Origin of the sequence: Rossellomorea sp. NPDC071047 (assembly GCF_050270195.1) — a bacterium.
GTDB lineage: Bacteria > Bacillota > Bacilli > Bacillales > Bacillaceae_B > Rossellomorea.
The window spans coordinates 1-115,343 of the sequence record NZ_JBNNJT010000008.1 but is presented as its reverse complement, the minus strand read 5'-3'; the positions used below and the strand labels follow the sequence as shown (position 1 = coordinate 115,343).

Genomic DNA, 115,343 nt, shown 5'->3' with positions numbered 1-115,343 from the left:
TCCTATATGAGTCTTCATAAAGAGATACTAGCCAAATTCCTCGATACTTAGTAAATTCCGGTAAAGATATTGGACCTCTAATTTCTAAATTCGATCTTCTTTCCTTTGATGAATTTAACAAGGAGGCTGGTATATGAGATGACCAATCTCTAGAAGTAGTGATATCATTTAATTCTGATTGTTGCTCATCACTTAAATCCAATAAGCTTATCTTTTTCTTTTTTGCAGCTTTTCTGTAATTTTGATATGAAGTACCTAATTCTGATTGGTCTCCAAATAAATTTAATATATATGAATGTGTATTTGTTAACCTGGCTTTAAAGTCTTCATAAGTTTTAGATGATACGACCCGTTTCGGTCTTTCGACTAGTTTTTTTTCTTCTATGTGTTGCTCTAATTCTCTAATATGAGTCTCGTAAATATTAATATTTCTAAAAGATAATATTAATAGATTTTTTAAATAGAAAATAAAGTCAGATTCAGTCTCAAAATTAAATTTTTTTAATGTCATACTTTCCCCCAGAATAGATATTTTGGTAAATCCTTGTACGCATATAATTATATCAAAAGATAATTCGGCTTTCATCTATTCGTTAAATTACTATTTCACGCAAAGATAGATTAGGAGATAGAAATCCAACCTCCCCTATTATAACAATGACACAAATGTCTATGCATTTAGTCAAAATATGATCTTAGCCCAAAGCTGGTACCAACCACTTAATACAGTCTGTTAGTAAGTTTGTAATAATACCTAATCCAATCGTAGTTATGGCGTTTATGTTTATCTTTTTCATAGGCATCACCTCCAGTATAATCAAACCAACAATTACTATGACTATAAATAAGCATAATATCCCAAGGATCGAACTTGGAGCAATGAGCACTGGGCTAAGATCATATCTCATTTATTATACTAAATATTGGCTTGAAATTCCAGCTTCCCACATTTTACTACTTGTCATGAAATGTATTTATATAATCGAGAATTTTTCTATATTCGCTACTTCTATTATTTTGAAGGCTCTCCCCCCTCCATTTGAAATCTTTTGCATAAATTAATAAGGATAAGGCACCTCCAGATAATTTAAAGCTGTATTCAGGAAGGATATTATTTTCTACCAGGATCTCCAATGAAAGTTGATAGGATGAATAACTCCCTACGTCTGGGTTATCCTCATTCTCTGCATATTCTAGGACCTTTCCAAAGTCATAAAGGTTTTCTAAGTAAACCTGTGATTTTAGATTAAGCAGCTCAAATATTTGATGTTCTCTCCAGTCAACATTTTGAATAATTTCATAATACGCCGGTATCACATTTTCTAATTCATTCATATATGTTTGGACAAGTTCTTTATCATTGTCACTGAATTTATCTCGTGCACAATTTAAAAAAGAAATATATTTCTCTATTTCTATACTATAATGCTCCCTAGTCAATTTTCGTTCATTTGACTGTTCCAATAATTGGTTTATTTGATTTAGTGGTGTAGATTCTTTATCCAGCAACACGGGTTTAAGTTTCAATTTCTTTTTCTCTTTATAATATAAGTCATCAATAATTGTAATGAGGTCATTGAGTGAATTATATCTTAGTCTAATAAAATCAATAATTTGATTAAGAAATATCTTCTTTATACCCCCATACTGCTTTTCAGCTGCACTGTTATTGGAATAGACACTAATTGAAAAAACATTACCGTCAAAAGAACTTGACCAACTTGTAAAGAATCGTGTGTCATTAGGAAAACCTTTTAATTGTACCTTATTCCCATTTACAGCATGGACGCCAAACCAAGCTCTAATATTTTTAAAATACGCATCATCACTCCACTCTTTATCAAATTCATAAGCTACGAATACATTGCGATCACCACCAAAGGGATAATCAATACCAGTGGCTAGACTAAGGGATGACCATAAATGTTTTATAGATTCAAAGATCATGTCTATAGTCACTATAAAGTGAGTGAATTCTAAAGAAGTAATATTCATGCTCTTGTGAGGTACAGGAAGCTTGATCCCTTGTACAGAAACATCCAACCAATCCATACAAGAACAGATTTTACTCCAGATATCTTTCCCATTAAAATCTGAAAAGAATATCCGTATAAAATCGTCATTGTCATGTACCTTATTTCTGAATGCATTACTTAACTCAGGATTTAACTCATGAATCACGATTTAACCTCCTTAGGACCTTAAAGTATATAAATTGAGTTTAATTATAAACATGAAAGGTTTCTATTCTATATTTTAACAAATTTTCTCTATTTAAATTTTTATAGAGAGTTGTTTTTTGGGGGTTCTTTTTTTCTCTTTTTATTACATGCTAATTCCAAGTTAATTGGTGTGAATAAAAGGAGGTCTTATAATGGCAGTTTTTTATGGGGTTCTAGTTTCAGTGGCAGTAGTATTAGGGGTTTTTTATTTAATCAAAATTAAGATTAAGTTAGGTATTCAAATTCTAATAACAATGGCAATTGGAATCTTGGCAGGCATTCTGTTAGAAGATTCAACTATTGTGTTTAGTACAATTGGTCAAGGCTTTGTAGGGTTGTTAAAAATGCTAGTTATACCCCTGGTATTTTTCACATTAATAAGTAGTATTATAAACATACAGGATATTTTTCAACTAAGAAAGATCGGGCTAAAGACTTTTACCTTATTCATTGTTACAGCAATAATCGCAAGTATTATTGGTATTTTAACAGCGTTAGCCGTTTCACCTTGGCAAGGTATAAAGCTTAGTTCTGTAAGTGATTTTGAAATTAGAGAAATACCTTCTTTTAGTGAGGTTTTTTTAAATTTCATCCCATCAAATCCTTTTGGGAATATGGTTAATGATGAAGTAATTCCAATTGTAATATTTAGTATTCTAATAGGAGTATCGATCCTCTTATCTAAGCAACATGATCAAAATGCAATTCAACCGGTGGAAGCATTTTTTAGGGGATTTTCACAGGCATTATTTCAATTAACAAAAATGGTTATTAAACTTTCTCCTATTGGAGTATTTGCATTAATGGCCAATGTATCATCATCTTATGGAATTGAGACACTTCTCCCCCTTTCCTTATTGATTTTGACCGTATATATAGCATGTATAATACACATTATTTTTACTTATGGATCCCTAATTGGGGTTATTGCAAAGGTTAACCCATTTGGTTTCTTCTATAGAGCATTTCCAGCTATGGCTGTAGCCTTTTCAACACGAAGCAGCTATGGCACGTTACCAGTATCAATTAATGTGATTACCCAGAGATTAAAAGTTTCTAAGAAAATAGCTAACTTTGTTGCTCCATTAGGGGCCACAATAAATATGGATGCATGTGGAGGCATCTACCCTGCAATTGTAGCAGTTTTTGTAAGTAATATTTATGGTATTGAGTTAACTTTTGTCCATTATGCTTTAATTGTGTTAACCGCGACAATCGCTTCTGTAGGTACAGCTGGTGTTCCTGGCACCGCTTCTATCATGGCAACTGTAGTATTATCAAGTGCTGGACTTCCTGTTGAGGGATTAGCGTTAGTTTTAGCGGTGGATCCAATATTAGACATGGCGAGAACTACAGTAAATGTAACTGGAGATCTTGTTGTTTCGCTAATTGTAGGTAAATCGGAAGGAGAATGGGATCAGGGTGCTTATGAGGATAATTAAATATTAACTTCCCTTTCTTTTTAACGATTTTAATCCTTCTCATTTAAATTGAGAAGGATTATTTTTTATGGTGAAGAGGTTGTATTTATATAGATTGCAATTTCTTTTATCAATGAGACTTATAAAAGGAGAGGTTATTATGCAAATTACTGTTTATTCAAGTGAAAGCTGCATTTTCTGTAGACAATTAAAGGAATGGTTCCTTAGTGAAGGTATCGAATTTGAAAACAGAGATATCTCAAAAGATAAAACATTTCATGATGAATTTACTGCTCACGGAGGAACAGGCATCCCGCTCACAATATTCGAAAAATCAAATGGAGAAATAAATAAGGTAACAGGAATGAACAAACCGAAGATTCTTGAAGCATTAAAATAAAAGCAAGTCATCCAAGATAAAACTCTTGGATGACTTGCTTTTTTAAAAATTACTTATTTAAGAAATACCCCAAAGAAAGTTCACTAATACAGAATACCCTACAAATAGTAGAACTACGATAGCGGATACCCATAAAATCCATTTACTAATTTGCTTACGGTTCACAAAAGCCAGTATAAATGTTAAAGAGAAGCCAATCATGAAGATATATAGCAATGTAAGATTAGTCAAGCCTATGCTTATATCAAATGTAAATAAAGCGAATGTGATCAATGAGATTACAAACAAAATTCTTGTTATTAATACCATCATTATTTCCCCCTAATAATTCTTCTTTAAGAAAATCCAATACAGCAATCCCCAGAGTACAGTAATAGACATCAATATAGATAAAGCCATTCTCAATTGTTGGTAGTTAATCATAAAGAATCCTGAGATAAATGTAATAAGAGCTAGACCACCAAAAAGGAGTAAAAACAACGAACCATATAACTTAAATCCCATTAGCCTTGCTCTTTCATCTGATCCTTCTTTAATGATTGAAAAAACCAATGCTATAAAGGCTCCTATGGCTACGAGAGCCAATCCATTAGTAAATACCATAATATTATTCATTACCCTCCTCCTGGTCCTTTTTTACGTATTGAAACACTTCTTCTACTGTCACATTAAATACAGAAGCAAGTTCAAAAGCCAAGGTTAGCGATGGTTTATACTTACCCTTTTCTAAAGAAATAATTGTTTGCCTACTAACATCAACTTTTTCAGCCAGGGCTTTCTGCGTTAATTTGTTTTCTGCTCTTAAGACTGCAATTCGATTTAGTAAGATTTTTGATTCCTCCTGCATATCACACCACACTTCCTCTTTAGTAAAGCCTTCTTAACATATTGTAAAGGTAGCTTAACTTAATGTCAAGTTAGCTTTACGCGTTGACTATATGAATTGGATTCCAAATAAAAAAAGAAAGGCCATACTTTGGCCTCTCCCCTACATTCCTGTTACAAAATATTCGTCTCCAATTTTTTCAATTTCTAGCCAATAAATAGATCCCTCTCCATCTTTTCGTTCAAGCTGGACTTCATTGTCCTCTTCAAACTCGAATATAAAGTCATCAAGAGTTAATCCTGAAAATTCCGGACCTTCGTCTGGCAACATGTATTCCAATGGATCCTCCGGATTTTGATAAATTTTGTTTAGAACGTTTTCATCTGCACTTATCATTCCTTGTACAAAGGTTTCAGCCGTTTCCTTTATTGTACCGTTCTTTATTTGAGTATTGGTATCTGCTTGAGATGAAATTGGACTCTCCGCACTTTCTTTTGGATTATCATTGCTGCATCCTGCAAATCCAACTGCAGTTAATATAAGTAATGTTGAGATAGCTTTCTTCAATAACTTTTTCTCTCCTCATATGTCTGTTTTACTTTATATCGGCAAAGAGTTGGCTATATTTGATTCAGCTTAAGGTTGTTTTTTATTATTAATTTTAACTTTATATAGTGTACCTCATAATTATGAGGTAACAATACAATAGGGAGTGATCAGGATGAAGAAACTCATCTTAAAGGAAATCAAAGGAAATCCGGAAGAAGTTCAAGCTCAAGGAATGTGTGGACCAGTACGTGCTTGCTGCGGGAATAATCCAGAATGTCTAAAGTTTTACACCGCAACTCCAAGTGGTGATGAAATTTCATTTTGCGGTTGTCCTTACTAATCTAGAGAAAGATTGAATCCTCTAACAGTAACTATCTTTTGATAGTTACTGTTTTTTTATATGTGTAGTTGAGTATTTGATGATAAGACAGAAAAAGGTGTGGGCTTCAATGCCCACACCTTAATATAGTTAGTTATAGTTAGCAATTATTTACGTTGCCGAACCATCCCATGACAGCTGCAGCGTTCGTTGGATATGAATCAAGGTACCCAGCAGCACATGCATATAATCTCGCATCACATTCACAGTCACCACTGCCAAACTGTGCCCAGCAACGATCATGTGCTCTACAGCATGAGTCAAGGCCGTTGATTGGTGTGCCTCCACCTAATGACAATCCGTCTCCGCAGTTTGGTCCACAGTGATTATAGAACTCTGGGAAATCATACAGACAGAATGTAGCTTGTGCAGTAACTTCCTCAGCAAGCTCACCTGGCACATAGTTAGGATCATGAGGTAATTCAGGAACTTGTTCTAGTTCTTTTGCGTAAGGCTGATCATCGACCGGGATCTTAGTTCCATTCACTGATAAAAGAGTTTTTAAGGTTTCTTTCTCATTAACACCCGATACTACTGTCTTAGCAGTAACAATAATATTGTCTTTCCCAGCTCGTTTTGTTTTATCAAAACGAATATTAACTTTGTTATCCCGGGATTGAATAACTACAAAGGAACCTTCAACAACGTCCCCTTCACCCATAACTTCCTCATATTGATAGGCAAGTCGGACATCCTCATCTGCAACATTGAAACCATAAGCTGCTTTCAAATCAGCACTGAGGGTTTTGAATTCTTCATTGGCTTTAGCCTCCGAAAGAATTGCTTGTAATTTCTCTCCCTTAAGGTAAATCCCTTTTTGTTTTGTCATTAATAACATCCTTCCTACTTATTTTTTTATACGGTGTAATTACCGTACTAATTAGTAAAGGGAAGCTAGCGGAGAAAAAATCAACCTCATTACTGTTTTTTTAATAATGTTTGAGTTATATTGAAAATGTTATTACCATTTTATAGAAGGGGGATTGGATGAAAAAGTCATTTATTTTATTGATGATATTAACAGCTATATTAATTTTGGGGTATCTCTATAACTCCTTTTATGATCACTTAAGTATCCAAATAGAAGTCTTAGCTCAATTGGGCTTTTGGCTCACGATTCCATTAGCAGTAACCATTATAGTGTTGGGGATTACGTTGTTAATCAATCACTCAAGGTATTTACTAATAATCGTAATTTCAATACTAATATCAATATTAATTCTTTGTATTAACGTATATGGATTCTTCCATGTAACCACACCTTAATATAGACTGATCAATAGGTAGATTACTTGTATAGAAAAAAGAGTCCTTTTAGGACTCTTTTCTGTATTTATAAGAAAATTATGCTGATGTTGTAGAATCATTCACCAATTAATTCTCTTAATATCAATAGAGCTTTTTGGTGACTCTTTGATACCGCCTGCTGTGATTTGCTTAGCTTATTAGCAATTTCAATATCTTTCAGTCCATCAATATAAGCTAATTTAATGATCTCCCTTTGATTAGAGGTAAGTTGTTTTACAGCATCAAATAAATCTTGTCTCTCTATAATATCCTCTATATTTGATAATTGGTCTTCAAAAGCCTCTTCAGGACAATTAGATCTGCTCTGTTCGGGTATCATTTCTACAAGTGACAAGTTTGGATCGTCATTATAAGCGTTGTTTAAAATTAACTGGTTTCGCGATTTTTCTTTTCTATCTTTCTTATCAAAATTTACAGCGTTAAAGTGGATAGAAGTAGAGAGATAAGAAGTGAATCGTATATTGAAATAGTGTTTTTTAAAACTTTCCTCCAACTTGAGTATGGAAGCCTTACACGGATTGCATATAGCTTGTTCAAATGTTTTTTTATTTTCATTGTCTAAGATATAGGATTTAAATACCTTGCTATTATATAATCCTGGATTGGAAGTCTTAAAATTTTCAAGCGCGATTTTACAGTCTTCAAGGGAATTACTCATTCGAATCCCCAATGGTAGTATCTTTTTCAATACATAGATTCTGTATTTGAGATGAAGATTTTGCTGCACATTGAATTAATTCAATTATTATTTCGCGCTCTTTTAGAGTGATTTCTTGATTATTGAGAAGGTTAGTGTACAAACTTTGTACTTCCCTCGTTTTGCAGAAGCACGTCATTAATTGGCTAATATCTACCATGGTTTCACTTCCTCAGTCTCTTTTATATTCTTTGATTGCACTAGATAATTCGCTTATGACAATTTCCAGATTTTCTAGTTTTCTTTCAAATCTTACTAATAGGTAAATAGAGATCGCTATTGGAAAACCAAAATTACCAAGTAATGCAACCCAGAGCGGGATATCAATAGGTGTCAAAATAGTTCCCTCCTTCCTTTTTTGTTATAAAGAAGAGAGGGTTTCTTGCTGTACAACTTTTTTTATCCAGTTTTCCTGATCAAATCCGTAAACTCAATAAAACCCGGAACTCCATTCATGTCATAATTTAAGATAGTTTCAAAAAGCTTTATTTTTAGTTCTTGAGCTAAATCTTCTCGTTCTTGAGGGGATGTTTGAAGTACAGATTTTTTTATCTTAGGATCAAATAGCTCAATTATTTTCTCAACGTTCTGGTGGTTATTCTCTGGATCTTCCATTAATCGATATAATTCATTCATTCAGTATCTCTCCTTTTATTAGAAAATGGAGTTCTACATAGTAAGGACGTAAATCTATGTTATTAAACAACCAGATATGAAAAAAATGAGAGAAAAATCAAACTTTAGTTCTAATTCTATTATAAAAAAAGAACACATGTTTGTGTATTGAGAAAATTAAATAATGAATATACGATTTTTTCGTTTTTGACTTTCTTATTTTCTTGGGGGATAAAAAAAAGAACAGTGAATTTCACTGTTCCCTTTAAACGATATTAACTTATCCGAATAATGGAGGCTCTTCCTCGCTTTGTGGTCTGACTTTTATATTTAATTCTTTATTAGAGCCAAACAAAGGAGGCTCTTCTTCAGAAAAGGATTGAGTGTTAAATGTAGATCCAAACAAAGGAGGCTCTTCCTCGCTCAATGTCTTAAAGTTGAGAGTTGTAGTTAAAATTATTGTCATTAGTAATATGAATGAAAATGTTCTTTTCATGTTTTCCTCCTATATACTTTCTAAAATCGAATATGCCTTGGCAAAATAAATTGAAGAATTTTTATATTTTCGATCGTCAAAGTAATATTGTGCAAGTAACTTTAGACTTTTTGAAAGTTCCATTTTACTTTTCTTTTGTTCATAAAAAGGTATTACGGTTTGTATCATGAATTTTTCAAATTCTTGTGAATAATTATTGATCAAATAATCATACACTTGGAAATCTAATGTTCTGGGTGAGTTATGTATGTTCAAGTGCTTGATAACTTTAAAGCCTTTATTTAACCAGTTTTTAGCTTCTTCATTTCGGCTAGTGCGATGATACTCTTTTACCAGGCTAAAGATAGGATTTAAAATAGTCTTATCATCAGCTTCCTTGTTTTTGTAGGAAGATTTAAAATGTTCTATAGCTGCATCTGACTTATCTTGCAATGAATAAAGATGGCCTAGGTTTTGTTCACAAGAGGAAAGTAGGCTCTGACTTTTAATGGTCGTGGCCAGTTTTTTGGCAACTTTGTAGGATGAAATAGCATTCTTATACTCTTTATTTCTACCATAGTTAATACCAAGCAATAAGTGACACTCAATACATCGTTTTACATTGTATTTTCGTTGGTAATATTCGAGTGCTTTTTGAGCATAATTTATACTCAAGTACGTATTCCAAAGCTTGCTTGTGGTTAGTGATATTGAGTAGTTAAGATCGCTTTCTTCCTCCTCATAATAATAAATATCAAAATTAAATAATTTTTGTGCTTTTTTATAGCTGTCATATGCATTTGTAAAGTCTGAATTCAGATACCTGTAATTACCATTGAATTTGTGCCAGTAATATTCTTCAACTCTTGTAAAATGATATCGCTTCCTTTTTAATGCTTCTATTTGAGCTTCTGCAGCTGGTAGATCTCCAGTCAACATGAAATATTTTATCTTCTGAATTTCAAACAGCCTTAAATAACCAAAGTGATTAATACTCTCAATATCAGGTTCGAGGTTTGTAAATAATTCTTTGGAGTCATCAATAGACCTATTTAATAGGTTTCTAAAGAAATCCATGCATAAGTTAGGTACATCTGAATCTACAGGTAGCTCAGGAGAAATTTCTAATTTCTCGCATAAAAGTGCAATAATATCCATTCCGGTATCAACCTGATTATTCTCTATTTTAGACAAATAAGAAACTGAAATTATACCGGATGCTAATTCTTCTTGGGTCATCTTTTTGTTCACGCGATAATATTTTATTTTGCTTCCGACTTCCATAACTTCACCCACCTGAAATTTTACTAATTTTTTACACTAATATCTACAATTTATCCTATTTTTCAAATTGTATATGTTGTACCTTGTAAAATGGCTATTTATGTAATACTTTATCAGAAACTTTCTCGAAATGATAAATAAAAGAGCATAAAAAAAGAACAAGTCCCTGGTATTAGGGCTTGTTCCTTTTCTAAATTAGAGGTGGTACTCGGATTTGAACCGAGGTTAATGGTTTTGCAGACCATCGCCTTGACCACTTGGCTATACCACCTAGTTATTTGCCATACTGTATATAAAGAAGATTATTAACACCTTTTAACAACTTTCTAAGTAAAAGATTTAGAGAGATTAAGAAGGCCATTGCCCGTGTAAGTTACACTATTCTCCATGAAGCTGGTTGACTTAATAAGTTGTGCATATATCTCAGGTTCGGTAAGGTTACGTTTAAACAGTTGTGAGCTCTGTTGTCTCAATAGAGCTAACCCGCCAGCTATAAAAGGAGCTGCCATAGAAGTACCACTTAAAGATCGGTAGTCATTTCCTAAATAGGTTGAAAAAATTGTATCTCCAGGGGCAACCAAATCAATTTCTTTATTGTTATTGCTAAATCTCGAAGGAGAATTATTTTTATCTATAGCCCCCACTTGCACAACTTCATTATAGTATCCAGGATATCTATATTCTTCCCTTTCGGTTCCATCCCCATCATTCCCAGATGCAACCACGATGAGTATATTTTGGTCAACTAAATATTGAATTGCTTCTTTTAAACGAGGATCACTAACAGGACTCCCTAATGATAAGCATACAATGTCGACCTTTTCTCCTCCATTTCCTCTCCAAGAAAGTGCATAGTACAATGCATTTACAACAGCAGTAATACTTCCGCTTCCGCTATATGACAGTGCTTTCAAAATTAATAATTTTGCTTCAGGAGCAACACCTATTTCATATTTATGATTATTCGAAGCTATAATACCAGCTACATGAGTACCATGGCCATTATTATCTTGAAAATTTTTAAAATCAGATGAGTGATCCGTTGTAAAATTTGCCCCACCAATGATATTGCTTTCTAAGCTTTCGTGTTTCATATCTATACCAGTATCAATTACTGCTACCACACTACCTTTGCCAGATATTCCTCTATTCCACATTGAATGAACATTGATTGAGTTTAATCCCCAGTTTGCTACATTATCTTGAGCTTCAATTTTATATGGTAAAATTCTCATCTTTATCCCTCCTTCTTGTCTTAAAAGAAGTGAGGACATAACAAATAACAACTACAAATAAATAAAGTTTTCGGAAGTTGATTACTAACAAATAGTTTGTTTACTTTACGATTTATATAAAATTCAGTATAATTAAGGGAAAGATGTATAAAGTAAAAAAGAGAAGCCTAGTGCTGGAACACTAGACTCCTCAATCATACAACAGCCTGCTCGAATGCGCAGCAGTCTGACCTTCACATAAGTAACCTTACCCTACTGGTGGCCAAACCGAACAGGGTGGGTTACTTTTTTTGTGTTACAGCGATTATTGCTACAACTAGCGATATTCCTGCGACAACTAATGATCCGAATCCGATTAAGATTTGCAACAAATCACCTACAGCAACCACTTCAGCAACACCCCCCTTCTATCTAGGAGAGTGTCAGCTGCTGCCCACCCTGCATTATGCTATTGTATCTTTAAATTATAGCATATTTTCTGTAAAAAAACTCGGTAGTAAAGAACTGACGTTCCAGTTTTTTGTTCAATTTTCATTAAGGAAATATTCCTTATTATGGGATAATAGTTCAATGCCCACATCCTCATATCTCGAGAAAATATTAGATTTATCCCAGTTATCCGGCATCTTTGTTCTACTTAGAAGAGCATCTTCATCCTTGTGAATTGTAGCAGTCCAAAAGTATTTAATGAGTAAATTATAAATTTTATCTTTAGAAATTAGTCCACCTCTGGCCCACTCTTCGCACTGATCTTGAATATATCTTTTTTTAGGTATCATATGTTCATATCTCAATTCATTGCTATTCCAGTTCTTGTTTTGCAATAGTTCCAGGGCTTTTAGACTTACGTAATCTGTGGAATAAAATCGTTCTTTGTGCTTATAGGGCAGGTGATTTTTTAACAAACTAATATGTAAATTCGCTAGAAATTTCCCTCTGGCCTCTCTCATTCCCTCCATATATAGCTTATTATCGTAGGGAAGCGTATGAAGAAAATAATAATAATTTTCTGCTAAGAGATTCATTACTTTTTCTCTGGTAGGTACCAAATTTCACACCTCACCTTTACCAAAAAGTGTAATTCTTCAATTCAAACTTGTTTTATAATCTTAACACAAAATTCTGAAGCATCACCTGGAGAATATGGAATTGATTTAAGTGTATGGGATTTATTCATCATCTTCTAAACATCTAACTTTGGGATCTTCATATTTCCCCATTATGGCCCTTAAACTTTCTTTCCAAGACCCAAAAGCAGAAATGTAGGAGTTTGCTGAAGGAAGATTGTTTTCTATTGCAAAGGCATCCCATTCATTAGCGGTTAAAAAATAGTTTGGATATTTTAAAGCGATTTTTCTTAGTTTATCTCTCGAAGCTCCATTTTTGGCATTACTATAATTGTCTGTTAAGTCTTCAACTAAATTTGTCCAAGATCCAAATGCTCTACAGAATGTACTAGCACGGGGTAAGTCATTATCTTTAGCGAATCTGTTCCAAGTAGAGCTGGTAGTAAAGAACTCTTTATTAGTAAGGGCTATTAATTTAAGTTCTTCTTTTGGATAAGACTTTTTTCGATCAGAATTATTCACCCCTAAAATTTCATTTAGACTCTCCCCCCAAGAACCATATTTTAATGAAAATGTAGTCGATCGGGGGAGCCTATTTTCTTTAGCATGTTTATTCCATGCTGTTGTCGTTGTAAAATGTTTCTTGTGGGCAAGAGCAATTTTAGAAAGTACTGCTTTTGTATATTTTTTTCTTTTAGGTTTTTTTATGCCGAATATTTCATAGAAACATTCGCTCCAGGGACCAAAATAGGTATAGTATGTAGTTGCTTGAGGTAATTTATTTTCTTTAGCGAACTTATTCCATTCTAGGGTCGTAGTGAAATGTTCTTTGTTTTTTAGTGCAATTTCTATAAGAATCTCTTTTGAATATTTTTGATTTTTTTTTAATTTAGGCTTTTTTTCATTTTTCATTAAGTGCACCACTCTTTTATCTCTTTCACTTTGCTACAGTTTCTACATGCAATTGCATTGAAGGTTAAGTGTAATTTTTGATAATCCAAACTATAGAAATACTCCCCTTGTTTGCAGCTGTTCTCAATAATTTTCTTTTTAAAATTCCTAATATTTATCCATCTACATGATACAGAATGAACTTTATTTATCCTTGTATTATCTTTTATACATATAAATCCCTCCCCGGCTTTTTTTAAGTCCTGGAAGGTATCTAAAGATGTGATCTTAATCATTGTTCACTATTCCATCCTTTTATTTCAAACTTTATTAGTCCCTGAGACATGAGTTTGTTTTTGAGCTACTATTAAGAGTTCGTCTAGTTCTTGGCTACACCTAATGGCTTTTATAGAGGTAAGACCTTCTTTGTTCACAATATCGCTCATACGTCTTCTTTTGGCTTCAATAATTGAATCTAAATGGTATAGTCTATCCATTAATTTGCTGGTCTCTGCCACCCATTAAATTGAAAAATAGGCTGTGGAGGCAAATCGCTTTTTTCAATAATTACATAATTTTCATCTCTTACAACTGTCCTGTTATTACCATACTCAAGTTCAACGGCAAGAGCTTGATCAAGGAATTCAATTATTACGGTCTCAGGACGAAGGACAACGACGCGTCCTCTAATTACTAATCCATGCCTCTCAAACTCTACAATGTCATCAATGTTTGCTTTAACCCTTGTAAATGGCTGCTTATTTTTGCGTTTCATATTTAGATCCTCCTTGAATACGAAAAGGACGCACAAAAAGATGATAGTTACCTACCATGCTTTGGGTGCGTCCCATTTCAACGTTATTTTTTTATATGATTATTAATTTTATTATACCTATCGTATCATTTCTTATCAAGGAATTTCCATTTCAATTCCAAGTTGAGTGATGAACCACCGGAAAATGATTATAATATTGTTGAGGGAAAGGTGATAAATATGATTCAGGAAAAAGATAAAAAATTGGTATATGATTTAATCTACTTAGACCTTCTGATAGAGGTATTAGAAAGAGATTTAAAAGCGATCGATCTTTCATCTATTAAGTTTAAATCTCCATATAAGAAAAAGATTGAGAGTCTGATTAAAGAGGCGTTGCATGATCGAAAAGAAAAGCGTCAAGTTATGAGAAAACAAGGAATTAAGATATTTGAGCGCAAAGTTATTGATGAGGAGTTCATTGAATGGGAATATGTTGTAAAAGGATATGAGGCAGTCCAGCGGATATGGACCGCAGCTATTAGAAAGAGACTTCAAGAGATATTAACAGAAAAATTATAGAGGATACGATCCGCTTACTACTGGTTTATCTTTTTTAAAATAAAAAAACAGCCATTTTAAAAAAGGCTGTCAAAAAAGGATATTGGTGTTTGTAATATTATATACAGAATATTGTATAAAACACAACAGTTATTGGAATTAATATACAGTTAATTTAAACTGGACTCAATTGCAATCTAATTCAGTTAAGGTCAACTGTTTAAATGTTTCTCTGTTCTCTAAATTAAATAGGTATTTTAAGTTCTGAAATATTATTTTATTAGTACTCATGTGCTCAGGTGCTTTTACTCTATGTCCGTTCTCTAGATAAACTTTTCGCTGGTTTGCAGATTTTCTTGAATTTAAATAAGCACTTGAATCACTTGAAAAGAAGGGGAATTCTCTTAGCATTCTATTCGCTCCACCAAGGAAATGGAAGTTGGCTTGAGGATATAATCTAAAAACTTCAGTCAATTTTTTTCTGACCAGCTGCTGTCGGTTAGATAGGTAAGGCACAAGGCCGCCGATGCCAATAACCTCGAAATTTCTCCTGTCGTTCACAAGATCCTCTAGTGAATCTATACTGCTTGAAAATTGCCATACCGGATAAATTTTAGCTCCTGGACATGTATTATATAGATACTCGAAGTTTTGCATAGACTCTTTCCCATTTTCAATGATATCTAGATTAAAGAAACCTAATATCCGATTATGTGATTTGTACTTATTTATAAATGCTGCATACTCCTCTCTTGAAATCATAGGTATTTCATTTTCATTAAAAAGCGATAGTTGTACATTAGCCTCTGTGCAATTTTTTCTTTTTTGGTTGTACACACTGAAGGCCCCACTATCAATCAGACAATAATAGTCATCTTTATCTAGGATTCTACTCCAGTTTTTTTGATGGCGAATATGAAAATAATTCAATAGAAGAAAATTTCCCCCAGCTGCTTTGATCAGGCTCCTTATTGCAGGATCCCTTTCAGCTCCTGAAGCAAAAAAACGCAGACTATTTAACGATAACCGTAACAATCCATACTTTAACCGCTTTACCAGGGCCTGTTCTTTAAATACTTCAAAAAGGATTCCTAATAATGCAGAAGTGTATTTTGTGAATCTCTGTAAGTCATTTCTAATAGCTGTACGATTAAACCATACAAAGTGGATAGATTTTCTTAATTGTTTTCGTGAAATTTGAATATCACTTTTTCCAACGCTTGTCTTTATTACAAGATGCTCATGCGATAAGTTCACGAAATAATTAATCCTACCTTGAACAGTGTGAAAGTATCCTTGCTTCTGAAGGTACCTTATAAACCTTCTTTCTTCTGTTCTTGCCTTTAACTCGTATTGTTTTATCATAGCTTTTCTCCCTTTTCATTAATGAAAAAGAGAGTTATTGCTTAGCAATAACTCCCACTCTGCTTAATTTGTTATTTAGAATCCCCCACAAGGCATTGATAATAAGTCAATTTGTTCATATTCAGATTCTGCCTTTTTAATAAAGTCCAGAAGGGAAATAGGATTTCCTTTTTCGTATCTCATTGTATGACCCATAAATTCTTCCATTCTCACTAACTCCGCAAATTCTTCCGGGTGATGTTTGGAAACCGAAAGCATTTCCTGTGGAGAAAGAAAAATACAGAACTTACAAGAGCATCTGCTTACCTTATATTTGGTATAGCAAGGGTGAAGATCGATTCCTGCTAAATCCATTAGTCTCAATACTTGGTCAGTACTCAAATGAAAAATAGGGCGATACCAGTCAACTAGACGTTTTTTAGTCACAGCAGTAGCGGTTTTATAAGGTTTAAAATTCTCCTTAGCCAAATTTTTAGCACGGCGACTACTCTCAGCGGCACGCTCTCCAGAAAGGCATAAATATCTTCCAGGTCCCCTTCTTCTAGCCCACTTACTATAGACATCTCTCTTGAGCGAACTTGTACAATATTGTGAATTTGGACCCGGCCACATACCTCTTTCCATTACTCTCTGCTTAAGCCCCTTATCGGAGTGTAAAAAGATCAATTCTAAACTGAACATTTTTGCTATTTCTTCAATGTAAGAATCTGTCTCTTTGTAGTCGAAGAAGGCTGGATTATATTTAGGATCCCCATCCACCCGAAAATGGACTAATTTAATTTTTTCTTTAGGCAATTTATATCCAAATAGCAATAAGACCATCATTGCCCAAGAATCCTTGCCTCCAGAGGTATTTATATGAAATTCATCATATTCATTAAATGAAGGCATTTCTGGCGGAAGCGGAACTACTAAACTCTCTGCATATTTATTTAATTCAATCGACATGATTAACGCCCATAGCAAAAGAAGGATAGACCCCCTTCAAATGCTAGTGGGGCTCTACCCTCCCATATTTTAGTTAAGTTAACCGAATAACCCATTTAATTTTTTCACATCACACTTATAGATTTAGATCAAGAGATACCCAGGCAACATCTATTGAATCTTTGCCAGCCTTGTTGTACCGAGTATGGTTCAATAGAATAAAACCATTTTAGAGTGTCTTCACCATATTTGTTCAATAATGTATCAATAACAAAATCAACATCGGATAATTGTTCTTTACTACAGCCCTTAAAAGTACTTATTAGTATATCTCCGCACTTCTTAGCGTCTTTCTGTTGCTGAGCCCACTCGATGAAACGCATTATATTGAATCACCTTTCTTCTCAGAATTATGATTTACCAACTTAAAATCCACATAATACATTGCTTCAAATTCAGTTGGAAAAGTAAGCCGTTCTTCCTCTACACCTTCTTCTAATGGCACATATTCTCCAGTAAACGTGTAAAACTCACCAATTACCCACCCATTTCCTTCTGGATTCCTTAATACATGGTACTTAGGTTCATCAAGTTGAGGAATAAGGATATGGTGACTAAAGAAACTTTCACTTACGCGCTCTTTCCAGTTAGGGATTGTTTGAACAATCTTCACCTGCAAATAACTCAGAATGTTTCGGGTTGCTGCAGCATCGTCTAAGTCTGCAAAACCCAATTCCTCACATTTTGTGATTTGTTTATTGTATTCCTGAATAATTTCTTCATCCTCCCAGTTGTCTGAATGCATGAAGATTTCTAAAAAGAGTTCATCTTCATTCCAGTATTCTTGTAGGACCGGATGGAATGATAAAGGACTCGAACATAATAAGTCCCCGATGTAGTCTCTAACCTGGTACAAATTAAGATCAGAAGCCAACTCTTTTTCATCATTTTTCATTGAAATTACACTAAAACGTATTAACTCCTCTTTAATTAACATTTTTTTGTCCTCCTATAAATTAATAAGTTGAAATAAACTCGCTAAATTCTTTTTTAAAATTTTTAAATTGTTCGAAATTGAAAATGTGGGAACCTGGACCATTCCATTCTCGTAAAGGAATGCCTCCAGCAAGCCCTTCTATTTGATGGATGGGCGAGTGATCAGCACTAACAAGTAGGCTACTGAGTCTATCCTCTGTCATCCATGAAATGGTGTAACTTTCAAATTTATAATACTTCTCCGTCTGATCATCTTTTTTATATACTGCAAACTCTTGTAAGCCATCTTCGCTAAAGGAAACATTCAGCAGTAGTAGTGAGTTCCATTCAAAATATTTAAATGGAACCTGAGTACAATTGATCACCGTGTTGACTAGTTGTTTCAATCCTTCATAGTCAAATGCAAACTGAAGCATTTCTAATCCCACTGGCATGAATACGTAGTGCTTCCCTTTAAAAGTTAACGCCAATAAACCTTTTTTCAGCATTAAGTCGTTAACTTCTTTTTCCTTACATTCTTCAAAACCAATTACTTCTACATCATTCCTCGAATACAATTTATTTTTTGTTAACATGCCAAAACACCCTTTCAAAAAGTTTGATAAATATATAGAAAAAGACCATTATCAAGGGTCAACCTTGGTAATGGTCTTAATCAAACAATGTTTAATATATGTCCCGATCCTTCTCCCAAAAAGCAAAAAGAGCCCATGTGGAGCATGGAAGATAGTCCATGAACCGCATAGGCTCTAACATTTAATAGTTAACCGCTAACCATGAAGGTTGCAATAGAAAAAGAAAAAAGAAAGTGAATATAAATTTATTATATCAATGTCATATTACTAAAACCATAGAATAATAAAAATTGTTTCATCTAAATTATAACTAACAATGACATAAACAGATGTAAATCAAATTTATATAATAACGATTGTCATAAAATATATCTTTAATTGTCATAGATTATAAGAAGAAATGTCAGTTTTGTATGTATAGAAAATGAAATTTCTAGAGATATTAATAGTAGGAGTGGTAGATCTTTAAATTGCCGGCAAGCCTGCTGTCTCCTGTTTCACCCACAAACTAAGCTCGAGCTGATGGAATACCAATATCGCCAGCGAAAGGTACATATAGAGTATGTAACGTAGCGGCAAACCGGTTGAGGTATTCAGAGTCCTTTCTGACGAGAAAAGGGCTCTTTGTGGTGTAAAAAAAACAAGTTGGTCCAATTGGACACAACTTGTTAAATTTAAAATAATGATAGTTGTTCAATATTCAATGGTTCTAATACTTCCACTTCAAGATTAACACTCGATTTTTGATTTTTTAGTAATTCAATTTCCTTTTCTGAAATTGGTTCTTCTATTTGAAAATCTGATAGGTGAAATCGTCCTCTATAGCAGCCATTTAAAGAATAAACATTCGCGGTACAAGCGGAAATGTTTCTTGTGGGTTTCAGAATACATGATTCATTATTCTGAAGCTCTGATGTGCTTCTATTCGCCGTATATATAGCTGAAACAAAATGTTCTTCGTTTTTAAATTTGAATACAGGTTCTTGATTAATTATTTTATCTTTATGGTGTCTTTGATAACAGTTACAATATTCTTTAGCTTCTGGATCTATATCTTCAAGTACACAAGATAGCTTACCCATAGAACAAGAATTCCAATTACTACATGCGCTAAAATTGGTTTTAGAAAATCCTAATTTTGTAAAACCCGTCCTTGGTTTATTCATTATACTTCTACCTCCGAATCTAGTCTCAAGTCATCATGCCAATCTATATAAATTCCCCTACTTTCAAAATAGTCCTTGTCAGCCATCCAGTTTGAATAAGGGTCAGTAATTAGGTCTAGGTCTTTTTTTGATATAGGTTGGTTAACTTGACTCCATGCCTTTAATTTACGGTCTTTCATTTTCTTTTTGATTTCAAATAAACGAATATACATCTCTTCGGCCGCCTCTTGAAATTCGTAGGCTTCCATAAATTCTCCACTGTTTAGTGCCAAGGATATGTTATATTGGCTAAACTCTAAGTGGTGAATAATGCTCATTTCCTCTAGAATTAGTTTTAAGGAAGCCATCTCAGTTTTGTAACATATATATCCTCTTTGACTCCTCACTGGCTGCCTGACAAACCCAGCGCGTTCAAAACAGTATCCTGCGTTTTTGGATTGGACGGAAGCAGGATCAACATACGAAATATAACCATCATCAGGAAATTCTCCCCATTCTTTATAAGTGGCATATAAAGCGTATTTAATCATGTTGCTGCTTAGGTATTGTTTTGGATTTTCATTGCGAAATATGGAGCATTCCCAGGCTCGATTGTATCGATCGCGTCTCTTGAATTTTGACTTCCAAGATACAAAAACTGCTGATCCATCAGCTGTGCGAAGGACTAAGTTTTCACCGGGGCGGGTAAATTGTTTTGCCCCGATACTTCGTCTTGAATAATGTCGGTCCGAAAGTAACCTACATGAATGGTCACCTTTATGAGTTACAATCCAATCTCCGTAAGTCCTTTCTGTACCCAACAAAGATAAATCTAATAAAATTTGTCCATATTCCACTTTTAGTCCCCCACATAGAATAAGAGCAATAAGGTGGTCATTTCCCCCCTTATTGCCCTACTCTCTATAAATTAATTTAATTTATGCTCTCTAATAGATCTTCCAATCGATAATTTTGTTTATTATCGAAGATATGGTTGAACATGCAAAAATCCCCACCTTGGTTTTGGGTAATTAATTTAAAAGGATAACTTTCAGAAACCCAGATAGTAAATGGAAATCCATTCCCTACTATTCCAGGTATAAACTTACGTTGCCCTTCATATTCAAAGCCAAGGGCTTTTACATCCGACGTATCCCCGATTGAAATAAAATCTAATAATAGTTCAAATGGAATGGCTTTTTTCATAGAAATCCCTCCGCGTTTAGTTGTTTTTTAAATGAATAAATTTATTTTGATAAAAAAAGAGCAATAAAGATGTCATTAGGACACTTTACTGCTCTTAACTCGTTTTATAATTGGTATTGATTAAGCTCGTGGAACTCGCCATCATATACACCTTCAATCGTCTATTTAACTGCCATATTGATATGCGTTAAAGTACGTCTCAGAGGTGGAATGAAGATGTTTAATATTATTTACCTTCTCTAGCTTTGACAGCTTTTGCTCCGTAATGCTTGCGTTCATGTTAAACTCAATCCGTTTAATGGACCTGGCGAGACGCATAGCGTTAGCTTTAGTAATATTTGTCTCCCGAGACTCTTCTTCCCCAGCTACATGAACACTCCAGCGGTATCCCTCTTCATAAAAAACCTCAATGTTCGTTGAAGGAGCAGTGTTCTTGAGGATTGATATCTGCTTACGAATCATTGTTAAAGCACACTTCCACTTTTCATGGACAGAAGAATTGGGGTTACTGGCTTTTTGTTCTCCATAACAATTCAATTTTATCAAGGTTTCGAAACTACAATCCCCGAAATCAATTTCATTTTCGTGTAACTCCACTTTATTTTTAATGATTTCAAAGTTCATTCCTTTCCCTCCTTATACTAATAGGTTTGATGGATAACTATATACTCGATCCTTTTCAAAATGAGCAAACTCAAGTTGAGTGACGACAGATTTCTCTGAATCAATAAAGGTATCTGTTGTATATGGGTTATAGAATATTTCTCTGGTTAGAGTTTCAGTCATAGGTTGTTCAGCGGAAAGGAATATACCACTTACCCATGCGTGAACTCTCTTCCTCTTTTCTCGAATAGTCTTCTCACGGCCACTCTGCTGCACATAACAAGTACACTCTTTTAACTGAACTGTTGATGCATGAGCAAGGACGAGTTTGGTCTTAGAACAGCGGATGCTATAATTACCAGATTTTGAATTTAAATTCCGATAAACGTCTACTCTATCTCCTCCAGCTACGGTTCTGCCTTTGTATGTTTCCATCTCAAATCGCCCTTTCTTAAAAATAAAGAGCAAAAGGGCTAAATAGCTCTTTTGCTCTCATCTTTTCGTTTAGTAAGCATACATGTAATATTTGGTAATAGTTTTGCTCTATTCATACACTCCTATAGTTTATTTACTTACTTACCACCACTGAAAAACAAAAAAACGCCTCTGGGTTTGATTCAGTTGGATACAAGACCCAACACTAAATCGCCCAAAGACGGTAATAATTTGTTAGTAAACCGCTAACCATCAAAATGGTTGCAATAAAAGAAAATGTTAAGTAAATATATTGTAAGTATAGCACATTTTGGTATAGTAGAGTACAGTAAATCAGGTCGGATATTAAAATATAGAGGTGTAAATATGTCTAAGGAAATATATATGAGGATAAGAGATGGAGAAAAGGAATCTGAAATAAAGCTGCCAAATCTTGATCCTCACCATCAATTAGCTTTAATAGATGGTGTGTTCAAATTCTTTGACTTAGATGTTGATTTTATGGAAATGGCGGAGATATATAACCGAAGTGGAAAAGCTTATAAAGAATTTTTTAATGAGATCGATTCAAAAACTAATTACACGGAAGAAATAGTAAAGGTTCCTAGGAAGGCAAAAACAAAAATCGATCAAAAAATAACTTCAGATCAATACGAAGCTACTTATAATGAAATTAGAGTATCTGAAATACCTGAAAACAATTTACTTTTGAACAATGGATATCATCCAAGGTATGAATTTAAAAATGATAATTATTATGGTACCGGTATTAAATATAACTCTCTAAATAATCCCATCTATAAATGTAGGTATAAATGTCCTCAGTGCAAAAAAGAATCCAACCAATACATTAAAAAAGGCACTAAGCATATCAGGTGCTGGCAATGTCAAAGGATTCTTAAAGTGCAGCCGGCTACAATATATGGCGAACCCTCTAAAGAAAAAGATCCAGAGAGTTACAGAGATGAGAAGGGGAATTTTTATATTGCGGGGAGTTTCAATAACAAATAAAAAAGTATGGGGTGAGTTTTAACCTCATACTTTTTTTGTATATATTACACATTGTCAATTCCGTTGTATCTTTCTTTAGCAGTGCGGCAAATTTTTTCAATTTCTAAACGAGCTTTCTTTGCAACTATAGGAGACATTGTTTTTAGAAGCTTCGCTTCATGGTATTCAACTTCCTCACGTTCATTATCATTCAGGATGTCTTTAACAGATAACTCTTTGGCGGAGCTAGAAGGATGTTTAGGAGATTTAGGGTTGAATTCAATTAATGATGGGTTATCTGAATAAAACCGTTCTTTAGCTCTTTGAATAATTTCGCTAATCTCGTTCTGATATCGCTCTACACTTGAAAATGAATCAACTTCCAACATTAATTTCTGAAGCTCTTTTACCTTGGTATACTCATTGCTTGTGAGTAACTCCTTGAATTTTTTCATCCAACTCGCCTCCTTCTACAAAATTTATTATCCTAATTTTAACATATTATTCAATTCAAACAAATAAAAAACCACTGCCTCAAATAGCAAGGCAGTGGTTAAAAATTTAGAAAACCTCTCTAATACTATGTAAGTATCGAGATTTTGCTCTTTTTACAACTTCATCAAGTTTCTTCTTATAAATCCAGGCACTAATGTGATTGTTACTTGTAAGTAAGCGATCTTGTAATGCTTCGTATTTTAATTTCTCATCCTCTGTAAGTAGATCCAATACTCGGATTGATTGCTGCATGTTTAATGCCTCCAATTTTTAATTTTAAGAAGACAAAGCGTTATGCTCCATCTTCTTTTTCATTCTCAGGTTTCTGTTCTACAGGTTCATTGAGGAGTGAGTCTGTCTGCTTGAGTAGCTTGTCTTTGTAATTCATAAGGGATTGCTTAAGAATAGCAAAGACAACTTCAGGGCTCCAGGCTCCCATAGCAACGAGTACACCAAAACGAACCCAGCCTGTGGGGTCTAAAAGCAGAATTAAGAACGTTGCACTTAACCCGCTGTACATACACTCACTAATGAAACCTAAATCCCATTTTGTTTTGAGATTTCTAGGTTTCATCAGCCCTTTTTTTTCATAAGAAGTCCTGATAAGTCCGATAAGACTTCCCACCACGAATGCCACTAATAATTTGATCACCATTGTGTTTCTTCACCTCCAAGGAAAGTTAATTGGCTACTAAATTTAGACACAAAAAAAGCGCCTTATGAGGTGAACTTTAATCATCAAAGAAAAAAATCTTTGAGAAAAGTTTGCCCCATAGGACGCTTGTGTTTAGTAGTTGACCGCTGACCAAAAATGGTCGCAAAAAAAGTAAAAAGAAAAACGAAATACTCTTAAATTATACCATTAATTTCTAATGAAGGTAATAAAAGTTTGAATATTATTTGATATTAATGGGTGCTAATATTGGAATAAGTAAAGTACAAAAATAAGCCCCAACATTCCCATGTCTGTTTCTTATTTTTTGAATATCGTTTAAAATCTGTTTGATTTGAGAAAATGTAAGGAATCTTAATACTTTCCTGGCCACCTGAACCGCTGTGTCTCTTACATTTAGATTTTTTCTAATCTCATTGTGGTACTCTTCACAAAGGGCATAAAGAGTATATTCTTCGCTGGTCACTTAAACCCACCTAACCTTTTCCTATAAAACTTATAGATATTATAAGATTTTACGAAAATAAGTTTTTCAGTTCAAGTACTTTCTATAACTGTATTAAATTAGAATTTCGTTTAATTATCCTTCATCTTCTTCTTTAATCATTTTAACAATCTCGTTAAAAGCTTGTCCCAGCAGACCGTTCTTATAGCAATGAATAAAGTCACATAATAGTATCTCCAGTACATCCTCAACATAGAAAGGGGATTCAGGATAAATTTCTTCTAAATCCGCAAGGAATACTTCAAATTTAAGCGATTTTCGCCTGTCTAAAGTGATGGGAATGTTTACTCTTTTGGATTTGTTCGACATTCTTGCATCGTACTCAGACTCCTCCTCCTGGTAAGAATTAATTGAGGGTGGCCGTTGGTCCCTAGCTTTCAACCCTTGGTAAATTTGTGTGGGATCAGGGTTCCTTCGTATACTTCTTAAGAAGTCTTCAAGCAATATTTCCATTAGATCATGGAAGGTAAAGTGTATACCGCTTTCTTGAGTTACGTCATCGCAAAATAGTTCTGCTCTCAGTATTATTGAAGCTGGAATGGTAATTTTATATTTTTCTCCTACATTTGAAAAAAACTTATTGAATAAGCCACTTAGAAACCGATCGGTAAATGTTTCCGGCCGAAAGCTGACATCCCTCAATCCTTCTCGATACAATCTAAAACGGGTTGTATCACTCATTAAGTTCACCTGCCGCTTTTAACATTCCAATAAGTATTCGATGGGCTGCCTGTTTGCGGCTACAATCCCATTTGATTTGCCAATCATTAATTAAGTCAATATACTCTTTTTCAAGCTTTGCAGGATAGCATTTTGATGAACCTGATGGGTAATTCACTACTGGAAAAGGAAGCCCCCTTTGAAGCCCTCTTTTGACTAATTCAGTACATAAATTGGTGGGGTATTCTTCACTCCTCATGGCCATCCTTCTTACAGCTTCCCTTTCTTCTGGAGTCAAAGGGATTTTTACATCGTATTTTTTGTCACTTCTTTGCTTTCGTGGTTGACTAGAAACTTTTGGTTTTCCAATTATTTTTTCAGTTTCTTTTTTACTGATTTCTTTCCTGAAGATCGGGTTTAATGCCATAACCTCTCTCTCCTCCCTCTTCTCTCCTCTTCTCTTCAACTTATCTCAGTGTCAAAGAGTCATATTGTCATATAGTTAATGGATATTCAGAAGGGAAGAGATTAAGAACGTATAAGAATTAAAAAAATAGACAAGAATGATATCAAATTAGAAATTTCAAGGGAGAGGATTTATTATGTCGAAACAAAGAAAATTAGTGGAACAGGGAATATCAAAAGAGGACATTAAATTATTTGCAAGCCATGCGAAAAAGAAGAAAAATAAAATTGTTAAAAAAGTAAAAGTATCAAAGTAACAGGCAGCCCAATGTCATTTATATGGCCGATGTTATTAATGTCTTCGGATCCCTTTACATCATCTAATCATATTTATGAATGGAAATTTGATGGTATAAGGCTTCAACTTTCTTATGTTAATGGTAACTTAAAACTCTATACCCGACACAAAACGGATTGTACCAAAAGGTTCCCTGAGCTTCATTCTTTTTATTCAGAGAGTGATATTGTTTTAGATGGAGAACTAATTTGTATAGATCCAGAGACAGGTAAAGATGATTGGGAATTGGTGATGAATCGATTTAGGTTAACGAATGAATTTAAGATAAAACTGGCCATGGTGTCCAATCCGGTTATTTTTATGGTGTTTGATATTCTTTTCTTAAAGGAAAAACTCCTTCACTTAGAATTAATGGAAAGGAAGAGAATACTGGCAGAAGCGCTCTTACCTACAGGCCACATTCAAACGGTGTCTTATGTCGATACTGAGGGCCAGGCGTTCTTTAATAAAATAAAAGAGCTCCAATTAGAGGGGTGTGTTGCTAAACATAAAAAGGGGCTATACCATCCAGCAAAAAGAACGGATGATTTCCTTAAAATTGTAAGATATGAGTATTTTGAAGTAATGATCACGGGTATGAGAAAAAGGGAATTCGGATACCTATGTTCTTTTATTACAGATGAGGGACTAAAGCCAGCTGGAGTAATTGAATTTGCAACCAAGGAACAACGTAATCAAATATATAAAAATAGCACTGTAGAAATAGAGGATAGCGTAAAATCAACCTTTAAAAAAGCGATCAGAGCAATTGTAAAATCGAGAGGTCTTACAAAACGGGGCTATTTAAGGACACCGAATATTTTTGAATTACATATATAGGTATAAGTTTATATAATGATCATATACCTAGATTCTATTCAATTATTAAATGCCTCCCCATTATGGGGAGGCATTTTTAAAAAAATACTACATTATATTCTCAATAATAAGAGTTTTAGCTATTTTTAACGACATTTTTTAAGAGAGCCCCTGGCTTAAATGCAGGTACTTTGCTGGCTGAGATTTCAATCTCTTCACCAGTTTGAGGGTTACGGCCTTTTCTTGCAGCACGTTCTCTTACTTCAAAATTACCGAAGCCTACAATTTGGACCTTATCACCATTTTCTAAAGAGTCTTGAATTTTATTGAATACCGTCTCTACAGCTGTTGCAGCATCCTTTTTAGAGATTTCAGCCTGTTCAGCAACATTGTTTGTTAATTCTGTTTTATTCATATGTAATATCCTCCTAGAAAGTATGTTCCCCTATATTATCATTAGATTTTTAATTTGACTAATTATATGCTATTCAAGAATTGAGTCTAAGCCATCACTAATTAGTCCCTCAATTGTATCTCCTAATAAATCGTCTGCTGCTTCCCCTCCTTCTTTACCTAGGGTTTCATTTAAAGATTTCTCAACTGTATCATCTACAGTATCTCCTATTACTTCTTTTGCAGTATCCTTTAAGTTATCTGTAGAAAGAGGTCCTTCTATAACTTCAGGGTTAAACCCATCGTTGGTTGTCACATAACCTGCTACTTTCCATATCTTTAGTCTCTTTTTACGTGCTTCCTTCTCAGCTTCTTTGAACTCGGGCATCATGGTTACTCCTGGGGGATACACGTATCTTGTCATAGCTAGGCCCTCTCTTAACAGGACTTGCTGAAGTAACTCTCCTGTATCCAATTGGAGGTAAACTAAGCTCCTGCCATACTTATCAGTCTTGTTCCCTTTGTCATAGAACACCTTCACTTTGGTTCCTACTGGAAGCAATTCTTTTACTCTCTTTGTTGCTTGGTCTCCATAGGGCATTTTTTCTTTTGTCCATTCAGGTGCGTCAACATTTAATAATCTAATCTTTATTTCTCCCGACTCATTTATTTTTCCAGGTTCATTTTTTGCTATTTCTGTTAGAGAGAGAGAATCGGCGTCGGTTATTGATAAAACTTCAGCATCAAACGCACCCTCCCCGATATTTCTCAATTTCTCATCTAAGTTTGAATTAGCGGTTACAACTGGATTTTCTTCATAATTGACGGGTGTTATTTCATCTTTTGGAATTGAACATGCTGTTAGAGAAAGGATCCCCAATGCAATATATACTGAACTTAAAAACTTCATTTTTTTCTCCTATCTACAATTCTAGTGGTTTTTTAGCGACTTTTGAGATGTAAAGCAGACATTCCCGGACCGGATAAACAATTAGGCTTTTTGATTGATTGAATGTGATTCCTTCAGCTTCTATGTGATCAACAAGTTTTTCAATGGTCCATTCCTTCCGTTGTATATGGTTGAATTTTTTCAAGACAATGTTCTTCCATTCTTTTGATGTTGCGTTTATATATCCTTCGCCTTCAACAGTATGATTTATAATTGCTTGTACTTTCGCTTGTCTTTTCTTAATCTCCAGCCGCTGCTCATACGTGTCCATTTTAACCTCCGCTCAAAAAGCCCCCCACCTTAAATAGACGAGCATAAAGGCTCTCTAAATAAAGTGGGGGGCTCCCATTTAGTATTATTTATTTGCTTTAATTATAACATATTCGCAAATTGATCAGGATTATAATTCCTTATAGGTTTACTTGAAATTTATTCCTAGGAATGATCGTTGAAATAGCATGTTTGTATACTAATTGCTGGCGACCATTTACATTTAATAATATTGTGAAACCATCGAAGAATTCAACATTTCCATTCATCTGAAAACCACTTGTTAAGAAAATGGTTACCGGGATTTTTTTTGCTCTTACTTGATTCAGTAAATTGTCCTGGATATTTATTGTACTCTTGGCCATAGTCTTTTACACTTCCCTTATCTTGATGCGTCTTCCAACTTGTTAATCATGTGTTTTAGAAGTTGAATCTTAGCTTGTTTGGAAACAATTAATTCCTCGTCTTCACTATATTCCTTTTCAGAATCCGGTACCTGCACCCAATAATAATCTTCATATCCCACTAAATCAGCTACTGAAAGAAGTAATTGCTCCGAGGCACTATTAAATAGTTCTTCATCTTCATTGCAAATATGTTTTAAATCAATCTGACTCATAAGAAATTTAATGGACTCTAAAAGGATAGATAATCGGTCATCTTGCTTCCCTTTCAATTGAACTTCTAATTCTGTATCACCATCAATATTCTTCTGAGTGATCTTCATTTCTGTCATTGTGCAATACCTCCTGACAAAGGGTCAGTTAATCCATACCGTATCTTACAAGCTTGAATTACAACTTGAGCGAAATCTTCACTGAGACTATAGTCTAGGTCGCACTTATGACCATTGAAGAGGGAAAGACCTATCTCCAATAAATACCTCGTAGTACCTGTAAGCCCAGGAGCCGAAGGAATTTGGCACTTCACTTCATCATCCCATTCCATTAAAAAGTAAAGGGGGTTTAGAATTGTTTCATTATCGCTCAAATCAAGTAAATCAAAAATTTCCGGGACAGCTGCTATATAATAATTTACAAGGTACTGTTTGTCCGATTTTCTGGACCTGTTTTTATACAGTAATAACATGAAGTTGTCCTGGTGCTTTTTAGTAGTAAAATACATTATAATTACCTCCATAATATTTTTTCAAGAGCACTTATTTTCGAGTTTCATTAAGAGGCTTATCTTTTATTCGAAAAGAAACCTGTATTTGTCAATCAATCTATTTTCTAATTTCTTACATGTACTTTAAAATTATCGAGTGGTGCAATTAATTGTGAAAATTTTTTAGGGATTTCACTATTAATAAAGTCTTTCGCAATTACATTGGCACAGTCTCGACTACAAGCTCGATCTTGCCTGTTCATCATTGCCTGGTGCTGACTTAAGTCCACAAGAAAATAATATTTGTGTGTATTAGTCCCTGTTTTCTCGTTGCAATTTCCACATTTAAAGGACCATGCCCGTTTTTCTATATTAAATTCTCGACGATCTACAGTTACAAAGTCATTCGGAATAATAAATAATCCATTTTCATTTTTCTCTAACCCAAGTGAGTGACTTAAAAATTGAGAGTCATTTTCTACTTCAATGGCTTCGTCAATCTCACTTAAATTTGCAAACTCAATTATTTTATTTGCTAATAATAATAAATCTTTTGTATTGATTAGGTGACCATTAGAATCGATCAGTGATATATACTCCTTATTATCGACCGTTACTTCAATAGGAGTTAAAGATTGGGGAGTGCTTCTCCCTTGAAACCCTGTGTTTACTTTAACCTCTCCTTCATAGCAATTTTCACAAACTTTACTAATTCCTCCGTCTTTGCGAATAATTATTGAATATAGAACATTGTTATTGCACTTTTGACATTTATGAAAAATACCCATGGAATTATCTGAAATCTCCTTCCACTTAAGTTTTGTTATGCATTAGGAGAAGGTCTTTACTATAAAATACTCCTACGGTCCCGTTAAAGTCGACTTCATAAGATAGCCTTTGATAAGAGCATTGATAGATTTTAGTTATGGTACCGATTTTTAGGGAGAATTTTTTGAGATAGTAATAATCTTCTATATCCTGATTACTTTTTTGAGGGTCTAAAACTTGAACCAGGTTATTTACCTTAAGAGTGTAATCATTTAACACTGAGCAAGTAGTATGTTCAATTAAATCATCTGCTTGTTGATCAAAATCATCAATCTTAGATGGTGGTACAGTTACCTCTACTACTGGTACTGAAAACAAATCTAATTGTTTCATTTTTTAATCCTCTAGGTTCCAATAAGCATGCAAGGCCTTTATCGTTACCTCTTCGATTGTTGTATCCTCTTCTGCTGCTTTATCACGAATTAGTGCCTTGAGTTTTGATGGAACGTGAATATTTAAGGGCTCTAAATCTGTGTCAATAAATACCCCATTCACTTCATCTATAATTTTTCCGTCGCGGATAAACTGTCGCAATTGACGAACTTCTTCTTTATTTACATTGTTTACAAAAGTAGGCTTTATGTCTACGTAGATATAGTCATGGTCGACTTTCATCTTAACATTCTTGGGACCTACTTGAAGGTAAACCTTTTCAATGATAGAGTAAATGGTCGATTGGATATCATAAGGTTTTAAAAATTGAAATGTAGCATATCCTTTTCGATTTATGAAATCCATCTCAGGTATAGAGTATCTTTCCAAAAATCCTTGTGATAAAAGTTCATCTAGGGTCAATGTTGAGCCGGATTGAGTGACGACTTTCTCATTATCTTGAAATATTTCCATTATACGGGCCAGCTCTTTTGATTCGGGATGGACAAAGCTTTGAAATAATAAGTAGTTACTTTGAGTCGCAAAGTGGTTTTTTTCTTTTTTCTCTTTATAATTTTTAATATGTTTAGATGAAATAAAGTCATTAAAATCTTCTTCAGTGATGAAATATTGCTCCTTGCCACGATGTTCAATTTTTTTAGCTGGCAAGATCTCTTCGTATATAAACCACATAAGGGTTGCATAGGAAATATCGGCTCTTTTAGAAGCTTCAAATGTAGTAATCCCAGGCTTTTTAATTGCATCCTTAAAATGATCTACATCACTCTTTTTGAACAATTTAGTCTTTCTCATTCTCCATTTATGATCGTAAATAGGATTCAGCTTTTCTTCTTTTATGTATTTATATACTGAAGCCAGGCTTCTATTTAAATAGGTGGCCACCTCTTGAGTGGTAAGATATTCTTGTTCTGCTTTTTCCGTATGAGGGTTATTCTTGCTATCCATTCTAAAACTCCTAACATTTGTGGTGTACTAATGTTTAAATAAGGGGCATAATCGCATTCCTTTCTAAATTTTATATTTAAATTCATTTATCTATTATTTGTAAAAAAATACTTATAAACAATTGACAAAATAATAATAAATCCTAGGATTGAAATTGCTTGAAATATCGCCACTTAGACCCCCATGATTATTTACCAGCTTATTAAACATAACTTCCTGTAGATTAACAAGCCAGTTAAGTTTATTTATCACAAATAAGTTTGCCTTTTCCTTTACAATCTGTCCAAGGTTTATGCATATTAGACGATTCTTCCATGTACATTAGAATCCCTTTGCCGCAGCACTTTTTACAAAATCTCACTTTACTGTTCTTTATATCAATTTTCACCATGATCACTCCCAAACTTAGCCGATTCAGCAGATTCTCATCGAACTATGATTCAAGATGTTTCTTTAATAACCACTTTTTATCAGGTTTAATAGTTTATTGAAGAATGTGAGTGTTGTCATGTTCCTTTTCTTCATTTCCTCTAAGATCCTCTTTTTTTCCTCTTTAAATTGAGGTACTAAGCTAGGTGTAGGGCAATATTTTATGTTGTAAATAGCTTTGTGAAAAAGTTCTTCTAATTCACTGTTACTACAATTTGCGATAATATTTCTCACTCTTTTTTCAAGTTGAGTTTCAGTTGGAATATCGAAATACTCTTTTAATTTAAAAACCACCTTTCAGTTACTTATTGTCTTCTGATTCAGCAGATTCTCCTCGGAATGTGCATAAAACTAACTAACTTTTACAAAACTTTCGATATATGTCCCTTTATCTTCTAGGTCGGTTATGAATACAACTCTATATTCTCCACATGAAGTATAGACAGTTACATAAGGGTGATAAATATGCTCTTTTACTACAACGTTTTCACTGCTGATTCCTAGCTTTCTAGCTATCAATTTTGAATATAGTTTTTTGCTATCCCATTCAAATGCAATTTTTTCCATCTGTTTCCCTCCTATTTGTGCATATTATGGTTCTGGTGAATCATCGTAATCCGCAACTATGATCACTTATAATTTTTTTAAAATTTCAAAGCAAAAGTACATAATATAAAAAATGCATATGAATGCTACAACAATTGCGAAAACAATAAATGAATAATCCGGATTAACTCTATCAGAAACTAATAAAACTAAGCCCATAGAAATAAAGAGAGCTGCTTTAATAAGTGACGGTTTTATATCTTTGTATAAAAGTCTATTTTCCACGGATTTTCTCTTTTTCATTGCGGTTTTTGCAATGCTGCCATTATGGGTATCGTCATAATATCCCATTATTCAACCTTCTTCCATACCTTTATTTGTTTTTAGTTATTCCTCAAAGCTATAAACCGTTTTTCATTACAAAACCCTAAATTACGTTAATATGTCGATATTAAAACTGGTTGGAAAGTTCACTATTCGCTATAATGCCTTCTAGCCATCTCATACAAGAATGGGTTTTCCATATAATATACTGGATAATCCACATCTCCTTGCTCTGTATATTTCTTATGAATCTCACGGATAATGCCATTTGAAAGCACTCCTGTTTTTCTCCAGGCGTTGATTTCTGAGAAACCTTGTTTTAATTGTTCATTTGAAAGTTCACTTACTATTTCTTCAATTTTTTTCATTATGCGTCCTCCCCTTGATACCGAACTACTTTTTTATTTTTTAATATTATTGGAATATTTTATTGAATAGGCCAGGGTTCAATATAGGTAAGCTCCAAATAATTAAAATTACTATTACTCCTAGGGCTTTTAGCATTAATTTCTCACTATTTTTCTCTTCAACACTTTTCTCTTTTTTCATAATATTTCCTTTCCTGTTAATATTCAAAAATCGTTCTGATCCATTACTCAACTCCATTCATTAAGAACGAATGGGATGAGTTTAGTTATTGTCCAATAAATCAGCATTAGGCCCCAGATAAGGATAATAAAGGTGAAAAATACATTTATGAATTTTTTACCTTTTTTTAATAGTCTCTCCAGTTTCTCCTTACGCCTCATTTTTTTTATTAAATCCATATAAATCTTTCAATCCCTTTTATCTAATATAGTAGTATTGATTTTTATTTTTTTAAAATGATATTTAAGTTGATTTATGCTTTTTACTGGATGCTGTAAAAAAATAAGCATCTTGTGAGTTGATTAAAAATTTTCACAAATACAGTTCTTTTCTATTATCCATCATCATCATTAAGTAATAAAGTGGGGTCATCACTCCCCACTTTTATTTCTATCTCATTGTATTTACATTAAATACATTTGATTTTCTTTTTGTCTGGAGCGGAATTCACCCCATCCAGCTTGTCAGGTTCTTTTGGAAGCTTTCATAAACCACCCCAAAAAAGTGATCATAATTGCTACCCCAAATATAAAGACAATAGGAGTTAACATTCCTTCTACCTGAAGATAGTTAATAAATTCAGAAAATGTGAAATATCCTGTTGCAATAGCAAATGCCAATAAAATTACAATGGATCCAATCCCCAAAAACCATAATTCCTTCATAGTCTTTCCCTCTCTCTTTATAAAGTGAAATATATTTTTACTAATGCTAATTACTATATCGTCTAATAAGTTTTCCTTGTTTAGTAAATACATTTAGTTCTTCGAAGCCGTTATAATCCAAACAAATGATATAGGGTTGGTAAAGGTTATCTAAAGGGATCGTTTCGTCATATTTGTATTGTAATTGCTTTAAAATACTTAATGTCGCATTGACTTCTTCAATATTTCTGTCTGTAAAAATAAAACGAAATATGTTGCCGCTAAAGTCAGTACCTACATTTGTAATCCTATGGCGTTGAGCTGAGCCGTTAGATATTTTAGTTTCAACATAGGCACCAATTAGCTTTGATAAAGGATCGGATTTAGGTACAGAGTATATCTTCGTTTCAGTATTGAAGTAATTATATGTACCAATCACTTTCCTTTTTGGATGATTCAAATTATTTTTAGATTCAAATTTGTTTGAAATAAGGTTCACGCCCCTTCAACTAGCGTTCCCTCGATATTTTTCCTATCCCCGCTCATATCCCTTTGTGGTAGATTATATTAGGTGTTTCTGAGCGTCTTCCTTAGATTCATAAATTCTATTCATGCTACTTTCACTTAGTGAATAATAAGCACCTTCTGAATTCACATCAAGTGCAATAACTTTTGTCTTTCCTCTAGTGGTAGTACCAACCACTACTGGTATGACAGTATTTTTATTAAGGAAATAACCTGTATCTCCTTCATGCCACATAAAGTCAAATTGCTTCCCAAACATTACATCATTAATTACTTTTGGATCTGTAACAAGCTCAAATGCAGTTGGTAAGGCTCGATATGATTCTCTTGAGGACTTTACATAGACTGGGAACTTAGTAGAAGGTTTAACCGCAAAAATAATGGCTAATTCCCCACTTAATTTACTCTTCACAATTCTTCCGGGCTTTGCCTCTTCTAAAGACATGGTTCTTCCCTCTGTGATAGAGTATGAAAATCTAGGAAAAGCTTCTGAAAGTTTATTGATAACCTCTTTCTTTGCTAATTCTAGAATTTCTTCTTGTGTCATGCCTTTCGTTGTTTTTACCTCCACTTGAATTCTGTCTAGATCCATCACAACTGTTTGTACCGCTTTCATGTCAAAACACCCTTTCTAACTTTTTGAGTATCCTTTAGTGGATAATTTTTCAACTAAAGGATACTATAACCATATATTACTTTATAATGTATTATAGTTCAAGTATTTTTAACTATAGTATTATAAAAATATAAATATATAAATTTAACTTATTATATTATGGTGTAACAAATGGACAATTTTTTGCACCTTTTCATATTTTAATTGGGTTAGATGATATAATTGAATTAGTTAAGAATGTTAAATCGAAGATTTAATAGTAAATATAATTAAAGATGATTTTATGAATATAAAAGAAAGTAAAAAATATAGGGAGGTTTATAATGTCTAAGGGAACTGTCTTATCTAATGGTGATTCAAATTTATTTATGGAGAGGAATTCAATTTCTGTGGCAGAAAATTTTTTAACCTTGGATCATTATCCCACCTTGGAGAAAAAAATTGATGATGCGGAAAAAAATGATTTACCTCCTTTTTCTCATTTTACGGATGAAGAAGTTCTTTACTATTATGTGCACCATCAAAAAAACGTTGATCAGAATAAAAACAAGTCGGACGGTACAAAACGTGAATATATTCGCGAACTGTTAAATTTTGCGAAGAACATTGTCAGTTATGCTAATGAAATAGACATTGATATTGAGGATGTTAAGGAAGGATCTCTTTTTAAAAGTTTGTCTCCACGCCACATTAAACGATACCAGGAATGGATGGTTCAGAGGGAACCCTATATTAATGGAAGAAAGTCGGCATATGCTGCAGCAACCATCGCGAGAAAGACCTCTATCATCAGGAGCTTCTTGAAATTCCTTTATAAGAATGACTATGTGGTAACGGATTTAACGGCTAGAATGGCTTCAGCCACCGTAAGTAGCGATGAAAGACCCGATCGGGATCTTGGTCCAAGTGAAGCCTTAGAAATATTACATTTCTTTAAAGAAGAGAACCATCCGATCCTCTTTGGGATTCTTCATGTGTTGATCACAACGGGAATTCGGAATAATGAATTCTGTCATGCCAGGGTATGCGACCTATCTTATGATGCTGCCAGGCGAGAGTATTTTTTGAGGATTCATGGAAAGGGGAATAAGAAAAGGACTGTACCTATTAAACCTAAAGTCTTTGATAGCATTGTAGAATTTCGTAAAGCCCGGGGCTTAGGGACGACATTGAACCGTAATGATGTCTCCCCACTCTTTATTAATAGTGAAGGGAACGCTTACCGCAGCACATACCTATCACGCTACATTAATAAAGCAGTGAAACGTACTGGGCTGGATTGTGTAAAGAACCGCTTGAATCCAATTGCACCCCACACGTTACGGCACTCATTTGCCATCATATCGTACCATAGTGGTGCAGATGTATACCGGATCATGAGGAGTCTTGGCCATGAGAAGATTGAAACCACTCAGATATACCTTCAAAAGGAATTTGAGAAGAATGATCATGCTGTTCATTTGTGGGATAAATCACTATTAAAAGATTTTGTATAAGGATTGCATGAGGAAAATACAAAAGTTCTCTCAAAATATGAAGATTAAAAGAAATAAAGAAGACAGACTAGAATTGCTGCATAATAGGTACCGGGTAATGTGAACTATTTAAACAAATAGAGAATTATCAAAAAAGATATGGTAAAATTTGTTTGTAGTGAGTGTATTAATTTTATTTCATAGATAGGAGAGGTAATGCTGTGAACGATTATCAAAAACAATACCTAGAAACAAAAGCAGAAGAACTGCAATTATGGAGCAATATGGTTATAGAGATCTTTGGTGATGTTCCTACTTCAAAAACATTAACAAATCTAGATGATATTCTTGATTTGCTTAATAAAGTTGGTCAATCAAAAGCTTTGAACCACACTTTCCTTCCATCTGGCGGAGGTCTTGATTTAACAAATGCAGTTGATTCTACTGAAGATGGAAAGATAGAGTTAGGTTTCGGTTCTTCTACAATTATTGTAAAGCCTCGTTCTGTTTCATTTCACGCTGTAGGAGATAATCCCGAATGGTGGTATTTTCGCATAGATACTTTACCATTCGAACAAAGTGGAGTCTATAAACAACCCACTAAAGAGGATAATGATGAAAAACTCGATGATAGATTTAAATCCAAGTCAGATAGACAAGTAGAGTGGCAGATGAGCTTTCATGGAGAAGAAGTTTTAGAGATTGGACCTGGGAGCTATGTGGATCGTGCTCATTGGGAAATGGATCACTTAGGCTACGATGAAAATGGAGACTTCATTCCAATACCAAAGCATGCTCGAATTGTTGACAGACAGTTCCCAGGAGGAGCTTTTGCAATATTCCCTAAATACTCTAAATATAATCAAAATTCCTCTACATACGATGGCCGTCACAATAAAGGTACAGATTTAGAATTTAATAATTATATCCAGAAAATTGTAGATACTTTAGAGAAAGAAGAAAAAAACTCAAAAAATAAATAAGCTTTTTACAAAACTTATTTGACACCAAAAGGGATCAGAGGCTTTGTCGCCAACGATCCCTTAAGTAATTGAATTCGATGTAAGGCTTTTACTCTTTTAATCAACTAAAAAATAATCTTAATTACTAAACCACCTAATAATGATGTCTCCGCCGCCTCCTTTAAGCTTACATATATATTTTCGCTCTTCAAACCAAGCCTTGCTAACAGAATACAGTCTGTATCCAGGATACTTTTTATTAAACATTTTTAAAAAGTAAGACCATCCATACACCTCAACCAGTTTCTTTGCAGAATTGTAATCCATTAAAATTTCCATGTTACACTCTCCATTACTAGTTTTCTATTACTGAATGCGATCAAAAAAGAGTACACCAGCACAAACCGGTGTACTCACACTAATTAATATCTTCTGTGGAAATTTAAGCCCGTATTGTCCACTATCTCAATGATATAAGAATCATTGGCTTGAACATAAGGAGAATTCACTGGATGCATTGAATGAAAGTTAAACATATACTCTCCTTCGGGTATCGTGTTAAACTCTTCCTTCCACAGTTCTACTGACCATACATATTCATACTGAGAAGTAGAAACCAACTTAAAATTTGTCTTCGGAATATCAATTTTCCCTACACTACCACCGAAGTCCACCTCACCCCAAACAAATGCTGCAGGGCTTGATTTTAAATTAATTACGAACTTTTCACCCGCATAAAATGTATTTACGTCTTTATCAAAGCCTTTGTTCACCCACTTTTCCGACCATTCTGGTGTATGCGTCACTAAGCTGTCTAGCTTTGCTATATTGGCATTTACTCTTTGCAAAATGGTTGCTTCTTCACCAGAATCATCTCTTACATATAAACGAACGTCATAGAAGTCTTTATCCATTAGTAGACTAGGATAACGCTCAGTGGATGATTTAATGGTACCTCCATTTCTGAAATACCACCTATAAGAAACAATCTCACCGTCGAGATCAAAGCTTGAATCTGGGTTCAGTTCAATCTCTTCTCCAACGAAGGGAGAGTAAGGATCCCATGTAAACTTTGCTACTGGTGGAATATTAGGAGGCTTGGTATCTACCGAAATCGTCTGTACCTTCGGATTTACTGATTTTAGGTTGTCATTGTCGTAAACGTGAAGGGACACTGTATACTGGCCTTCTCTCGCGTTTACTATAGACGGGTATTCACTTGTTGAAGTACTTATATTTCCTGAAGGATCTGTGATTTTCCATTCCCATCTTATTACTTCTCCATCTTCATCATAAGACGAATCAGGATTTAATTGGATTTTTTCTCCTGCTACTGGGCTTACCGGAGTGAAGTCAAAATTAGGATAAGGATTCCTCGGTCCTTTTGCGACATTCACAATTATTGAGCTTTCTCCTTTTAGAGATGGCAATGGATAGGGTGGATTATCGAAAATGGTTTGTGTGATTCGATACTTCCCAACCCCATATAGACTAAAGTCTTTAGGTGGAGAACCTGTATTCCAAGATTTTAAGATTACACCATTGGCATCTAGCTGTTCGATTGTCCAAGAGTAATTTATTAATGGGTGGTTGTTTGGATCGTACGATTCATCTTTATAATCAGCACGTCGATTATCCAATATAGGATTAGGAGACAAACTGAATTTTGAAACCGGGGGATCATTTTTCACCACATTAATCTGTCTTTCAAATAGGTCCGATTGCAACTGTGGAGGTACTTTTGGTATGTCTTTAACAGTTAATCCAATCGTATATGTTCCTGTTCCCAGCCCCATTTCGTCAAAATTAGAAGGGAACGAACTTAGAGTCCTTAGAATGGTTGAATTTCCACTTTCCCGTACGGTTATTTCATAATCGGTGAGCGGATCTCCATTAGGATCATATGACCGGTCTACAATGTTTAACGGTTGGTCCGTTAGGACGAGATTCGAAACATCGAATTTTGCTACGGGCTTAATGTTAAAACCTTGAGTACTGATCCTTTTTGTTACAACCCCGTATGCTCCATCAATATCCTTTACTCTGAGCGTCACATCATAGTCCTTATTTACTTCTAGAGTGCTCGGAGGTGGTCCAGATACTTCGTTTCCATCGACTGTATAGCTTACCCATGTATACTCAATAATCCCTTTATCAGCCCGATTTGTCTCATGATCAGGGTCATAACTCGGAGCCGGATCGAGAGTTAAACCTAGTGTAGTAGGGTCAACTGTATACGTGAAGTCGGCTATTGGTCTTCTATGAACATTGATGGTGTATTCTCTTTGTACCTCTTCATCAGACCATTTTTGATAGTTATTAAATCTTATGTCACTATCATAGACTGGGTTGTCTTTGGCTCTTAATTGAACTTTGTAGGTCCCTACCTCAGTAAATTGAAGAGGAGAATTTATATAGAGATTATTTTGAGGAATAGGCCCGGCCGGTTGATTATCAATCACCCTCCCATTAATCTGAGTTGGATCATGATTAAATTTCCATTCTCGTTTTAGCTCGGGGTCATCCTCATGGTCAGAATACTTTGTCGTGTAATCTACTTCATCTCCAAGTACAATTGTCATGGATTCAGGATTTTCTTCAATCATATACTTGTTTGTAATGTAGTTTTCAACGTCCTTTACGTTTGCATACAAGTATGCAGTATCATAGATGTCATACTTACCAAGTCCATTGTTCCCACTTATTAATGTTTCAGCATTGAATTTATTAAGGATCGCTGCCTTATTCCAAAAGTACACATTTTCTTGCTTTGCTTTATCGATCATTGTAAATACTTTTGTGGCATCAGAGCTCCATGACCAAGGGGTATTGTCCATCCTCATATAAATTCTTTGGGCATCAGGACGATACGTCTGGTCAACGAAGGATTTAGTGAAATCTGTTGTATCTATTTTCTCAGTTGAGTTAATTCCACTATTATGTCTCCCGACGATTTCGTATTGATAATTGGAATACCATTTTCTTAGGTCCGCATAATACTGAGTCCCAACTTCACCATATTCAGCATTCGAATTATCTGTACAAGGTGGCGGGTGGCTGTGCAGTTGTCCACCGCTTGGCCTATTATCAAGGTAGCACCATGTGACCCCAATTATTGGTTCAGAAGATGAACTAATCACTTCCCAACTTCCACTATATGGGCTTGTTCCCGAATAACTGCTGTAAGAATATGATCCTCGATCTACATAACCCCAATCGGCTATATTTCGTATCCCTTCACCATCTGTGTCTTCTTGATGGTAATAAGAGTTATCAATTATGACATTTGCGTCTATTCCTTTTTGCAGCAGGTTAGCTTCCATGGTTGAAGCTAGAGAAGATAAGGTGTTTTTATCCGTTTCGTCCAAGGAATAATAATAATGGTCATAATATGCACCATCAGATAAACCAGAACTCCCTGTTTTGTGTTCGAGAGTAGCTACATCCATCCCACCAAAGTTCAAGATAAGGTCAATTTTATTATTTCTCCTAACCCCAAAATCAATGATTGGGGCAACATTAATGACCTCTACGCTTTTGTCCTTATCCCGTAGGTTGAAGTTTAAAGGGTTTTGATAGGTAGATACTTTCCCGCTGGAATCCAACATTTCTGAAATATCTCTACGGTAGTGTGAATCATCGATGAATTCTTTTAAAGTTGGTTGTCCAAAATCTTCAACGATTTCCATGCTAAAACGGTAGTTACCTACCTTATCAGTTTGATAGGTGATTTCTTGCTTATTGCCATTTGATATTACTTTCCTTCCACCATCCTCTGGTGTTCCGAAAAAACCATCATTGTTAGTATCATATTCAACATAATAAATGCGTTGCTTGATGATATCTTCGTCAGGAGAATAGCTCGTATCTTTTAGTTCAATGGAAGCGATTTTCGACTGGTTTTTATCGCGAATAGCTTTGGCCGTCGAAACAGTAAATTGATTTATTGGTTTTTCATCTTTAACAATTTTGAACTCTTTTTCAAATGGTTTACTCTCTTCACCAAATACATTCGTTACTGTGGTTGAAAGCTTATATGTACCAGCCTCTCGTAAAAGTAACTCCCGCTTTGATTTATCTCCACTAGTTCGGATTTTAATCCCTGAAGGATTAATGCCTGGAGTAACCGGTTCAATTGACCACTTGGTTTTGCTGTAATCAATTGGAGCTACATCAATTGGAGATTTTTTGTCTGAATAAGTAGCATCTAACAGAACTCTTCGATTCTCTTTTAAAGTCCCTTCAATTTGTACTTCTGCTGTAGGAGTGGTCGGGAGTACAGTAAATGATTTTTCATCTTCATCAGAAGCCCCGACATTATCTACAACGTATATACTTGCAGTATGCTCCTCTGGTTCAGTTACACGGCTAAATTTCTTAGATGCGCCACTAACTTCTCCATCTACTGAGATTTCAGAAAATACAATCTCCCCATCAGTATCATATGAGTTATCTAAGAACTCAGCTTGCTCCACCCAATAAATCTTTGGTTCCGTATATAGCGAAGCTACTGGTGGTTCATTGTCCTTCGCAGGGGGTGGCTCTGGATCGACTGGCGGACTGTCCGGATCTACAACATTTATCACCGTAGATACTTTGGTTGATCGTTGTACCTTATCTGTTATAACAAGGTTTAATGTCCGAGTACCAGGTGAATCAATGACAACCGCAATCTCTTTATCAGAAATTTTGTTAACATATTTAACACCAGAATGTAGAGATGTACTGTCTGCAGACACATTATACGAAATCATATCTGTGGAGGATGGTTCAAATTCTTCACCCGATATTTTCACAATAAATTCTTTACCTGCAGATACACTCTTTGGAGCTGAGATTGAAGCTTTTGGGAAAGGCGTAGTTTTTACTTCTACGATTCCGTACTGGTTACCATAGGAGTCGCTTTCACCAGTTCCCCTTATAGAAAGTAAGGCACCAGATGCACTTGCAATGTCTCGAGAATATGCTCTATATATGGGCTCACCCGTGACATTATGAACAATTCGAGTCAAGATTGAATTTAATCGCTCTTCAACATAATCTGGATTACCATTAAAAATCTTCCCCCATTCTTTCAATTGAGATGGGTGCGCAAATGTTCTTCCTGCAGAGGAGTCTGATACTGGCCTCATTAAAGTCATTTCACCTTTAATAGCTCCATCCACTTCTACTTTCCAGTTGTTATAATGTAGGTAATCAGACAGAGCGAAACTTTCAATTGTGTAAAAGCTTTCTGGTGAAGGACTAATCCAGCTGTTCATTTTTTTAATATTGGGTTCATAGGTATCGATATAAGCGTAAGCTTTTATATTGATAAATAATGGCCCAATAAGTAAAACACAAAGAAGGATTGATAGCCGGAGCTTGTTTTTATGGTTTCTTCTCATATTCTACATCTACTACTCCTTCCAAACGTATTCCTCGATATCTGTAGGATAGCTTGTAACCTCAATTCTTGGATAAGGAACGGATTGCCTTACATCCATTCCTAAGTACTTGGCTACCTCTTTTAAGGGGCCATAAACAGTGTTATTTTCAATTGTAATTTTATTTTTTAATATTTTTCTATCTCCATTTAAGGTAACTACGTTGGAGTTATCGGAGAAAGAAATGGTTTTTCGATTATAAGTGATTTGTTTGTTGCTCATTGAGACATTCGATGTTTCCTTGAATAGATTATTTAGATCCACTATATAATCACCATTCAATGAAACTGGCTTTTTTCCTAGTTTAGTTACACTAATGTCGTCTCTTTCATAAGTAGCAAACTCATCACTATCGGTATGAAGATCAATCAGAAAGTCTTCTTTCCCCTCAGGTTGTTCGGGAAGTATATCTTTTAACATATAGGTTGGTGAATATTTATTGTCTTGAAAGATTTCAGATTGTCTATAAGACTTTCCATTTAATGAAATCATTTCATATTTTGGATAGTTGTTATAGTATCCTGCATAACTAGTAATAGCACCTTCATATAGACCTTTTAAATATGTTTTAGGATCTAATTGATATTTTCCAAACGGACCTCTTAATTTATGATAATACTCTTCCATAAAATCGCGCTCTCTGATTCCTAAATTACTTTGCAGCCCTGTCGCTCTTTCCACTACAGTAAATTCACCATATGTTTCCTTAAGCTCTTCGGGTGTCATATATTTATAGTTGTCCTTAACTTGGTCAGGATTCTCGATGAGTTTTAACAGATTATAAATCTCAACTGCTGTTGTCTCTCTTGTTCCTTTAACCTCTGGCTGAAACTCGTTAAATAGATTATTAGCAGTGATGATACGATAATGAGTCAATCGTTTTATAGCGTCTAACGAAGTAGCACCAATTTTATTCGTGTCTTTATAATCTAAAGTAGCTTTGGTCGTGAAATTGCCTTCAGTTTGTAATGCACGATCCAACATAATAGCTATGTCTGAGCGTTTTATTAGATCGGTTGGTTTAAATTGTCCGTTCTCATACCCTTTAATAATCCCTAAAGAATATGCTTTCATTACTCCTTCGTATGTAGCTTGAGAGGAAGAAACATCTGAGAATTTCGGTTTTGATGAAGGCATAGGAATTTCTAATGCTCTAGATACTAATAAAGCAAATTGTCCCCTGGTAACTTGGACATCCGGTCTAAATGTTCCATCCGTGAATCCGGTTACCACCCCCTTATCAAGTAAATAATTGATTTCTGTTGAGCTATCTTTCGGTATATCTTTTAAATTACTTGCCGCACTTACCTCCTCTCCGCCTGCAGAGATAGTTAACAATGAGCCTATTAAAAATCCCGTTGTTAATACTTTAGAAACTTTTTTCAAATTCATTTGTCTCCCCCCGTTCTTAATCTACTGATAAGATGATGCACATGGAATAATATTCCATGTACTTATTATAACCTAATTAGGTTATAATAGCCAGTAGTACTCTTTATTATTTTCGTTCTTTTTTACTATTTATGAAGTAAAAAAGTTTAGAAACACTTAAAATGATAAATTGGAGGGATACTTTATGCTTATATGGAATTTAGATCAGCTACTTCAAGAACGAAATATGTCTGCTGCTGACCTGTCGCAACTCTCAGGTGTGCATACTAACGTTTTATCTCGTATAAGAACAAATAAGCAGAGAAGAGTGGATCTTGATGTGTTGGAGCGGATATCTGATTCACTAGATGTTTCTATTGGAAAACTAATAATAAAAAAAGAATCAATGAAATAAAAAAACCCCACAAAAAATTCAAGAGAATTCCTCTCTTAAATTTTTGTGGGGTTATCCCATTAATGTTTAATTTTCAATATAATCATTTTACAATTTTTGTGATAAAAAATCAATTCGTTATCAAATGTCCAATGAATAAAATGTTATTATTCATTCAATTTTTGTTCTCATTGTTCTAAAAACTTACTCTCCAACCATCCCATCTCCATCATTATCGCGCATATAAGGGTATAACCAGTGATCACTCGTTATTGGCATATTGAAACCAGCTGCTTTTGCTTCTTTAATTGTCACCTGTCCATTACCGTTGGTATCAACGCTAGTAATATCACCATTTTTATTAGAACTTGTTGAATTAGGAGCCTTACTGTCGGTTAAACCGAGTGATTGGTTTACTTCATCAGGGTTCACATTGTCAAATGTATCAACGATTTTGTTCCCAATTAAAGTATAGGTATACTGATAACTTGAAGGAATCTGCGTTTCCGTATCCGGATAAGTAATAATGGCTTCAAAATTGGTGGCTCCGCCTGCCTTACGGATCGCGTCTTCCATATAAGCTTGATCACCATATCGGTTGAGAGTACTCTCTTGTGGGGTAATATTATAAGCATTCGAAACCCCTCCGAGAGAATCAGCAATAATATGCCCTTCATCTAAAACGTCACTTTCTACACCAGGAACCTTTGCCTCATCTGAGTAATACCTGCCAGACGATAATACAGGTTCGTTACGGTCATCTTGTAAAATGATCTTGTCTGCAATTACACGTACAAGTTGCCCATATTCATTCGTAAATGCCCAATATTTACGATCACCATAACCAATGTCAACCGCGACATTAGATTCACGATATCCAGACAAGTCACCACCATCAACTTCAATAAGTTTGTATCCTGAGAACAGGTTTTCATTTGCATCAGTTGAAGCTTCCTCTACTACTGGTTTATCTTCAGCCGTAGTCGTAGCTTCCTCCTTTTCGCTATTCTTATTTGCATTAACTGTGGCTACTTTTTGTGGGCCAGTTTCTTTATCCGTGATGGAGGTATCTTCTAAGTTGTTACAACCGACCATATTAAGGGTTATCAAAAGTAAAATTAAATAGTTTATTTTCTTTTTCATTATTCTCTCCCTAACATTGTTTTTATTTTTCCCTAAGTAAGATATCCATTTCTTTTATCAACTCATTAATTTGCTCTAATGTGATGGATTTAAGGTTTTTCAATATATATTCTCCTTTATACTTAGCTCTTGAATTTATGTTTTTTAAGTTTATCATCCCATACAATGTAGGCTTCAAATGGTCCCTTGCTGCCCATTAATCCAGTTAACAATCCAGTAGACTTTCTAGAAAGTAAATTTTTAACTTCACTTATTGGGACTGGTTTTTTGGCAATTTCCTTTGGGAAAGTAAAGGAACACTTAGTATCATAATAACCAGTACAACCGTAAAATCTTCCTTTATCTACTACAGGCTTCCCACAAAGCAAACAGGGACCTATTTCTAATTTTTGTTGCTCCTGATTTATTTCATCTTCAAAGTCCCAGTTAGTAGACTCATTCTTAAGCTGTTCGATGAAATTATTGACGTACATATACGTTGCCTTCAAGAATGGTTCGACAGACTCTTTACCTTTAGAAATTGCATTAAGGGAATGTTCCATTCTTCCTGTAATCACAGGTGATCCTAACCAATTCTTCTCTCCAAGAGCGGTCATAAGCATTCTTCCTTTTGGTTCTATATGTACCTGGTTCTTCTTTACGCTGATGTAGTTGTTCTTTAATACCTCTTTAATTATCCCAGCTCTTGTAGCTACAGTTCCTAAAGACATATCGTCATGTGTGTAGCCATCGCGTTCTTCCTTTGATATATGGGAAGCGGCCCTCTCCATAATTTTAACTAATTGCCCTTGAGTAAAGCGTTTTGGAGGTGTTGTCTTACCTTCTCTAATCTCCACATCTTGAACTAGTACCCCCTCATGTTCTTTTACCTCAGGAAGGATAGGAGAATCAGTCGTCTCTGTCTTTTTTAATACTTGCTTCCAACCCTTTTCTAATTCAATTTTGCCTTTAGAAACAAACATGAAGTGTCCATCCACTAATGTACGTATTTCTGTATGATGATAGACCGCGGGTGGATAGTGTGCTGCTATAAAGGATTGAATAACCATATTATAAATATTTCTTTGGTCTATTGTTAAGCTCTCAAGATTAGGTACCTCTTCTGTAGGGATGATAGCATGATGATCGTCCACTTTTGAAGCATCAACGAAGCGTTTATCTAAGCTGATATCTAGATTAGGCGGGAGTAAAAATTCTTTATAATCATCAATCATTTGAATACTATTTAGTATTTTGAGGAAATCCTTGGCTTCTTCTGGGGAAACAACCCGTGGTTCCGCTCTTGGGTACGTGATCCATCCATTAAGATATAAATCCTGTGCTATTTCTAAAACTTTGTCAGGACTATATGTGAATGTTTTATTCGCTTCGGACTGAAGTTCAGTTAAATTGAAGAATTGAGGGGGTAAAACCTCCTTCTTTTCTTTATGAATCTTATCAATTATGGCCGGCTTATCTATGCAATACATAGAAAGAGCTTTTGCCTGAGACTGGTTCCAGATATGCTCATCCTGGTCCTTAATCCAGTGACCACTGTATTCACCCTCTTTAGATTTGAATTTAATTATGACATCCCAGTAAGGTTTACTTTTGAACATTTCAATTTCAATTTCTCGTCGATAAATTATTTTGATTAAAGGAGTTTTACACCTACCGAGTGGGAATTTATTATCAAGAATACCTTTTTCACCGGCTAGTATACTCATACATCGACTGGTATTCATACCAATTACCCAATCTGCAATTTGTCTAGCTTGGCCGGCTCGATATAACGACTTATAAAGTTTGTTATCTTTTGCGTTTTTAATAGCTTTAATGGTCGCGGAAGGAGTTAAAGAGGTTTCCCAAACTCTTTTTACAGGTTTGCGATTCTTCACATACTCTAGAACCTCATCAACCAATAGCTGCCCTTCCATAGCAGGATCACCGTAATGGTATATTTCTGAGATATTAGAGTCATTAACATACTTGCGAATGATATTGAAGTTACTCCTTTTAGACGGATCCACCACGAGTTCAAATCTCTCTGGTATGATCGGTAAGTGTGATATATTCCATCCTTTCCACTCAGGTTTGTATTCTCCGGGCATTTTAGATTTCATAATATGACCAACACACCAAACAGCTATAGCGCCGTTTGGGAAGAGTCCATGTGGCTGTATCTCAATATGAGTTCTTTTATTTTGTGAGTTGAATGCTTTACAGACGGTTATAGCTTGTTTAGGTTTTTCGAAAATTAAAAGAGGTATCCCCATTCTCTTCCCCTACCTTAATAAACAATATAGTATTGAAATTTATGAAAACCATGTTGCTAAAACTTCAGGATATATGCGGACAAAATTGTAAACAGAACGCCTAAAATAAAAAGGCTGATCGAAACATTTTCATGCTGATCAGTAAACATAGAAAGCTGAGAAATAATATTTATTTCCATGCCACTATAGGCAACGATCAGAGTAAGTATTAATACAACCAAAAAAGTAATGAATACGGTGATTAACCATATAGCGCAAATCATTCTAAGTATTAGTAGAGCGATATCAATTTTAATGTATTGAACATTACCTACCCTTATCCGCTTATAGGGAATAAAAGTGTGCTGAAGATAGTTATAATCACCTTTAATTCTGTTATTTAATTTAATTAACAATACATAGTTACTCATAATGACCTTCCTTAAAACTGTAATACAAGTCCTTTGCATGTGCTATTGCTTCATCCTCAGAAAAATGTTCAATCAATCCTGTTTTTGAATTTGGATCTAGAAGACAGCAATACGGTTCATTATTTTCAAAGCGAATGGCTGGATGGTAAATTTGATAAGTCGTATTGCCGTTCTTAGATGAATACGTTAATTTTTTAAAAGAATAAGGTATGCTCATCTCTCCAGCTCCCCTCGTTTGTCTTGTAACTCGTATTCGCATTAATTCTATTAATTAACAGAATTAATATATATGGTTAAAGATCAAGAAATATTATAAACAATAAAAGTAACTCCGATTGTTATAGCGATAGAACATACAAATATAGCAATATAGCTCAATTTCTTCTTTAATTCTTTTTTAACTTTATTTTCTTCAGGTGTTAAAAAATCCATTTATACTCAACCTCCAGTAAAATCAATTAATTATTAATTATTATCATGCTGCAACGTCTTCCTCTCTATTTAACAATGTAAGACCTGCTTGCACAGCACCAGTGGCACCAAATCCGTTTATATAATCAATTTTCTTCCCCAGTTTCTTTGCTAAGTCTTTAACAACATCCATAGAAACATGGCCACAAGCATCGAGGCACACTACTACACAATCAGCTTTTTTGATGATTGCTTTAAATGCCTTCGCATTTCCACCATTACGGACTTTTCCGTTATGATGTACTACGTTTACACCTAATTTTTTCCCGATTTTCTTAAATGTTAGTTCCTGGCTTCCTCCAAAGATTGCAATTGTATTTGTCATGTAAATCACTCCTGTAATATTTTGTATACTACTAATATAACATGATTTAACACTTATGCAATGTTTTTATGAAGTTTTACCTTATTTTTTTTGAATATTCATCAATATAGACCGACTTATCAATCCACTCATTCGTTATCGCTTTCATGACAGCTGCCACTCGATTTCCAACGTTAAGTTTCTTTTGGATCTTTGAAACGTGGAGTGAAGCGGTACCTTCAGTAATAAAAAGTTTTTCAGCTATTTCAGAGTTGCTAAAACCTCGGGTTAATAATTCTAGGATTTCCCACTGCCTATCAGTAAGATTAGGTCGATTGGAAATATTTATTTGAGCTGATCTTCCTACAGGCATCACTTCTATTTTGTTTGGAGATAAAGAATCCAATATACTTCCAATTAGATTTTGGCTTATGTAGCGTTCCCCTTTGATTAAGCTTTTTAAAGCAGATGCTAAAGTAACGGGCGTACTTGACTTACTAATAATCCCCTGAACCTCCTGTTTTATTGTTGCTAAAGATAAAAACTGCGGCTCTCTCAAAAACGTTATTAATGCAATTTTAGCTTTTGGGTAAGTTGTTTGAGCCCTACATAATACTTCTTCAGGAGAAATCCCTTTTATTTCTGGATCAAGAAGTACTACATCAATTGGATGATACATATCATTCTTCAAGCCTTCATAATCTCCGGTATATACAATACTTCCCGGCACATGCATTTCAATGATCTTTTTTAATCCTTCCCTATATTGGACCTGTTCATCTATCAAAATGAATTTCATCTAATTCTCCTTAAAGCAAAAAAAACCCCGATAGACATACTTATCCTGTTGGATGGTATATCTTTCGAGGGTTTTTCCCTTTTAATATTTATATATTTATATTATATAAGAGCATGACCACATGGTTCAATAGGATCATATTAAATAGGTTTCGGTTGTGTCACCATCTTCACTTGGCCATTATCTAATAACACATATTGACCATAACCGCTTTCATCTACATACCAACACATTTTAGAAGTCAACGGTAAAGGCGCTTTATGGTCATGTAACGGAATGAGAGATTGATACACTCTATTACTCCATCCTTGTTTTGGCCCATTGTCTCCAACAATAAAGAGTGTTTTCTTTGACTTATTTATTATCCAACAGCCGAATTCATGAGAAGGATTAACATACCATACCGCATCTTCCCTACATGCAGATAAATCAGGGTGTCCAGGATATTGAGTATTCTCTAAGTCTTTATTAATTCCAACTGGAGTATACCATTCTGGTTCTGAAGATTCTTTAGCATGTCTTTCAATTTGTTTGGTGAATTTCACATTCTTTTTAACACTTGTCTCGGGTACTTTGGTTTGGCAACGAAAATACACATTCTCATCATTATGGTTAACCTCCCCAAAAACACCACATTGTTTCATTACTGGATCGTACAGTGAACATGTATTCTTACAGGTTTGAACATCCATATTGAAATCACTTTCTGTATTGTTAACAATAAGCTTCAACATTTTCTCACCTCTTTTATCTACACTATATTCCTAAGAATACAGTAGGCATGATGATAATCAGGGCAGCCGTAAGTATACTCCCAATAAATAATCGCTTACTCCATCTAGAATATTCAGGATGATTAATAAGATTATGATTAAAGCGGAATAACAAGCCAATGAACATCATTAATATTGCTGCGTATATGCCCATTGATTTCACAAGGTTTAGAGCATCATCAATTATTAATTTCATTCCCATGGCATCACTACTAAAAAATAAGATTGGTAAACCTCTGAAGGACAGTATTATCAATAACGTTGTGATCATTACACCTGTAGACCACTTCGTCCACTGTCCATTTTTAAACGTAAGGGCCATAATAGCTACGATTACTGCTATTACAAAAACAATAGTAATTATCGTCATACCTGTATCATATACAGTTGGCATTGAGCCTTCCAATAGTTTAGTAGTAAGACCAGCATCTTCATTGAAATCTTTTGGAGCAAAGGGATCGTCTGGAACCTCTTTTGGTGAAAACGGCATAACACTATAAAATGTCATCGTCTTACTACCTTCTCTCCAGACTGAACTTCTCCATCTACAAATTTGCATGTAACCTTTTTCCTTAAACGATTATGATCCATTCTTCCATCTACAACGCGCACATTAAATGTTAAACTATGCTTTTTCTCAATTTCTTCATAGATGTAATCATGTACCATAAGCCATTGCTTAGCAATGTTTACATTTGGTGTTGATTTGCGAACTGTTTTCATCATCTCTCTTGTAGAGAATTGCATTTCAAATGTGATCGTGCTGATAGCGTAATTAATACTTGAAATTTCACAGTTTAGTAGAAATTTATGATATTTGGATAAGATATTAAAGTATTTTTCTAAGAAACCAAATGGAGCCTCTCTTAGTGAACTAGGGATCCCAATTCTAATTTCGACTCTCACTGAGTCGGAAACTGTTCCGTCCTGGTATACGTTCGCAAAAATTTTCGTGTGGTTTCGATTGATGTTTTCATAAAATTCATCTAACCAACCAAATTTAATGAACTTCAAATTTTCTTCTAAATTATAATAATAATCTTCATCGACTATTAAGTCTTTTTGCCCGTCACCTTTAAAAAGGCATGTATCTTGAAACTTACCACTACCTTTACCTTTTTCCTTTTGGCACTTAATTTCTATCATATCGATTACTGCATTTTGTTGTTTTATATCGCTGATAAGGTTTGTGATGGATTTCTCAGATAATAACATTTTTTTGCTCCTTTCGGCCTACCGTTATAGTATCGGATTACTAAAGTAAAAGTGAATAGGAAATCAATTATTAATAATTGTCAAAAAATTCATGAGGATATTCTCCTATGTCCAGTACAATATTTTACATTCAATTTTGCACTCGATATAGGAGGCGACTATTTCTAGTCACATCCTATTTAAAATGATTATAACATGATTTAATACTTATGCAATTGTTTTTCTTAGTTTACACTGCCTCTTCGATCAAGTTATAGAATTCAGTTTCATCTGGAATCATATAATCTTTTGAAACTTGATGAAGTGTCTCTATCTTTATTACCTCAATTTTGTCTCTGCTTCGGTTAACTTCAATTGAAAGTACATCTCCATTCTGAATGTGACGAACATTTTCACCTACATCCAACCAGGTCCTATCCCCATCCGAAACATGGATAAATTTTTGTTCTAGCCCTATAACACTAACAGTCCATTGTTGCACACCAAGGATTTCATCTTTAATTTTGGCTGTTGCGGTTTGACTATATTGTTCATCAATCTGTAGAGAGTACTCAGTATTAAGATCTCTCATTGATAAACAATCATCTTGGTCTTCCTCCATATGCAGCTGGTCCATAGCATTTAGTTCAGCATCAAAGTCAATTTCTTCAGTTACATTGAACTTTTCTGAATAAAATGCAGGTTCATCTGCCATTTCAGCCTGGAGGGATTCAAAAAGAACCTCAACTCCCGTTCCTTTTATATCTGAAACTTGTACTTCAGAATGATTATCTTCAAGTTCTTTCGGTGCAAAGTCTTTACTTGGAAACTCGATTAAATTTACTTCCTGTTCATTTTCCATCGCTGAGATACTACAATAAAGCTCGAATTGATCTCTATAGAAAGTCTCATAAGATTTCTCGATACAATACATTTCAAGTATTAGCATCCCGCAAAGCTGAAAAATAGTAAGTAATTCAATTAAAGAAATTAACATTTCAAGTTCCTCCCAATGTTTTGTGATAAGCCCCCTTTCTGTTAAATCAAAAGAGGGCCCTTAAGCTAAACCAGTTAGAATAGTTCGAAGGCTAACTGACCGTCGGCTGGTGCTTTCTTTTTCCGCTTCACCTTGGTTTGATCCTTTCGGAATTCAACAATAGAAGCACAATAGTCTGCTGGACTTTCTTGTTGTGCTTTTTGAATTTCTTCTTGAACCAGATGGGATAAAATTGCTCCATCTGGGACCTTCTCAAATCCGAAAGCTTCAACTAAGTCTACAGATAAGACACCATTATTAACGGAAAAGCCTTGTACTTTCCCTCTTTCGATACTTTCAATTATTTTATTTTTTTTCCGCATCATCACATTTTTAGTAGATTCCACTTTAATGTTGGCTTGAATCCAAGCAGTAAACTGTTGAGCCACTGTCTTCGGCTTCTTTTTCCCAATGTTAGCTAGAATTTCTCTTGCCTTATCAGACGTTTTGCTTACCCATTCTTCCGTGGAGCCTTTCAAGACCTTGTTACCCTTCTTAACCGATTCAATGAGCATGGATTGCAGATCACCTTCGTCTCCCAGCATTGCTGATAAACCGTCTGATGATACCTCTCCATTTATTGCTGCAGTTGCACGATTTTTCATCGCTATTAGGGTTGCCATTGATTCTTGGAAAGTTTCTCGGTAAGAGAGGTAGAAAAGTCTACATTCTTCAGTTTGTCCGATCCTCCATGATCGCCTAGCGCTCTGGTTTATGGTAAAAAGTGACCAAGAAAATTGGTAATAGATAAGAGTCGGAGTGCAAAGAAGGTCTAATCCAACTTTTACAAGCTCTTGACTAACGATACATACATCGTAACCCTCTTTTTCTATTTTCTTTTTAAGCCATTCTGATCGGGAATCTGTAGATGTAGTACCTGTATCCAAAATACAAACCTTAGCTCCGCAATCCTCTAAAACTTTTTTCAATCTAGGTCTAACATCACGACCAGGAGATGAAGAGCCGGTATCACGAACATATACGATTGATTTCCTTCCTTCCGACATTTCACCCTCAATGATTTCTTGAAGCTTCTTTTCTTTTGGAAGTAACCTGTCTTCCTTCAAATGGACAGCCTCCCAAATCAAGTCCCTGCCGCCCTCTTCATTTTTCATAGTAGCATTCGGGAATGTAAATGGATTATCTACATAGCTGATTCCAAAATCAGTCATTGGAAGATACAATTTATGTCCGTCGTCCCGGGTATCAATCTCTCTTTCAAAAGTATTGATCATTTCGCGATAATTTTCACTTAACTCCTCATCCATATCTACAAAGATTGTAGGGGTATCAATTAGTTCAACAGGATCCGGCCAAACATCCTTTAACTTTACATTGACCACATTCTGTACCATGTAACGGCCATATATAAAACTACTTATACCTGGCAATACTTTTTCAGTACGCTTGATCCCTCCACGTGAGTTTGTATTTGTATTTTCACTACTTTCTTGTCTTTCATAAATGGTTTCTTCAATATTCCCGTACTCTTCGTTAAATCGTCTAACCTCAGTATACTTATAACCACTCTCTACCATTGATGATGGAAATAGTCTCCACAGAAGATAATAAACATCTTCAGCCTTTCCACCGAACAATGTACCTGTACCAGCAATGATTTTTTTTGATACTGCAGCTAGACTTCCTAATGAGTTCCCTTGTGCTGTATTTCCGCCTTTTAATAGCAATAGGTAAAGCTTTGAAGCGATCTCTGCCTTTTCCCCTGCTCCACACTGTACGTGAAGTTTTCACCTCATACAGCGTTCCATCTAATACCTTATTATTCATTAGATAGGCATATATTCATGGTTATAAAGTTTCGGTCAACAACTGCCATTTTATATGATGAAGGAAATCCTCGCTATCTTTCCATATGGAAAAATGATAAAGGATAAAACTAAAAACTATATGATTACATCTATTTTCTCTTGATTCCTTCAAAAATATTAAGATATGCATATTTTAAATAATAGGTATTTAGACTTAGGACTATCCCTCCACTACATTTCTATAGTTTCAACGGTACTGTGTCCTTACTCTCACAACGGTAAACTAATTTCAATTTATATAGTCCTCCCCGCTAGCAGGCGTTTTAGGAGTCCGTTGCTTTCCACGTTCCAATATTTCTAGCTTTACATATATCCTTAGGTGCTTACTTTAGACCTGTGAGCCTTATAGTTTCCTAGCTGACTATCCCAATGTTCATGACGAATATTTTACTTATTGGTATCTCACACCCCATAAAATGGAGATAGTAAATTTCTCTACTAGAGTTCTAAAGATCCTTTCATTCGCAAGTTCGTCAGTTTCAAAAGAAACATTCTCACCATAGATAATTTATAGCCCCCCGACCTATCGATCACCATATCTCAAAGAGACTTAGATGTTTTCAGCCGACTTTACCTAGCTTCATACCCTCTTTTTCTGCTAAAAGAAAGCATGTAGGAGTTTAGGGAGTTGGTTTTCACCAGCATGATGGTGTCATTCCCAACTTCAAAATATTAGTTGTATCTAAATTTTTAGACCGCCAATTTCATAGATCTACTATTTATATGGCAACGTGTCACACATTCATGAACTTCATCCACAATTGAAAAGTCAAAGAAATTTTTCATCTTTCTTCGAATGTATTCAATAGCAGCAATTCTTCTTGGCATTCCTACAGTTTTTGGGAATTCTTTTTGGTTCTCCTGAAGGTGATGGTACAAACCTTTATTTTCTTGATTAAGGGCATGAATAATTTTCTTTTCATGCTGTGCCCAATCACTAAATGATTTATATCGAGTAGGTACTCTTTTGGACCAAAGGTTTCCCCCGCATTCCGAACAAAACGAATTCATTGGCTTAGTGGAATTCATAATTCTTCGACTGGTTCCAAATTCGTCCTCATCCATCGTACGCTTTGTGACTTTTTCTTCCTCTTCTCCACTTTCATTGATTATTACATTGGTCGACTCAATTACTTTATGAGATTCTCCACAGTCCGGACAATAATATCCGTATCGATATGGAAGAGCTCCTTTTTCACGTTGAACTGATGTCTTCTTATAATCGAACTGAACTGCCGGCACATTCCTACAATCATTTCGCATTGTTGTAAATGAAATGATAAAAAATATCGGTTTCGTCGGCTTCTTTCGTCCGTTTTGTACCCAATTTATATGCCAATCAATAATTTGAGAAGTCTTTTTAATAACATGTACCTCAGCATGAGGTATGATGGCTTTAATTTCTTTCGGCCACTTTGATGTGAGAGATGGTGGACACATTAAACAAGAAAAATATCCTTTCTTCCCAATCATTTCATGGTATCCATCTGTTATAGCGGTCATGATTATTGATTTCCCAACGCTCATTTCCCCCTGGATAATTACTGCCTTTTGTTCTTTTAACCTCTTTGCCACTGCTGTGGAAACATGAGATTGAACAGGAAACAGTTGTCTAGGGTACGTATCAAATAAAGGCATTGTATTGTCCTCTATTGGGTTATGAGTTGGGACCACTTCCTCAGATAGCTTGGTTACCATATCATCCGAATAGCCCATCATATAATCAGCTAAAGATTCGATCTCTTTAAGTGCTTTTCCGTTCCCCTGTTTAGGAAATTGAAGTTGTTCATTTCGAACCATTTCAGAAATGATATTATCCGCTTGCTCTTCTTCAAGATTGATCTTTAACAGATTCAATCCCTTTGGAAAAAGAGCTGCATCATAGTACAATTCTATTTCTTCAATATGATTCCGGCGTTTAAGCTCTTCATAGACAATTGCCTTCCACTCATTTAAGATGTGTAGGCCGTATTTGCCTCCACCTAACAAGGTTGCAACATCTTCAGCTGGATCACCTTCAAAGCTAAGAACATATTCTTCATTGGCCATTAATTTTTCATGAACAATAGCAAGAGCCTTCTTGTTCTGGTTAATGGTTATTGGAAAGCGTTCGTAACTTCCTTTGTCCGCCACCACACTGAATTCACTTTCAAATTCATAGCTTGTTAAGGTTTTATTTCCATGTCCAAATCGAAATCCACTGCTCCCAATATCCATAGCTGCTTTCATTGCTTGAAGTGTTGAATCACTCCCAGCAAGTACCGTCATAAGTATTTTGGGCGGCTGGTTCTGCCTTTCTGGTTCTTCACAAGCAAAGGCAAAGCAAAATGCAGACTGCCAAGCTTGCTCGAGATAAACCTCTAGCATTTTTGGACTTTCATCGACCTCTTGAATTAAAAACATTTTCTCTTTCATCAAAACACCCTTCCAAAAAGTTTAATTTATATAAAAAACGGTATGAAATAGCTATAGGACAGCTACCCATACCGTTTGGACACTCACAAAGGCATTGAAACACAAAAAAGCCCTTGAGTTTGTTTTGAAACATTAGACTTAGTAATCTAAGCAAAAATGTTTTCAAATCAACCTCAAAGGCTGTAAGATTTAATAATTTACCGCTGACTGATTTCAGTCGCAAAAAAATTAGAAAGATAAAGTAAATATGGGTTTATTATACTACTTCTCTCACATTTCGACAAGAAAATAAAAAGGATATTTAAAAGTGTCTCGCTCCAAAAAAAGAGCCATAACGAATTTAGCTTCGTTGTGGCTCTTGTTCTCAGAATATTCGTCGAATTATGAAATAAATTCCATAATTAAACCGTACACGACTATCCCTATGACCCCTGTAAATATCAGCCACCTAACCAATTTACTACCATTATCCAAGGTTGTTTCACTCCTTCATAGTATGTGTCTAAACGACAATACTTTTTAGTCAGTTATAATGTCAAAGTCTCCAGTATATAGTATCTGTCTTCTCCCCCATTTGTACGGATAAATCCGGCCTCATCCTCTTCAATCCTTATCCCTATAAAATAAAGAATTGCTCCACTTTTCAACATTTCCTATCTCTTCCTATATCTGATAAAATTAAATTATTAACTCAAGCTGACCATTATCTTTAATTGAGATGGGTTCAACTTTTTCCTTAACTTTTCTTGCAACGTTGTTTAATCCTTTTAGAGCTCGCTTCATAAAGGAGGTAGCGATTTTGTTTCCAATTGCTTTAAAAACCCTACCACAAATAGATTGTCCTATCATCTCATAACGTCTTGTAATGGATGTATGGTCAGGAAAGCTAAAAGTGTCCGGTATATCAAAGATTCGAAACAACTCTGACTCTGATAGGAATCTCCAGTGTGTTCCCGCATCGTTTAATATATAACTAGAAGAAGCAGAATGTCCGCGATATCGCTTGGGAATACAGTTTATCTGCTTTGCTTCTCCTGTCACAAACGTTTTATCTAAATTGCGGTCACTCCAAGCATTACGACTATTAAAGGAGTCCACCCATTTATCAAGCGGTTTCCATTCTTGCTCGATACGCTTACCATCCAGGAAATCTTTAAGCTTCTTCCTACGTAACTTAGGGGCACTAGGCCATTGGAAATTCTCAAACAGATCTCTTTCCCGGAAAGCTACAACGTACTTTCTTCGTCTCGTTGCAATGGATCCAAAATCCCATGACTCAATTTGCTTTTCGGAAAAGTAAGGATAATCATCCATCAGTAGTTCCTTTAAAGAATGCCAACAATCTTGCTGATAAAAGTTAGGGACATTCTCAAATAACAAGCAAGAAGCCTTTGAAGACTTAATGATCTTGGCTGTAGCCAAAATCAAATCATCCATTACGTTCCCTTCCAAATCTCCTAAACTGCTGGCCTGATTACATGGTAAGCTCACTACACACATGTCTGATTGAACAGTTTCATGACAATCTCTAAGATCACCATTGAACAAGTAGCCACCCGGGAAATTATGTTTTATGACTTCCGCTGAATCTGTTTCCAACTCAATTTCTTGTACTGGCGTAAAATAACCACAAGACGCCAGGTGAGCGGTACCAATTCCTGCTCCCGCACATATACTTGTAAAAGTAATCCGTTCGTCTTTTGGGGCGGGGATGGTGCAGGTGGATTTAAGTCGATACTCTAAAGGCCTCACTACAATCCGACTAAGATTCCCCTTTCGGTACACAGTGATTTCCACTTTATCTTCTAACGATAAAAATGAATATCTATCACCAGCAGAATCAACCAAGGGACGACGGACCCCTGAACTTCGATTTAAGCGGCCAGAAACATGAATAACATAATCATCTTCTGAAAGCGGTTTGTTCTGAAGTGAGATCTCTTCTCTTTCCTCGTCGACCTCTATATAAAGAGGATCTCCTTCTTTTAATCCAGCTGTTTCACACACAAGGTGTTGTAACCAAACACCAGGTTTATTATTTTTCTTTCTCAAAGCATATACTTTCTTTAATAGGGTTTTCATCTATAACTCTCCTTTTATTATCAGGTTGATATATCAAACAGAAACAAAAGAGGTCGCTTGTCTAGATAGACATGCAACCTCTATTTTTTAATATAAGACTGGATTATACTGTAGCAAGCTGTACCGCTTTAGAAGCAATACTCTTAGCAGTTTGAAAGTGTTCAAGACCAATAGCTATACGCTTTCCACTCTTCACAACGGTATAACGCTTGAAGTGCTGTCCCATAAACATCTCATCAGTTGTACGAATATCCGCAATTTCCATGTTTAGCGTATTCCATACCATCCATTGTCCTTCACATTCTTTTTTTACTTTGATCATTGTTTATCTCCCTCTCTAGTTTTATTAAAATAAATACATTTTTACTTCTTTCATTAGAGCGTCCATGCACTTATTGATTTTTTCTCTTTCCTCACCTACCGGATAAGCAAGAGAATCCTTTGTGCCACAAACAAGGTAATCTGAGCTTCGATTTTGTGAGATTAATTGATCTTCCACCCACGCTTCAAAGCATCGAGCAAATAATTCACAATCAGAACTCCAATATTTACCCAATTTTCCTCGATCCAGAGAAATTGAGGATTGCAGGAATTCACTATGATCAGCTGGATAAGGAATTCTTTCTACTCTCACACCAGTCTCTTGCTCGTGATACCACGCTAATGCTTGTGCATATTTTTTAAGGTCTCTAAATTGTCGTTTCTTCAACTTCTCAATTTGAGTATCCCGACCGCTATAATATGTCACCATAGACAAATGTCTCTTTAAGCTATCGTCTAATTGTGATTTTTTCTTCTTCATAATTCCCATAAAGTCCCCATTACAATTGACATAAGCTGTTTTTAGGGAACTCCCAATTCTCCAAGAGGTTTCCGGCTTATTGGTATTAGGAAAAAATGCGGTTGAGCTTCCCTCTTTTATTTCATTCATGAGATCCATCATGCAAGCAACCAAAACCGTAGGAATGGCAGCGCCATATGAAAGTTCAGACAGATACTCAATTTTTCCACTTTGATAGCTGTGTGAAGAACAATACAACATACAATCCAGAAAATGAGCATACTCGTGAGCAGCTACGCCAAGAGTACCTTTTTCCTTTGTAAAATTGATAACCTTATTAGCTCTTTCAAAGTGTCCAAGTGCTTTGCCTCGTCCCCTGCTCCCGAATCCAAGTGCTAGCTCATTCATCGCTAACTTGCTTTCTTGAACACCTAAGACATCAGCTAAATCCATAAAGGCTTCAGAACAACGATAGATATGTTCCATCGCTTTCTGATCTTCAACCCAATGGCCAAACTCGACACCTTTAAACTTAAACACAGATACCATATCTTCCGGCTTCTTAACACTTGTCGGTCTTCCGCCTACTCGATCAGGTCGTTCAGGTAATTCTCTCTCCCAAACTGGTTTAGTGGTTTTTTTTACAGTACTCTTCTTCTTTGGTTGAAGGAGATCATCCCATTCTTTAACCTTTTGTGCCGTTTTAAGTGAGCTGTTTAAACTCGCTTGTTTGGTGAAAAGGCTTCTGAATTTATCCCCTAACACTCCATAGTTATGCTGATTTGCTTTTTGTATTTCTGATAATCTCTTTCTTGCAATCACAAGTTGATTTCTAATATAAGTAACTCTTTTAGGATCAATTTCATCAGAATTTGTTTGATAAGAAAAAAGCATTTCCTCTAATTCTTCTATTCTTATTTGAGTAGATTCACCGGTATTATTTTCATATTTAAGTTGAATATTCATACTTGAGATAAAATCCTCCATCTGGTCCCAATCTCTAATTTCGGAATAGCGGTCCAGTAGTTTCTCAGTAGCCAGGACAAATGCTTGTCTACTTTTTGAAGAATCTGCCGGATGAGAAGCTATTCGATTGATAATTAGTTGTTTGAACTTTGCTACAGATGGTAAAACAGAATTTTCTTTCTCAGCTTGAAGAGAAAATGAATCAAATAAGATATGTTTATTTACTAAATCAAAAGCTAATGATCTGGAATTCTCTTCTATCTCATGCAATGTATCTACAGAATTCAGATTAGAATTGATTGAAATACTTTCAAAGAATGTCTTCTTTAACATGTGAAGATCTTTCCGGGCTAGCCCTACTTTTTCTCCCACATCATAAGACACCGACCTGTTTTTTTGCACCTCTGTTCGAATATCCTTTACTTCCTTATCTTTAATTGATTGAATAGTTGAAAACAATGATAATTGAGCTTCCAATTGTATCTCTCCTCGTTTAATAATTTTTAATAAATGTTCTGATAGTAGAAGTAAGGAATCCCTAAAATCTCATGTACTGTATCCCTTAAATCGTGATCAAAATTGTCATAAAAAATCCTCGCAGCATTGTTAGTATCTCCTGCCACTAACCTCTCAAAATATGTTTCAAGTTTCATACAGTCATATCTATTCATTCCGCTCTCTTTAAGTTTTATTAATTGCTCCTTTGCTTGCTCTAATTGAACAGCTGAAATTTTATTTGGGATCATTGTGAAACCTCCATTAAAAAAAGACACCAAGAAATTAGTTTTCTTGATGCCTCTCTGATTTATTTACTTCAATTACTCTGATTTTCTAATTCAACTTTGTACGCAGCTTCATAAGAAGAATTATCTAATACATTGGAATTAAATAAGATTAGAAGAATGTATTCTTCGTTCTCATTCAGATTTCGTATAGACAAGTCGTTTTTTATAAAGGATAAATACCGGTCCTTTTTAACAAGATTCTTCATTGCTGCAACGTTAAATTCAAGATTCTCTTTCATTTACTCGTCCCCCTTACACAAATTTCTTTATTAATCCAGAAGGTGTAATTACCTTTACAGATACCTCTCGTTTAGTTCGAATAGTTGTTTTAGTAGTAGATGTCCCATTGTCATGCGTTTGTTTATCCTCTTTTTTAACCTTTGATACAATTTCAAGGCCTTGTACAGCATGGAGATTATCCTCGGTACCAATTAGCCCATTACAAGCTCCAGATGCTAATAAAAGAGCCATATTACCTTGCGCAATGTTAATAATGGGATTCCCACCGATTACAAGTGATTTTGGCTTAGAACGCTCTTTAAATGCCATAAATCCTTTGCTATTACGAATGGAATCAACAAAATCGCTTTTGAGCTGTAATTTTGTATAAAAAGTTTTAATTTCAATTGCTCCAGTTGGAACAATCCATTTGTGGCGGCCAACTAAAAGGTTAATTGGAGTCACTTTTTCTTTGATAAACTCTTCACTTTCCATTTGTAATAAGAAATCGTGAAGTTGTTGATTTATCTCCTTAAAAACCGATTTCTTTTTATGCCCAATAAAGATACATTGTCGGAAATCATCATAATCTTCTTCTGAGAATTTCATGATCCCAACTTGTTCAAAATTTGTGGCCAAAAAGCGCGCAATTTTAGCATCAGCAAAGCGGTATGAAGGAATAACATAAACCATAACCCCACCTGGCTGCAGGTAGCGAGTATTCCTGACGAGTTCCAGGAACTCTTTTCTGTCTGCCGAATCATCTTCCGCTCCTTTTATTGCAAAATCATAAGGAGGGTTTAGATATAGTAGACCGAATGAATCGTTACTGATCACCATACTTTCGATGGGAGCGTTTATACAATGGTTTAGTAATTCATTTGCTTTAGATGCCCTCTGTTTGTCCAGTTCCACCCCATAAGTAGTTATAGAAGGCTCCTGATTTTCAGTTATCTGATAAAGGACCTCTCCTTCACCACAAGTGGGATCTAATACACTACAATCTCCCAAGAAAGACAATACCTTGCGGATATACTCTCCTTGAAGTTTTGGCGTTGCGAAAAAGCCTGCGCGTATCTTGTTACCTACATGAGACATGTTTTTTCCTCCCTAACGTTTGTTATCTGTTTTGCATAAAAAAAGCATTTACGGATGAAAACCCATAAATGCTCTCTTTTCTAATATCATTAATTCATAATCATCGTTTTTTTAAAATGGTAAGTCATCGTCCGATATATCAATCGGCTGACCACCGTGAGAATCTTGCTGGTACCAATTGTTATTAGTACTCTGATTTCTTCCCGGGCCATTTTGATCGCCTTGATTATTATTGGTCCGTTGATTTCCCCTCTGATTACCTTGATCACTTTCTCCATCATTGGAAGTTCTTTGATCAAGGAATTGAACAGATTCACAAACAACTTCTGTCATGAAAACTCTGCGGCCATCCTGACCTTCAAAATTGCGAGTTTGAATTCGTCCATCTACTCCGGCCATACTTCCTTTCTTAAGGAAATTAGCAACATTCTCAGCAGGTCGACGCCATACTACACAATTAATAAAATCCGCTTCTCTTTCGCCTTGTTGATTCGTAAAGGAACGATTCACAGCTAAGGTAAAAGTAGCTACCGCTACACCACTTGGTGTGTATTTTAGTTCAACATCTTTAGTTAAACGACCAACGAGTACAACTCGGTTCATCATCAGAATCACTCTCCATTTTAAAAATAGGTTTGATATATTACTCTACTCGCTCTTTTAACAAACCACTTCCATCAATCTTCTAGCTCAAAGAAATAATTCATTACTGCCTTAATCTTCGTCTTCAAAGATTTTTTTGAATAGGATTTTGTTAAGTTACTTCCTAAATGGAAGTTTTTTTCATTAAAGAATCTCCAAGCGACAGTATCACCAGTCGCTTGCTGCATACAATCCACAAAATGAAGAATCTCATGAACCGCTTCATCTTTGTGTAAAGATTTACAGCGAATAAACCGGCGTGTTCCATCACGAAACATAACTTCCGCTTTAATTCGGCTTCTTTTTGTAACCACAGTAGGTTTTGAAAAATGTTCTGTTACAAGATCTTTCTCCCTGTTTAATAATTCAACTAATTGCATTGTCAAATACACCCTTTCGAAAGTTTTTTTGCGAATAAACGCAAAAAGAGCCCTTCGAAACGTCTGGTAAATATACCTCAAAAAGGTATATAAGACGCTCCAAAGAGCTCATAGTTTAATAAATAACCGCTAACCTAAATAAAGGTTGCTAAAAAAGAATAAAGAGTAAAGTAATATACTTTTAGTATACTCTTTATCCTTTAATTACTCAATACTCCATCTTTAATTATAGAAAAAAGAAGAACTAAAATAAATTTAGTTCCCTTTCTGAAAAAAAACGATCTATATTGCAAGTGTAAATTGCCCTTCGCAATTCTCCTCTATCTTTATTAAACTCCGTGAGGGTTTAACAGGCTCTTTGCCTAGTGTGGCTAACACCTTATTTATTTCAATAAGCTTTTGCAAATCATAATAGGGGTCTTCCATTAATATTTCAGCCTTTTGATAGTATCGTGTAGCGAAACGATCCCAATCCATCTCTTCGGTTGGCTGGGGTTCGTAAAGCCATTCTTCTATCTTTTTAAAAGCTTCTTTCTCACTATCAACATCATCAGCAGCAACTAAGAAGTAAGCAATATTCCATGCGAATGCTTCATCTTCTCCCATATCACAATGATCAATATAGAAAAAATACGATTGACATGTCTCTTGTTCTTTTCGTTCTAGGTACTCAACAAGTTCGTCTCTTCCCAATGAGAAGTCTCTATAGACCCAATATTGAGGGTTCTCGTTGGTTGTTTCCTGTTTATTTAAAGAACCTTCACCGTCAAACACAATTGCACCATCGTATTGCCAATCCAGCGGTGTAACCTGCTCATGAGTAACTTTATACCCTTCTTCCTGCCATACTTTAATAATTGCCTCAACTACATTAGCTCCAATCAGTTCGAAACCTGTTTGTTCTTGAATAGCTAATAACTTACGAGTCAGCAAAATTCGCGCTTCAATTGTAAAGGATCCTGGACTATATTCCACATCGTCCGCACGATCGAAGTACTCATACTCTGCTTGCTTTTGCTGAGTTATCTGATTACCATGGTAATCGAGCAACCCATCATCCAAAAGGTCTAATTGATTCTTCTTCAAATCTTCCTCAATTAACCGTTTATGGGCTTTTTTTAAGACCTTCCGCTTAAGTGGCATACGGTAACGAGCATCATTGCGTATTTCCGCTAACAGCAGTTTATAATCATATAAAGGCTGCAATGAAGGATCCTTTATTACCAAATCTTTCATCATCTTATCTTCCTTTACAGCGGTGCATACGTAGCAGCCATTTCTCCCATTTCCACATGAATTACCTTGCTCTCCATCTGTCTTAATGGAACATTCAAAGATATTCTCAGGATAAAATTCTTGTAACTCTGAAACAAGGGTCCCCCAAGGGAATACCTCAAAATCATAAAAATAACCCCAAATTTCACTTCCGCTTAGTTCCTTTATAGTATGGTAAACCAGCACATTCGAGCGAGACTGGTGCCTGGCAAACTTATCTTCTAATTGAAATTTATTAATACTAGCAGTTCTAGAGGCACTCTCAGAATCTCTTACACCTAAATGTAATAAAATATCATATTGATCACCTAATCTAAACGCACTGTCTTTAATAATGTAATCCAAAATATCATTAATAGGATTTATTTTTAACTTTGATGAACACCAACGAAATCTAGATTTATAGCTAACCGGGGGATTTCCTTTTCCTAATACATTCCAATAATAATTATTCTTCATCGATGGGGTAACCAAGTGAGGAATAATTGGAAGTTTCTTGTTTTCAGCTGACTCTGTAAGTCTTTTTACAGAGTTTTTGATGTAACGTTCTAAGTATGGTTCTTCAACCTCGGTATTTGAAGTAATAACATGAACCTTTTTGGTACGCTGAGACTCCGATAAACCTTCTAACATTTCCCATATTAATAAAAGCATCATTGTACTGTCTTTACCGAATGAAACACCAACTACCCACTCCCGGGCATCTCTAAGATATAATTCTTTTAACTCTCTTTTGATTTTGTTAAATACATCATAAAATGACATTTATATTCCTCCCTTAAGAATAAAAAAGGATACAGCTAGACTAGCTATATCCTTGTCTAATAATTATTTGATTCTTCTCTAACTGGATTTCCTCAAAGATGCACGAATTCGCTGCTCATGGTACATAGCAGTGACTCTTCTATCTACATCAAGTTTCATAACAACAAAATCAAGCGGCATATCAATTATCGTTTTAAATTGTTTGACCTCTTTTTCAGAGATCCACCCATTTAAAATAATACCTTCTAATAATTGAGAATCCGGTTTACTATGCTTAATAAGAAACTCATGCCCGAAATCTTCAGCAATTTTCTGTATATCGTATTGTGGTTTATTAGATATTACAGTTACTGATCCATACTTGTGCTTCAGTAACTTTTTCAGCTGCTTAACCTCGGATTGATCTTTATATTGATGAATAATATCTTTGACAATCGAACATTTCATCATTTCCCTTTTCAATTCCTCATAAGCATTCTCGTAGTATTCAGATACCGGTATAAGGCGATTTAAACCTTTAGCCAACATATCTGTCTCAACACCTTCGAATGTATCTTCAGGAGGCCTTATGAGCTCCTTCCCACTTTTATTAAAGGAAGGCTGTATATAAAAGGATAGTGGCAATTGATAATTTGCCAATTGATTACAAAGCTCTTCATCTTCCTTAATAACAGTATGATCAACCTTTGCAACATGTAATAGCAGTCCATAATGGTCATGTAAATATTCATTTAATCCCTCATAATCAACCTTATAGGTGCTTTTAGGGACAAATTTACAGACCAAATTATGCTCTTCCATTTCATGTCTACGGTTATCTGATCCTTTTAATTGGCGATGAAATTCATTTTTAATTCCTTTCATCCTGGATGCAACTTCTTTCATTTCAGAATATAACCCTTGATGAAGGAATTCTTCCATGACAATAGCCGCATAACCAGGTGAGGGATTAAAAAAATCTAACTGAGTTTCTGATAACTCCCTAAAATTTAGTCTCTTCATCATAATGTTCCTCCCGATTACTCCCCCACCTAGCAAGGAGAGTAAAGATTGATAATTCTCCCCGCTAGAAAGGGTCGGAAGTATTTAATTAGCCTTTAACGCTTGCTCGATTTCTTTGTATAGCAAAGGATTCCGAATTTGTTTCAGTTTCCCGCCCATTAGAGTAATTTCCAAATCTCCATATTCATTTAATAAGTACACCACGGGCATGCCCTTGTGTTCTAGGATATATTGAGGAAGTGCTTCTCTTGTGATTGAAGCCTTCTCTGATACTAAGCAATCATCATTAACTGTAAACCCCATGTATGTCATATTTTCACTCCACTTTGCTCTTTTGTTAAGTTCATGACTATTTTCATTAAAACTGCTTTCGCCTCTTTGGGATCAAGATTATCAACGAGGTTAAAAGCCTTATATTCAGAATCCGTTGTCATTAATTTTCGATAAATTTTTGATATCTTCTTATCCGGCATAACAGATCCTCCTCAACTGATAATCTAGACCGCTACAATCATATAGGCATGGCAAATTCTTTATAAACATAGTCTTATCCCCTCTCCAGACCCTTCTTGCTGTTCAACAGATTTATGAATTTGAATATCTAAAATGACTGCAGCCGGATAGCTGGATTGAATAAATTCAATTGCGTGAAGTTCATCAACTGTCACACAGCTATACTTTTTAAAAATTGTCCGGCCGTCTTGAGTAACTTCAAAATTCACTTCATAAACTTGTTTTTTCGGGTTTATTTCGCCATCGTATACTTCAAAATGTGGAAGAATACTGGTGACTGGTTTAGTTCTAACAGTTTGTGGAGGACAGAAAGCATTTCCATTTACAATAAACCATGCTGGATAGCCAAGCATAAGGTAAAATACAAATACACTTCCTTCAGCAATAACCTCCCCATTTTTTGAAATAGCGGATTCGGTTACTGTAAATTGGTTATCATCAGTATAGAAATCAAAAATCATACCGCGACACCTCCATCATTGAAGAGGTCATATTCAATAGGAGTAATTTCTTCTCTTATCAAATCAACCTCTCTTAAGAACTCTGCAAGCTTTGTGTATTTACTCTTTTTTCGCAATTGAATGTTTACGGTATGGTCCGGTAAACAGCAAATACCTATACTTCCTTTAGTGAAAATTCCATTTAAGCTGCCTGGCTCAAATGATGGTCTCTTATTAAATTCATGAATCCAATCTTGTTGGTATTTGTTCGGATGTGTGAGATCAAATTCAACTGCTTGAATATTGGGTTTAAAACAGCTCATACTCATTTCGAATAGATACAGTCCCCCATCAATCAATCCATCAAAAAAGACTCGATAGCCATATGATTCTCGGAATTTCCCTTTTGGTCCAAAAGGTGAAATTAAGAACGAATGTCCGTCGAGTCTCCACTCAAAACCTTTAGTTGTTTGTTCAAAGTGTAAACCTTTTAAGGCTTCACCAAGTTCATCAGGATGAACAGATGCAAAAGTTGTTAACTTAAACATGAAAGGTCCACTCCTTCCCCAGTCAAAAGACAATCATCACAACAATAATTCTGTCCTTTAACTTTAAAGTAAATGTCCTTGCAATCATTTTCACAACAATTGCACCCTATCCTCTCCATACTCTTTTTGTTTCCTTTTTTCTTCAGAAAAAGCTTCATACCCTTTGTCAATATTGACATGTCAAAACACCCTTCCTACAGTTTGTTAAGTATCTTTCCAGTGAACGAAAAAAAGCCCCTGGACAAAGGTTTAATAAATACTCGTGAGAGTAATTAACCTTAGCCCAGAGGCTATGCGTTCAAATTTAATAGAAAAACCGCTGACCGTAACTTAATGGTCGCCAATAGAAAATAAAGAAAAAATACTTATGTCCTAAGTATACTATTGGGGACGTGGTGTTTCAATAATATGATGAAATAAATACAGTTCTATTTATTTTTAAGAAGTTCCAATAATTCCTTATTAACAGCAAATAGATTATCACTAAAATTCTCTTGAAGGTAATCAACTTCCGACTTCTTTAAAGGAAATTGTTCTCTAAATTTCTTTTTTTCATGGATTACTGTAGCTATATCTTTAGGAAGAGAACTTAAAGCAATGTGTCGTGAATCGTATTCAATTGGTTCTGCTCTTTCTGAGATGTCTATATTTGTTTCAATGCAATTGCTACGTAAAATATAAACTAACTCCATAGCCTTACTTTCATCCAAATAATGATATGTTCTCTTAAAAAAGTAGCTTCTTTCAGCTAATGCCATAAATTTATCGCCCTTTATATTTCGCTTTTCGTTTAATAAATACATATCATTTTTCCCTCGCCTTGAACTTTTATTTACTATAACTATACCCAAATTCATATACATTAATTGTGGTATTCAACAATAATTATCAAAGTTATAAAATAATTGAGGTTATTATTCAAAAAAATCAACAAATATCCCCATAACAAAGTATAGCTATCTTTATTAATATCGTATTTAAAAGGAAAAATATTAGTACTAGGTGATATGTATATATAGGAATTATATCCTAAAGACCTGATAAATTAAAGTATTATAAGTAGAACTTTATGTAATTTTATACATTTTATACCAAAAATTATTATATTTTAATATATATTGCTAAATTTTTTATAAATACTAGTTTCGCTTAGAAGTGCCATCGTAGTCAGTTGCAATTATTATTTAGTATGTAGAGCTATTTAGTTCACAAATTCAAAAAAGAAGGAGAATTTTTATGATTAAAACTTATAGTCTGGTTGTATTTGTAAAATACAATGGGGATTTCAAGAACGCTACTATTTTAAGTGTTAGCGAGGAATTAGCTAAAGAGACGTTTGAGTTACTATATGGAAACTATATTATAGTAATTCATACATTTGAAGGTGAATTTCCTTCAAAAACATATCGTTCACTCCCTTACATTAATTAAGCAAATAGGAGAGAGCCCACTTACAAGCGGGTTACTATTAAAAAGAAGAGCTGGTTAAGCCAGCTCTTCTTTTTTAATAAATTCTATGCATTTTAAAATACTCAAAAACATCTCCTATTATTTGAATGGTGACATCATCAGTCTTGACAGTTCCATTAGTATATTCAACTTCAAAGTGAAATTCCGCAGGTCCATTTTCAAGTGCAGTACCTGTTTCCATTAATATAGGATCTTCATATTCTGTTTGGTGCCTTGTCCCACTGGTATAAGGTATTGGGATCTTGGGTTTGTAGATTGTACCTTTTTTCTGTACAGCATTCATGGTTACGGATAAGTTTGAGATTGGATAATTGGTTGTATTTGCGACCAATACAAATTTCTCACCACTATAAAACTCTTCAATGAGGTTTCCTTGAGCTTGATGAAGTTTTAACCAAGTTGGCGTATGCAGGACCTGGCCAATTAGAGTTAATGGATTTGAATAGAACGAAATGGTAACATCCGATTTATCATATCCATCGAATACTTCAGCTTCAAATTCATATTTTCCAACCTCAGTGTTATCGATATAATAACAAGAATCTTGCCCTGAAGATAAATCTGTTTTATTAAGCACCTCAATAAAACCTGTAGATTTCTTATTCATATTTATAGTTACATCAAGCAAGTCACCATCAGCATCTGTTGCTACTGCACAAACTTTTACTCGATCTCCTTCATATATTGTTGAAGGGTCGTAAGATAGAGTTATTTCGGGTCGAGTATTTACATATATAGATGTTGAAACCGTATTATCTTCAAAATTAGACTCAAAAACCTGTTTGGTCTCATTAACATGGGCACTGTAAAAAATGGTTCCAGCCCTTTTCGCCGTAAATTCAAGGATCTCGTTTCTAGTTATGCCAGGATTCATGGTGCCCTTTATAGTACCTACTTTAAAAGTATTATCCTCGTACAAATTATTTACATGTTCGCCTACTACAGCCTGTCCAGTATTAGAATAAGTCAATTTTGCATGATATGAATCTCCAATTGTTATATGACTTACCGGCTTATCATTTAAGTCTAATATTTCTAATTTATCTGCAGTAAGGTTTACGTCCATTACTTTAAAAGTGGCTGTAGCAGAATAATTATCCGCTTCATTTGATTCAGGTATCCGTTCATCAAAATCAGCATATGCTCTTACGTTATAGGTACCTGGTAATAGGTTTGTATAATCTTTTTGTATCCACCTTGTTTGGGCAATAGGGTAATCAATAGCTGTCACATTCCCTTGCCAAATCCCATTTAAAGAATGAGTATGGTTTACAGTTTCAATTGGAGCATTACTTCTAATATAGCCCCTTACGCGAACTGTTTCCCCATAAATAAAGCTCGATTTTTCGTTATCCGAAGTATCCAATACTTTGGTTTCCCCACCCTGTAAATTTCGTTCTTTTACAATAAAAGTAGCCGTTTTAGTCCCATTATCGCTTTCATTACTTTCTGGAATTTGATCGTCATAATCTGCAATAGCTCTTACCGTGTACGTTCCTGGAGCTAAATTTGTGTATGTTTTGGTGATCCACCTAGTTGTTGCACCTGGATAGTCTATAGATCGGACATTCCCTTGATATTTTCCGTTAAGAGATTGCGTATGATTGACCATACCAATGGACTGATTACTAGAAATATACCCCCTTACAGTAATAGGTTCCCCATATTCAAAAGTATATTGTTCTGTTCCAGCATCGTTATAAACTTCTGTTCCTTCACCATATATATTCAAAGGTGGTGGAGTATAACTTAATACTGCTTGTGAACCTCCGAAGGTCCAATACACTGTATTTGCCCATTTTTTTGCACCACCATAATTTACTCCATACCACACAGCAGTCTTACTTTCTTCCATATCAATTGATGTATAATAATTTCCATTTGTGAAGTATACGTTAGGTGCACTAGAAGCCGATTGTCTAGGATAATCCCTTCGAATAACTGGATAGTCATTCATACGCAAAAGCCTAGTATTGGTCCCACTGGACAGGTCTACTTTACCCGTGTTGTAAGATAATGCGCTGAATTCAAAAGGAACAATTAGAGAAGAATATACAATTTGATTATCCACTCTCTTAACTATGTATAATTTCCATTCTGCATCTTCCTTTTGGCTAGCAAAGATTTCATCTAAAGGAATATATGCTGTAAAACCTACGTCTTCATATCGCATATTACAGGTTGTATTATTCTTATTTGTAGCGGAGGCAGAACACTCATTCCAAACCCCGCTGCCCTGGTTGTTATATTCAAGATCTTCAGTAGCGTCAATCGATATAGGGATTGTGTTATAGATCTTGGTCGTTCCTACTCCTGAAGATCCTGAAGTTTTCTTTAACACAATATGAGTTGATTGATTAGATGAAGTATGCCGTTTATATCCTGCTAACACGGCCCATCCACTAAATTTTAGATACTTTTTGGTTGTTCCTGTGAAATTTCTACTTTGAATTTCCCAGCCATTAGATTGATATTTTGAACTATATACGTCATAGACTAGACGAGTACCACCTGTCCATGAATTAGACTTTGAACCAAGCTTAACATTACCGCTATTCCAAGCATTCGATACGCTAGATTCAACAGCATGAGGGGAAGCTGCTTTTACATCTGACTTAAAAGCAGCAACACCCGTCATTATTAAAGTAAAGACTAATATTATTTTAATCCACTTTTTACTCAAGGGAACCCTCCCCCTTTATATGATTGTTACTTCATAAACTTTTTACGGATCCATTGATTCGTTGGTTTATGAAGATATGCTACCCATCCTCCGATTAACAATAGAATTGAGGTTATGGTTAAGCCCCAAACTAAAAAGGAAGACTTTTGTTCTTTCTGTTGAGACTTAGTAAATGAAGCTGTCTGCTCACTTACCCTACTCTTACTCTCAGAATCTTTTTTGACATTTTCATCATCTTCTTTTAACTTCGAATCTTCTTTATTTACATCCTTTTGAGAGTCTTTTTCTACTTCATCATCAGTAGATTCTTTAGAAGCAACTGATTCATTTTTAGAACCATCATCTTTATTTTTTGAAGAATCCTTAATAGCAACGACATCTACATTATTAGAAGGGCTTGAATCATTGTCTACTTCATTTTTGTTGGTTGAAGCTGTCTTAGTATTCGTAGAACTACTTCCAGACGTTGAATTTTCAGTGCTCTTATCCCCATTTGTAGTGGTTGGCTTTGGTGTTGGAGTCGGTGCTGGCTTTGGTTCAGGTTTTGGAGCCGGTTTATGTTCAGGCTTTGGCTCAGGCTTTGGCTCAGGCTTTGGCTCAGGCTTTGGCTCAGGCTTTGGTTCAGGCTTTGGCTCAGGCTTTGGTTCAGGCTTTGGTTCAGGCTTTGGCTCCTCAATAACTTTGGTATAAACAGTCAAGATCTCTTTAACGTTAGGAGAAAACGGATTAGTGATTTCAAACTTTTGACCACTATATTTAACTTGACCAGTGTATACACCATCTAAGTGGAACATCCCAGCTTGGTAAAAGCCTACTACAGATCCATTACAGTGATTAGTAGCGCCAACTGCGTTTGAAATACCAACATTATTTGATGTGATTGACATCTCACAAGTTCCAACTGTACCACCTTCTGCAGAAGCATAGCTTGATAACATTAAGAACGATAATACGATTACACTTATTAATTTTTTCATTTTCTTCACCTCAAAATAAAATTTAATAGTACACTCTCTTCTTACTACATACCTAAGAATCAAATACCTTATTATGATTGATCCCCACTACCTAAAATCCCCATTAAAAAAAGCGATCGATGGGCAAGTGAAGACAAGGAACTCGTCCTTATTCAACACAGCCCAAAGACCGCTTTATAGTTTAGTAGATCGACCGCTAACTCCAAGAGTTGCCATAAAAAGAAAATAAATACTATTTATATTCATTATAGCAACCTCCTAACTACTAATCTAGCTTTTTTGGGCATCAATTAAATTGGTATACCTTTTATATTTCGACGTATAGAAAAGATTATTAAAAGCGTACCTATTTTAAAATTTATATTCATATACAGCTGCTTGACGAATAGGGATCTTATCGCCTGCAAAGTATCTCGGTGAAGGGGTACTAATTACAACTACAATGCTCGGCCCGTCTAAAGTATCAACAATGTCATAATCCGAGTTGTAATATGTAAATGGGAATGTTGCCATGCTATCGTCTATGAATTCTATGTGCTCGATAGTTACTTTATCTTGATAAAGGGAATTGGTAAGTGGGTTATAATTTGAATCAAGTTTTAAGTGAAACTGAAGACTTTTCTTAAGATTATCTGCCGCCTTCACCTGGTTAAACACTAATTTACCATTTGCTAATTGCGAGGAATCTATGGCAAGAGAAGCGTCATGAGCGGCCAGTTCTACGGCGTTTTTTAATTGTCTGGTTGCTGTCTTATCAGTATCCAGGTTCGTTTGAATAGTCATGATATATGCAAAAAGTAATGTAAGTAAGATCGCTCGTATAGCTTCTGCCAAGTTTTATCTTTCCTCCCATATTAGATATGTTCACTTAAAACCTTGATATCTTTCTTAAATGATTCGGGGCCTTGATTAAAAATATCAATTATAAATATCATTCCTCTTGGCACCTCAATACTTGCGGATATGTATTGATTCCTTGGTGTAAGAGACTGTGTTGCGGTTATAGTAATTTTAGAGGCATCAAAATTATAATCGTCCACTAAAGTTTGTTTCATTTCATTTAATATAGATGTCGTAAATCTACCCTCAATAGCGGCTTTCTTAGCCCCTTCATTTAAGACTACCTCAACCGCTTCTCTTTCTAGGCTATCTTTGTAAGAAAGAATGGGAGTAAACATAAAATTAATGACTAAAAATAGAGTCATCCACATTCCTATTGCCTTACTCACTATTGGTCACCTCTATTATGTATCTTTTAGATAGTGCTACTGATGTTCAGTTCAGTAGCACTATCTTTGTGTTTAAGGTAATACTGTTCGCTCTGCTTCAATCTGGGTTTCGTAATGGGTTGCTTCATTATTTGCCATACCATAACCTAACACAAATAAAAAGGCACTGATTGATACCACTGTTATCGCGATTTTTAAAAATGTTGAAATTGTTACATTCATTTTTATCTTCTCCCTTTATTTTTCTTTGAGTTGATGCTTTGTTTCAAGTAAATTATGATGTCTATCATTTTTGTCCTTTAAAGCAGCGTAAGATGTTGTTATTACCAGTGATATCATGAGAATCACTGTAATAGCGATCCCCATAAAGGTGGCAATTGACTTATTCATATAAACATCCTTTTAGAAATATTTTTATGGTAATAGAGTTCTTTCTGTCTCTATTTCGGTCTGATAGTGAGTTGTTTCACTATCTGCCATGTTATAAGCTACAACAAATAGAAATGCGCTGATTGATACCACTGTTATTGCGATTTTTAAAAATGTTGAGATTGTTACATTCATTTTTATTCCTCCTTAATTATTGTATTTATTTATAAATAAATTAGAGGCTGTGCCACTAATATTTAACTTTTACTAATGTAATCAGCTACATGATTACTAATTTCAAAGACTTGTTCATACATTTTTGTATAGATTAGAGCACTAATAGTAACCACCGTAATGGCTATCTTCATGAAGGTACTTATCGATATATTCATGAGATCCCCCCTATCTGTTTGCTTCTAGTATTACTGATACCATAGTCACAATGACGACTACAAAATTAAGAATGATCAGAAAGTGCGTAACCTTTACAGGAATACCAAACAAATCAGTCGTAACTTTTCGTTTTCGACGGTTGTTTTCAATCTGAGCTCTACTAAACATTGATTGCATTCCTTTTAGTGACTTTATTGCTGTTTCCCTATCTACCTTATCGAGGGACTTTAAAACAGACACAAGGGATTTACTTTCTTTTGTATTAAGACGTTCGGCCAAATTATCTAATGCTACTTCTGGACCTATACTACTTGACCATTCTGAAAGTGTTTTAGCTAAAAGTGGTTGAATCGTTGAAAAATATGGTAGTAATTCTTTGATCAAATTATAGGAATTTATCCTGCTCATCTTCATCATCTCTAATTCGTTTATCAAAAGATCGTAAAGCATGAACACTTCTGCATTTTTTTTGGCCTGCCGATATTCTACGAGTCTTTTCATGATGAAAGTAAACAATGAAAAGGGCATTGCTGGCAAAAGGAAGATAAATCCCATCACTATTACCCCGAATCCAATCAAGCTGAAATCTCCATCGACTATGAATGGAAATAAAACATAATTTATCAATAAGAGACCCACAAGACTAATGAATACTGCATGGTATGAAAATGAAGTTATTCCAAGTGGGTTTCCTGCTTTTTTTAACCAATCCTCAGCTACCGATTTTGAAGCAGAGGCTTGAATACTACTCTTCCCCTTCTCAATGGTACTCCTCATTCTTAATCGGGTTTGAACACGCTCCGTTGGATTTGAGAGCCCTGTATAAACAAGTACACCACTTCCAATAGCCATTAAGAAACTGGCTATGTATACGAGATAAGGTAATATTTTAAAAAGAACAATATTTTCCAACTTATCCCCTCCCTCCTATAAATCATTTTTAGGTTTTCGTAACACTAATGATATGAATACTGAGAAGATAACACCTATGAAACTGGCAATTAACAATAATAAAGTATGGGTATTTCCAAACTGCAGGTCGAACCAACTTTGGGCACCTGATGAATAGTATCCTAAAAATAGGGATCCAATGAAGATTGGAACTGTAATAAATCCATTGGCAACACTGTCCATTGAATTCGATTTCTCTTCTTCCAACATCTCTTGAGTTTCTTCAATCTGCCTGGATAGGGTAAGCAAAGCATTTAAAACATTTTCATTGGTTAAATAAGCTTTTAATATGATACTCCCCAATCTCTTTGCCCAGCTTGTATTTGATGAATAAGTGAAAATTTCTATTACCTCTCTTAGTTGCTCTTCATTTCTTGATACCTGCAGTTCTGAAATGAGTTTAAAGAAGACTTTTCTAAGTTCTTTACTTTGAATATCTCCCTGCAATTCAACTAAAGCATGATAGATATCATATGAATTTGCACTATACTGTTGGGTAATACCTTGGACGATTGAGAGGATCTCGTCACTAACCTTGTTACGAATCATCCTTAACCTTAAATTTAGAAATAAATAAGGTATTAACGCGATGAGTATTGCAATAACGGCGGCACCTACAAGGTCAGAGAACCTAATAAACGACGAAATGTAAGTAAAGCTAAATAAAAGCACTGTAATCACATAGAATGACAATACATCTGAGTCAGATTTGCTAGTCGTTGTAGATTTAATTAACAGATAAATATGCTTAAACAGCGGTTTATTGCTTTGAAGGCTCCTGGTCTCATTTTCCGTTCTCATAATCCTTAAACGTGATCGATACTGCCATTCATTCACCTTTTCTTTTAAAGGTAAAGCAATGATATGTTTGGTTGCCATTAAGGAAGCAATGATAACAATTCCATAGAGAATGTAATGAAGGCCTGATAACCAAAACCAGTGAAGGAACTTATCCATCAGGATTCATCCCTTCGAGGATTTCTTTCATCATGTCATCATACACAGTATCTTTAAGCTGTTCATAATCTGCCATAGGAGACTCTTTCTCACGGACCATTAGCATCTGTATAAGTGTCTTGGCATCGTCATAACTTTCTTCTGCCATTTTCAATAACAATTCTTTTGAAATCTTAGAAGAATAGTAATACTTTTCGGTAACAGGACTAAATTTGATTAAGTCCTGCGTGGAGTGCTCCCGTTTTTCCTCATCCCAAAGAATTTCGGTTACACCTATTACCCGCTTTTTCCTTCTATCGCGGTCACTTTTCAAAACCACAATAATATCAATATCTCTAGCCACACGGCCAATTTCGTTATCGATATTTCTTGTGGGGAATTCATCAAGAATATGACGCGCAATTTGCTCTACAATATGTTCAACGTTAGTTAAATGATATGTAGTGAAATTGCCTCTTTCTCCCCTCTCTGCACTCTGTAAATACCCTTCTGTTTCAATGCTCCGAATTTCCCCGACGATAATATAATCGTGTTCCATTCGCAGTAACCTTGGCATCGCTTTATGAAGGTCTCCTTCTTTAGCTTGAATTTCAAAGGTGAGACGATCTTTAAAGTGATCAGATAGCCGTAGTTCAAAATGCTTTTCCATTACTGCTGCAACGTATTTTGGGTTTCTTTCTCTAATCATGGACTTCATAAATGTAGTTTTGGCGGAACGAACACGGCCAGCAAATACAATATTGGCCATTACACGACTTAAAGCTCGATATAGTGCTACATCCCTTTCAGGTATTGTTTCTCTTTTCGCCTGTTCTTCTAATGAAAGGTCTTGAACAGTGAAGCGGCGGAACATAATATAGTTGTCCCGGGATCTTGGCTTTTGAATCATGGTAATCCTAGACCCATCTTCTCTTTCAACTTCTAATTCAGGGTTCTGTTCATTGATGATGGCATCCTTAGTTCTTAATGTGAAAGCACGTTTTACACGTTCTACTGCCTCTTCATTTTCAAATGCTTCATCTTGCTTAACAAAAGTACCTTCGATATCAATCCAAAGTTCAGTTCCTCTTATTACAGCAGCTTCAGAATCTGGGAAGGTTTCCCATTTATGTAATATCCCCACTCCCCATATTTCATGAAAAATGGCTTCAGAGAGTGAATCATAAAAACTGGGATAATCTTGTGATGTAATGTTATTTTTTCTCAATACCTCTGTAATTTGTTGAACAAATCTGTGCATGGCTTGTTTGTCACCAATGACGGCTTTGTACTGCTGTTCCAGATTAGAAAGGTTACTCTTAGATTCATCCTTATCTGTATCAATCATGTCACTTAATTCTTTTCGAACTACGCTACATATTTGTTGAAATGATTTCTTCCTTGCATATGTAGTGATCTCTGCTTTCGTGTTTAAACCCTTTTCTTCTATAACCGCCCCCACAAATTGAGCGGGGTCAAAAGGTTGATCTAAACCAAACTCACTGTCATAATCAGTGCCCTCTATTTCTCTAATAGCATCATCCAAGGTCTTTACCATACCTTCTCACCTCCGCGGTCCTTTTTAGGAAGGAAACTAAAGAATCCCTTTGTCTTTGGCTGGAATTCATCTATTGGTTTTTCCGAAAGGCCAGCTTCTGCAATTAACAAATTACTTATCGTATCTATTGGTTTTTTATATGCTTGTTCGCCTAGTTCATATAGGAGTTTGCTCTGTCGGATTGCAATTGAACCAATTGGACCCATATCAGGAATTGTAGCTATTCTACTCATTTCTAGATCTTCTTCTAGATCTTTTTCACTGATTAGAGACATATTTGGTTGAAATCTATTAATGATAAGCATGAAATCTTCTCGTTTCCCTCCAACAGGTTCAAGCATCTGTTGAAACACGTAAGGGAAATATCCCCGATACCCTTTTTCTTCTTGGTTGGTTACAATAAAGCGCATATCCGAGGATACATAAGCTTGAGCAGCGATCGCTGTATCAAAATGTGTTCCTCCGTCCACGATGATCAGGTCAAAGTTTTCTTTTGCAACACTAAGCAAGTGCTCAATTTCTTTTGGTTTGTAGTATCTCTGCATTTTAATGTCACGATTTCCCGCTAGATGGTAGAAATTCTTATATTGATGCAAGCTGGATGTTAGCCTGGCTTGTGTAAGTGACTCTGTCTTCAGATCCACTTTTAAATCGCTAAGATAGTGACCTTTATAATCATAGAAGTAATCCGATGGATCCCATGCATTAAGACTAAGTACTAAAATCCGTTCATGTACTCTTGAAGATAATGACCTCGCCACATTAAGTGTGGTTGTAGAAACTCCTGCTGAACTATGAGTTCCAAAGAATGTTATAACCCTTTTCTTCTTGGTGTTTTTCTTTGCAAGCAGATGTTCCATTACCTCTTCAATCACTTGACTCTCCGTATAATACTCATTAATGGGTGTTACTTTCTGTGATGCACATATTCGTTGAATTGTCTGGATGACCATCTCTGTTTTCGCATCATGGATGATATAAAATATCGGTATATCTGCATACTTCTCTCTAATTAATTCAAGCTCTCTATAAGGTATTAATTTTCCGTCGATTAGTATGGCATTAAAATCGACCGTCTCATTCCCTGGCTTTTCTGTTAACAGTGCTAATTCAATTTCTTCTTGTTCGCTCATTAGCTCTTTATATTGAGCGTTAGAGCTGATAATTCCGATAATCATTTGTCTTCTCCTCCTCCCTCATTAGTTGTAAGTGATATACAGTAGGTAACCTTCTTTGACTACTTTGTCCATAAGCTTTTGAAAATCTTCTTCATTTAAAATGACTTCTAAATCTGAAATTTTACCGCTACCATCAAGACGTTCATCCTTTATTTTTTCAGGATTACCGTTCATGACCTCTTTATTACTGCTATCTTTCACATAAACCACACGTACATCTTTCAGAAGAGGACCATTTACAAATTCTTCTTTTGTTAATTTTTTGTCAGCTGAGCTAGCTACATTAGCTGAATTTGCTCGTTCTGTTCCTTTCTTTACTAGATAGATGTCTATTGAATCTTTCCTTCTTAAGGAACCTGGTTGCGCTTGAATCATGTCCCCTGTAATCGGACGAATTGCTTCTCCTTCAGATTCATCAGGGATCATACGGTCATAGTCAATCATCTTTTTAGATATCATGGAGTTACTTACAATGTTTTGAGCAGCTGAAGACGCATATATTTCATTCATTTCTTCTTTTAAAATTGCACCTTCAATTAAATCCTGCTTTGGTCGGCGCTCTACTGTAACCTTCGACCTGTCAATTAAGTCCTTTTTCTTTATTTCCTCTCCAGCCTTTACCACTACGACTTCAACTGAATCTATACGATCTTTTATGTAGAGATCGTAAACTACTACGAAAGCCATTGTTGAAAGGGATAAAAAAATCCCTAAAAATATCTTCCAGCCGGGTTTCACTATACTTCCATCTCCTTCTTATTTATCCTTACTTTTTTATTGAGGATCGACTTGAACAATCCTTTTTTTTTCTTTTTCATCTTAAGAAACTCTTTGGGTAAAAGTTCTTCAATTATGGGCTTCAAAGCCTCATAAATTTTCTCCTCTTGATTAGGGGTATCATTGAAAAAGGCCCCTTGATACTGTGCATTAAAGACATCTTCCACTGAAAATGAAGGTATTACCGCTTTTAACTTATCCTTATATACCTGCTGCACTACTTCATTTTTTAAGAGTGAAGGTTCGAAGCGATTGCCGATAAGCTCGGCTTTATCATCTTTCAATACCTCTCTAAAGAACGGAATAGGCTCATTTTCGGATTCCTCTACATACTGCATAGCAGATATATCCGGTTCAATTACAAAATAAGCATTACTTGCAATATCATATATATCTCGATGAATTTCTTTGTTCCAATCATCTCCAACGTCTACTATCGTTACAGTCGATTGTTGAGAGAGGAGGATCTTTACATATACCTCAAATGGAATTTCATCAGGGTTGTATATAGGTTCATTGGCAGGATGTTTACAAACCATATTTATGCCATCGAGTTCCCATTCAAAAGCACTGGGAAGCTTAGGATCAATTTCTTTAGTAAACTGATAAAATTTACTTCTTAAATCAGGAGCCTTTTCATGTCCTATAAATCGATCATAGGAATAGGCATATGTGTAGGGGCTTTCTACATAACTCACACTTACTCCCATCTTGGTGAGTTCTCTGGCCAATAGGTGTGATACAAAGGTGCTTCCTGTCCTAGCAAAAGGACTTCCGATTAGAATTAGTTTCCTCTCAACTGGTACACCAACTATTTTTTCGACCTGGCTTGTTACTTGAATGTTATAATCACGCTTGATCACGTTCTTATTAACGACTTTTTGAACAACTTGTTTGTTAACAATCTTCGGTTGCTTTTCTTTAGTTCTTTTTGCCTCTGTTCTATCTTCTGAGGAGATTTGTTCCTGCTCAGATGTTTCCTCTTCACCAGTGTCTTCTTCATCTCCTAGTGGTGTATCAACACTCTGAACAAGATGTTTTATCTTAGAAAAGCGGGGCTTGTCCTTCAGCTGCTCAATCATATCTTCTCGGCTAAAGGTACCATCATTGAAAATGTCGTATACGCCTCTTAAAACCAAGTTTGCCAGGAATGGGTCTCTACGATCTCTCTCACAAACAAATACAATTCGCAGGGAGTCGTCATATTCAATTTTCATTTTCTGTACGAAGTTAAACCATTCATCTTCTCTTTGAGGTTGTGTCTCGTGGTGACTAACAAGATATGTATCATGAAGAATGAGAATATCAGGTTGTTCAGTCTCAACCACTTCCTCAAGATATTGAGAGTGTAGCACTTCATTCTCCAATACTTCGAATGACTGCCGGTGTTCCTCTAATGACTTCCTCAATATCAAACTCAGTGATTGATCGCCAATAGCAAGTAGAACTTTTTTCATTTTTTCAACTCCATTGAGTGGGTAAAAATATTAAATTGGGTTTCGGGTAAAAATAGGTAAAATATGTTATTTAGTTTTAGGTACAAAAAAACCCCATAAAACACACGAAGAATTGAAGTATAAGAAACTTCTATTCATGTATTTTATGGGGTTTTCCCATTAGTATATTTAATTAAGGGTGTACCCAGCAAAAGCTGAGTACGAACATCTTTCTAAAAACTTTAGAAAGAGTGTTTTGACATGTTTATACTATCATTCTCCTATGTTGAAGTCAACAATACTAAAGAACAAAATGAAATATTTTCCTCATAAAGTAAGTGACCAATTCAACCTCTTACTTTATGAGGTTTTACTTATGCATTGTTCAGTTTCAAGGCTTCAATTTCTTCCTCTTTAAGGCCTATTTTCTTTAAGACTTCTTTATCGGCTTTTATGAAATCGCCTAGCATATCCTCCAGGAAAGAATAATGTACAGTCTTGTTATTTATATTCAGTATTACATTTCTAAATCTAATCCTTTTCTCTACTAATTGTAATTGCGGCGAATATGACAATACCTTTAACATTTTCTCAGTTGTAATTTCCCCTTCGAATTCAGGTATTCTTGCAGCATATCCTTTGTTTCCAATAACAAATGCAGGAGGAATTCTATCTAGGAACCTGATAAAAGCTGAGTGATCAATCAAGTAAGTGTTCTCTTTGAATAGCGGTTCTCCTAGCATAGCGGTAGTTAAGACAATTTTATATACATTATTTGGTTCCCAGCCTTCTTCTAAGCCTAATTCTTTGGTTACAATCTGTATGTTCGTCTCATAATAATGTGACGATCGGTTCAATTGTTCAACTGCACTTCTTTTATTATCATCTGCGCTGATTTTTTGTTGAGGTCCTAACAGTTTCAACATAAGGCTGTAATAGTCTCTTATAGATGATGGTTGTCCAAAGGCTTTCAGTTCTGCTATAAACAAGTCCCCATCCAGTTCGAAAATCACGTCACTTTCAAACGTATCACCATTATCATTTCTTTTTATACGGCAAGCCCGAATACCTTGGTCTGAAAACTTTTGTAGTATATCATCTTCAAACCCTTGGCCTTTAAAGGATATATCGGCTTGATTCTTATTTAAAAGGGATATTAAGCTCATTGCTGGATCAATAGCATTACCTATTGAAGGTATTATAAACAGATGGTCCTTCCCATTCTGAACTATAGGACAATCTAATAAGTCTTTTGATTTTTCATTGAATGTTAAGGTTTCAATAATAATTTCGCTACTGGCTTCTGAAATGCCTCGTTCTACAAATAGCTTTTTCAAATCAGCTGCAGTAAAAGTGAGTGTCCAATTTTCTAAAGAGATTGGCCTTACTCTCCTTTCATTAAAGCGATTATCTAGCTCTTCTTGAGACAACATTTGAATCAAAGTATATGCTCTGACCCACTCACTAAGCGATACATCTAAACAACGAACATTTAAATCATGGGTATGCAAAAACTCTGTAACAGCGATAGAGAAGAATGCTTCCTCTTCGCAAAGATATTCCTCCGGCGCTAAAAGACTACTGTTAGGATTAACTATCCCTGTAAACCCAGCCCTTTTGAAATCTGCATACCATTTATTACGCTGACTACGGAAGCGAACCCTTGCTGCTTCTACTGATTCTAAGAATTTTTTATCTTCGTGTGTGATACTGTACTTATTGCCTTCAGTAAATACTTTGGTTTTAGAAAACCTCCATTTTTGTTCAATTGACATTAGTGATGAAAACGTATCAAAGAACTGTATGTGGTCCCTAGCTTGTCGGACCTGATTCATTGAAGGAGTCTGTGCAGTATTTAGAGGGCCATTTTCAAGCTGTAAGTATCTCATAACACTACTTGCATTTTCAGCTATGCTGTCATAAACAGACCTTGCATGGTCAAAACCTTGCTCTACAGGGATTAATTTCTCACCTGCTCCATCCGCCAGGGTGACTACAAATGGATATACTTCTTTAACTGCGTATAATGACCTACCTCTCGTATATTCATATTGTGCACCTAACCATATTTCTAAAGCTAATACAAATGACAATAGTCGCCTTCGCGGTGGTATCATAGCAAGATTGCTTGAATCTCTTTCCTCAAAAAAATCAAGAAAAAGGTAACGTAATGTGCTTACACCTTGAGTAAATTCATGGATCTCTTTACTTTCATTAGGAAATCGTTCTTCAAGGGTTTTTATTACTTTATCAAATAGCGTATGTTTATTTGGAGAATAAGGATTAAAGCATATACCTGAGACCTTAATAAGATCCAAAATTTCGGCAATTGAATAATCATCATCAATCATAGAATTGATATATTTCAAGAATTGTTTATCTTTCTTTCCGAGTCTTTCAAGTTCATAGAAATCCCACAATTTCATAATAATGTTGTCCCCTCTATACATATTATTTCAATCAACCCCTATTTCCCCTTCATTTTACCATAGGATTTTTTTCCAGACTTAATGATTACCAAAAGAAAAAACAGCCCAATGGCTGCTCTTCCTTAATCACTTATTTTTTCAAGAAAAGGGAGTTTAATTCTCTGGAGCGTTTCTCCTTTGGGTGTCATAAACGCCTTTTTAAGTCCATCTTTCTCCATATATTCCTCAATACAACACCAGACTTGAAATGGGTATTGATCCAACATTAAGCTATTATGAATATGTTCCGCTAATGAAACAGTTGACGCATAAATAACGACTACTGGACTGTTCTCAGGAGCTTTTTGTATAGGAAATGTACCATAGTTATCGAATATACTTGTCCATTGTTTTAAAGTCTCCTTTAAATATCCTATAAAGTTCTGAGACATTTGTGGCCGCTCTATAACAAAATTAACCTGACCTTTTGGAGTTTCGATGTTTGCTACTCCCATAGGTGTTCGGAATCTACGATGATTCCCAATTACCGCGTTCCACTGCCATCCTTTAATTGTTTTACTTTCAACTAAAGCACACCTTAATTCATTCATCGCGACATATCGTTGAATAGCTTTTGCATTTGTCTTATCCCAACTATCCGGGTTCATAAATGGGCAATCACTATAGAAATGCTTCATTAATTTGAACCCCGCCACTCCTAAAGTAAAAGGAGCTGGAGGTCGGAATTCTTCAGTTTCATCGTTTTCTAGACGACAATGCCAACGGTCCACGAAACCATTTCTTCTTAAAAGATCTAATCGTTTTGAGACTTCTGAACGACTCATTTGGGAACTGAGATATCGGCGGAGTTGATCTTCATTAGCCGCTATTGCATCTCCTAACACTTTCAATATCATAAAATCTTGTTCTTTTATCTTGCTTCGTTTGTAGGCTTGCAACACTTCCGCTTTCGTCGTATAAGGATAATAGTGTTTAGGAAGTTTGGGGTAACCATACATTAATGGGTGATCCCAAAAAGGTATATCCCCTTCCCTTGATAGATAATAAAGATTTTCATCAAAGACTTCCTCTGCTGGCACCTCTTGTACCGGTACATCATTTAAGTTTGTAATTGTCATAACCTATCCCTTATTGATAAAGGAATGAGCCTAAATCTTTACGTTTTTTCTTACCGCGGGGATAATCAACAATAACAACTTTCCCTTTACGATTTTTAGCATCTATTGAGCGGATCTTACATGATACAATATCGCCTACAAGCGGTTCTTCCAAATAGCGCGGTTTCGAAGCTTTTAATGTTACGCCTTCTTCAATTTGAACAAAAATCCCATGGATTGAGTCAACATCTGCAACCCTGCCAACCACTACTTCCATTTCTTTCATGTTTTCTAATTTTTTGAAAGGATCTTCCATTGTGTCTTTTCGAGAAATACGTACCATTTTTCTCTCTTCATCAAATTTCAAGACTTTTACTTGAATGGGAGTACCACGCTCAACAGTAGCCATAACATCAATGTCTCTATTCCAGTCCCAATCATATTTCAGCATAAAGCAGTCCGTTCCTTCTACTCGAACATGAATACGTTCATTCTCAGGGTTCACTCCAAATACGACACCCTCAAATACTTGTTCATCCAAAGCATCCTTCTTTTCCAAGTATTTCAGGGTATCCCAGAACACTTGTCGTTTCTTTGCATCTGCTTCCTTTACAGAAACCAGGGCCAGCTGGTGTTTTAGATCTAACCTAGTAATGATTAGATTCTGTTCTGTTCCCACAAATCCATTTAACGTTTTGAAAGTTCTTTCTGAGAATTCTGGAGCCGGGCAATAGGCAGTGACTCCACCCTCTAAACGGAAAATTGCCACTTCCGTTTCCTTCGTTACCGTTTTACCGCCTTCTTGAACAGGGATATTCATAAATCCTACTGACTGTACCATCCCTTTAATAATCTCACTCTGACGGTGAATTCTTGCGAGTTGCTCTAATTCTTCTTGGGACCATGATATCGTACTTTGTGCCATTTTTTATTCCTCCTACTATTCTTAATATCTCTCTTTGTTTAATAATTGCTTTTAGATAACGTCCTACCAGATGCAAAAAAAGAAACCCACACTAAAGTTAAAACGACAGTATCATCGCTTTTATATAGTGTGGGTTTCGTCCCATTTCATATATTAAATTGAAATTATGCTAGGTAGAAAGTTACAAGTAGATTGTATACTATCTTCCATATTTCTGCAATAGCACATTATTTTTACATTAATAGAAATGTTATTCATCCTCATCCATGCTCTCGGCTAAACTATCAAACAGATTTTCCTCTTTAATTGTTGGGACACTCACTTCTACTTTTGGTTTCAAAACTAAATCTTTAACAACCTCATGATTGTTATTTGAAATGCTTTCAGGAAGATAATCTAAGCCATCCTCCCACTCTTTGTCCAAATTCTCCTCAACGGAGTTATCTGGCTCCTTAAACGTAGTAACTTCACTCAAAATATCTGATTCTGATCGCACTGGCTCAGTTTCTATTTGCGAAGTAACGGCAGCGGCTATTTGCTTCTGAGTTTGGTTGGAGATTTCATTTCGCTGTTCGCCCACTATATCCGTCTTATCTGAATCTAAGATATCACTATGATTTGTATTTGCGGATGCCCGCCTTATTCTCGGCTTCGGTGTGGAACCGTATTGTAGTTTGCTATTAGGTTGCTCGATATGTTTATGATTTAACGTTTGTGACAAGACCGTTGCCTCGATCTTGGACTCTTCCACTTCCTTTTGGATCCTGATTTCCTGTTCACTAACACTCTCTATATTTATTTCAGAATCATTCACTTGTTTCCCTTTGTTCAATAATTTTTCACGCTCTTCTAACCAGTATGCCGCTGCTTCAGGGTTAACCTGGCTCTTAGCTTCAACAAATTCCTCTCTTGGTACAAAGTTTGCTTTAATTTTCCTTGCCGGTTTGGATTCGTTGTTCACGACTATTTTAGCGGCCGCTTCAAAAGCTTTCAGAGAAAGAATATCTCCTGGTGTTAGTATAGATTCCTTTTCTTGCTGATAAGAGCTACCTTGTCTCGACACAGGTGAATCTTGTAACGGTGATACTGATTGTTCAGATGTACTCTCAACATAATTATTCTTCTCATGAAACAAAAAGCTAAATGTCTTTGCGTCAAATTCACTAACATCAGCATAGACGACTTTATTACGAAAAGTGGTTAAAAGTGTATGCATGAAGTATTCACCATAATCATCAGCGAGCTGAGCAATTGTTTGAGCGATTACGTGAATATTTGCTTTATATTTACGTGATTGAGCAGGGAAATTTCTGAAAGGTTTATAAATGTACTCAGGAAATTCATCTGCGTATATAGAGTGGTAAGGCGATATCTTGGGTTGTCTTCTAAAAACAGCATTCTGAACTGATAAAAGGACCATCTTCCCTAATACGATTGATAATTCCATTAGGCTCCCCTTTTCAGTATTAACCAATAAAATTCCTCCTGCTTCTAAATGGGCATCAAAATCAAATGAAGATTTCTTGAATAACACCCTTCTAAGCAGTACATTTGATGATATATCAGAAAGGATATTTCTCAAACCCTCGATGAATTCACCTTTTTTATCAAAGTACTCAATTTCCCCTCGGTATTTACCCGATGTAATCTTGCTTACTTCGTTATTTCTGTCCCTTACAGGAATTACATTGGCGTCAAACCAACGATCGGTATCTTTTACAACGTCCCAGAAGTTCTTCTCATCTTCTGTTTTAGCTAATGGAGCATACTTTTCTATTCGACCTTTCAATTTTAAGTGCATTTTATGAACAAGTTGTACATCATTGTACATTTCATAGAGCTCTGCTAACGTTGGCTCCTCCTCTTCAGAATGTAATTTAAGTAAGTATATATATTGCTTGAAATGAGCGCGTTGTGCTTGGGCAAAGAAGAAATTGTCATTTTCCCCCAAACCTTCAACCACCATTGTCATAGATTCTGCTACTTTATCAACTGGACCCTGGAGCGGGTTTATAGATGGAGTGTTTTCATTAGACGGATCTACATAATAAATGGCTTCTTTAGGAATCCCGTGGGCCAAGCATAATTTATAGACATCTTTACATAGATCATTAGACGGTTCGATAACTACTAATCCATTTAAATAGTTGCCTTTAATTTGATCGTAATCATCTCTTTTAGAGACAGATGGAAAATCATTAATATATTTTGTGAAGTGGTCTAAATCTTGATTAATTAGTGGCGTTGCTACAGCAGCGGTTTTACCGGTACCAATCGATCCGACGATCATTGTGTTCAGACTACGGTCTCCACCTGGAATGGTTACCATTTCTTTTGTATCAGAATCCGGACCTAAAATAACATCTGGCAGTCCAGTATCCCTTTCGGACTTAGTAAGTTTCTGAAAGAACCTTGAAGTCACTTCGTACTCCTTAAAAGCTTCCACAATTTCACTTCTATTTTGATTAAATAATCCACCTATATATAGGGACAATAACCCCAACATGATTAAGGGTAGTGACATTACCAACAGCAAGAATGCTTCAGTATTCCCAATCATTACATCTCTTAAAGCATCTGAAGATACATTTATCATTTCTGATCGTTGTAAGAAGTATGGCACTACATTGTTATAAATCGATGCCGTTACATTCAATAAGAACATTGATAATATTGCACCAACTAAGGTGAAGAATTGCACTAGCCTCCATTTAAATGATTGATAATATTTAACTCTGGTGGAGAAGAGCCATCCGATTATCATTACTGGTGAAAGTAACAACATAGACCAAATACTCGGATGAAGCGGATCTCCAAAAATCCATAAGTAATGTAATTTCTCAGTCATATAAGATCGGAACAAAAAAATCTCGTTAGTTACTCCTCTTATTAATTGGTACAAGGTGTGAATAAACAAGATAGTCGATATGATCACAGGTAACTTCTTTTTCCAGTTCAGTTTTGTGCTACTCAAATGTGGTCACCTCCAACCTATATGGAGACACCTGTTTATAAAAGACAGGTAATGTAAATAAGTTTTCTTCCCATGAACAGTTATCCCCTAGTAGCAAGTTTGAATATTCTTCTCCTAAAACATCAGACTCCAGTTCTTCTTGATTTTCATATACTGCAATCAAGCGGTCGATTCTTCTTTTCATTTTTTGCTCATTTATTAAATGGTATGATGCGTCTAGCCTCTCCAAAGAAAGTAAGTGCCCTTCATGTAAATGGATCATTCCGATGGTTTCAATTAGCGTGCCGGATTCATTCTGTACCTGATATACTTTCTCTACTTTGTGACGCTCGTTTGTGTTTTCAAAATAAACCTCATCTAACGGTATTTCGGACAAATGATAAGGAAAGTCACTATTTAATTCTGAGAAAAGGCGCATTCCCACCTCTACCTCAAGAACACGTTCTTCCTTGTTGAATGGGACAGTATTAGACAGCATCTTGTTAATAGATGTTGACGCAGTTCTTAAAGGTAAGAAGAAAATTTCTAAATTCTCCAACTCTGGGTCCTCATTAAAAATATTCATTGAACTCCTCTTCATATTTCCAATCCTTCTAACTTTATCCCCATACTTCTTTTTTGATTGAAAGGAATCATCTAGTGAAACAAATACAACAAAGTGTTGTTGCAGCGGATTCATGTTAGCCCAATCTCTGTACCTTTCAACCTTATCCTTTATAACAGGTAATCCTTCAGTACCAGTATCCAATTCCAGATATACAAAAGTATTCTCATCTTTCAATATCCAATCAGGGATCACAAGAGCTGTTTCAGAAAATTCATCTGACAAAAGTAAATGTTCTTGGGGATGATAGGATTCAATGGAAGTTCTATCAGTGCTACATAATGTATTAATTACAACTTCTTGCGTCCCAAGGTAATGATCTAAATTCCTGATGTAGGAGACCTTTCTTAAAATCTCTAAATCCCCTGACTCAGAATATGGTATTAATCCTATATTGACTAACACTGAGTACCCTTTCGGTCCCAGACGATAATAATAAAATCGTACACCCTTGACCCCTAGATCATACTCATGCCTTACTAACAAATTATACTTAACAAACTTCCTTAGCCTTCTAGTTAGAGAATGATAAAGTGATGAACCCTTGGTAGCTCCAACCAACATACATATTTGTTTTGTAGTTAATAGCCGATGCTTATAAACCAAGTGCAGCAAGTTGGTCTCCTTATCTTTCAATATGACTCCTTTTCTATCGTCATCTATTAGAGCATGACTCAACATAATTCACTCCTTCCAAAGCAAAAAAACCCAAGAAGAAAAAGGAGACATTTGCAAAAAGCCTCTCTTATTTCATCTTGGGTTCTTCCCATTTGGTTATGTAATTTTTTAACACTGTCATTATAGCACATTAAATCAAGAATTTAACATATATTATAAATTCAACATTTTAATACATGAAAATACAGAATAGATGTTACCAGGATTATCAAATAATTTATTGATTGGGTTAATTTCATAGAGTAGAAAATAAAACTCGGTTTGTGGAGTTCTTTCACCTGAAAAAATGCACTAAAATGAATCTACCAACAGGATAAAAGCCTCGCTTCTCTCAGAAAATCCATCCTCTTTGTATCAATGGTTCAACTCTACTAGAGTATGTTTCTGGCAGAAACATACTCAAAGAAACACACTTTATATGTTTCTTTGAACGTGATTCTTTGAATGTGTTTCTTTGTGGGAAATTTCGAATGATTTCACTACGATAATATGCGGTAAACCTAAATCAATTTATACATATTGTATGAATTTAGATTTATACAACTTTACCGATTGGTAGTCCAATAATTATTGGATTTACACTACTGGACTTCCACCGGTAATCCGCGGTAGCTCAGTTATAGCAAAAAACAGCGATAATCAAAAATAATCAACGGTTTCTTTTAGAACAACTATATTACGAGTATAGGTTGTGATCAGGTTACATTCAGCTATTATCAATTCACCATTCTTAAGTTAGATACTAATATTCAAAATTTCGCTTCTAAAATTTATTTGCAAAAGTGGAATTTGTGAATATGAATTTAAAAATCCCAATTCATTTCCGCTTCTTAATTGCAGTCCGCAATTGAGGGACACAATTGAGGTTCTTATAGGAGCTCAATAAGATATATTCTCTTAAACTCTTATTAATAAAGGGTTTGTTTGCGGACCGCAATTGAGGACCGCAAAGGAAAATCTAGCTCATAATGTAGTTATATCTAATGGAATTATTGGATAGTTTTTCTTGTCATAGTAGGTTCATTGTTTTATAATGTTCCTTAAAGGTACATAATTTAGTTCCTTTAAGGGACGCATACTCCTGCAGAGGGGGGATAAAATTGGAGAAGGAAGAGAAGATGGTAAAGTATAAAGGCAGAATATTAGACTTAGATACCATTGAGTACGACGACAAGACTTTGCTTTTTCTCAGAAAAAAGCTGGATGATTTCACAATCGATATCTTCAGATTAGTAGTTAATGAAGCCAAAAATAATAATTTGGGATTAGTTAAAACCAGAATTGAGGATTATAGCAAATCAAGGAAAAGATATGATAATTCATTTCTTATGCTTGAGGCACAAGGCTTTATCGAAAGAAAGTTAAATGGAACGTCAACTCCTTATTATTTAACTGAACGAGGAAAGCAATTAATAGCGCTACTTATAGAGGAAAAGAGAAATAAACAAAATATAGATGGGGTGAGTAATTAATGAAAGCAATTAATGAATTGAAACTAGGTGCTTTACCACTTATTCTTAACAAACAGCTTTTAGACTCTGAAGAGGTCCAAAGAGAAAGATCCCGTTTCCCTAAACAAGCCGTAATTGGATTAGGTCAAGGCGGTGGGCGTATTGCTGCTGAATTATCAAGATTTGGAATGGACACATTCTTGGTGAATTCTTCAAAATCTGATATGGAAGAACATAGAGATTTAATCCCTGCAGATCGACGCATTGTAACAAAGAGTGAGAAACATCCCAATTTAGAAGGTACAGACAAGAATGCTCAATTGGGCTTTAATATTGCTGTAGAAAACAAAGATATCTACATGGATTTAGCAAGAAAACCAGAAATTACAGAGGCTGAATTCGTTTGGTTATCAGTAAGTTTGGGTGGAGGTACTGGGAACGGTGCATTAAAAGTAGCATTAAGTTATTTGTCGCAAGTACGTAAGAAGGTAGCGTCTCTTCCAGATGGGAAAGTCACACTAGGAGTTATTTGCTCTTTACCATCAAGCGATGAAAAAGGAACTTCTTTTAGAAGAAATGCTTTAGCAGGAGTATCTGTACTTCAAAATTTAATTAATGAAAAGAAGATAGGAAACGTTCTAGTTATAGATAATGAAAAAATCCGAAATTATTATGACGAAAAAGCACTTGAAACAAAAAACAAGACACAAATTGATGCTAAGTCTTATTCTAATATGGTAGTAACTTCTTCTATCGTTGAAGTTTCAACAATACCCTTATTAAATGGTCGTTCCGTCCTAGATAAAACAGAACTTCTAAGTACATATTCTACTCCTGGATGGTCATCAATATCAAAAGTAAATGGCCTAAAGGAAGAAAATAAACTCGAGGGAGTTATTGAATCCCTATTTAAAGATAATGAAGTTTTGGCCAACTATGATTATAAAGAAGATACACGTGCTCTAGCTGGTGCAGTAGCTGTACTATATCCATCAAGAAATAACATTGATCCTAGAATTGCAGATAGTATTTATACGATTTCAGCAGACTTCTTACAATCTAAGGTTAATCATGCTATTGCAAATGTAAATAAGTTAGAATCCATAACTGTTTATGGATTATCAGTCCTTTCTACTCCCCCTACAAGAATTCAACAATTACGAGAAGAATTAAAACAGTGGGAACAAATTGAAAAAGAAATTGAAGAAAAACAGAAAGCTGACGCCGTTTCTTTAGGTCTTGATGAATTTAATGATTTCTTCACTGTAGATAATGAAGAAACTAGTAATTCAATGGATGAATTTTCATTTGAAGATGAATTCGGTTCAGATAAACCGGCAAAGAAAGTTAATTTGGCTGACTTGAAGGACGATTTTTAATCAAGGAACTCCATACGGAGTTCTTTTTTTTGCTTCAAGTAATCTCTTAATTAGATACTTCTTAATCCCCCATAAATATTCATTCCAATCTCTTCGCCATAAACAGTTAAATTCAACCCCTATGAAGAATACGGTGCTTGCATCAATACCAAACATCATTAAAACCCCTTAAAATCAACCCCGGTCAACACTATTATCGTATTTGATCGCGAGCGGTAATCAAAAAATTAACTCCGGTAAACCTAGATAAGGGATAAATTATCTACGATAATCGCATATTATTGATAGATACCGAATAGATATATAGTAACCGTTGATTATCAAAAGTTATCATTTGTTGTTCGTCGGTGATTTTTTGCGGTCATTTGCGATAATCGGCTTAATATCGAGGTTTTGTGGGTATAAAACTGTTGAATCTAACAGTTTTGGAGGGTAATATAAAGATATTAATTTATGTTGAAGGTGGTGAAAGTGTGTGAGTATGCAAGAATTTATCTTAGAAAAGTTTTCTGAAGATCCATTACTTAAAATGATCGATCGCATGGGGTTTAGAGAAGATCTACTACATACAGACTACTTTGAAAATATACATCTAGAAGGTTCTTATTCTACTAAGGAAGCTTGTTCTATTTTGGGCTTACCAGAAGGAAAAGACTGGATGTTTAGGAATTACTTAAAAAGACATGATTTAAATGAGTATTTAGATGTTGGAAAAGTAGGTAACCAACACCGATTCGATTACAGCAACTTATTTAAGTTTAATATGATCTTTCTGTTAGTAGATAAAGGGAAAAAGACTCCTATGGACATTGCTCTTGAAGTAGGAATGAAACATGAATCCTATATGGAAAGAGAGCCAATTTCTAATAAAAGGACTATTAATCCTAATGCGGCGCCGTCTGTCTATACAGAGGCAGGTAATGGCTATGAAAGTCTTCTGAATGACATGGAAAATTTAAAGACTATGTTTCTTCTCAATCAATATAAAGAAAAGAAGGCCGAGTATCTTCAAGTTATTAAAGATGCTAAGAGGATAAAAGAAGATTGGACTAAGGACATGGAAGACACAGTAGAAAAAATTGAGATCCTGGAGTTATCAAGGGAACTAAACGAGGGACTGAATAATACTCCATCATTTTTACAAAAAGAAATTAAAAAAGTTCAATTAAAAAGAAAGAAATTTTTGTTCTTTGGTCCTACAATTGAGGACGAATATGTAGATGAAACAGCTGCATCTGAGATCCAAGTATCTGCACCGGAAAATTTAGAGAAGATATATGATAACCTGAAAGATCGACGAGACAAATTGGAACGTGAAAAAGAAACACTTTTTGCTGCTTCAGATATTCAAATTAGCAAGCACCAGAAATTACTTGCGGAATTAGATGAAAAGACACAGCCTTTATTATCGAGATTAGACACTGAAGATACATTTGTACGAAGTTCGTTATTCATAGAAGGTGATGGAGATAAAGAAGAATAAAATAACTTGCATAAGTATTATTACATGTTATATAATAAACCCATACTAATTTAAGAGGTGATTGCAATGTTTTCAAACTTAAAAGACAGCACTAAAAATGTTCTGGATAAAGTTGCTATTTATCTAGGAGTAATTTTAGTCCTTAACGCAATCACAATTACAATTCTTAAGCAATTTGTTTAATCATCGCATCCATCATCCATCAAATCATTAAAGTATCTCTTCAGCTCCCATCTATCCCTGGGAGCTACTTTTTTATCGATAATCCCTGAGTGATTTGCGATAAATCGCATAAAACTAAAGAATAACCCAAAAAGAAAGACCCTTTACTAAATTGTAAAGGGTCTCTCTTTTTGGGTAAAAGCAACAGGCATAACCAGCGCTTTAAAGTTCATTTATTAAGTTAACTCTAATATAGCATAGGCCAGAAATGCTTGCAACTAAAAGGTTAATAAATTTTATTCGACAATATATCAAAAACCACATTGATCCTGGAGGAGGAATCCTACTACTTACGTAAAACGACAGAAATTTTAAAATAGGTATTGCAGAAATTAAATTCACTGTGCTAACATTGAGGTGGGTAAAAGTAAAAGGGTTATCTAGGATGACTTTTCAGAATGAGTCGATCCTTTACCGTTTTTAACGGGAGAGGTCTATCCATTTAGGGTAGGTAGATTCATAGTGAAAATTGATCACTTGATAACAGCGTATTTTTTATACACTTTTTTAGTGGATAAACTTAACAAAAAATAAAAATAAAGGAGAAACCAAAAAAAAATCTTAGGAAAACAAGTCTCCTAAGATCTCGCCCACACAGGCAAAAAACATTAATTTGATATGTATATTGTAACACCTAAAATGAGTAGATTCAACAGTTTTTAACACTTAAAACATTATATAATTAGAGATAAATAGATAAAAATAAAAAGTGTGTGGGCGAGATTTTATAGACCAGTAGAACAAATTGATCAAAGAGAAATATCCCTAATAAAGCATAGGGTTTATTTATGCAAAGAAAAATGAGTTGTTATTTTCATTTGCTACTTACTTTGTTCAGCTGCTGGAGGTGTAAAATTCTCGCTTTTTTGTGTGCTTTTTTTGAGAAAATTGCTTGCAGATTAGCTTTTGACGAATTACACTTCGCCTTGGTGACAGGTTTTCTTAAGATTGGAGAGATTTCCTTGAGTAAAAACCTACTCAAAGAAATCCTTCCGGTTTTAAGGAGGGTAGACAAGAGCAATGGTAAAAAAACAGGATCACAAAAGTAAAGAAAATAGTGCAATTACATATAAAATAGATGGCTTTCCAATGCACCAGGAAGAATTAGATGCATTTAGATTTTTGAAAAACGAAGGAATACAACCCCCTGCAAGTGCATATGTAGTGTATTTGACAATGATGAAGCAACTGCAAACAGAAAGCAGTAAACGAGGGATACTGAAAGATTATAAATTGTCATTTTGGGCTAAAAACCTCAATATTCCTTATTCCTCTTTATATTACGGTTATCAATTTTTACGAAAGTATGTTTTTTTCTCTGAAAAAATCATGGGTGGTGTAGAGGTACTACACTTTCCTAACATTGAAAAATTAAATAACCCGGAATCAAATAGGGTGAAAGATGGCAGCTTCGATCTTAATTATCTTACAATCCCTAATTATCTATTGGAGACAAATGTCCTCGCTGAGTTAGTTCGTACTTCAAACTCAAAAACCATTGAGCTCTTGTTCTCTTTATTGAATCAATTCAGGGCTGGTTTAAGGCAAGGGAAAATTACGAATACTTCAAAAACATTTGATCGTAATATTAAGACTTTAAAAAGTGAATTAAATAAAAAAGCTAAAGGAGTTCGCTCAGCATTAAATCTTCTTTCACCCATCCTAGATATTACATACATAAACAAACACATGCGTGGCATGCAGCTCTGGATTGAAAAGGTTTCGTTTGCTTTAAATAAGAATTGTTTTGTAGAGAATACTGCGAATAAAGATATCCATCCAATTTTGGCCACTATGAGTAAAGAATTTGAATACTTCTTATCGCGACACAGCATCGCTTTTAAAGGATTAGATCTCCGAAACATGGTTACTGCATTTAGATTTGAAATTTTGGAGAACTTCAAAAAAATTCCTCAAGAAAAGGAATTTAATTTTGAATACCTAAAAGCTAGCAAAGATTATGTGAGCTATACTTTGCATTACCTGGAAAAATTATGGTTAAAAGAAGGTAGACCTACAATCAGAGTGCTAGGGGCCTATTTCAGAAAAGTATTTAGAGGGGGACTTAACTATTGGGTTTATACCAATGTCCCAGAAGAACTACTTTATGATATTAAATTCAAACAGCTAACTGAAAAAGGATTAATAGATGATTTCTTAAAGCCGTTAGCTGCATAAATAGAATATCGTATTCAGCCTTGCGAAAAATTCAAAATCGCAGGGTTATTCACATTTCTCTTCATTTCTATTTAGAACAATATTAGGGCATTTCACCATTCTTTATATACTCTTGATACCAGAAAAATGAAAGGGGCTACTCGATTTGAGTGGGCCCTTTTTATTTACCCTGATATTTTGTTCGAATGTAGTCCTCTGATTTGAAATAATGTTTAAATGTTTCCTTGTGGATTTGTGATAAGTTTAAATGTCTTCTTGTGAATTTGTTAGTTGTAGAATATTTATCATGTGAATATCTTAATTATTGAATAGATATCATGTTAGGAATTGATGCAAACCAAAGCCACAACTGGGTTCGCCAACTGTTTATGAACATAGCTTATTTCTCTTTGATATTTTTTATTTTTCCTTGAACATTTTAATAGTATTTGTATATTTATCTTTAGTTGGATTATTTACCATAGAAGATGCTATCTCTAATAGCAGAAATATTGTAAATGCTACTCATATCAAGGATTATGCTATAATATAAGGAACTATATTCCAGAGGTGAGATAAATGAGCTTCAAAAATTCCTTCACCTACGACTATGAACAATACTTAATTAAAAATAAAAAGTTTAAACCAATAACTCTTCATCAGTACACTAATGCCGTGGAGATGCTATTCGAACATTTAAAGTTTAAATATAAAACCTCTATTGTAGATCCAGTGAATGTTAAGCCCAGTGATATAAAAGGGTTTTTAGAAGAAAAGTTGGATAAAGGTATTTCGGCTAATACAGTTAATAAATATCTTTCAACGCTTCGAACTTTTTTTCATTATATGTGGGAGAATAATAAAGTAGGAATCGATCCTGTGGTTAAAATAAAATATTATAAAGTTGAGTCGGTAGGTACTAAAGAATTCACCTTTTCAACTTTACTGGATATATCACCAAAAATTTTAAAAGATAGCCAATATCCATTAATATTGAAATGTATTTTCATACTTGCTATGAAAGGCTGTCGATTTTCTGAGTACCATTTTAAAAAGGACGACGTTATTGAATACGGTGAAGAGGTCATTATAAACACTAAGAGGAGATCTATTCGGCTTAAAGGACAAGAGGCCAATATTTTCATGTCTTTTTACATTAATAGTCAGTTTGATCCTGGAGAATATGTATTTACAACCAAGAGGCACAACACCGGGGAATTTGCTCCAATAGAATATGATTCATTATATCTTTATATTGGATACATCAGGGATGATTTTAAATTACCAAAATCGTTTAAACTAGATAATATTAGAATGTCCTATGTTTATTATAATAAAAAAGTTAATAACTATAGTGTTGAAGAATTAGCTTCTGATTTGGGCATTGAACAAGCAAGCGCAGCTGCACTTTTAAAAGAGTCCATTGAAAGATTTGAGAGTGAATAGTATAATGAAAAACAGCAAACAAATTATATAAGAAAATAATGGGATAAACCCATAAAATTTCCACAAAAGACCCTTGTGTCTTTTTCTTTGTGTGAAATTTTATGGGTTTTTTTGTGTAAAAGGAGGGGAAATGGTGTTTGCTAATGCTAATAATCGAAAAGTACACAAAGCTTTAAGAAATCTTGTAGTTGCATGTTTTCTAGGTGAAGGAGATATTTTTCTCCATTCGGGTAAACCGCGAATAGTGTTCTGTTTTGATCGTTCAAAAGCCTCGTTTATTAAGAACTTCATCGTAGAAAACAACTTAGAACAAGCTGTTGAGATAGATATGAATAAGCAACAATTTATGATAAAGGAACATCCTATTGTATTTGACTGTTATTCAAAATGGTATGACGGTCCACATAAGATCTATTACGATAAAATGGTTACTTATGAATCTATAATTATTAGTTTAATCTTATTCGGAAAAAGAAAACTTGAATCGTTAACTTTTTATACTTCATTCGATAAAAAATATTTACCAACTGTGGCGTATGGATTAGAGTCTCGCTTAGGTATTCCTCTGGTTGCAGCAAGGGATTCAATAAAAATTTATGATACTTCCCAATTATTTTTGGACGCTATTCAAAGGTTAGGTTTAATTGAGTGTACTGAAATTGCACATTTTTTGACTTCTAAAGAAAGCAAAGTATTATCTGAAAGCATTGATAAAATGTCTATCATCGGAGGCAGACTTCATGAAATATCGTAAATCTATAATTTTAGCCATTGCAGCATCATCTTTATGGCTTTCTGCTTGTAACAATAAGGTCCTCCAAGACTCAAAAGAAACGGATGAAAAAAATTCTCACAGATTGGAAAAAATTGAAAATAAAATCTCTAAGGAAGACCAGGAAGAAAAAGAGCTTTATAAAGAGATGGAAAAACCAGTAGAAGAAGTGGTGGATTCTATTGAAAAAGATAAAGTTACAGTAATTGATTCAAAAATTGTAGAAAAACCTAAGTATGATGATCCAAATGAGTTTGCTAATAAGCTTGCTAAAGTTCTCTTTAGCTTTTCTACTGGTAAGATGACAGCCTCCGAGTATTATTCTTTTTTAGATGTACACGCTTCTTCTTTTTTTAAAGATCAATACTTACCCAACAAGGAAGAAGGGATCCTCTACTTTGAGAATATTCAAGGGTTGCTTACAACAAACAATCCCGCTTTAAAAGATGATTACACGGTAACCGAAGTGAAAATAGAGCAGAGTAAAATAGAGGGATACTTCTACAGAAGAATGATGACCTCTGAAGGCAAACCACTTTATTACATTACTACAATTGTAAAAGAACAGGATGGATGGAAATTTCAAGATGACAGTCCAGCACCCCCGTTTGATGAACAAGGAGGAATTCATTAATGGAAAGTTTAACAGAAAAAGATCTTACTCAATATGCTTCAGATAAATTGAGGGCGCATTTCGAAAACGATTCTACTTTTTTAGAAGAATTTATGGAGACTTTAGGGTTTTATAGTTTAAAGTTTCATCGTTTTTTTAAAACAGAAGAAGATTTAAAAGAATTTAATGACGCTCTTTATCAAATGTCAAAAAGTCAAATATTTCAAGGCTATTACTTGATGCTTGAAATTATTCATGATGAGGGGACAGAATTACCTACTGAGTTTTTTAATCGCCCCGATGGTTATATACGACAAGATGTCCCTATGTTATTACGTCAGGCCCTTGGAGATGCCCTTAAAGATGTGCTTAAGACTGATAACACTCAGAAGTTTACAATGTGGCTTATAAAGCGATTTGAGGACGTATATGACTTGATTGACCAGACTATTTATGACTTAGCTAGTTTGGGGGCATTCCAAGCCTTACTGGATGAAAGAGCTAAGAGGAATATCACACTTGATGTAGAACCTCAAGAATTGTTACTGGGGGATGCAGGTGATCTTATTATTTTGAATCCTCAGATTCAAATGGTTGCAACTGGTAAGTCTGATACATTTGAATCCTGGGTATTTCAGTTTTGGTCCACACATACCAATAGCGATAAAATAGGGGAAGTGGTTATATTAAGCTTCCTTGATTCTGACAAATTAAGATACTTACTCAACATTCAAATACATGAGAGCATTAGTGAAATTGAGAGAGAAAGCATGGTCGAAAAAATTTCCATCTTATTAGCTGCTCGCAATGATGTAAAAAAGGAAGATATACAAATACAGCTTGCGGTTGTTAAAGATTTCTATTTACTTAGTCTTTAAGAAAAGTAATTAAGAAAAGTTATAATAAAAAAGGAACCTAACTCAAAAATGAGTTGGTTCCTTTTTTACAGTTTCTATATACTTTCAATAAGTCTATGTTTCTCCTCCATTAGCTCTTCAATATATGCTATATCTAAATCACTTGAGGCTTTTTGAATAAGCTTATTGATTCGTCTAAGGTCTTTACGGATCTTCAAATACTTATTTTTAATCTTGAATGGATTATACATCCATCTCATCCTCCTTGAATTTAATCTTTTCTGATTGCATGTATCCTCGCTTAACATGAAAAACTGTCATACTGTTAGAGAGGGTACCGCATTCAAACAACTCTGATAAATATAAACTAATGCCCATTGCGGCCATTTTATTGACCCCTAACCTCTGTGGCTCACTGGCAACTAGCTCCTGACATGAGAGCTCTGATGGTTTAATTTCATCTGGATCTTCTTCCATGATGTCAGGAAATCGAGTAGCTACAGGCTCTAATATTGTTTTTCCTTTTATTTTCAAACCCGCTACAACTTGTCCAGTCCAGCCAGATTCGTTATAAGCTTCTACTTCGCTATCAGTCCATTTATCTTTTGGGCGTTGCAAGAAGTCCGCCGGGATAGTGGTAGATTCATTTCCTGCGTCGATATATAAAATTGTTGGAGATTTTTCGAAGAACTCATGAAAGACTCTCCGGGAATAATTATTATCTACACAGCCTATTAAAATAGGAAGAATCATAGTGTCATAGTTGTCTCCTGGAATATCAATATAATTAGTATTGTAAAGAGATAGTAATGTATTGGTATCCTCGACAAACCCCTCGGTATAGGAGTGTATGTTTAAGTTATACGCTGCAGCATAGCGTTTCGCTAACACTTCTGCTTTCTTTTTCCCTACTGTAGAAGCAGTGAACAGTTGGTTATTGATGTTTTTCTGTTCAATATGGTCCGGATCTGCCAATAAGTAATAAGCATTTTGCTTAAACATAGACAACATTTGAGCTAACTGTTGAGAGAGATTCGAACCTGTACCCCCGACTCCACACTGCACAATAATTGGGAATAATTTCTTTTTATTACTATGAGTATGTTCACTTTTTAATAAGTTAATCATTGTTCATATACCTCTACATTCGACGTATCATAATCCTTATTCATTAAATAGAAAGGGGATTCAAATACCTTGTAAGGGTTGATATCAAAATGCTTATCCGCTTTTTTATTAAAAATTCTTACTGTAATATCAGGAAAGAAATTATCAACTCTTCCTATAATTACATAAAGAATATTCTCTTGACGTTCGCTCTCATTATCTAATCGAGAGGGTTTGGCCAACATTTTATGATGGGAATGGATTTCCATAACTTTAATAAACTTTTTATCTTGCAACTTCATTGCTGTGACATATGCGTCCTCAATTCGCTCTACAGTAAGCGGCGTTGCAAGTTGATGAGGAATATCCATAAAGAACTCCTGTTGAGTTAAGTCGTAATATACATCGCCATAAAGTTCTACACCAAATTGATTAGAATATTCCTTAGATAGGCAAATGAAATCACTTAATATAGAAAAAGGAATAGGATTGAAAGAAGGGGCCAAGGAGTCCGAAGACTCTTTGACCTCTTGGAATAATCCTTTTCTTTTCGCCTTGGGCACGGCCATAATCATGTTCTTATTCTTGATATAAACCATTTCTGTATAAGCCGCCACTAGATCAGGAAAGGTCTTTTCTAAACGTTTCCTAACTTCATTGCCTTCAATTTTTTTGTATGTTACTTCCTCTTCACCTTTCTTTTTACTAGGAAGCCCATTTTCGATTTCTTCGGTAGAGAAGTAATCAGTAATCGGAATTTCTTGCCCCAAATGACAAATGAATGTATCCATATTTAAATCAAAAGGCTCTTCCTTTTTCGTTATAGAAGAAGCAGTTCCAGAAGTAGAAGTAGAAGTAGCTCCCGCTTTTTTCCGTTCTTCTGCTCGCTTTGCAGCTTCTTCCATTTGTTTCTTTCGTGCTTCTTCCTGGCGTTTCTTCTCTTCTGCGTACTCATCTTCAATTCCGAACATGCTAAAGATATCTGTTTGATTTGTCATTATTAAATCCTCCAATAGTTTAATGGTTTAGTAATTTACTCGCTAAATTTTTTAATATTTTCCTAATAAAAAAAACTCATTAAGGGTTCTTTCTGCTGGAACAAGATAGCTATCGTTAAAGTCCTTTTCGTTGAATGTATCTGAAAAAAGCACTGCCAACGTTGTAGTTGGCTTCACCTTTGCTCCATAATCTTCCGAAAAGGGAGAAAGTAGAAAATAGGAATGAAAAGTCTCTAACTCTGTTAAACAATCAATATCCCTTAATTGATTTCCCCCCATACAAACGGATCCTTGAAGCTTATCCACATGGGAATAAGGGAACTTATAAACAGGTGTATCGCCGGTGATTGTTCCTTTGTTTTCAATCGCTACTATTCGAGATAGTTTAACTCTATATTTTTTTTGTTCCTTAGCAATCTGCTGGTTATTAAAGATTTCATATTCAAAAACCATCTTGGGAAAACCGACCTTAAAGTGGTTTCCATTATAGTTGATCATCCATTGTGACTTAGGAATACTACAATACACACGAAAGCCCATCACTGATTGCACATATTTTATACAATTATTGGGTAAAAAAGGGCTCTCTGTTTTGTCTGCTTCACCAGCTGAAGATAACAGTTGTATGAAGTTGCTGAGGGACATTTTATAGTCCTGTGATCGATTATTATCGGTCTCCCTTATCTCAACTAAATCATTAAAACTATGCAGGTTTTGAGTATCTAGCTTCACATTTAGTATCATTTTCATACTCCTTTAATTTGTTAATTAAATCTTCTGATTCCTCTTTTAACTTCACTAGGGCTTCTATCACTTCACTTAGTTCCATCCCCATGAAAGTCATGTCCAGTAACAAATAATGATCATCCAGAAGTGTAAGTGTAGCCTCTGAATGGCTAAATGCTACATTTTTTATTTTTTCCTCTAAATTTTTAGCAAGTGAGCTCCCCATCAAAATTGGGAAGCATTTTTCTTTAATAATCACAATGTTTTCGGAACATTTATCCTTTAATTCAGGATAAGGAAAGTCATCTCGGTGTATGTCATCATAGTCATAATGTATACAGTCAAAAAGCATCTGAATGCCTTTGCTAAATATGTCATAGGTTTCAGTGCACCCATGATGAACATGACTCATAAACGAACGAAATGATGAAACATCGACACCTTCATCATGAAATAACTTGAGCATGCGTAAGTTATCGAGACTGATTCGATAAGAATCAAAATCATAACAATCCATTTCCATATTCAAATTCCTCCTATGTACTAAAGGAATATATCATCTTCCTCTAGGTGAAATATTTTATTTTTGGTTTTAGCAAACCCATAAGCAATGTCTGTTAGTTGGTCAATTATCATTAAGCCATTTGAGGGATCACATAAAAAATGTTCTCCACCCTCATCCCAGGTCAATGGTAATGACTCTAACTCATCAATCGCTAAGTCTATGTCTGTTAGGTCGAAACTTTCAAAGTCTATATCAGAAGGATGAGAGTGCATCCACATATGTTCTAACACTCTGCCCATTCCGTTACTTGATTCACTTTTATTATTTTCATTAATTTCATACTTTTTAAGGTTTTTTAAAAAGCGATCCCCATTAAATTTCAAAAAAAACGCTCCTTTTAAACAAAAGAAGAGAACACTTAGTCAGTGCCTCTTCTCCTCTTAAGATTTTTTAATAAGTGCGTACAGGTAAGATCAATTGCAGTTCTTCTAATGCCTCATGTTCTCCAACAGGACAAATAAGAAATGGACGCATATCTCCTTGGAACTTCATTTCAACGAGATCACTATCTAATGTCTTCAGCGCATCCAGAGCGTACTTACAACTGAAACTAATGGTGAAATCATCATCTCCATCTAAATGGTCATAGGGGAGAACAATTTTACCCTTACCTCTTTGATTACTGGCAGTGGTGAATGTCGCTACTCCATTCACATGAAGCTTTACGACACCACTACTATTATTGCTATCAGAAGCACTTGCAATCTCCTTTAGAGAATCAATGCTATCAAATAACTCAGCTTTATTGATTGTCATAACAGATTTGTGACTTTCAGGAATCAACCTACTTGTATCTGGATAAGATCCATCTAACAAGCGGGATAAGAACATGGTTCCATGATTTCTAAAGAGAATATGGTTTTGATTCTCAATAAAAACGTCTACATCCTGGGACAAATCAAATACCTTCGTTGCATTATCAAAAGATTTAGCGGGAACAACGACTTTCAACGCATCTTTTTCAGAGGCCGATTTTTGGTTGACTCTCGCTAATCGGTGAGAATCTGTACATACCATTCGACAATTGCCATCTTGCAATTCAAAGCATACACCTTGCAGAATAGGGCGAGTTTCTGAAGTGCTGGCAGCGTAAGCGGTTTTTCTAATCATATCGTGAAATTCATTGCCTTTGAGTGTGAAAGTCGGCCGGTCCAATTTATACATAGGTAGTTTTGGATATTCTTCCGGGTCCAGACAATTAAAGTTAAAGTCCTTTTTACCACTAATAAGATTTAATGAATAACCTTCTAGGGTAAAGTGGATCTCTTTATTACACTTCTTGACAATATCTACAACTGATTTTGGAATAACCGTTTTTCCGGTTCCTAGCACATTTAGGTCCGCTCCATCTACAGGAATACAATGTCGGATGGTTTCGCTGCTGTTAGAAGCTGTTAAGCAAAGTTCTTCCATGCTGGCTTCAAGCAAGATTCCTCCTAAAATGGGAATAGAGGTGTTATTACTAAGCACCTTTGACACCTTTTTAAATCCTTCAACAATGACATCTTTGTTCACTTCAAAATTCATTTATAATTCCTCCCAGTTCTTTTATTAATAAAAAAAGCATGAAAATGGGGATTAACCCTTTTTCATGCTTACTCTCTGTCTTTAGGCTGTTTGTTGGTTTCTAGAATGCTGAGCATCCGCTTTAATCATTGAGATTATTTCTTGTACAGATACATTATCCAATTTAAAGAATAGGTTGAATAACTCATTAACTTCTTCTTTAATCACAATTTGTGAAATATCCAGTAAATGCCGTAAAGGTATATCGTTATTCTGAGCTACTAAAACTATGTTACTTACAGGTTGTAAGGAATAGTAATAATTTTCAAGCTCTTTTTCACTAGCATCTTGGAAATTGGTTGTTTGAGTACCTGGATTTGATTTCTTGAACAAACCAAAACGAATTTTCTTATCCGCTTGATCAAGTCCGATTACTCGCTCATGCTTATTAATCTCTCTGATAGCTTCCTTTCTATTAAAGCCTGAAGGATGGCTATTTGATTGATTCATATTTGTTTGAGGACGCTTATTTTCAGGTTGTTGTTCACTTCCACCACGATGTGGATTCTTATGACCCTGATTGTTTCTATATCCAGCAGGCGTCGCAAATGCAGGAAGTGGCGGGGGAGTGAAATACCCTTTTACCCATTCGTCCTTATTTCCGACTTTCATTTTTGAATTCACATAAACATCATTAGATGTTTTTCTGTTAGGGTTAACCGTGGCCCATTGACCATCTAAATCATATAAGTACCTTCCGATTCCCCACTGGACTGCAGCCCGTTTCATTGAAGCAGATAGTCCACCTTTAGTTGCTTCAATATTGGTTAAATCAGATCCATCCCATTTTGTGATCTTTTGACCATTAAAGAAAATGGAGATACCACAGATAATTCCTTTATGAATTTCTCGGTATTCATTTTCCCATCCAAATGGGCTAAAGACTTCATCTAAACGATTTTGAATAGCTCTGTTCTGAAGGTAGGCAACGACCATAGCGGTAGGTTTACCGTCCTTCTTGATTAAATGACTAACTCTCCATTCAATGTCTTCCTGTGCAAATGGTTCTTTTAATTTCTTCATTAATTCTTGTGGATCACTACAATTTGTTTTTTCTTCCATGTCAAAACACTCTCCCTTGTTTTTTAAATAAAAAAAGATTAGAAAATCTCTACTCAGTACTCACTCATCCTTCTTTTAAGGTTTAAAAAAACAAAAAAAGCCTTTGGATGTTTGTTATAAAAAAACACTGAAAAGTGTCTTCAACAAACGCCCAAAGGCTTTAAAATTTAATAATAAACCGCTGACCAACAAGTGGTCGCAAAGAATCAAAAAGATAAAGTGAATATACAATAAGTATATATTATTCCATAAAATTCTACAACGAAATTATTAATTGTTCTTGATATTATATGCCAAATCAGTATGTTAGCTTGTTCACCTATGAAAAAGTATATGCTATAATTTAAATGAATTTGAATCAGGATTCTACAAAATTAAATATTAATAAAGCAAATCAATGCTCATACTTACCTTTTGTTAGGGAGAAGTATGAGCTTTTTTTATGCTTAGATATGGCTCCGAATCAAAGATATATATGAATTGTTGGTTGAAAGGATGAATTATTAAAATGTACTCAGTAGATGAAAATGTAAAAATCACTAAACTAAGTGAAGTTGAAGCCTTAACTGACGTGGAGAAATTAATTGTATTAAGAAAGCGTCTAGGTAATAAGAAACAATATGAATTTGCAAGAGATATTGGTATTAGCCCTAATTATCTTGTAGCAATTGAAAATTATCGGCAGCCCTTCACAGAAAAATTAGCTATGAAAATTAATGATTATCTAAAGGGATTAGAAACGGAGCATAGAGCCTATGACCAGAGTATTAATTTACCTAAATAAGACTCAATCAGACTTTGTTTCTAAAATAAAATTAGCTCTTGATAAAAGCTTAGAGAATCCCCAATTTATAATGGCTGAAGACCTTGTGGAGTTTAAAACCCTTCTAGTAAATGAAGAGCTAAGTTATATCCTTGTTGATTCACTTGAAAGTATTGATCTTCTTTACAATGTTGAAACGAATATTGTGTTTTACTCCTCGGAATCTATCGATTTGAATAAGTTCTCTCATGGACAAGTAACTCAATTTGATAATATTAAACAATTATTATCTTGGTTCCCAGCTGCTAAGCTTTCTATTCGAACACGAGACACAAGAGGCATAATAAAAAATAACAAACAAGAACCTTCAAATATACCTTTGGGTCAGACTGAAGCCCATGGAGACACTTCCAAAAATGAATGTACTAAGAAATTAGATAGTGTAGTTGAAGCATCTAAGAATGTAGAAAGTAATCAGGTGGAGTCTTCATCTGATGATAATAAAAGTAAATCAGTTTCAACACCGTCCACCCAGGAGGAAAAAGGAGATATTCCGGAAAAAACTCTACATAATGAAGTTGAAAATTTCATTGACCAAGTTAAAGAGGACTCCTACCCCGGACAGAAAAATAAATCTGTAAAATATGAAAATAGCTTAAAAATATCCGAGAGAGCAATTGAAATTAGAAAAAGAGGGTTTAGTCGAGCTAAGTGGGATCGTAATAAAACTATTGGGATCTGGTCCCCGATACCACGGATAGGCGTTACAACATTCACAATGAACTTTTCCATTTTCTTAGGGAAACATCGAGTTCAATGTGCTACATTAGAGGGTTTAAATGAGCATCATGTAATGAAAACGATTTTAAAACGGTTCACAAATACACCAGTAGGGTGGAACTCATATGCGAATGCTCTACATAATGAAGATTCATCTTCTGAAAATATTTCATGGCCATATAATGGCGTATATTGGATTCCACTGGATGATAACGATATAGAATCTAAGTGGGATCAAGACATTCTCTATCATTATATTAACAATGTGAAGTATTTTGATGTAGTGCTAATTGATTTGCCGACTGGGGAACTTGAAGCATATACAGAACACACATTGGATCATTTAGATGAACTTTGGGTATTAGTGGATGATTCATTTCATCAGATTGCGGCTTGGAAAAAATATATTCACAAGCAGTTAGAAAAATATAAATTACCGGCTAAACTAATATTTAATAGACAACATTCTTTTAGTCAGATGGAAAGATTATCAAAAGAATTAGAAATTCCATTAATAACGTCTATACCATCACTTAGTGTTGAAGCAGCAAAAAATAATTATGAAAATGTCCCTTTGCTCGAGCATAAAGAAATTTATGAGAAACTTAAATTACCATATACCCAATTAGCACAGCATGTTGTAGGAAATTCATTTGAAGCTGACGAATATAAGACGAAATGGTTCGCCAAGTTAAAAACTTTAATTACCGCTCGTTGAAAGCAAAAAGTAAAAGTGATATATTGAAATTAATAAATTTTCACTTTTTTTCTTTAGGCAACCTTCATGTGTTGGTTAGCGGTTAATTATTAAAATAAAGCGGACTTTGGTTCGATAGTTAATTAGGATACTTGTGTCCTATTCTATCTTCTGAAGCCGCTTTTTTATTTTATCTGAGGGGTGGTGAAGGTACATGAATAAAGCACACGAAAGAAAGTTAAGGGGAATCAAAAAAATCTTAATGGGCTCTCAGGGGTACATTCGAGTAGGTAAGCACACATACCAAAGAATGGAGAAAAGAGGATATCATCGCTCTGATATTGTTTCTTGTATCATGACAGGATATATCCATGAAGTACAAACTGGCTACAATCATGCCATTGAAAGACGGGCTTTTAATTATGTAGTTACAGGAAAAGATGCTTCAAACAATCCGATTGTAGTTGTTCTATCAGAAGAGGGTGTTCAAAAGTATTCTGTTGTTACGGTCATGCCTCCAACGGATCATAACCGGTTTAATGATTGTATAGGCTAAAAATTTTACAAAGGGTGTTTAGACAATGAAACAAAAAATGAGAGGTACGCTGAGAGCAACTAGTATTCCTAAGTGGTTCGAAATGGTGAGGGAAACATGTCCAATATGTAATAAAGCAGGAGCATGTATGGTACATGAAAATGGTAAGGTGGTCGCTTGTATTCGAGTTGAAAGTGAACGACCATTTTCTAGTAACTCCGCATGTCCCTCATGGTTGCATTGGTTATCAGGCGAATCAAAGATGAAAATTGATAAACAAGATATTCAGCAAGAGGTTAGCGAGAAGAAATTAAGTCCTGCTGCCCTCAATACTGTCTATCAGTCGCTAATCGATTGTACAATCATGGACGATTCTCATTATGATCATTTAAAAAGTGAAAAGCGCCAATTAGCTGATCAGCAAATATATATAAGAGGATATCGTTCATTTCCATCACAAGCTTGGAATCGCGTAAAGGATATAAGTGAAGCAACCGGTATTACCGACTTCACTGGAATACCAGGTTTTTATCAAGCAAAGGGGAAGTACGGAGATTTTTGGAACTTGGCTGGTTCCGAAGGGATAATGCTGCCATTCCGAAATATTCGAAATGAAATTGAGGGATTTCAAATTAGAATTGATAATCCCCCTAATGATGTTGAAATAAATAAAAGAAAACAAGGTTTAAGAGCAAGGGTCATTCAGCAACCAAATATAGTTCAAGTTACCTTTGATGGAGAAATTATTCTTGAGAAAGAATTTTCACTAAAAGAAACTGTCACTATTAATTATGACGATGACATTTTAGGATGGGTTAAATTAGTGAAAGGTAAGCGGTATTTCTGGTTATCTTCAGCTAATAAACCTAAAGGTACTGGTTCAGGTCAGCCTGCTCCTATCCATGTATCAGTTCCAAGCAAGGAATTGCAAAATTGGAAAACAGGTGAAGTAAGAAAGGCTAGAACAGTTTGGTTAGGTGAAGGGCCATTAAAGCAAGATATAGCTGTCGATAAGATTGTTGAGTTGTTTGAACAAGAAGAATTAGAAGAAATCGGAACAACTATGTTGGGATTACCAGGGGTAGGAAGTTGGAGATTGGCACTTCCTATTTTAAAAGAAATGGGTGCAGAAAAAGTGATCATATGCTTTGATATGGATGCTGTATCCAACCCTTATGTCCAAAAGCATTTAAAAGAATGTGCTAAAGCACTTAAAGCTGAAGGACTTACAGGGGACATTGCCCTTTGGGATGGTGAAAAAGACGGAGTTGGACTCGATGATCTATTACTTCAAAGAAAATTACCTCAAATAAAGAGGCTATTTTAGCCAATTTGTAATTAAGTCTAATTTAGTCCTCCGATCCTTGTATCGGGGGACTATTCTTTTTTTATGTATTAATTATGCTTCAATGTTACAACCTTTTCTTGTATTTTTAATTTGCTTTTGATAATTAATCGAATAATATCGAAAAATAGATTGATTTTAAACGGCCAATTGTATAAAATTGTCTTGTAAGCGAGCAAGACTATATATATTAAAACTTAATAATCTAATGGGAAAAAACCCACTAAACGTATGAGTTAGAATACTACAGTTGTATTCTCTTATTCTCGTACCTTTAGTGGGTTTTTTTGGTTTTATGGCTTAGAAAAATCCAAAATCTATTGGAGGTGCGCCTACACAAATGAAAAAGGTAATCTTAATGAGTTTTTTAGTAGTATTTGGCTTATTTGCGGCTAACGGAGTAATTGACATGGTTGATCCGTCTACAGCTCACGCAAGCACAGGTGTAACAGAGTTTAAGAAAGGTGCGGGGATCACCGGGGATGCAGGAAATGCGGATCTTACAAAAGACTTGAAACAAATCGTCTATCTAGTAATGGGAATTGCGGGTTTGTGGAGTATTTTCTGGTTAGTTGTTGGGGCTATGATCCTTCAAGCTTCTGCTGGTAATCCTCAAAAACGTGGACAAGGTATCGCTTGCCTAGTGAGTACAGCTATCGGAGTTTTCGTAATTGTGAAAGCATATGACATCGTAGGATGGGTTTCTGGATTAGGAGCTTAAGTGAATATTCAATGATTTCCCCTCCACAAGAGGGGAAGTTTTTTATCTAAGACTCTATGGATTTACTATTTTAAACGAGGTGCAAACATGAGGAAAGTAATGGTCCCTGTAGATATGCAGAGTGAACAGAAAGAATTACTAGGAATAATAAGCAAACGACAGCTGATCTATTTAATTGTTGGAGGAATAATTCTCTATTGGTATTTACCGTTTGTATTTTCACTTTTTGGAACAAATTGGATTGTCGCAGTGATTGCTGCAATTGTTTCGGCCTTACCTACCCTAACAGTTACCCTTCTTCTAGCTTTTTATCGTATAGAAAAATACCACATGTATATAGATCGATTAATCTTAACCAAATTACAGTATAAGACACAACTTGGTAACTGGCGTAAAGGTACACAAAACATTATTGATACGGAGGAATTATAACAATGGACATAATAATCATGCTTGTAATTGGAGCAGGGTTATGGACCTTTTATAGGATCATGACAAAGGAGCCAATTCTACCCTGGGGGGAAAAGAAACATAAAGCATCAACAGCAAATGTAAAAGGGAAAAAGAAAAAGAGCATGGACTTCAATGAAGAAGAGGAACCAGATCTTTTTAGAGAGCTGTTTTCGGATGTGAAAGAAATTACCCATCATATGATCCGATTCCAAAATAATAAGTTCGTTATGTTGTGCGAGGTGGATCCCTGCAATTACTTTCTATTAAGCAATGAAGAGCAGGAACAAATTGATGTTGCTTTTGAAACCTGGCTTTCTCAAATAAATTATCCAGTTCAGTTTTATCTTCAGAATCGCTACATTGACTTAAGTGAGCCCATTGATCATATGAGAAAAACAATGAGAGATGAAGATGATTTGAATGAAAATGCTTATGAGTATGGAAATGCATTACTTGAAGAACTAGCAAAATGGCAGGCATCCTCACCAAGATATGAAACTAAACGTTTTCTGACTTTTACTTACATAGTAAATGAAAAAGATATTAAAGCAGACGACGATGAAGAGTTAGAAGAAAAAATCTTAGATAAAGCTTTTTCAGAATTATATAGAAGATTCAACACGGCAAAAAATTCTTTGAGAAAAGCGGACATGTCTGTTGAACTTCTGACTAATGAAGGGATTGCGGAGACACTCTACTGTGCTTTCAACCGTAGGAAAGCTGTTAAAAATAAATTTAAGGATTTAGGTATTCAAGAAAGTTTAGCTTTATATTGCACATCTGAGCAAAGTCAAAGTCGAATTGAGGCAGTAAAGGAGATGATTGAGAATGAAGAAAAAAGAGAAAATGACAAACTTAAAGAAGTCGGATAAGAAAAGCAAAAAAAGTGTAAATATTGATGCCGATAAAGAAATATTGACCCAAGAAGAGGTAAGGCCGGATTTTTGGACCATAGTCTCACCTGAAGGATTAACTATTCAAAAAGAATTTTATGATTATGGAATCATTAAACAATCATTAGGAACAAAGACTTTTGCAAGACCTTTTTATTTACCCCGGGATGGATACCCGCGAAAAATGCAAACTAATTGGTTATATTCACTAACTTCATCTGGTGAAATTGATGTGTTAGTTGATGTGCATAAAGTTAAGAAAAATGAAGCTCTAACTATGCTACAAAGACAAATCACCATGTTAAAATCCAACCTTACCTTTCAGCGCAAACGTGGAAATATCGATCAGGAACATGATCTACAAACTAAAATCCATGATACAGAGACTCTTATGGCAGAAACTCAATTCTCTGAAAACGACAGCTATTTAGTTGGTGTAATAGGAATGCTTTATGGACAAAGTGAAAAGGAATTGGATAAGTTTAGTGAATTTGTTGAAGATGAAATGTCTGGATTGTTTTTTAAGCTTGCATCCACCTGGAGCCGAGTGAAAAAAGGTTTCCGGTCCGCCCTACCATTGGGGATAAATGAAATAAATGATTCATTACGCAATATGGATAGAAGAGCATTAAGTACATTCAGCCCATTTATTAGTGGAAGCGGTAAATTTAATGGCGGTATTCCGATCGGCAACAATAAAATCACCGGACAGAAAGAATTCTTTAATGCTTTTGGTAGCGAAGAATTCCGTCCTGATAATTACAATGCAGCAGTGTTCGGGACCAGCGGAAGCGGAAAAAGCTTATTGTTAAAACTTATGATTGCGCGTGAAATGATCGGTATGGGTGTCCATCAAGCAATCATTGATGTTGAAAATGAGTTTTCCAAGCTTACAAAGCGACTTGGGGGGCTGAATCTAGACATATCTGAGGAGTCAAATATAAGAATTAACCCAGTG

129 protein-coding genes and 1 tRNA gene (1 of these 130 running past the window's edge) are annotated in these 115,343 nt (G+C 35.0%); 25 read left to right on the top strand and 105 right to left on the bottom strand.

Translation table 11 applies throughout. The features are described from left to right. Positions 1–511: the 5' portion of a hypothetical protein gene (locus ACQKFO_RS21805; protein WP_427601031.1), read on the bottom strand. 200 nt of this gene lie to the left of the window's left edge; 511 of the gene's 711 nt are visible here — the first part of the coding sequence; its start codon is at positions 509–511; its stop codon lies off the left edge, out of view. A gap of 443 nt (positions 512–954) precedes the next feature. Then, the gene (locus ACQKFO_RS21800) at positions 955–2,181 is read right to left on the bottom strand and encodes a hypothetical protein (protein ID WP_427601029.1); all 1,227 of its coding nucleotides are present in this window, start codon (positions 2,179–2,181) and stop codon (positions 955–957) included. Between the two features lie 193 nt (positions 2,182–2,374). Here ACQKFO_RS21800 and ACQKFO_RS21795 point away from each other — a divergent pair, with 193 nt between their 5' ends. Together ACQKFO_RS21795 and ACQKFO_RS21790 are read left to right on the top strand one after the other, a co-directional pair. Beyond that, entirely contained in the window at positions 2,375–3,664 is a 1,290-nt protein-coding gene (locus tag ACQKFO_RS21795; RefSeq protein WP_427601027.1) for a dicarboxylate/amino acid:cation symporter, read from the top strand. A gap of 139 nt (positions 3,665–3,803) precedes the next feature. Continuing rightward, positions 3,804–4,043: a glutaredoxin family protein gene (locus ACQKFO_RS21790; RefSeq protein ID WP_427601026.1), complete on the top strand. Its 240-nt coding sequence runs from the start codon at positions 3,804–3,806 to the stop codon at positions 4,041–4,043. A 57-nt stretch (positions 4,044–4,100) separates the two neighbouring features. Here ACQKFO_RS21790 and ACQKFO_RS21785 read toward each other — a convergent pair whose 3' ends face one another. From ACQKFO_RS21785 to ACQKFO_RS21770, 4 genes are all read right to left on the bottom strand, one after another. After that, complete coding sequence (locus ACQKFO_RS21785; protein ID WP_427601024.1) at positions 4,101–4,355, bottom strand: hypothetical protein; 255 nt, start codon at positions 4,353–4,355, stop codon at positions 4,101–4,103. Positions 4,356–4,364: 9 nt separating this feature from the next. After that, the gene (locus ACQKFO_RS21780; RefSeq protein WP_427601022.1) at positions 4,365–4,658 is read right to left on the bottom strand and encodes a hypothetical protein; all 294 of its coding nucleotides are present in this window, start codon (positions 4,656–4,658) and stop codon (positions 4,365–4,367) included. Continuing rightward, positions 4,651–4,890 carry a helix-turn-helix transcriptional regulator gene (locus tag ACQKFO_RS21775; RefSeq protein ID WP_427601020.1) on the bottom strand — a complete coding sequence of 80 codons (240 nt, stop codon included), beginning with the start codon at positions 4,888–4,890 and terminating at the stop codon, positions 4,651–4,653. Before ACQKFO_RS21775 ends, ACQKFO_RS21780 begins: the two co-directional genes overlap by 8 nt. 141 nt (positions 4,891–5,031) lie before the next feature. Continuing rightward, on the bottom strand, positions 5,032–5,436 hold the full coding sequence (locus ACQKFO_RS21770) for a hypothetical protein (protein WP_427601018.1): 405 nt from the start codon (positions 5,434–5,436) through the stop codon (positions 5,032–5,034). Positions 5,437–5,590: 154 nt separating this feature from the next. Here ACQKFO_RS21770 and ACQKFO_RS21765 point away from each other — a divergent pair, with 154 nt between their 5' ends. Beyond that, entirely contained in the window at positions 5,591–5,758 is a 168-nt protein-coding gene (locus tag ACQKFO_RS21765; RefSeq protein WP_427601016.1) for a hypothetical protein, read from the top strand. Positions 5,759–5,897: 139 nt separating this feature from the next. On the opposite strand, the gene ACQKFO_RS21760 is transcribed toward ACQKFO_RS21765, so the two are convergent. The 13 genes from ACQKFO_RS21760 to ACQKFO_RS21700 all read right to left on the bottom strand — a co-directional run bounded on the left by ACQKFO_RS21760 (position 5,898) and on the right by ACQKFO_RS21700 (position 14,144). Next, positions 5,898–6,626, bottom strand: a complete 729-nt coding sequence (locus tag ACQKFO_RS21760; protein ID WP_427601014.1) for a hypothetical protein — start codon at positions 6,624–6,626, stop codon at positions 5,898–5,900. A 534-nt stretch (positions 6,627–7,160) separates the two neighbouring features. Next, positions 7,161–7,763 carry an RNA polymerase sigma factor gene (locus ACQKFO_RS21755; RefSeq protein WP_427601013.1) on the bottom strand — a complete coding sequence of 201 codons (603 nt, stop codon included), beginning with the start codon at positions 7,761–7,763 and terminating at the stop codon, positions 7,161–7,163. Between the two features lie 211 nt (positions 7,764–7,974). Further along, positions 7,975–8,139: a YvrJ family protein gene (locus ACQKFO_RS21750; RefSeq protein ID WP_427601011.1), complete on the bottom strand. Its 165-nt coding sequence runs from the start codon at positions 8,137–8,139 to the stop codon at positions 7,975–7,977. Between the two features lie 62 nt (positions 8,140–8,201). Next, positions 8,202–8,438 carry a helix-turn-helix domain-containing protein gene (locus ACQKFO_RS21745; RefSeq protein ID WP_427601009.1) on the bottom strand — a complete coding sequence of 79 codons (237 nt, stop codon included), beginning with the start codon at positions 8,436–8,438 and terminating at the stop codon, positions 8,202–8,204. A gap of 259 nt (positions 8,439–8,697) precedes the next feature. Next, entirely contained in the window at positions 8,698–8,913 is a 216-nt protein-coding gene (locus ACQKFO_RS21740; RefSeq protein ID WP_427601007.1) for a hypothetical protein, read from the bottom strand. 9 nt (positions 8,914–8,922) lie between these two features. After that, a complete protein-coding gene (locus ACQKFO_RS21735; protein ID WP_427601005.1) occupies positions 8,923–10,176 on the bottom strand; it encodes a helix-turn-helix domain-containing protein in 1,254 nt (417 codons plus the stop codon). A 199-nt stretch (positions 10,177–10,375) separates the two neighbouring features. Further along, positions 10,376–10,447: transfer RNA gene (locus ACQKFO_RS21730), tRNA-Cys, on the bottom strand. A 55-nt stretch (positions 10,448–10,502) separates the two neighbouring features. Then, entirely contained in the window at positions 10,503–11,411 is a 909-nt protein-coding gene (locus ACQKFO_RS21725) for a S8 family peptidase (RefSeq protein ID WP_427601003.1), read from the bottom strand. Between the two features lie 281 nt (positions 11,412–11,692). Beyond that, positions 11,693–11,800 carry a putative holin-like toxin gene (locus ACQKFO_RS21720; protein ID WP_408015242.1) on the bottom strand — a complete coding sequence of 36 codons (108 nt, stop codon included), beginning with the start codon at positions 11,798–11,800 and terminating at the stop codon, positions 11,693–11,695. A gap of 135 nt (positions 11,801–11,935) precedes the next feature. Next, positions 11,936–12,460, bottom strand: coding sequence for a hypothetical protein (locus tag ACQKFO_RS21715; RefSeq protein WP_427601001.1), 525 nt, complete (start codon positions 12,458–12,460; stop codon positions 11,936–11,938). 120 nt (positions 12,461–12,580) lie between these two features. Then, a complete protein-coding gene (locus ACQKFO_RS21710; protein WP_427600999.1) occupies positions 12,581–13,390 on the bottom strand; it encodes a hypothetical protein in 810 nt (269 codons plus the stop codon). Positions 13,391–13,689: 299 nt separating this feature from the next. Then, entirely contained in the window at positions 13,690–13,866 is a 177-nt protein-coding gene (locus ACQKFO_RS21705) for an aspartyl-phosphate phosphatase Spo0E family protein (RefSeq protein ID WP_427600997.1), read from the bottom strand. Then, positions 13,866–14,144: a DUF2187 family protein gene (locus ACQKFO_RS21700; protein ID WP_427600995.1), complete on the bottom strand. Its 279-nt coding sequence runs from the start codon at positions 14,142–14,144 to the stop codon at positions 13,866–13,868. The genes ACQKFO_RS21705 and ACQKFO_RS21700 overlap by 1 nt, the downstream gene beginning before the upstream one ends. A 219-nt stretch (positions 14,145–14,363) precedes the next feature. On the opposite strand from ACQKFO_RS21700, the gene ACQKFO_RS21695 reads away from it, so the two are divergent. Further along, entirely contained in the window at positions 14,364–14,705 is a 342-nt protein-coding gene (locus ACQKFO_RS21695; protein WP_427600993.1) for a hypothetical protein, read from the top strand. 165 nt (positions 14,706–14,870) lie between these two features. On the opposite strand, the gene ACQKFO_RS21690 is transcribed toward ACQKFO_RS21695, so the two are convergent. The 9 genes from ACQKFO_RS21690 to ACQKFO_RS21650 all read right to left on the bottom strand — a co-directional run bounded on the left by ACQKFO_RS21690 (position 14,871) and on the right by ACQKFO_RS21650 (position 21,936). Beyond that, a complete protein-coding gene (locus ACQKFO_RS21690) occupies positions 14,871–16,049 on the bottom strand; it encodes a hypothetical protein (RefSeq protein ID WP_427600991.1) in 1,179 nt (392 codons plus the stop codon). Between the two features lie 75 nt (positions 16,050–16,124). Next, positions 16,125–16,997 carry a phosphoadenosine phosphosulfate reductase family protein gene (locus tag ACQKFO_RS21685; RefSeq protein WP_427600989.1) on the bottom strand — a complete coding sequence of 291 codons (873 nt, stop codon included), beginning with the start codon at positions 16,995–16,997 and terminating at the stop codon, positions 16,125–16,127. Positions 16,998–17,358: 361 nt separating this feature from the next. Then, entirely contained in the window at positions 17,359–17,973 is a 615-nt protein-coding gene (locus ACQKFO_RS21680; protein ID WP_427600987.1) for a hypothetical protein, read from the bottom strand. A 19-nt stretch (positions 17,974–17,992) separates the two neighbouring features. Beyond that, positions 17,993–18,547 carry a hypothetical protein gene (locus ACQKFO_RS21675; RefSeq protein ID WP_427600985.1) on the bottom strand — a complete coding sequence of 185 codons (555 nt, stop codon included), beginning with the start codon at positions 18,545–18,547 and terminating at the stop codon, positions 17,993–17,995. Between the two features lie 674 nt (positions 18,548–19,221). Then, positions 19,222–19,713: a hypothetical protein gene (locus tag ACQKFO_RS21670; protein ID WP_427600983.1), complete on the bottom strand. Its 492-nt coding sequence runs from the start codon at positions 19,711–19,713 to the stop codon at positions 19,222–19,224. Next, a complete protein-coding gene (locus ACQKFO_RS21665; protein ID WP_427600981.1) occupies positions 19,713–20,549 on the bottom strand; it encodes a hypothetical protein in 837 nt (278 codons plus the stop codon). The genes ACQKFO_RS21670 and ACQKFO_RS21665 overlap by 1 nt, the downstream gene beginning before the upstream one ends. 76 nt (positions 20,550–20,625) lie before the next feature. Beyond that, the gene (locus ACQKFO_RS21660) at positions 20,626–20,898 is read right to left on the bottom strand and encodes a hypothetical protein (RefSeq protein ID WP_427600979.1); all 273 of its coding nucleotides are present in this window, start codon (positions 20,896–20,898) and stop codon (positions 20,626–20,628) included. A gap of 165 nt (positions 20,899–21,063) precedes the next feature. Continuing rightward, positions 21,064–21,522: a hypothetical protein gene (locus ACQKFO_RS21655; protein WP_427600978.1), complete on the bottom strand. Its 459-nt coding sequence runs from the start codon at positions 21,520–21,522 to the stop codon at positions 21,064–21,066. A gap of 12 nt (positions 21,523–21,534) precedes the next feature. Further along, positions 21,535–21,936 carry a hypothetical protein gene (locus ACQKFO_RS21650; protein ID WP_427600976.1) on the bottom strand — a complete coding sequence of 134 codons (402 nt, stop codon included), beginning with the start codon at positions 21,934–21,936 and terminating at the stop codon, positions 21,535–21,537. Positions 21,937–22,302: 366 nt separating this feature from the next. On the opposite strand from ACQKFO_RS21650, the gene ACQKFO_RS21645 reads away from it, so the two are divergent. Further along, positions 22,303–22,947: a hypothetical protein gene (locus tag ACQKFO_RS21645; protein ID WP_427600974.1), complete on the top strand. Its 645-nt coding sequence runs from the start codon at positions 22,303–22,305 to the stop codon at positions 22,945–22,947. Between the two features lie 44 nt (positions 22,948–22,991). On the opposite strand, the gene ACQKFO_RS21640 is transcribed toward ACQKFO_RS21645, so the two are convergent. The 6 genes from ACQKFO_RS21640 to ACQKFO_RS21615 form a co-directional block, all read right to left on the bottom strand. Beyond that, a complete protein-coding gene (locus tag ACQKFO_RS21640) occupies positions 22,992–23,381 on the bottom strand; it encodes a hypothetical protein (protein WP_427600972.1) in 390 nt (129 codons plus the stop codon). Between the two features lie 106 nt (positions 23,382–23,487). Further along, positions 23,488–23,673, bottom strand: a complete 186-nt coding sequence (locus ACQKFO_RS21635) for a hypothetical protein (RefSeq protein ID WP_427600970.1) — start codon at positions 23,671–23,673, stop codon at positions 23,488–23,490. A gap of 40 nt (positions 23,674–23,713) precedes the next feature. Continuing rightward, positions 23,714–24,076 (bottom strand): DUF4257 domain-containing protein, encoded by a 363-nt coding sequence (locus ACQKFO_RS21630; protein WP_427600969.1) that lies wholly within the window; start codon positions 24,074–24,076, stop codon positions 23,714–23,716. A gap of 241 nt (positions 24,077–24,317) precedes the next feature. Then, entirely contained in the window at positions 24,318–24,560 is a 243-nt protein-coding gene (locus tag ACQKFO_RS21625) for a hypothetical protein (RefSeq protein WP_427600967.1), read from the bottom strand. A 114-nt stretch (positions 24,561–24,674) separates the two neighbouring features. Continuing rightward, positions 24,675–25,280, bottom strand: coding sequence for a hypothetical protein (locus tag ACQKFO_RS21620; protein ID WP_427600965.1), 606 nt, complete (start codon positions 25,278–25,280; stop codon positions 24,675–24,677). Then, the gene (locus ACQKFO_RS21615; RefSeq protein ID WP_427600963.1) at positions 25,273–25,686 is read right to left on the bottom strand and encodes a hypothetical protein; all 414 of its coding nucleotides are present in this window, start codon (positions 25,684–25,686) and stop codon (positions 25,273–25,275) included. The genes ACQKFO_RS21620 and ACQKFO_RS21615 overlap by 8 nt, the downstream gene beginning before the upstream one ends. 306 nt (positions 25,687–25,992) lie before the next feature. Between ACQKFO_RS21615 and ACQKFO_RS21610 the strand changes: the two genes are divergently transcribed. Then, complete coding sequence (locus ACQKFO_RS21610) at positions 25,993–26,841, top strand: ATP-dependent DNA ligase (RefSeq protein ID WP_427600961.1); 849 nt, start codon at positions 25,993–25,995, stop codon at positions 26,839–26,841. 115 nt (positions 26,842–26,956) lie between these two features. Here ACQKFO_RS21610 and ACQKFO_RS21605 read toward each other — a convergent pair whose 3' ends face one another. The 16 genes from ACQKFO_RS21605 to ACQKFO_RS21530 all read right to left on the bottom strand — a co-directional run bounded on the left by ACQKFO_RS21605 (position 26,957) and on the right by ACQKFO_RS21530 (position 35,377). Next, on the bottom strand, positions 26,957–27,235 hold the full coding sequence (locus ACQKFO_RS21605) for an HU family DNA-binding protein (RefSeq protein WP_427600959.1): 279 nt from the start codon (positions 27,233–27,235) through the stop codon (positions 26,957–26,959). A gap of 69 nt (positions 27,236–27,304) precedes the next feature. Continuing rightward, positions 27,305–28,123, bottom strand: coding sequence for a thermonuclease family protein (locus ACQKFO_RS21600; protein WP_427600957.1), 819 nt, complete (start codon positions 28,121–28,123; stop codon positions 27,305–27,307). Positions 28,124–28,136: 13 nt separating this feature from the next. Continuing rightward, complete coding sequence (locus ACQKFO_RS21595; protein WP_427600955.1) at positions 28,137–28,433, bottom strand: hypothetical protein; 297 nt, start codon at positions 28,431–28,433, stop codon at positions 28,137–28,139. A 139-nt stretch (positions 28,434–28,572) separates the two neighbouring features. Beyond that, positions 28,573–28,797, bottom strand: coding sequence for an RNA chaperone Hfq (hfq, locus tag ACQKFO_RS21590; protein ID WP_427600953.1), 225 nt, complete (start codon positions 28,795–28,797; stop codon positions 28,573–28,575). Positions 28,798–28,814: 17 nt separating this feature from the next. After that, the gene (locus ACQKFO_RS21585; protein ID WP_427600952.1) at positions 28,815–29,168 is read right to left on the bottom strand and encodes a hypothetical protein; all 354 of its coding nucleotides are present in this window, start codon (positions 29,166–29,168) and stop codon (positions 28,815–28,817) included. Beyond that, the gene (locus tag ACQKFO_RS21580) at positions 29,165–29,557 is read right to left on the bottom strand and encodes a hypothetical protein (RefSeq protein ID WP_427600950.1); all 393 of its coding nucleotides are present in this window, start codon (positions 29,555–29,557) and stop codon (positions 29,165–29,167) included. Before ACQKFO_RS21580 ends, ACQKFO_RS21585 begins: the two co-directional genes overlap by 4 nt. Before the next feature lie 107 nt (positions 29,558–29,664). Next, positions 29,665–30,327, bottom strand: a complete 663-nt coding sequence (locus tag ACQKFO_RS21575) for a hypothetical protein (protein ID WP_427600948.1) — start codon at positions 30,325–30,327, stop codon at positions 29,665–29,667. Positions 30,328–30,352: 25 nt separating this feature from the next. Further along, on the bottom strand, positions 30,353–30,700 hold the full coding sequence (locus tag ACQKFO_RS21570) for a hypothetical protein (RefSeq protein ID WP_427600946.1): 348 nt from the start codon (positions 30,698–30,700) through the stop codon (positions 30,353–30,355). A 3-nt stretch (positions 30,701–30,703) separates the two neighbouring features. Next, positions 30,704–31,705 carry a helix-turn-helix domain-containing protein gene (locus tag ACQKFO_RS21565; RefSeq protein WP_427600945.1) on the bottom strand — a complete coding sequence of 334 codons (1,002 nt, stop codon included), beginning with the start codon at positions 31,703–31,705 and terminating at the stop codon, positions 30,704–30,706. Positions 31,706–32,485: 780 nt separating this feature from the next. Next, the gene (locus ACQKFO_RS21560; RefSeq protein WP_427600943.1) at positions 32,486–32,701 is read right to left on the bottom strand and encodes a hypothetical protein; all 216 of its coding nucleotides are present in this window, start codon (positions 32,699–32,701) and stop codon (positions 32,486–32,488) included. A 66-nt stretch (positions 32,702–32,767) separates the two neighbouring features. Further along, positions 32,768–33,031, bottom strand: a complete 264-nt coding sequence (locus ACQKFO_RS21555; protein WP_427600941.1) for a hypothetical protein — start codon at positions 33,029–33,031, stop codon at positions 32,768–32,770. Positions 33,032–33,153: 122 nt separating this feature from the next. Continuing rightward, the gene (locus tag ACQKFO_RS21550) at positions 33,154–33,372 is read right to left on the bottom strand and encodes a hypothetical protein (RefSeq protein ID WP_427600939.1); all 219 of its coding nucleotides are present in this window, start codon (positions 33,370–33,372) and stop codon (positions 33,154–33,156) included. Positions 33,373–33,418: 46 nt separating this feature from the next. Further along, entirely contained in the window at positions 33,419–33,553 is a 135-nt protein-coding gene (locus ACQKFO_RS21545; protein WP_427600938.1) for a hypothetical protein, read from the bottom strand. 503 nt (positions 33,554–34,056) lie between these two features. Beyond that, on the bottom strand, positions 34,057–34,257 hold the full coding sequence (locus tag ACQKFO_RS21540; RefSeq protein WP_427600936.1) for a hypothetical protein: 201 nt from the start codon (positions 34,255–34,257) through the stop codon (positions 34,057–34,059). A 46-nt stretch (positions 34,258–34,303) separates the two neighbouring features. After that, positions 34,304–34,735 carry a hypothetical protein gene (locus tag ACQKFO_RS21535; RefSeq protein WP_427600934.1) on the bottom strand — a complete coding sequence of 144 codons (432 nt, stop codon included), beginning with the start codon at positions 34,733–34,735 and terminating at the stop codon, positions 34,304–34,306. 63 nt (positions 34,736–34,798) lie between these two features. Then, a complete protein-coding gene (locus ACQKFO_RS21530) occupies positions 34,799–35,377 on the bottom strand; it encodes a hypothetical protein (protein ID WP_427600932.1) in 579 nt (192 codons plus the stop codon). Between the two features lie 323 nt (positions 35,378–35,700). Between ACQKFO_RS21530 and ACQKFO_RS21525 the strand changes: the two genes are divergently transcribed. Then, positions 35,701–36,873, top strand: coding sequence for a tyrosine-type recombinase/integrase (locus ACQKFO_RS21525; protein ID WP_427600930.1), 1,173 nt, complete (start codon positions 35,701–35,703; stop codon positions 36,871–36,873). Positions 36,874–37,073: 200 nt separating this feature from the next. Continuing rightward, positions 37,074–37,835 (top strand): serine/threonine protein kinase, encoded by a 762-nt coding sequence (locus ACQKFO_RS21520; protein WP_427600928.1) that lies wholly within the window; start codon positions 37,074–37,076, stop codon positions 37,833–37,835. Between the two features lie 117 nt (positions 37,836–37,952). Here the strand turns inward: ACQKFO_RS21520 and ACQKFO_RS21515 are convergent, their stop codons facing one another. The 3 genes from ACQKFO_RS21515 to ACQKFO_RS21505 all read right to left on the bottom strand — a co-directional run bounded on the left by ACQKFO_RS21515 (position 37,953) and on the right by ACQKFO_RS21505 (position 44,632). Further along, complete coding sequence (locus ACQKFO_RS21515) at positions 37,953–38,153, bottom strand: hypothetical protein (protein ID WP_427600926.1); 201 nt, start codon at positions 38,151–38,153, stop codon at positions 37,953–37,955. Positions 38,154–38,236: 83 nt separating this feature from the next. Continuing rightward, positions 38,237–43,201 (bottom strand): PKD domain-containing protein, encoded by a 4,965-nt coding sequence (locus ACQKFO_RS21510; protein WP_427600924.1) that lies wholly within the window; start codon positions 43,199–43,201, stop codon positions 38,237–38,239. A gap of 12 nt (positions 43,202–43,213) precedes the next feature. Beyond that, positions 43,214–44,632: an S-layer homology domain-containing protein gene (locus tag ACQKFO_RS21505; protein ID WP_427600922.1), complete on the bottom strand. Its 1,419-nt coding sequence runs from the start codon at positions 44,630–44,632 to the stop codon at positions 43,214–43,216. A gap of 184 nt (positions 44,633–44,816) precedes the next feature. Between ACQKFO_RS21505 and ACQKFO_RS21500 the strand changes: the two genes are divergently transcribed. Beyond that, on the top strand, positions 44,817–45,026 hold the full coding sequence (locus tag ACQKFO_RS21500; RefSeq protein WP_427600920.1) for a helix-turn-helix domain-containing protein: 210 nt from the start codon (positions 44,817–44,819) through the stop codon (positions 45,024–45,026). A 183-nt stretch (positions 45,027–45,209) separates the two neighbouring features. On the opposite strand, the gene ACQKFO_RS21495 is transcribed toward ACQKFO_RS21500, so the two are convergent. From ACQKFO_RS21495 to ACQKFO_RS21275, 45 genes are all read right to left on the bottom strand, one after another. Next, positions 45,210–46,148, bottom strand: coding sequence for a DNA/RNA non-specific endonuclease (locus ACQKFO_RS21495; RefSeq protein ID WP_427600919.1), 939 nt, complete (start codon positions 46,146–46,148; stop codon positions 45,210–45,212). A 122-nt stretch (positions 46,149–46,270) separates the two neighbouring features. Next, positions 46,271–48,403, bottom strand: a complete 2,133-nt coding sequence (locus ACQKFO_RS21490; protein ID WP_427600917.1) for a DNA topoisomerase — start codon at positions 48,401–48,403, stop codon at positions 46,271–46,273. A 402-nt stretch (positions 48,404–48,805) separates the two neighbouring features. After that, positions 48,806–49,030, bottom strand: coding sequence for a hypothetical protein (locus tag ACQKFO_RS21485; protein ID WP_427600916.1), 225 nt, complete (start codon positions 49,028–49,030; stop codon positions 48,806–48,808). 83 nt (positions 49,031–49,113) lie between these two features. Further along, entirely contained in the window at positions 49,114–49,245 is a 132-nt protein-coding gene (locus ACQKFO_RS21480) for a hypothetical protein (RefSeq protein WP_427600914.1), read from the bottom strand. Between the two features lie 43 nt (positions 49,246–49,288). Then, positions 49,289–49,609: a DUF2325 domain-containing protein gene (locus tag ACQKFO_RS21475; protein ID WP_427600912.1), complete on the bottom strand. Its 321-nt coding sequence runs from the start codon at positions 49,607–49,609 to the stop codon at positions 49,289–49,291. Positions 49,610–49,685: 76 nt separating this feature from the next. Then, a complete protein-coding gene (locus tag ACQKFO_RS21470; protein ID WP_427600910.1) occupies positions 49,686–50,387 on the bottom strand; it encodes a DNA-binding response regulator in 702 nt (233 codons plus the stop codon). A 140-nt stretch (positions 50,388–50,527) separates the two neighbouring features. Next, positions 50,528–51,121: a hypothetical protein gene (locus ACQKFO_RS21465; protein ID WP_427600908.1), complete on the bottom strand. Its 594-nt coding sequence runs from the start codon at positions 51,119–51,121 to the stop codon at positions 50,528–50,530. A gap of 22 nt (positions 51,122–51,143) precedes the next feature. Next, on the bottom strand, positions 51,144–51,668 hold the full coding sequence (locus tag ACQKFO_RS21460; RefSeq protein WP_427600906.1) for a hypothetical protein: 525 nt from the start codon (positions 51,666–51,668) through the stop codon (positions 51,144–51,146). Further along, a complete protein-coding gene (locus ACQKFO_RS21455) occupies positions 51,665–52,375 on the bottom strand; it encodes a hypothetical protein (protein ID WP_427600904.1) in 711 nt (236 codons plus the stop codon). The genes ACQKFO_RS21460 and ACQKFO_RS21455 overlap by 4 nt, the downstream gene beginning before the upstream one ends. Before the next feature lie 229 nt (positions 52,376–52,604). After that, positions 52,605–53,351 (bottom strand): hypothetical protein, encoded by a 747-nt coding sequence (locus tag ACQKFO_RS21450; RefSeq protein ID WP_427600902.1) that lies wholly within the window; start codon positions 53,349–53,351, stop codon positions 52,605–52,607. Positions 53,352–53,425: 74 nt separating this feature from the next. Then, positions 53,426–55,078, bottom strand: a complete 1,653-nt coding sequence (locus ACQKFO_RS21445; RefSeq protein WP_427600900.1) for a helicase-related protein — start codon at positions 55,076–55,078, stop codon at positions 53,426–53,428. 831 nt (positions 55,079–55,909) lie between these two features. After that, the gene (locus ACQKFO_RS21440) at positions 55,910–57,634 is read right to left on the bottom strand and encodes a hypothetical protein (protein ID WP_427600898.1); all 1,725 of its coding nucleotides are present in this window, start codon (positions 57,632–57,634) and stop codon (positions 55,910–55,912) included. Between the two features lie 678 nt (positions 57,635–58,312). Next, entirely contained in the window at positions 58,313–59,716 is a 1,404-nt protein-coding gene (locus tag ACQKFO_RS21435) for a DNA cytosine methyltransferase (RefSeq protein ID WP_427600896.1), read from the bottom strand. 103 nt (positions 59,717–59,819) lie between these two features. Further along, positions 59,820–60,038, bottom strand: a complete 219-nt coding sequence (locus tag ACQKFO_RS21430) for a hypothetical protein (protein ID WP_427600894.1) — start codon at positions 60,036–60,038, stop codon at positions 59,820–59,822. Between the two features lie 24 nt (positions 60,039–60,062). Next, the gene (locus ACQKFO_RS21425) at positions 60,063–61,940 is read right to left on the bottom strand and encodes an LPD1 domain-containing protein (protein WP_427600892.1); all 1,878 of its coding nucleotides are present in this window, start codon (positions 61,938–61,940) and stop codon (positions 60,063–60,065) included. Between the two features lie 26 nt (positions 61,941–61,966). Then, on the bottom strand, positions 61,967–62,209 hold the full coding sequence (locus ACQKFO_RS21420; protein ID WP_427600890.1) for a hypothetical protein: 243 nt from the start codon (positions 62,207–62,209) through the stop codon (positions 61,967–61,969). Between the two features lie 68 nt (positions 62,210–62,277). After that, positions 62,278–62,487, bottom strand: a complete 210-nt coding sequence (locus ACQKFO_RS21415) for a hypothetical protein (RefSeq protein WP_427600888.1) — start codon at positions 62,485–62,487, stop codon at positions 62,278–62,280. A 13-nt stretch (positions 62,488–62,500) separates the two neighbouring features. Then, positions 62,501–63,565 (bottom strand): DUF6094 domain-containing protein, encoded by a 1,065-nt coding sequence (locus ACQKFO_RS21410; protein ID WP_427600886.1) that lies wholly within the window; start codon positions 63,563–63,565, stop codon positions 62,501–62,503. Between the two features lie 111 nt (positions 63,566–63,676). After that, the gene (ssb, locus tag ACQKFO_RS21405; RefSeq protein ID WP_427600884.1) at positions 63,677–64,171 is read right to left on the bottom strand and encodes a single-stranded DNA-binding protein; all 495 of its coding nucleotides are present in this window, start codon (positions 64,169–64,171) and stop codon (positions 63,677–63,679) included. Between the two features lie 71 nt (positions 64,172–64,242). After that, the gene (locus ACQKFO_RS21400) at positions 64,243–64,587 is read right to left on the bottom strand and encodes a DUF6018 family natural product bioysynthesis protein (protein WP_201715522.1); all 345 of its coding nucleotides are present in this window, start codon (positions 64,585–64,587) and stop codon (positions 64,243–64,245) included. Positions 64,588–64,869: 282 nt separating this feature from the next. Next, positions 64,870–66,627, bottom strand: a complete 1,758-nt coding sequence (locus ACQKFO_RS21395) for a hypothetical protein (protein ID WP_427600882.1) — start codon at positions 66,625–66,627, stop codon at positions 64,870–64,872. A gap of 78 nt (positions 66,628–66,705) precedes the next feature. Continuing rightward, complete coding sequence (locus tag ACQKFO_RS21390; protein ID WP_427600880.1) at positions 66,706–67,632, bottom strand: hypothetical protein; 927 nt, start codon at positions 67,630–67,632, stop codon at positions 66,706–66,708. An 81-nt stretch (positions 67,633–67,713) separates the two neighbouring features. Beyond that, positions 67,714–67,941: a hypothetical protein gene (locus tag ACQKFO_RS21385; protein WP_427600878.1), complete on the bottom strand. Its 228-nt coding sequence runs from the start codon at positions 67,939–67,941 to the stop codon at positions 67,714–67,716. Beyond that, positions 67,938–68,102 (bottom strand): hypothetical protein, encoded by a 165-nt coding sequence (locus tag ACQKFO_RS21380; RefSeq protein WP_427600876.1) that lies wholly within the window; start codon positions 68,100–68,102, stop codon positions 67,938–67,940. The genes ACQKFO_RS21385 and ACQKFO_RS21380 overlap by 4 nt, the downstream gene beginning before the upstream one ends. A 60-nt stretch (positions 68,103–68,162) precedes the next feature. Continuing rightward, positions 68,163–68,603 carry a hypothetical protein gene (locus ACQKFO_RS21375; RefSeq protein ID WP_427600874.1) on the bottom strand — a complete coding sequence of 147 codons (441 nt, stop codon included), beginning with the start codon at positions 68,601–68,603 and terminating at the stop codon, positions 68,163–68,165. Further along, on the bottom strand, positions 68,600–69,130 hold the full coding sequence (locus ACQKFO_RS21370) for a hypothetical protein (protein ID WP_427600872.1): 531 nt from the start codon (positions 69,128–69,130) through the stop codon (positions 68,600–68,602). The genes ACQKFO_RS21375 and ACQKFO_RS21370 overlap by 4 nt, the downstream gene beginning before the upstream one ends. A 428-nt stretch (positions 69,131–69,558) precedes the next feature. After that, a complete protein-coding gene (locus ACQKFO_RS21365; protein ID WP_427600871.1) occupies positions 69,559–69,888 on the bottom strand; it encodes a hypothetical protein in 330 nt (109 codons plus the stop codon). Positions 69,889–70,634: 746 nt separating this feature from the next. After that, the gene (locus tag ACQKFO_RS21360) at positions 70,635–73,283 is read right to left on the bottom strand and encodes a hypothetical protein (RefSeq protein ID WP_427600869.1); all 2,649 of its coding nucleotides are present in this window, start codon (positions 73,281–73,283) and stop codon (positions 70,635–70,637) included. Between the two features lie 26 nt (positions 73,284–73,309). Then, the gene (locus ACQKFO_RS21355) at positions 73,310–74,260 is read right to left on the bottom strand and encodes a hypothetical protein (protein ID WP_427600867.1); all 951 of its coding nucleotides are present in this window, start codon (positions 74,258–74,260) and stop codon (positions 73,310–73,312) included. Positions 74,261–74,611: 351 nt separating this feature from the next. After that, a complete protein-coding gene (locus ACQKFO_RS21350) occupies positions 74,612–75,094 on the bottom strand; it encodes a peptidase M23 (RefSeq protein ID WP_427600865.1) in 483 nt (160 codons plus the stop codon). A gap of 20 nt (positions 75,095–75,114) precedes the next feature. Next, complete coding sequence (locus ACQKFO_RS21345; protein ID WP_427600863.1) at positions 75,115–75,489, bottom strand: hypothetical protein; 375 nt, start codon at positions 75,487–75,489, stop codon at positions 75,115–75,117. A 72-nt stretch (positions 75,490–75,561) separates the two neighbouring features. Beyond that, positions 75,562–75,711: a hypothetical protein gene (locus ACQKFO_RS21340; RefSeq protein WP_427600861.1), complete on the bottom strand. Its 150-nt coding sequence runs from the start codon at positions 75,709–75,711 to the stop codon at positions 75,562–75,564. A gap of 15 nt (positions 75,712–75,726) precedes the next feature. After that, positions 75,727–75,879, bottom strand: coding sequence for a hypothetical protein (locus tag ACQKFO_RS21335; RefSeq protein WP_427600859.1), 153 nt, complete (start codon positions 75,877–75,879; stop codon positions 75,727–75,729). Positions 75,880–75,903: 24 nt separating this feature from the next. Next, the gene (locus ACQKFO_RS21330) at positions 75,904–76,053 is read right to left on the bottom strand and encodes a hypothetical protein (RefSeq protein WP_427600857.1); all 150 of its coding nucleotides are present in this window, start codon (positions 76,051–76,053) and stop codon (positions 75,904–75,906) included. 207 nt (positions 76,054–76,260) lie between these two features. Then, positions 76,261–77,163: a hypothetical protein gene (locus tag ACQKFO_RS21325; RefSeq protein ID WP_427600855.1), complete on the bottom strand. Its 903-nt coding sequence runs from the start codon at positions 77,161–77,163 to the stop codon at positions 76,261–76,263. Between the two features lie 15 nt (positions 77,164–77,178). Next, positions 77,179–78,159: a hypothetical protein gene (locus tag ACQKFO_RS21320; protein WP_427600853.1), complete on the bottom strand. Its 981-nt coding sequence runs from the start codon at positions 78,157–78,159 to the stop codon at positions 77,179–77,181. Beyond that, positions 78,152–79,696 carry an ATPase, T2SS/T4P/T4SS family gene (locus tag ACQKFO_RS21315; RefSeq protein WP_427600851.1) on the bottom strand — a complete coding sequence of 515 codons (1,545 nt, stop codon included), beginning with the start codon at positions 79,694–79,696 and terminating at the stop codon, positions 78,152–78,154. The genes ACQKFO_RS21320 and ACQKFO_RS21315 overlap by 8 nt, the downstream gene beginning before the upstream one ends. Continuing rightward, positions 79,690–80,874: an AAA family ATPase gene (locus tag ACQKFO_RS21310; protein WP_427600849.1), complete on the bottom strand. Its 1,185-nt coding sequence runs from the start codon at positions 80,872–80,874 to the stop codon at positions 79,690–79,692. Before ACQKFO_RS21310 ends, ACQKFO_RS21315 begins: the two co-directional genes overlap by 7 nt. Positions 80,875–80,895: 21 nt before the next feature. Further along, entirely contained in the window at positions 80,896–81,612 is a 717-nt protein-coding gene (locus tag ACQKFO_RS21305; RefSeq protein WP_427600847.1) for a hypothetical protein, read from the bottom strand. Next, positions 81,612–83,108 carry a hypothetical protein gene (locus ACQKFO_RS21300; protein WP_427600845.1) on the bottom strand — a complete coding sequence of 499 codons (1,497 nt, stop codon included), beginning with the start codon at positions 83,106–83,108 and terminating at the stop codon, positions 81,612–81,614. The genes ACQKFO_RS21305 and ACQKFO_RS21300 overlap by 1 nt, the downstream gene beginning before the upstream one ends. Positions 83,109–83,461: 353 nt before the next feature. Continuing rightward, positions 83,462–85,513, bottom strand: coding sequence for a hypothetical protein (locus tag ACQKFO_RS21295; RefSeq protein WP_427600843.1), 2,052 nt, complete (start codon positions 85,511–85,513; stop codon positions 83,462–83,464). A 125-nt stretch (positions 85,514–85,638) separates the two neighbouring features. Next, positions 85,639–86,634: a hypothetical protein gene (locus ACQKFO_RS21290; RefSeq protein ID WP_427600841.1), complete on the bottom strand. Its 996-nt coding sequence runs from the start codon at positions 86,632–86,634 to the stop codon at positions 85,639–85,641. A 10-nt stretch (positions 86,635–86,644) separates the two neighbouring features. Next, positions 86,645–87,538: a S1 RNA-binding domain-containing protein gene (locus ACQKFO_RS21285; RefSeq protein ID WP_201715500.1), complete on the bottom strand. Its 894-nt coding sequence runs from the start codon at positions 87,536–87,538 to the stop codon at positions 86,645–86,647. A gap of 250 nt (positions 87,539–87,788) precedes the next feature. Further along, complete coding sequence (locus tag ACQKFO_RS21280; protein ID WP_427600839.1) at positions 87,789–90,512, bottom strand: type IV secretory system conjugative DNA transfer family protein; 2,724 nt, start codon at positions 90,510–90,512, stop codon at positions 87,789–87,791. Further along, a complete protein-coding gene (locus ACQKFO_RS21275) occupies positions 90,505–91,797 on the bottom strand; it encodes a replication-relaxation family protein (RefSeq protein ID WP_427600837.1) in 1,293 nt (430 codons plus the stop codon). The genes ACQKFO_RS21280 and ACQKFO_RS21275 overlap by 8 nt, the downstream gene beginning before the upstream one ends. 1,097 nt (positions 91,798–92,894) lie before the next feature. On the opposite strand from ACQKFO_RS21275, the gene ACQKFO_RS21270 reads away from it, so the two are divergent. From ACQKFO_RS21270 to ACQKFO_RS21235, 8 genes are all read left to right on the top strand, one after another. Beyond that, positions 92,895–93,266 (top strand): hypothetical protein, encoded by a 372-nt coding sequence (locus ACQKFO_RS21270; protein WP_230980883.1) that lies wholly within the window; start codon positions 92,895–92,897, stop codon positions 93,264–93,266. Beyond that, positions 93,266–94,624 carry a cell division protein FtsZ gene (locus ACQKFO_RS21265; RefSeq protein WP_427600835.1) on the top strand — a complete coding sequence of 453 codons (1,359 nt, stop codon included), beginning with the start codon at positions 93,266–93,268 and terminating at the stop codon, positions 94,622–94,624. The genes ACQKFO_RS21270 and ACQKFO_RS21265 overlap by 1 nt, the downstream gene beginning before the upstream one ends. 475 nt (positions 94,625–95,099) lie before the next feature. Then, positions 95,100–96,107, top strand: coding sequence for a hypothetical protein (locus tag ACQKFO_RS21260; RefSeq protein ID WP_427600833.1), 1,008 nt, complete (start codon positions 95,100–95,102; stop codon positions 96,105–96,107). 1,242 nt (positions 96,108–97,349) lie between these two features. Continuing rightward, positions 97,350–98,507: a hypothetical protein gene (locus tag ACQKFO_RS21255; RefSeq protein WP_427600831.1), complete on the top strand. Its 1,158-nt coding sequence runs from the start codon at positions 97,350–97,352 to the stop codon at positions 98,505–98,507. 558 nt (positions 98,508–99,065) lie between these two features. After that, complete coding sequence (locus ACQKFO_RS21250; protein ID WP_427600829.1) at positions 99,066–99,932, top strand: tyrosine-type recombinase/integrase; 867 nt, start codon at positions 99,066–99,068, stop codon at positions 99,930–99,932. Positions 99,933–100,062: 130 nt separating this feature from the next. Continuing rightward, positions 100,063–100,686, top strand: a complete 624-nt coding sequence (locus ACQKFO_RS21245) for a hypothetical protein (protein ID WP_427600827.1) — start codon at positions 100,063–100,065, stop codon at positions 100,684–100,686. After that, positions 100,673–101,338 carry a hypothetical protein gene (locus ACQKFO_RS21240; protein WP_427600825.1) on the top strand — a complete coding sequence of 222 codons (666 nt, stop codon included), beginning with the start codon at positions 100,673–100,675 and terminating at the stop codon, positions 101,336–101,338. Before ACQKFO_RS21245 ends, ACQKFO_RS21240 begins: the two co-directional genes overlap by 14 nt. Continuing rightward, entirely contained in the window at positions 101,338–102,195 is an 858-nt protein-coding gene (locus ACQKFO_RS21235; RefSeq protein WP_427600823.1) for a hypothetical protein, read from the top strand. The genes ACQKFO_RS21240 and ACQKFO_RS21235 overlap by 1 nt, the downstream gene beginning before the upstream one ends. 222 nt (positions 102,196–102,417) lie before the next feature. Here ACQKFO_RS21235 and ACQKFO_RS21230 read toward each other — a convergent pair whose 3' ends face one another. The 7 genes from ACQKFO_RS21230 to ACQKFO_RS21200 all read right to left on the bottom strand — a co-directional run bounded on the left by ACQKFO_RS21230 (position 102,418) and on the right by ACQKFO_RS21200 (position 108,198). After that, positions 102,418–103,302, bottom strand: coding sequence for a ThiF family adenylyltransferase (locus tag ACQKFO_RS21230; RefSeq protein ID WP_427600821.1), 885 nt, complete (start codon positions 103,300–103,302; stop codon positions 102,418–102,420). Beyond that, the gene (locus tag ACQKFO_RS21225; RefSeq protein ID WP_427600820.1) at positions 103,299–104,279 is read right to left on the bottom strand and encodes a hypothetical protein; all 981 of its coding nucleotides are present in this window, start codon (positions 104,277–104,279) and stop codon (positions 103,299–103,301) included. Before ACQKFO_RS21225 ends, ACQKFO_RS21230 begins: the two co-directional genes overlap by 4 nt. A 51-nt stretch (positions 104,280–104,330) precedes the next feature. Next, complete coding sequence (locus ACQKFO_RS21220) at positions 104,331–105,023, bottom strand: hypothetical protein (RefSeq protein WP_427600818.1); 693 nt, start codon at positions 105,021–105,023, stop codon at positions 104,331–104,333. Next, positions 104,983–105,528, bottom strand: coding sequence for a hypothetical protein (locus tag ACQKFO_RS21215; protein WP_427600816.1), 546 nt, complete (start codon positions 105,526–105,528; stop codon positions 104,983–104,985). The genes ACQKFO_RS21220 and ACQKFO_RS21215 overlap by 41 nt, the downstream gene beginning before the upstream one ends. A gap of 20 nt (positions 105,529–105,548) precedes the next feature. Beyond that, entirely contained in the window at positions 105,549–105,893 is a 345-nt protein-coding gene (locus ACQKFO_RS21210) for a hypothetical protein (RefSeq protein WP_427600814.1), read from the bottom strand. A gap of 67 nt (positions 105,894–105,960) precedes the next feature. Next, positions 105,961–107,097: a DNA polymerase III subunit beta gene (dnaN, locus tag ACQKFO_RS21205; protein WP_427600812.1), complete on the bottom strand. Its 1,137-nt coding sequence runs from the start codon at positions 107,095–107,097 to the stop codon at positions 105,961–105,963. 81 nt (positions 107,098–107,178) lie between these two features. Continuing rightward, entirely contained in the window at positions 107,179–108,198 is a 1,020-nt protein-coding gene (locus ACQKFO_RS21200; protein WP_427600810.1) for a Rad52/Rad22 family DNA repair protein, read from the bottom strand. A gap of 508 nt (positions 108,199–108,706) precedes the next feature. On the opposite strand from ACQKFO_RS21200, the gene ACQKFO_RS21195 reads away from it, so the two are divergent. The 8 genes from ACQKFO_RS21195 to ACQKFO_RS21160 all read left to right on the top strand — a co-directional run. Then, the gene (locus ACQKFO_RS21195; RefSeq protein ID WP_201715483.1) at positions 108,707–108,982 is read left to right on the top strand and encodes a helix-turn-helix domain-containing protein; all 276 of its coding nucleotides are present in this window, start codon (positions 108,707–108,709) and stop codon (positions 108,980–108,982) included. Beyond that, entirely contained in the window at positions 108,954–110,459 is a 1,506-nt protein-coding gene (locus tag ACQKFO_RS21190; protein WP_427600808.1) for a hypothetical protein, read from the top strand. The genes ACQKFO_RS21195 and ACQKFO_RS21190 overlap by 29 nt, the downstream gene beginning before the upstream one ends. Before the next feature lie 193 nt (positions 110,460–110,652). Further along, positions 110,653–110,994 (top strand): DUF4258 domain-containing protein, encoded by a 342-nt coding sequence (locus ACQKFO_RS21185; RefSeq protein ID WP_427600806.1) that lies wholly within the window; start codon positions 110,653–110,655, stop codon positions 110,992–110,994. A 25-nt stretch (positions 110,995–111,019) separates the two neighbouring features. Further along, positions 111,020–112,300, top strand: coding sequence for a DUF3854 domain-containing protein (locus tag ACQKFO_RS21180; RefSeq protein WP_427600804.1), 1,281 nt, complete (start codon positions 111,020–111,022; stop codon positions 112,298–112,300). A gap of 358 nt (positions 112,301–112,658) precedes the next feature. Further along, positions 112,659–113,039, top strand: a complete 381-nt coding sequence (locus ACQKFO_RS21175) for a hypothetical protein (protein WP_201715479.1) — start codon at positions 112,659–112,661, stop codon at positions 113,037–113,039. An 87-nt stretch (positions 113,040–113,126) separates the two neighbouring features. Next, complete coding sequence (locus tag ACQKFO_RS21170; RefSeq protein ID WP_427600802.1) at positions 113,127–113,471, top strand: PrgI family mobile element protein; 345 nt, start codon at positions 113,127–113,129, stop codon at positions 113,469–113,471. 2 nt (positions 113,472–113,473) lie between these two features. After that, complete coding sequence (locus ACQKFO_RS21165; RefSeq protein ID WP_427600800.1) at positions 113,474–114,364, top strand: hypothetical protein; 891 nt, start codon at positions 113,474–113,476, stop codon at positions 114,362–114,364. Further along, positions 114,321–115,343: helicase HerA domain-containing protein (locus ACQKFO_RS21160; protein WP_427600798.1), on the top strand; the 1,023-nt coding region annotated here is incomplete at its 3' end. The genes ACQKFO_RS21165 and ACQKFO_RS21160, both read left to right, overlap by 44 nt.

What these genes read in the sequence shown, in the direction of transcription:
- ACQKFO_RS21380 (WP_427600876.1), bottom strand. Translation starts at nt 68,102, where the DNA reads ATGCCGGATAAGAAGATATCAAAAATTTATCGAAAATTAATGACAACG.
- ACQKFO_RS21195 (WP_201715483.1), top strand. Translation starts at nt 108,707, where the DNA reads ATGTACTCAGTAGATGAAAATGTAAAAATCACTAAACTAAGTGAAGTT.
- ACQKFO_RS21395 (WP_427600882.1), bottom strand. Translation starts at nt 66,627, where the DNA reads ATGTCATTTTATGATGTATTTAACAAAATCAAAAGAGAGTTAAAAGAA.
- ACQKFO_RS21640 (WP_427600972.1), bottom strand. Translation starts at nt 23,381, where the DNA reads ATGAAAAAATTCAAGGAGTTACTCACAAGCAATGAGTATACCAAGGTA.
- ACQKFO_RS21435 (WP_427600896.1), bottom strand. Translation starts at nt 59,716, where the DNA reads ATGAAAACCCTATTAAAGAAAGTATATGCTTTGAGAAAGAAAAATAAT.
- ACQKFO_RS21185 (WP_427600806.1), top strand. Translation starts at nt 110,653, where the DNA reads ATGAATAAAGCACACGAAAGAAAGTTAAGGGGAATCAAAAAAATCTTA.
- ACQKFO_RS21285 (WP_201715500.1), bottom strand. Translation starts at nt 87,538, where the DNA reads ATGGCACAAAGTACGATATCATGGTCCCAAGAAGAATTAGAGCAACTC.
- ACQKFO_RS21175 (WP_201715479.1), top strand. Translation starts at nt 112,659, where the DNA reads ATGAAAAAGGTAATCTTAATGAGTTTTTTAGTAGTATTTGGCTTATTT.
- ACQKFO_RS21290 (WP_427600841.1), bottom strand. Translation starts at nt 86,634, where the DNA reads ATGACAATTACAAACTTAAATGATGTACCGGTACAAGAGGTGCCAGCA.
- ACQKFO_RS21245 (WP_427600827.1), top strand. Translation starts at nt 100,063, where the DNA reads ATGGTGTTTGCTAATGCTAATAATCGAAAAGTACACAAAGCTTTAAGA.
- ACQKFO_RS21795 (WP_427601027.1), top strand. Translation starts at nt 2,375, where the DNA reads ATGGCAGTTTTTTATGGGGTTCTAGTTTCAGTGGCAGTAGTATTAGGG.
- ACQKFO_RS21545 (WP_427600938.1), bottom strand. Translation starts at nt 33,553, where the DNA reads ATGAAAAAAGAGAAAAGTGTTGAAGAGAAAAATAGTGAGAAATTAATG.
- ACQKFO_RS21630 (WP_427600969.1), bottom strand. Translation starts at nt 24,076, where the DNA reads ATGGTGATCAAATTATTAGTGGCATTCGTGGTGGGAAGTCTTATCGGA.
- ACQKFO_RS21655 (WP_427600978.1), bottom strand. Translation starts at nt 21,522, where the DNA reads ATGAACTTTGAAATCATTAAAAATAAAGTGGAGTTACACGAAAATGAA.
- ACQKFO_RS21315 (WP_427600851.1), bottom strand. Translation starts at nt 79,696, where the DNA reads ATGGTAAAGACCTTGGATGATGCTATTAGAGAAATAGAGGGCACTGAT.
- ACQKFO_RS21740 (WP_427601007.1), bottom strand. Translation starts at nt 8,913, where the DNA reads ATGAAAAGAACATTTTCATTCATATTACTAATGACAATAATTTTAACT.
- ACQKFO_RS21650 (WP_427600976.1), bottom strand. Translation starts at nt 21,936, where the DNA reads ATGGAAACATACAAAGGCAGAACCGTAGCTGGAGGAGATAGAGTAGAC.
- ACQKFO_RS21780 (WP_427601022.1), bottom strand. Translation starts at nt 4,658, where the DNA reads ATGAATAATATTATGGTATTTACTAATGGATTGGCTCTCGTAGCCATA.
- ACQKFO_RS21275 (WP_427600837.1), bottom strand. Translation starts at nt 91,797, where the DNA reads ATGTTGAGTCATGCTCTAATAGATGACGATAGAAAAGGAGTCATATTG.
- ACQKFO_RS21685 (WP_427600989.1), bottom strand. Translation starts at nt 16,997, where the DNA reads ATGTCGATTGAATTAAATAAATATGCAGAGAGTTTAGTAGTTCCGCTT.
- ACQKFO_RS21310 (WP_427600849.1), bottom strand. Translation starts at nt 80,874, where the DNA reads ATGATTATCGGAATTATCAGCTCTAACGCTCAATATAAAGAGCTAATG.
- ACQKFO_RS21570 (WP_427600946.1), bottom strand. Translation starts at nt 30,700, where the DNA reads ATGAAACAATTAGATTTGTTTTCAGTACCAGTAGTAGAGGTAACTGTA.
- ACQKFO_RS21660 (WP_427600979.1), bottom strand. Translation starts at nt 20,898, where the DNA reads ATGAAAAAAGCCATTCCATTTGAACTATTATTAGATTTTATTTCAATC.
- ACQKFO_RS21600 (WP_427600957.1), bottom strand. Translation starts at nt 28,123, where the DNA reads ATGAAGTTTTTAAGTTCAGTATATATTGCATTGGGGATCCTTTCTCTA.
- ACQKFO_RS21725 (WP_427601003.1), bottom strand. Translation starts at nt 11,411, where the DNA reads ATGAGAATTTTACCATATAAAATTGAAGCTCAAGATAATGTAGCAAAC.
- ACQKFO_RS21475 (WP_427600912.1), bottom strand. Translation starts at nt 49,609, where the DNA reads ATGACAAATACAATTGCAATCTTTGGAGGAAGCCAGGAACTAACATTT.
- ACQKFO_RS21250 (WP_427600829.1), top strand. Translation starts at nt 99,066, where the DNA reads ATGAGCTTCAAAAATTCCTTCACCTACGACTATGAACAATACTTAATT.
- ACQKFO_RS21705 (WP_427600997.1), bottom strand. Translation starts at nt 13,866, where the DNA reads ATGGATAGACTATACCATTTAGATTCAATTATTGAAGCCAAAAGAAGA.
- ACQKFO_RS21335 (WP_427600859.1), bottom strand. Translation starts at nt 75,879, where the DNA reads ATGAATAAGTCAATTGCCACCTTTATGGGGATCGCTATTACAGTGATT.
- ACQKFO_RS21690 (WP_427600991.1), bottom strand. Translation starts at nt 16,049, where the DNA reads ATGATAAAACAATACGAGTTAAAGGCAAGAACAGAAGAAAGAAGGTTT.
- hfq (WP_427600953.1), bottom strand. Translation starts at nt 28,797, where the DNA reads ATGGCCAAGAGTACAATAAATATCCAGGACAATTTACTGAATCAAGTA.
- ACQKFO_RS21365 (WP_427600871.1), bottom strand. Translation starts at nt 69,888, where the DNA reads ATGGCATTAGCTGAAAGAAGCTACTTTTTTAAGAGAACATATCATTAT.
- ACQKFO_RS21430 (WP_427600894.1), bottom strand. Translation starts at nt 60,038, where the DNA reads ATGATCAAAGTAAAAAAAGAATGTGAAGGACAATGGATGGTATGGAAT.
- ACQKFO_RS21565 (WP_427600945.1), bottom strand. Translation starts at nt 31,705, where the DNA reads ATGGATAGCAAGAATAACCCTCATACGGAAAAAGCAGAACAAGAATAT.
- ACQKFO_RS21620 (WP_427600965.1), bottom strand. Translation starts at nt 25,280, where the DNA reads ATGAGTGATACAACCCGTTTTAGATTGTATCGAGAAGGATTGAGGGAT.
- ACQKFO_RS21420 (WP_427600890.1), bottom strand. Translation starts at nt 62,209, where the DNA reads ATGATCCCAAATAAAATTTCAGCTGTTCAATTAGAGCAAGCAAAGGAG.
- ACQKFO_RS21220 (WP_427600818.1), bottom strand. Translation starts at nt 105,023, where the DNA reads ATGATACTAAATGTGAAGCTAGATACTCAAAACCTGCATAGTTTTAAT.
- ACQKFO_RS21300 (WP_427600845.1), bottom strand. Translation starts at nt 83,108, where the DNA reads ATGAAAAAAGTTCTACTTGCTATTGGCGATCAATCACTGAGTTTGATA.
- ACQKFO_RS21465 (WP_427600908.1), bottom strand. Translation starts at nt 51,121, where the DNA reads ATGTTGAAGCTTATTGTTAACAATACAGAAAGTGATTTCAATATGGAT.
- ACQKFO_RS21170 (WP_427600802.1), top strand. Translation starts at nt 113,127, where the DNA reads ATGAGGAAAGTAATGGTCCCTGTAGATATGCAGAGTGAACAGAAAGAA.
- ACQKFO_RS21555 (WP_427600941.1), bottom strand. Translation starts at nt 33,031, where the DNA reads ATGGGATATTATGACGATACCCATAATGGCAGCATTGCAAAAACCGCA.
- ACQKFO_RS21680 (WP_427600987.1), bottom strand. Translation starts at nt 17,973, where the DNA reads ATGTTAATTAAAGAGGAGTTAATACGTTTTAGTGTAATTTCAATGAAA.
- ACQKFO_RS21375 (WP_427600874.1), bottom strand. Translation starts at nt 68,603, where the DNA reads ATGATTTTTGATTTCTATACTGATGATAACCAATTTACAGTAACCGAA.
- ACQKFO_RS21530 (WP_427600932.1), bottom strand. Translation starts at nt 35,377, where the DNA reads ATGAAAGCGGTACAAACAGTTGTGATGGATCTAGACAGAATTCAAGTG.
- dnaN (WP_427600812.1), bottom strand. Translation starts at nt 107,097, where the DNA reads ATGAATTTTGAAGTGAACAAAGATGTCATTGTTGAAGGATTTAAAAAG.
- ACQKFO_RS21710 (WP_427600999.1), bottom strand. Translation starts at nt 13,390, where the DNA reads ATGAAAAATGAAAAAAAGCCTAAATTAAAAAAAAATCAAAAATATTCA.
- ACQKFO_RS21215 (WP_427600816.1), bottom strand. Translation starts at nt 105,528, where the DNA reads ATGGAAATGGATTGTTATGATTTTGATTCTTATCGAATCAGTCTCGAT.
- ACQKFO_RS21190 (WP_427600808.1), top strand. Translation starts at nt 108,954, where the DNA reads ATGACCAGAGTATTAATTTACCTAAATAAGACTCAATCAGACTTTGTT.
- ACQKFO_RS21255 (WP_427600831.1), top strand. Translation starts at nt 97,350, where the DNA reads ATGGTAAAAAAACAGGATCACAAAAGTAAAGAAAATAGTGCAATTACA.
- ACQKFO_RS21440 (WP_427600898.1), bottom strand. Translation starts at nt 57,634, where the DNA reads ATGAAAGAGAAAATGTTTTTAATTCAAGAGGTCGATGAAAGTCCAAAA.
- ACQKFO_RS21525 (WP_427600930.1), top strand. Translation starts at nt 35,701, where the DNA reads ATGTCTAAGGGAACTGTCTTATCTAATGGTGATTCAAATTTATTTATG.
- ACQKFO_RS21540 (WP_427600936.1), bottom strand. Translation starts at nt 34,257, where the DNA reads ATGAAGGAATTATGGTTTTTGGGGATTGGATCCATTGTAATTTTATTG.
- ACQKFO_RS21240 (WP_427600825.1), top strand. Translation starts at nt 100,673, where the DNA reads ATGAAATATCGTAAATCTATAATTTTAGCCATTGCAGCATCATCTTTA.
- ACQKFO_RS21670 (WP_427600983.1), bottom strand. Translation starts at nt 19,713, where the DNA reads ATGAATAAACCAAGGACGGGTTTTACAAAATTAGGATTTTCTAAAACC.
- ACQKFO_RS21610 (WP_427600961.1), top strand. Translation starts at nt 25,993, where the DNA reads ATGTCATTTATATGGCCGATGTTATTAATGTCTTCGGATCCCTTTACA.
- ACQKFO_RS21390 (WP_427600880.1), bottom strand. Translation starts at nt 67,632, where the DNA reads ATGATGAAGAGACTAAATTTTAGGGAGTTATCAGAAACTCAGTTAGAT.
- ACQKFO_RS21485 (WP_427600916.1), bottom strand. Translation starts at nt 49,030, where the DNA reads ATGAGCATACCTTATTCTTTTAAAAAATTAACGTATTCATCTAAGAAC.
- ACQKFO_RS21330 (WP_427600857.1), bottom strand. Translation starts at nt 76,053, where the DNA reads ATGAATGTAACAATCTCAACATTTTTAAAAATCGCAATAACAGTGGTA.
- ACQKFO_RS21295 (WP_427600843.1), bottom strand. Translation starts at nt 85,513, where the DNA reads ATGAAATTGTGGGATTTCTATGAACTTGAAAGACTCGGAAAGAAAGAT.
- ACQKFO_RS21495 (WP_427600919.1), bottom strand. Translation starts at nt 46,148, where the DNA reads ATGAAAAAGAAAATAAACTATTTAATTTTACTTTTGATAACCCTTAAT.
- ACQKFO_RS21490 (WP_427600917.1), bottom strand. Translation starts at nt 48,403, where the DNA reads ATGGGGATACCTCTTTTAATTTTCGAAAAACCTAAACAAGCTATAACC.
- ACQKFO_RS21320 (WP_427600853.1), bottom strand. Translation starts at nt 78,159, where the DNA reads ATGGATAAGTTCCTTCACTGGTTTTGGTTATCAGGCCTTCATTACATT.
- ACQKFO_RS21200 (WP_427600810.1), bottom strand. Translation starts at nt 108,198, where the DNA reads ATGGAAGAAAAAACAAATTGTAGTGATCCACAAGAATTAATGAAGAAA.
- ACQKFO_RS21560 (WP_427600943.1), bottom strand. Translation starts at nt 32,701, where the DNA reads ATGGAAAAAATTGCATTTGAATGGGATAGCAAAAAACTATATTCAAAA.
- ACQKFO_RS21225 (WP_427600820.1), bottom strand. Translation starts at nt 104,279, where the DNA reads ATGACAAATCAAACAGATATCTTTAGCATGTTCGGAATTGAAGATGAG.
- ACQKFO_RS21455 (WP_427600904.1), bottom strand. Translation starts at nt 52,375, where the DNA reads ATGTTATTATCTGAGAAATCCATCACAAACCTTATCAGCGATATAAAA.
- ACQKFO_RS21385 (WP_427600878.1), bottom strand. Translation starts at nt 67,941, where the DNA reads ATGACATACATGGGGTTTACAGTTAATGATGATTGCTTAGTATCAGAG.
- ACQKFO_RS21735 (WP_427601005.1), bottom strand. Translation starts at nt 10,176, where the DNA reads ATGGAAGTCGGAAGCAAAATAAAATATTATCGCGTGAACAAAAAGATG.
- ACQKFO_RS21615 (WP_427600963.1), bottom strand. Translation starts at nt 25,686, where the DNA reads ATGGCATTAAACCCGATCTTCAGGAAAGAAATCAGTAAAAAAGAAACT.
- ACQKFO_RS21550 (WP_427600939.1), bottom strand. Translation starts at nt 33,372, where the DNA reads ATGAAAAAAATTGAAGAAATAGTAAGTGAACTTTCAAATGAACAATTA.
- ACQKFO_RS21595 (WP_427600955.1), bottom strand. Translation starts at nt 28,433, where the DNA reads ATGGACACGTATGAGCAGCGGCTGGAGATTAAGAAAAGACAAGCGAAA.
- ACQKFO_RS21230 (WP_427600821.1), bottom strand. Translation starts at nt 103,302, where the DNA reads ATGATTAACTTATTAAAAAGTGAACATACTCATAGTAATAAAAAGAAA.
- ACQKFO_RS21765 (WP_427601016.1), top strand. Translation starts at nt 5,591, where the DNA reads ATGAAGAAACTCATCTTAAAGGAAATCAAAGGAAATCCGGAAGAAGTT.
- ACQKFO_RS21635 (WP_427600970.1), bottom strand. Translation starts at nt 23,673, where the DNA reads ATGCAGCAATCAATCCGAGTATTGGATCTACTTACAGAGGATGAGAAA.
- ACQKFO_RS21450 (WP_427600902.1), bottom strand. Translation starts at nt 53,351, where the DNA reads ATGTTAATTTCTTTAATTGAATTACTTACTATTTTTCAGCTTTGCGGG.
- ACQKFO_RS21235 (WP_427600823.1), top strand. Translation starts at nt 101,338, where the DNA reads ATGGAAAGTTTAACAGAAAAAGATCTTACTCAATATGCTTCAGATAAA.
- ACQKFO_RS21340 (WP_427600861.1), bottom strand. Translation starts at nt 75,711, where the DNA reads ATGAATGTAACAATTTCAACATTTTTAAAAATCGCGATAACAGTGGTA.
- ACQKFO_RS21790 (WP_427601026.1), top strand. Translation starts at nt 3,804, where the DNA reads ATGCAAATTACTGTTTATTCAAGTGAAAGCTGCATTTTCTGTAGACAA.
- ACQKFO_RS21470 (WP_427600910.1), bottom strand. Translation starts at nt 50,387, where the DNA reads ATGAAATTCATTTTGATAGATGAACAGGTCCAATATAGGGAAGGATTA.
- ACQKFO_RS21580 (WP_427600950.1), bottom strand. Translation starts at nt 29,557, where the DNA reads ATGTATTTTACTACTAAAAAGCACCAGGACAACTTCATGTTATTACTG.
- ACQKFO_RS21400 (WP_201715522.1), bottom strand. Translation starts at nt 64,587, where the DNA reads ATGCAATTAGTTGAATTATTAAACAGGGAGAAAGATCTTGTAACAGAA.
- ACQKFO_RS21785 (WP_427601024.1), bottom strand. Translation starts at nt 4,355, where the DNA reads ATGATGGTATTAATAACAAGAATTTTGTTTGTAATCTCATTGATCACA.
- ACQKFO_RS21675 (WP_427600985.1), bottom strand. Translation starts at nt 18,547, where the DNA reads ATGTTAACAAAAAATAAATTGTATTCGAGGAATGATGTAGAAGTAATT.
- ACQKFO_RS21505 (WP_427600922.1), bottom strand. Translation starts at nt 44,632, where the DNA reads ATGAATTTGAAAAAAGTTTCTAAAGTATTAACAACGGGATTTTTAATA.
- ACQKFO_RS21410 (WP_427600886.1), bottom strand. Translation starts at nt 63,565, where the DNA reads ATGTCTCATGTAGGTAACAAGATACGCGCAGGCTTTTTCGCAACGCCA.
- ACQKFO_RS21745 (WP_427601009.1), bottom strand. Translation starts at nt 8,438, where the DNA reads ATGAATGAATTATATCGATTAATGGAAGATCCAGAGAATAACCACCAG.
- ACQKFO_RS21480 (WP_427600914.1), bottom strand. Translation starts at nt 49,245, where the DNA reads ATGGATTTTTTAACACCTGAAGAAAATAAAGTTAAAAAAGAATTAAAG.
- ACQKFO_RS21265 (WP_427600835.1), top strand. Translation starts at nt 93,266, where the DNA reads ATGAAAGCAATTAATGAATTGAAACTAGGTGCTTTACCACTTATTCTT.
- ACQKFO_RS21165 (WP_427600800.1), top strand. Translation starts at nt 113,474, where the DNA reads ATGGACATAATAATCATGCTTGTAATTGGAGCAGGGTTATGGACCTTT.
- ACQKFO_RS21695 (WP_427600993.1), top strand. Translation starts at nt 14,364, where the DNA reads ATGATTCAGGAAAAAGATAAAAAATTGGTATATGATTTAATCTACTTA.
- ACQKFO_RS21755 (WP_427601013.1), bottom strand. Translation starts at nt 7,763, where the DNA reads ATGAGTAATTCCCTTGAAGACTGTAAAATCGCGCTTGAAAATTTTAAG.
- ACQKFO_RS21775 (WP_427601020.1), bottom strand. Translation starts at nt 4,890, where the DNA reads ATGCAGGAGGAATCAAAAATCTTACTAAATCGAATTGCAGTCTTAAGA.
- ACQKFO_RS21500 (WP_427600920.1), top strand. Translation starts at nt 44,817, where the DNA reads ATGCTTATATGGAATTTAGATCAGCTACTTCAAGAACGAAATATGTCT.
- ACQKFO_RS21415 (WP_427600888.1), bottom strand. Translation starts at nt 62,487, where the DNA reads ATGAAAGAGAATCTTGAATTTAACGTTGCAGCAATGAAGAATCTTGTT.
- ACQKFO_RS21645 (WP_427600974.1), top strand. Translation starts at nt 22,303, where the DNA reads ATGTCTAAGGAAATATATATGAGGATAAGAGATGGAGAAAAGGAATCT.
- ACQKFO_RS21585 (WP_427600952.1), bottom strand. Translation starts at nt 29,168, where the DNA reads ATGACAGAAATGAAGATCACTCAGAAGAATATTGATGGTGATACAGAA.
- ACQKFO_RS21180 (WP_427600804.1), top strand. Translation starts at nt 111,020, where the DNA reads ATGAAACAAAAAATGAGAGGTACGCTGAGAGCAACTAGTATTCCTAAG.
- ACQKFO_RS21370 (WP_427600872.1), bottom strand. Translation starts at nt 69,130, where the DNA reads ATGTTTAAGTTAACAACTTTTGCATCTGTTCATCCTGATGAACTTGGT.
- ACQKFO_RS21515 (WP_427600926.1), bottom strand. Translation starts at nt 38,153, where the DNA reads ATGGAAATTTTAATGGATTACAATTCTGCAAAGAAACTGGTTGAGGTG.
- ACQKFO_RS21575 (WP_427600948.1), bottom strand. Translation starts at nt 30,327, where the DNA reads ATGGGTATTTTTCATAAATGTCAAAAGTGCAATAACAATGTTCTATAT.
- ACQKFO_RS21355 (WP_427600867.1), bottom strand. Translation starts at nt 74,260, where the DNA reads ATGAAAAAATTAATAAGTGTAATCGTATTATCGTTCTTAATGTTATCA.
- ACQKFO_RS21605 (WP_427600959.1), bottom strand. Translation starts at nt 27,235, where the DNA reads ATGAATAAAACAGAATTAACAAACAATGTTGCTGAACAGGCTGAAATC.
- ACQKFO_RS21460 (WP_427600906.1), bottom strand. Translation starts at nt 51,668, where the DNA reads ATGACATTTTATAGTGTTATGCCGTTTTCACCAAAAGAGGTTCCAGAC.
- ACQKFO_RS21510 (WP_427600924.1), bottom strand. Translation starts at nt 43,201, where the DNA reads ATGAGAAGAAACCATAAAAACAAGCTCCGGCTATCAATCCTTCTTTGT.
- ACQKFO_RS21760 (WP_427601014.1), bottom strand. Translation starts at nt 6,626, where the DNA reads ATGACAAAACAAAAAGGGATTTACCTTAAGGGAGAGAAATTACAAGCA.
- ACQKFO_RS21700 (WP_427600995.1), bottom strand. Translation starts at nt 14,144, where the DNA reads ATGAAACGCAAAAATAAGCAGCCATTTACAAGGGTTAAAGCAAACATT.
- ssb (WP_427600884.1), bottom strand. Translation starts at nt 64,171, where the DNA reads ATGATGAACCGAGTTGTACTCGTTGGTCGTTTAACTAAAGATGTTGAA.